The organism is Streptomyces sp. JLBG701 (genome assembly GCF_058544905.1).
The window spans coordinates 620,123-735,465 of record NZ_CM178588.1 but is presented as its reverse complement, the minus strand read 5'-3'; the positions used below and the strand labels follow the sequence as shown (position 1 = coordinate 735,465).

At 70.9% G+C, this 115,343-nt stretch carries 82 protein-coding genes and 2 pseudogenes (2 of these 84 running past the window's edge); 44 read left to right on the top strand and 40 right to left on the bottom strand.

The genetic code is table 11. From position 1 onward, the window contains the following. Positions 1–1,088: the 3' portion of an MFS transporter gene (locus tag AC5DRG_RS03325; protein ID WP_491807919.1), read on the top strand. Its footprint begins 361 nt before the window's first position; 1,088 of the gene's 1,449 nt are visible here — the last part of the coding sequence; its start codon lies off the left edge, out of view; the stop codon is at positions 1,086–1,088. Continuing rightward, positions 1,085–1,678, top strand: a complete 594-nt coding sequence (locus AC5DRG_RS03320; protein WP_491807918.1) for a TetR/AcrR family transcriptional regulator — start codon at positions 1,085–1,087, stop codon at positions 1,676–1,678. Before AC5DRG_RS03325 ends, AC5DRG_RS03320 begins: the two co-directional genes overlap by 4 nt. On the opposite strand, the gene AC5DRG_RS03315 is transcribed toward AC5DRG_RS03320, so the two are convergent. Then, on the bottom strand, positions 1,668–3,395 hold the full coding sequence (locus AC5DRG_RS03315; RefSeq protein WP_491807917.1) for a cholesterol oxidase substrate-binding domain-containing protein: 1,728 nt from the start codon (positions 3,393–3,395) through the stop codon (positions 1,668–1,670). The genes AC5DRG_RS03320 and AC5DRG_RS03315 overlap by 11 nt on opposite strands. 137 nt (positions 3,396–3,532) lie before the next feature. Here AC5DRG_RS03315 and AC5DRG_RS03310 point away from each other — a divergent pair, with 137 nt between their 5' ends. After that, positions 3,533–4,516 carry an aldo/keto reductase gene (locus AC5DRG_RS03310; RefSeq protein ID WP_491807916.1) on the top strand — a complete coding sequence of 328 codons (984 nt, stop codon included), beginning with the start codon at positions 3,533–3,535 and terminating at the stop codon, positions 4,514–4,516. Between the two features lie 71 nt (positions 4,517–4,587). Continuing rightward, the gene (locus AC5DRG_RS03305; protein ID WP_491807914.1) at positions 4,588–5,085 is read left to right on the top strand and encodes a DUF6328 family protein; all 498 of its coding nucleotides are present in this window, start codon (positions 4,588–4,590) and stop codon (positions 5,083–5,085) included. Here the strand turns inward: AC5DRG_RS03305 and AC5DRG_RS03300 are convergent. Both AC5DRG_RS03300 and AC5DRG_RS03295 read right to left on the bottom strand, forming a co-directional pair. Continuing rightward, entirely contained in the window at positions 5,075–5,725 is a 651-nt protein-coding gene (locus tag AC5DRG_RS03300) for a DUF2238 domain-containing protein (protein WP_491807912.1), read from the bottom strand. The genes AC5DRG_RS03305 and AC5DRG_RS03300 overlap by 11 nt on opposite strands. A 101-nt stretch (positions 5,726–5,826) precedes the next feature. Beyond that, on the bottom strand, positions 5,827–6,846 hold the full coding sequence (locus AC5DRG_RS03295) for a hypothetical protein (protein WP_491807911.1): 1,020 nt from the start codon (positions 6,844–6,846) through the stop codon (positions 5,827–5,829). Positions 6,847–6,994: 148 nt separating this feature from the next. Here AC5DRG_RS03295 and AC5DRG_RS03290 point away from each other — a divergent pair, with 148 nt between their 5' ends. After that, positions 6,995–8,431: a serine hydrolase domain-containing protein gene (locus AC5DRG_RS03290; RefSeq protein WP_491807910.1), complete on the top strand. Its 1,437-nt coding sequence runs from the start codon at positions 6,995–6,997 to the stop codon at positions 8,429–8,431. On the opposite strand, the gene AC5DRG_RS03285 is transcribed toward AC5DRG_RS03290, so the two are convergent. Then, positions 8,432–10,072: a serine/threonine protein kinase gene (locus AC5DRG_RS03285; protein WP_491807908.1), complete on the bottom strand. Its 1,641-nt coding sequence runs from the start codon at positions 10,070–10,072 to the stop codon at positions 8,432–8,434. Positions 10,073–10,314: 242 nt separating this feature from the next. On the opposite strand from AC5DRG_RS03285, the gene AC5DRG_RS03280 reads away from it, so the two are divergent. After that, positions 10,315–13,032 carry an MGH1-like glycoside hydrolase domain-containing protein gene (locus tag AC5DRG_RS03280; RefSeq protein WP_491807907.1) on the top strand — a complete coding sequence of 906 codons (2,718 nt, stop codon included), beginning with the start codon at positions 10,315–10,317 and terminating at the stop codon, positions 13,030–13,032. Between the two features lie 34 nt (positions 13,033–13,066). Here AC5DRG_RS03280 and AC5DRG_RS03275 read toward each other — a convergent pair whose 3' ends face one another. Further along, a complete protein-coding gene (locus AC5DRG_RS03275) occupies positions 13,067–14,026 on the bottom strand; it encodes a threonine/serine dehydratase family protein (protein ID WP_491807906.1) in 960 nt (319 codons plus the stop codon). A 169-nt stretch (positions 14,027–14,195) separates the two neighbouring features. Continuing rightward, positions 14,196–14,873 carry an AIM24 family protein gene (locus AC5DRG_RS03270; RefSeq protein WP_491807905.1) on the bottom strand — a complete coding sequence of 226 codons (678 nt, stop codon included), beginning with the start codon at positions 14,871–14,873 and terminating at the stop codon, positions 14,196–14,198. A gap of 104 nt (positions 14,874–14,977) precedes the next feature. Between AC5DRG_RS03270 and AC5DRG_RS03265 the strand changes: the two genes are divergently transcribed. Beyond that, on the top strand, positions 14,978–15,631 hold the full coding sequence (locus AC5DRG_RS03265) for a maleylpyruvate isomerase N-terminal domain-containing protein (RefSeq protein ID WP_491807904.1): 654 nt from the start codon (positions 14,978–14,980) through the stop codon (positions 15,629–15,631). Here the strand turns inward: AC5DRG_RS03265 and AC5DRG_RS03260 are convergent. From AC5DRG_RS03260 to AC5DRG_RS03250, 3 genes are all read right to left on the bottom strand, one after another. Then, the gene (locus tag AC5DRG_RS03260) at positions 15,618–16,106 is read right to left on the bottom strand and encodes a GNAT family N-acetyltransferase (RefSeq protein WP_491807903.1); all 489 of its coding nucleotides are present in this window, start codon (positions 16,104–16,106) and stop codon (positions 15,618–15,620) included. The genes AC5DRG_RS03265 and AC5DRG_RS03260 overlap by 14 nt on opposite strands. A gap of 40 nt (positions 16,107–16,146) precedes the next feature. Next, a complete protein-coding gene (locus tag AC5DRG_RS03255; RefSeq protein ID WP_491807902.1) occupies positions 16,147–17,523 on the bottom strand; it encodes a CAP domain-containing protein in 1,377 nt (458 codons plus the stop codon). A gap of 124 nt (positions 17,524–17,647) precedes the next feature. Beyond that, positions 17,648–18,850, bottom strand: a complete 1,203-nt coding sequence (locus AC5DRG_RS03250) for a serine hydrolase domain-containing protein (RefSeq protein WP_491807901.1) — start codon at positions 18,848–18,850, stop codon at positions 17,648–17,650. Between the two features lie 302 nt (positions 18,851–19,152). Between AC5DRG_RS03250 and AC5DRG_RS03245 the strand changes: the two genes are divergently transcribed. From AC5DRG_RS03245 to AC5DRG_RS03225, 5 genes are all read left to right on the top strand, one after another. Then, a complete protein-coding gene (locus AC5DRG_RS03245; RefSeq protein WP_491807900.1) occupies positions 19,153–20,946 on the top strand; it encodes a M4 family metallopeptidase in 1,794 nt (597 codons plus the stop codon). Positions 20,947–21,141: 195 nt separating this feature from the next. After that, positions 21,142–22,326: an ROK family protein gene (locus AC5DRG_RS03240; protein ID WP_491807898.1), complete on the top strand. Its 1,185-nt coding sequence runs from the start codon at positions 21,142–21,144 to the stop codon at positions 22,324–22,326. 37 nt (positions 22,327–22,363) lie between these two features. Beyond that, positions 22,364–24,172, top strand: coding sequence for an alpha-galactosidase D (locus AC5DRG_RS03235; RefSeq protein ID WP_491807896.1), 1,809 nt, complete (start codon positions 22,364–22,366; stop codon positions 24,170–24,172). Positions 24,173–24,205: 33 nt separating this feature from the next. Beyond that, a complete protein-coding gene (locus tag AC5DRG_RS03230; RefSeq protein WP_491807894.1) occupies positions 24,206–26,584 on the top strand; it encodes a glycosyl hydrolase family 95 catalytic domain-containing protein in 2,379 nt (792 codons plus the stop codon). A 44-nt stretch (positions 26,585–26,628) separates the two neighbouring features. Further along, positions 26,629–27,795 carry an SGNH/GDSL hydrolase family protein gene (locus AC5DRG_RS03225; RefSeq protein ID WP_491812956.1) on the top strand — a complete coding sequence of 389 codons (1,167 nt, stop codon included), beginning with the start codon at positions 26,629–26,631 and terminating at the stop codon, positions 27,793–27,795. Here AC5DRG_RS03225 and AC5DRG_RS03220 read toward each other — a convergent pair whose 3' ends face one another. From AC5DRG_RS03220 to AC5DRG_RS03210, 3 genes are read right to left on the bottom strand one after another with little or no spacing between them, the layout of a single operon-like run. Beyond that, positions 27,796–28,881, bottom strand: coding sequence for a FecCD family ABC transporter permease (locus AC5DRG_RS03220; RefSeq protein ID WP_491807892.1), 1,086 nt, complete (start codon positions 28,879–28,881; stop codon positions 27,796–27,798). After that, entirely contained in the window at positions 28,878–29,915 is a 1,038-nt protein-coding gene (locus tag AC5DRG_RS03215) for a FecCD family ABC transporter permease (protein ID WP_491812955.1), read from the bottom strand. The genes AC5DRG_RS03220 and AC5DRG_RS03215 overlap by 4 nt, the downstream gene beginning before the upstream one ends. Before the next feature lie 37 nt (positions 29,916–29,952). After that, the gene (locus AC5DRG_RS03210) at positions 29,953–31,584 is read right to left on the bottom strand and encodes a (2,3-dihydroxybenzoyl)adenylate synthase (RefSeq protein ID WP_491807891.1); all 1,632 of its coding nucleotides are present in this window, start codon (positions 31,582–31,584) and stop codon (positions 29,953–29,955) included. A gap of 133 nt (positions 31,585–31,717) precedes the next feature. Between AC5DRG_RS03210 and AC5DRG_RS03205 the strand changes: the two genes are divergently transcribed. The 10 genes and pseudogenes from AC5DRG_RS03205 (at position 31,718) to AC5DRG_RS03160 (ending at position 55,269) form a co-directional block, all read left to right on the top strand. Next, positions 31,718–33,079: a salicylate synthase gene (locus AC5DRG_RS03205; RefSeq protein WP_491807889.1), complete on the top strand. Its 1,362-nt coding sequence runs from the start codon at positions 31,718–31,720 to the stop codon at positions 33,077–33,079. Next, entirely contained in the window at positions 33,076–34,380 is a 1,305-nt protein-coding gene (entS, locus tag AC5DRG_RS03200) for an enterobactin transporter EntS (protein ID WP_491807887.1), read from the top strand. Before AC5DRG_RS03205 ends, entS begins: the two co-directional genes overlap by 4 nt. A gap of 44 nt (positions 34,381–34,424) precedes the next feature. Continuing rightward, positions 34,425–35,237: an alpha/beta fold hydrolase gene (locus AC5DRG_RS03195; protein WP_491807885.1), complete on the top strand. Its 813-nt coding sequence runs from the start codon at positions 34,425–34,427 to the stop codon at positions 35,235–35,237. Positions 35,238–35,278: 41 nt separating this feature from the next. After that, entirely contained in the window at positions 35,279–35,701 is a 423-nt protein-coding gene (gene panD / locus AC5DRG_RS03190) for an aspartate 1-decarboxylase (RefSeq protein ID WP_491812954.1), read from the top strand. 3 nt (positions 35,702–35,704) lie between these two features. Beyond that, complete coding sequence (locus tag AC5DRG_RS03185) at positions 35,705–35,923, top strand: MbtH family protein (protein ID WP_491807883.1); 219 nt, start codon at positions 35,705–35,707, stop codon at positions 35,921–35,923. Then, a pseudogene (locus AC5DRG_RS03180) lies at positions 35,923–37,266 on the top strand (condensation domain-containing protein); the annotation flags it as partial. The gene AC5DRG_RS03185 and the pseudogene AC5DRG_RS03180, both read left to right, overlap by 1 nt. Before the next feature lie 57 nt (positions 37,267–37,323). After that, positions 37,324–39,138, top strand: coding sequence for a non-ribosomal peptide synthetase (locus AC5DRG_RS03175; protein ID WP_491812953.1), 1,815 nt, complete (start codon positions 37,324–37,326; stop codon positions 39,136–39,138). Continuing rightward, the gene (locus tag AC5DRG_RS03170) at positions 39,135–43,715 is read left to right on the top strand and encodes an amino acid adenylation domain-containing protein (RefSeq protein ID WP_491807881.1); all 4,581 of its coding nucleotides are present in this window, start codon (positions 39,135–39,137) and stop codon (positions 43,713–43,715) included. The genes AC5DRG_RS03175 and AC5DRG_RS03170 overlap by 4 nt, the downstream gene beginning before the upstream one ends. Beyond that, positions 43,712–51,790, top strand: coding sequence for an amino acid adenylation domain-containing protein (locus tag AC5DRG_RS03165; protein WP_491807879.1), 8,079 nt, complete (start codon positions 43,712–43,714; stop codon positions 51,788–51,790). Before AC5DRG_RS03170 ends, AC5DRG_RS03165 begins: the two co-directional genes overlap by 4 nt. After that, a complete protein-coding gene (locus tag AC5DRG_RS03160) occupies positions 51,787–55,269 on the top strand; it encodes a non-ribosomal peptide synthetase (RefSeq protein WP_491807877.1) in 3,483 nt (1,160 codons plus the stop codon). Before AC5DRG_RS03165 ends, AC5DRG_RS03160 begins: the two co-directional genes overlap by 4 nt. 74 nt (positions 55,270–55,343) lie before the next feature. Here AC5DRG_RS03160 and AC5DRG_RS03155 read toward each other — a convergent pair whose 3' ends face one another. Continuing rightward, the gene (locus AC5DRG_RS03155; RefSeq protein WP_491807876.1) at positions 55,344–56,360 is read right to left on the bottom strand and encodes an iron-siderophore ABC transporter substrate-binding protein; all 1,017 of its coding nucleotides are present in this window, start codon (positions 56,358–56,360) and stop codon (positions 55,344–55,346) included. A gap of 157 nt (positions 56,361–56,517) precedes the next feature. Continuing rightward, positions 56,518–57,471 carry a methionyl-tRNA formyltransferase gene (locus tag AC5DRG_RS03150; RefSeq protein WP_491807874.1) on the bottom strand — a complete coding sequence of 318 codons (954 nt, stop codon included), beginning with the start codon at positions 57,469–57,471 and terminating at the stop codon, positions 56,518–56,520. Positions 57,472–57,555: 84 nt separating this feature from the next. Here AC5DRG_RS03150 and AC5DRG_RS03145 point away from each other — a divergent pair, with 84 nt between their 5' ends. Next, entirely contained in the window at positions 57,556–58,887 is a 1,332-nt protein-coding gene (locus AC5DRG_RS03145; RefSeq protein ID WP_491807872.1) for a lysine N(6)-hydroxylase/L-ornithine N(5)-oxygenase family protein, read from the top strand. Positions 58,888–58,967: 80 nt separating this feature from the next. Here the strand turns inward: AC5DRG_RS03145 and AC5DRG_RS03140 are convergent, their stop codons facing one another. The 3 genes from AC5DRG_RS03140 to AC5DRG_RS03130 all read right to left on the bottom strand — a co-directional run bounded on the left by AC5DRG_RS03140 (position 58,968) and on the right by AC5DRG_RS03130 (position 65,676). Then, complete coding sequence (locus tag AC5DRG_RS03140; RefSeq protein ID WP_491807870.1) at positions 58,968–61,070, bottom strand: isochorismatase family protein; 2,103 nt, start codon at positions 61,068–61,070, stop codon at positions 58,968–58,970. A 179-nt stretch (positions 61,071–61,249) separates the two neighbouring features. Then, a complete protein-coding gene (locus AC5DRG_RS03135; RefSeq protein ID WP_491807869.1) occupies positions 61,250–62,725 on the bottom strand; it encodes an amidohydrolase in 1,476 nt (491 codons plus the stop codon). Next, positions 62,722–65,676, bottom strand: coding sequence for a helix-turn-helix transcriptional regulator (locus tag AC5DRG_RS03130; RefSeq protein WP_491807868.1), 2,955 nt, complete (start codon positions 65,674–65,676; stop codon positions 62,722–62,724). The genes AC5DRG_RS03135 and AC5DRG_RS03130 overlap by 4 nt, the downstream gene beginning before the upstream one ends. Before the next feature lie 230 nt (positions 65,677–65,906). On the opposite strand from AC5DRG_RS03130, the gene AC5DRG_RS03125 reads away from it, so the two are divergent. The 4 genes from AC5DRG_RS03125 to AC5DRG_RS03110 all read left to right on the top strand — a co-directional run bounded on the left by AC5DRG_RS03125 (position 65,907) and on the right by AC5DRG_RS03110 (position 70,036). Beyond that, positions 65,907–67,172, top strand: a complete 1,266-nt coding sequence (locus AC5DRG_RS03125; RefSeq protein WP_491807867.1) for an IS701 family transposase — start codon at positions 65,907–65,909, stop codon at positions 67,170–67,172. Between the two features lie 431 nt (positions 67,173–67,603). Next, entirely contained in the window at positions 67,604–68,311 is a 708-nt protein-coding gene (locus AC5DRG_RS03120) for a DUF998 domain-containing protein (RefSeq protein WP_491807866.1), read from the top strand. A 33-nt stretch (positions 68,312–68,344) separates the two neighbouring features. Next, positions 68,345–68,716 carry a YciI family protein gene (locus tag AC5DRG_RS03115; protein WP_491807864.1) on the top strand — a complete coding sequence of 124 codons (372 nt, stop codon included), beginning with the start codon at positions 68,345–68,347 and terminating at the stop codon, positions 68,714–68,716. A gap of 24 nt (positions 68,717–68,740) precedes the next feature. Beyond that, complete coding sequence (locus AC5DRG_RS03110) at positions 68,741–70,036, top strand: RNA polymerase sigma factor (protein ID WP_491807862.1); 1,296 nt, start codon at positions 68,741–68,743, stop codon at positions 70,034–70,036. 54 nt (positions 70,037–70,090) lie between these two features. Here the strand turns inward: AC5DRG_RS03110 and AC5DRG_RS03105 are convergent, their stop codons facing one another. The 5 genes from AC5DRG_RS03105 to AC5DRG_RS03085 all read right to left on the bottom strand — a co-directional run bounded on the left by AC5DRG_RS03105 (position 70,091) and on the right by AC5DRG_RS03085 (position 75,491). Beyond that, a complete protein-coding gene (locus AC5DRG_RS03105; RefSeq protein ID WP_491807860.1) occupies positions 70,091–71,452 on the bottom strand; it encodes an IS701 family transposase in 1,362 nt (453 codons plus the stop codon). Between the two features lie 91 nt (positions 71,453–71,543). Next, positions 71,544–71,894 carry a UBP-type zinc finger domain-containing protein gene (locus tag AC5DRG_RS03100; protein WP_491807858.1) on the bottom strand — a complete coding sequence of 117 codons (351 nt, stop codon included), beginning with the start codon at positions 71,892–71,894 and terminating at the stop codon, positions 71,544–71,546. Then, positions 71,891–73,348 carry an ATP-binding protein gene (locus tag AC5DRG_RS03095; protein WP_491807856.1) on the bottom strand — a complete coding sequence of 486 codons (1,458 nt, stop codon included), beginning with the start codon at positions 73,346–73,348 and terminating at the stop codon, positions 71,891–71,893. The genes AC5DRG_RS03100 and AC5DRG_RS03095 overlap by 4 nt, the downstream gene beginning before the upstream one ends. Further along, the gene (locus AC5DRG_RS03090; protein WP_491807854.1) at positions 73,345–75,021 is read right to left on the bottom strand and encodes an NAD(P)/FAD-dependent oxidoreductase; all 1,677 of its coding nucleotides are present in this window, start codon (positions 75,019–75,021) and stop codon (positions 73,345–73,347) included. The genes AC5DRG_RS03095 and AC5DRG_RS03090 overlap by 4 nt, the downstream gene beginning before the upstream one ends. Positions 75,022–75,137: 116 nt before the next feature. Continuing rightward, positions 75,138–75,491 (bottom strand): VOC family protein, encoded by a 354-nt coding sequence (locus AC5DRG_RS03085; RefSeq protein WP_491807853.1) that lies wholly within the window; start codon positions 75,489–75,491, stop codon positions 75,138–75,140. Positions 75,492–75,556: 65 nt separating this feature from the next. On the opposite strand from AC5DRG_RS03085, the gene AC5DRG_RS03080 reads away from it, so the two are divergent. Beyond that, positions 75,557–76,429 (top strand): universal stress protein, encoded by an 873-nt coding sequence (locus AC5DRG_RS03080; protein ID WP_491807851.1) that lies wholly within the window; start codon positions 75,557–75,559, stop codon positions 76,427–76,429. A gap of 1 nt (position 76,430) precedes the next feature. On the opposite strand, the gene AC5DRG_RS03075 is transcribed toward AC5DRG_RS03080, so the two are convergent. The 4 genes from AC5DRG_RS03075 to AC5DRG_RS03060 all read right to left on the bottom strand — a co-directional run bounded on the left by AC5DRG_RS03075 (position 76,431) and on the right by AC5DRG_RS03060 (position 80,541). Then, positions 76,431–77,663 carry a DUF4032 domain-containing protein gene (locus AC5DRG_RS03075; RefSeq protein ID WP_491807849.1) on the bottom strand — a complete coding sequence of 411 codons (1,233 nt, stop codon included), beginning with the start codon at positions 77,661–77,663 and terminating at the stop codon, positions 76,431–76,433. 9 nt (positions 77,664–77,672) lie between these two features. Then, positions 77,673–78,419, bottom strand: a complete 747-nt coding sequence (locus tag AC5DRG_RS03070) for an MBL fold metallo-hydrolase (RefSeq protein ID WP_491807848.1) — start codon at positions 78,417–78,419, stop codon at positions 77,673–77,675. A gap of 49 nt (positions 78,420–78,468) precedes the next feature. Further along, entirely contained in the window at positions 78,469–79,701 is a 1,233-nt protein-coding gene (locus AC5DRG_RS03065) for an acyltransferase family protein (protein WP_491807847.1), read from the bottom strand. Between the two features lie 213 nt (positions 79,702–79,914). After that, on the bottom strand, positions 79,915–80,541 hold the full coding sequence (locus tag AC5DRG_RS03060) for an alpha-ketoglutarate-dependent dioxygenase AlkB (protein ID WP_491807846.1): 627 nt from the start codon (positions 80,539–80,541) through the stop codon (positions 79,915–79,917). 114 nt (positions 80,542–80,655) lie between these two features. Here AC5DRG_RS03060 and AC5DRG_RS03055 point away from each other — a divergent pair, with 114 nt between their 5' ends. After that, on the top strand, positions 80,656–81,282 hold the full coding sequence (locus AC5DRG_RS03055; RefSeq protein WP_491807845.1) for a TetR/AcrR family transcriptional regulator: 627 nt from the start codon (positions 80,656–80,658) through the stop codon (positions 81,280–81,282). Positions 81,283–81,310: 28 nt separating this feature from the next. After that, positions 81,311–82,984 (top strand): FAD-binding dehydrogenase, encoded by a 1,674-nt coding sequence (locus AC5DRG_RS03050; RefSeq protein WP_491812952.1) that lies wholly within the window; start codon positions 81,311–81,313, stop codon positions 82,982–82,984. A gap of 3 nt (positions 82,985–82,987) precedes the next feature. Here the strand turns inward: AC5DRG_RS03050 and AC5DRG_RS03045 are convergent, their stop codons facing one another. Next, the gene (locus AC5DRG_RS03045; RefSeq protein ID WP_491807844.1) at positions 82,988–83,335 is read right to left on the bottom strand and encodes a DUF488 domain-containing protein; all 348 of its coding nucleotides are present in this window, start codon (positions 83,333–83,335) and stop codon (positions 82,988–82,990) included. 139 nt (positions 83,336–83,474) lie between these two features. Here AC5DRG_RS03045 and AC5DRG_RS03040 point away from each other — a divergent pair, with 139 nt between their 5' ends. The 4 genes and pseudogenes from AC5DRG_RS03040 to AC5DRG_RS03025 all read left to right on the top strand — a co-directional run bounded on the left by AC5DRG_RS03040 (position 83,475) and on the right by AC5DRG_RS03025 (position 88,209). Continuing rightward, on the top strand, positions 83,475–84,860 hold the full coding sequence (locus tag AC5DRG_RS03040; protein WP_491807842.1) for a M1 family metallopeptidase: 1,386 nt from the start codon (positions 83,475–83,477) through the stop codon (positions 84,858–84,860). 77 nt (positions 84,861–84,937) lie between these two features. Next, positions 84,938–85,680: pseudogene (locus AC5DRG_RS03035) on the top strand (hypothetical protein). A 19-nt stretch (positions 85,681–85,699) separates the two neighbouring features. Further along, positions 85,700–86,398: a response regulator gene (locus AC5DRG_RS03030; RefSeq protein ID WP_491807840.1), complete on the top strand. Its 699-nt coding sequence runs from the start codon at positions 85,700–85,702 to the stop codon at positions 86,396–86,398. Then, positions 86,395–88,209 (top strand): sensor histidine kinase, encoded by a 1,815-nt coding sequence (locus tag AC5DRG_RS03025; protein WP_491807838.1) that lies wholly within the window; start codon positions 86,395–86,397, stop codon positions 88,207–88,209. Before AC5DRG_RS03030 ends, AC5DRG_RS03025 begins: the two co-directional genes overlap by 4 nt. Positions 88,210–88,216: 7 nt before the next feature. Here AC5DRG_RS03025 and AC5DRG_RS03020 read toward each other — a convergent pair whose 3' ends face one another. Then, on the bottom strand, positions 88,217–89,437 hold the full coding sequence (locus AC5DRG_RS03020) for a saccharopine dehydrogenase family protein (protein WP_491807837.1): 1,221 nt from the start codon (positions 89,435–89,437) through the stop codon (positions 88,217–88,219). 135 nt (positions 89,438–89,572) lie between these two features. Here AC5DRG_RS03020 and AC5DRG_RS03015 point away from each other — a divergent pair, with 135 nt between their 5' ends. Beyond that, positions 89,573–90,280, top strand: a complete 708-nt coding sequence (locus AC5DRG_RS03015; protein WP_491807835.1) for a TetR/AcrR family transcriptional regulator — start codon at positions 89,573–89,575, stop codon at positions 90,278–90,280. Here AC5DRG_RS03015 and AC5DRG_RS03010 read toward each other — a convergent pair. Then, positions 90,277–91,176, bottom strand: coding sequence for a LysR family transcriptional regulator ArgP (locus AC5DRG_RS03010; protein ID WP_491812951.1), 900 nt, complete (start codon positions 91,174–91,176; stop codon positions 90,277–90,279). The genes AC5DRG_RS03015 and AC5DRG_RS03010 overlap by 4 nt on opposite strands. Positions 91,177–91,245: 69 nt before the next feature. On the opposite strand from AC5DRG_RS03010, the gene AC5DRG_RS03005 reads away from it, so the two are divergent. Both AC5DRG_RS03005 and AC5DRG_RS03000 read left to right on the top strand, forming a co-directional pair. After that, a complete protein-coding gene (locus AC5DRG_RS03005; RefSeq protein WP_491807834.1) occupies positions 91,246–91,860 on the top strand; it encodes a LysE/ArgO family amino acid transporter in 615 nt (204 codons plus the stop codon). Positions 91,861–91,969: 109 nt separating this feature from the next. Continuing rightward, positions 91,970–93,274: an MFS transporter gene (locus AC5DRG_RS03000; protein WP_491807832.1), complete on the top strand. Its 1,305-nt coding sequence runs from the start codon at positions 91,970–91,972 to the stop codon at positions 93,272–93,274. Positions 93,275–93,278: 4 nt separating this feature from the next. On the opposite strand, the gene AC5DRG_RS02995 is transcribed toward AC5DRG_RS03000, so the two are convergent. The 4 genes from AC5DRG_RS02995 to AC5DRG_RS02980 form a co-directional block, all read right to left on the bottom strand. Further along, positions 93,279–93,734, bottom strand: coding sequence for a cyclic nucleotide-binding domain-containing protein (locus AC5DRG_RS02995; RefSeq protein WP_491807831.1), 456 nt, complete (start codon positions 93,732–93,734; stop codon positions 93,279–93,281). 260 nt (positions 93,735–93,994) lie between these two features. Continuing rightward, the gene (locus tag AC5DRG_RS02990; RefSeq protein ID WP_491807829.1) at positions 93,995–94,228 is read right to left on the bottom strand and encodes a hypothetical protein; all 234 of its coding nucleotides are present in this window, start codon (positions 94,226–94,228) and stop codon (positions 93,995–93,997) included. Beyond that, complete coding sequence (locus AC5DRG_RS02985; RefSeq protein WP_491807827.1) at positions 94,225–96,513, bottom strand: FUSC family protein; 2,289 nt, start codon at positions 96,511–96,513, stop codon at positions 94,225–94,227. The genes AC5DRG_RS02990 and AC5DRG_RS02985 overlap by 4 nt, the downstream gene beginning before the upstream one ends. Before the next feature lie 103 nt (positions 96,514–96,616). After that, positions 96,617–97,999 (bottom strand): NAD(P)/FAD-dependent oxidoreductase, encoded by a 1,383-nt coding sequence (locus tag AC5DRG_RS02980; protein ID WP_491807826.1) that lies wholly within the window; start codon positions 97,997–97,999, stop codon positions 96,617–96,619. Between the two features lie 173 nt (positions 98,000–98,172). Here AC5DRG_RS02980 and AC5DRG_RS02975 point away from each other — a divergent pair, with 173 nt between their 5' ends. After that, a complete protein-coding gene (locus AC5DRG_RS02975; RefSeq protein ID WP_491807825.1) occupies positions 98,173–98,991 on the top strand; it encodes a methyltransferase domain-containing protein in 819 nt (272 codons plus the stop codon). Between the two features lie 13 nt (positions 98,992–99,004). Here AC5DRG_RS02975 and AC5DRG_RS02970 read toward each other — a convergent pair whose 3' ends face one another. The 6 genes from AC5DRG_RS02970 to AC5DRG_RS02945 form a co-directional block, all read right to left on the bottom strand. Continuing rightward, positions 99,005–100,909: an AMP-dependent synthetase/ligase gene (locus AC5DRG_RS02970; protein WP_491807823.1), complete on the bottom strand. Its 1,905-nt coding sequence runs from the start codon at positions 100,907–100,909 to the stop codon at positions 99,005–99,007. Between the two features lie 293 nt (positions 100,910–101,202). Next, positions 101,203–103,407: a 1,4-alpha-glucan branching enzyme gene (glgB, locus tag AC5DRG_RS02965; protein WP_491807822.1), complete on the bottom strand. Its 2,205-nt coding sequence runs from the start codon at positions 103,405–103,407 to the stop codon at positions 101,203–101,205. Between the two features lie 4 nt (positions 103,408–103,411). After that, complete coding sequence (locus AC5DRG_RS02960) at positions 103,412–104,773, bottom strand: maltokinase N-terminal cap-like domain-containing protein (RefSeq protein ID WP_491807820.1); 1,362 nt, start codon at positions 104,771–104,773, stop codon at positions 103,412–103,414. A 28-nt stretch (positions 104,774–104,801) separates the two neighbouring features. Continuing rightward, the gene (gene treS, locus AC5DRG_RS02955; RefSeq protein ID WP_491807819.1) at positions 104,802–106,538 is read right to left on the bottom strand and encodes a maltose alpha-D-glucosyltransferase; all 1,737 of its coding nucleotides are present in this window, start codon (positions 106,536–106,538) and stop codon (positions 104,802–104,804) included. After that, positions 106,535–108,526, bottom strand: coding sequence for an alpha-1,4-glucan--maltose-1-phosphate maltosyltransferase (locus AC5DRG_RS02950; RefSeq protein ID WP_491807817.1), 1,992 nt, complete (start codon positions 108,524–108,526; stop codon positions 106,535–106,537). The genes treS and AC5DRG_RS02950 overlap by 4 nt, the downstream gene beginning before the upstream one ends. Before the next feature lie 74 nt (positions 108,527–108,600). Then, positions 108,601–108,897, bottom strand: a complete 297-nt coding sequence (locus AC5DRG_RS02945) for a DUF5133 domain-containing protein (RefSeq protein WP_491807816.1) — start codon at positions 108,895–108,897, stop codon at positions 108,601–108,603. 250 nt (positions 108,898–109,147) lie between these two features. On the opposite strand from AC5DRG_RS02945, the gene AC5DRG_RS02940 reads away from it, so the two are divergent. After that, a complete protein-coding gene (locus AC5DRG_RS02940; RefSeq protein WP_491807815.1) occupies positions 109,148–109,660 on the top strand; it encodes a pep a2 in 513 nt (170 codons plus the stop codon). A gap of 32 nt (positions 109,661–109,692) precedes the next feature. Then, positions 109,693–111,810, top strand: a complete 2,118-nt coding sequence (gene glgX, locus AC5DRG_RS02935; protein ID WP_491812949.1) for a glycogen debranching protein GlgX — start codon at positions 109,693–109,695, stop codon at positions 111,808–111,810. A gap of 109 nt (positions 111,811–111,919) precedes the next feature. Here glgX and AC5DRG_RS02930 read toward each other — a convergent pair whose 3' ends face one another. Then, positions 111,920–112,723, bottom strand: a complete 804-nt coding sequence (locus AC5DRG_RS02930) for a VOC family protein (protein ID WP_491807814.1) — start codon at positions 112,721–112,723, stop codon at positions 111,920–111,922. Positions 112,724–112,877: 154 nt separating this feature from the next. On the opposite strand from AC5DRG_RS02930, the gene AC5DRG_RS02925 reads away from it, so the two are divergent. The 4 genes from AC5DRG_RS02925 to AC5DRG_RS02910 all read left to right on the top strand — a co-directional run. After that, positions 112,878–113,333 (top strand): MarR family winged helix-turn-helix transcriptional regulator, encoded by a 456-nt coding sequence (locus AC5DRG_RS02925; protein ID WP_491807813.1) that lies wholly within the window; start codon positions 112,878–112,880, stop codon positions 113,331–113,333. Then, positions 113,330–114,187 carry an ABC transporter ATP-binding protein gene (locus AC5DRG_RS02920; protein WP_491807812.1) on the top strand — a complete coding sequence of 286 codons (858 nt, stop codon included), beginning with the start codon at positions 113,330–113,332 and terminating at the stop codon, positions 114,185–114,187. The genes AC5DRG_RS02925 and AC5DRG_RS02920 overlap by 4 nt, the downstream gene beginning before the upstream one ends. Continuing rightward, positions 114,147–115,007, top strand: coding sequence for an ABC transporter permease (locus tag AC5DRG_RS02915; protein WP_491807811.1), 861 nt, complete (start codon positions 114,147–114,149; stop codon positions 115,005–115,007). The genes AC5DRG_RS02920 and AC5DRG_RS02915 overlap by 41 nt, the downstream gene beginning before the upstream one ends. Before the next feature lie 191 nt (positions 115,008–115,198). After that, positions 115,199–115,343 carry the beginning of a hypothetical protein gene (locus AC5DRG_RS02910; protein ID WP_491807809.1) on the top strand. Its footprint extends 383 nt past the window's final position, so 145 of the gene's 528 nt are visible here — the first part of the coding sequence; its start codon is at positions 115,199–115,201; the stop codon falls past the right edge of the window.

Sequence of the window (115,343 nt, the reverse complement as noted above, 5' to 3'; positions counted from 1 at the left end):
TGCGCGACGAACTCCCGCCGGAGCGGACCGGCAGCGCGGTGGCGCTGATGAGCTCCACGATCGGTATCGGCGCCGCGCTGGGTCTGCCGCTCGCGGCGCTCATCGTCCAGTACGCCGACTGGCACGTCATGTTCTGGGCCACGGCCGGCCTGGGCGCTGTGGGCGTGACGGCCGCCTGGTGGGCGGTGCGGGAGTCGCCCGTACGCGAGCCGGGCCGGTTCGACGTGCTGGGCGCGCTGAGCCTGGCCGTCGGGCTGGTCTGCCTGCTCCTCGGGGTGTCCCAGGGCGGGCAGTGGGGGTGGGGCAGCCCGCGGATCCTCGCTCTCTTCGCCGGCTCCGTCGTCGTACTCGGCCTGTGGTGGTGGCAGCAGCTGCGCACCGAACGGCCGTTGGTGGACCTGCGGTTGGTGTCCCGGCCCCGGGTCGGCCTCTCCCATGTCGCCGCCCTGCTCACGGGGTTCGCCTTCTACGCCAACTCCCTGGTGACGGCACAACTGGTGCAGGCGCCCGAGGCCACGGGGTACGGACTGGAGCTGTCGATCGTCGCCACCGGCCTGGTCCTGCTGCCCGGCGGATTCGTCATGCTGGTGCTCTCGCCGGTCTCGGCACGGATCTCGGCGGCGTACGGTCCGCGGATCACGCTCGCCATCGGCACGGCGGTCATCGCGCTCGGCTACGTGGTGCGTATCGCGGACAGCCGCGACCTGTGGATGATCATCCTGGGTGCCGCGGTCGTGGGCGTCGGGACCACCTTCGCCTACTCGGCGTTGCCCATGCTGATCCTGCGTGCCGTGCCGGTCACCCAGACCGCGTCCGCCAACGGCGTCAACGTCCTCATGCGCACGGTCGGACAGGCCGTGTGCAGCGCCGCCATCGCCGCGGTGCTGGTGCGGCACACCAGCTCGGTCGCCGGCTCCCCGGTGCCCACCCTGCACGGCTACCTGCTGGCGTTCGCGATGGCGGGCTGCGTCGCCCTGGCGGCGTGCGCGGCGGCGCTGGCCATACCCGGCGACCCGGCTTCCGGCGACGCGCGGCGCGCCCGGGGCCGCCTCAGGCGCGCGCCGGACCAGGCACTGGAGGGAGCATGAGTGCCGTGAGTACTCCACCCACCACGTCCGCGCCGGCCCGCCGGGACGCCGAGGCGACCAAGGCGGCCATCCTCAAGGCCGCCCGCCATCTCCTGGCCCGCCACGCCCACGCCGACATCACGCTCAAGGCGGTCGCCGAACGGGCCGGAGTGAGCCCGCCGTTGATCCTCAAGTACTTCGGCAACAAGGACGCCCTCTTCGCCCGCGTCATGTCCTTCGAGGCCGACGCCACCGAGCTGCTGGACGCCCCGCTCGACGAACTCGGCCGCCACATGGTCCGCCATGTGCTGGTCAGCCAGAGCGAGCGGGGCGCCGACCCCCTCGTACGGATCGCGTTCGCGCCCCTGCAGGGTTCGCACGGCGATGTCCTGCGCGCCAACTTCCGCGCCCAGGTGACCGAACGCCTCGCCGACCGCCTCACCGGCCCCGACGCGGGCCTGCGCGCCGAGCTCGCCGTGGGCACTCTGCTGGGGCTGGGCGTCATGTACGGCATAGCGCGTGGCACGCATGTGCGCGCGACCGCCATCGAGGCCGTCGTGGACCGCTACGCACCCACCGTCCAGGGACTCCTCACGCCCCTCACCCCCTGAACAGCCGCTCCAGGAAGGCGTTTTCGAACACGCCGTGCGGATCGAGCCGGTCCAGTGTCCCGGTCGCCCGCCCCCACACCGCGTCGCCGAAGGAGCCCGGCACGGCCGTGTCCAGCACCTCCTCGTCGCTCCAGACGGCGTCGTCCGTGTAGGCCCAGCCCTTGGACCACTCGACGCGGGTGAGGGCGAACCCGCCGTCGTACGCGTCGAGGAGGAACAGCTCCAACTCCCGCAGAAACGCCTCCGCGTACGCGGTGCCCGGCAAGGTCAGGACGTCCAGCCACACCGCCGTATCCCACTCGGGATGCTCGTCGCTCGGCCGCAGCGCGGACAGCAACGGGGCCTGCGCGCCGTCCAGTTCGGCGTGCGCCGGGTCGTCGAGGCCCGTCACCCTGATCTCCACCGTCCCGTTGACCGGGAACCGGCCGAGGGCGGCATACGCGGCCAGCCGCTCCCGGTAGAAGGCGGTGAAGTCGGCGACGACGCGCTGGACTTGATCCCGGGTGGTGAGCACCGCGTAGCCGTTGGCGGTGAGCCGCAGGGTCGTGGGCTTGATGTACAGCAGGGTGTTCTTGGAGGGCCCCCAGATATCGGCGGACAGTGTCGTCACGAGCCCGAGCGCGGACGCGTCGTACTGCGCATTGCCCAGCACCGGGGCCAGATACCAGGCCGCGTCCGCCACGATCCGCCCGGCCAGGTCCGACACCAGGGTCGGGACGTTGTCGGAGAAGGGGTAGTTGTACGGCGATGTCACGTGCCGTGAGGTCAGCGGTTTCGTCGGCGCGACGCTCCACACCTTCAGCCACGGGAACTCGGTGTACGCGAACCAGATCGCCTCGACCCGCCCTGCCTCCTCCAGGAAGCTCCCGAAGGTACGGCCGTCCTCGCCGGGGGCGGCGAAGAGCTCGGCGGCCGGGATGTCGACCCGGCTCACGCAGCGGAGATTGCTGTTCGCGCCCACCCGCAGCACGACCTCCGTGACCAGCGAACGCCCCAGGTGCGTCAGCAGCGCGGCGCAGTCCGCCTCGTCGCGGCCGTACGTCCGCAAGCCGTACACACCGCTGTCCTCGTCCCACACGACCGCCGTCAGCGACAGCACCCGATTGCTGAGCGAGCCGTACGTCTGACCCGGCAGGCGCTCCTCGCCCGCGGCCGGTATGGCGGTGCCGTGCGCGTCGATGGCCAGGGCGCCGCCGAGGGTCAGGTCACCGGGCGCGGGCGCGGCTGTGACGCCGAGATCGTGCTCCTCCAGGAAGGTGAGCAGCTCCTCCAGGGTGACGCCGGTGCCGGCGCGTACGGCGGACGACGACTCCAGGGCCAGGCCGGTGAAGTGCGTGGCGGTGTCGAGGAGCAGGACGGGCGATTCCGACTCCGTGCCCTCCGTGATCGTGAGCGGCGACCAGCCGTGCGACGAACCCCGGGGGCGCACGGTCCAGCCGTTTCGCCAGGCCCAGTTGACGACGTCGACCACCTGGTCCGGGCCGTCCGGCGCACAGGCCCACAGCCCGGACGCGGTGATCTCGCCGACCCAGTTCCGGTACGCCGAGCGGTACAGGGCGACATCCGCGGGGAAGTCCGGCAGCTCGGCCGCGGCGGCAGCGGGGTCCTGCACCACCAGGCCGGGCACGGCGGCCAGGGCGGCAGCGGTGAGGAGGAAGCCCCGGCGGGTCCAAGAAGGGTCTTGCGCAGGCAAGTTGCTCGCAGAATGATCAGTCACTGGCCCAAATTAGGAGCGGGTTGACACGCTTCAGCCAAGTGTCGAACTTATTCACTCTTGTGAGTGAAACATTCACAGGGAGCGGTGTCGGAGCAGCCCGTTCCGCGGGTGTCGGTGGCGGATGACAGACTGGCGGCATGGACGAGCGTGTAATCGGTAGGACGGGGCAGCGGGCATCCGTCGTGGGTCTCGGTACGTGGCAGCTGGGCGCCGACTGGGGCGACGTGGACGACAAGGAAGCCCTGGCGGTGCTGGAGGCGGCCGCCGAGTCGGGGGTCACCTTCTTCGACACGGCCGACGTGTACGGCGACGGGCTCAGCGAGCGGACCATCGCCGCGTTCCTGCGCGGCAGGCCCGACCTGCACCCGCTGGTCGCCACCAAGATGGGCCGGCGCGTCGACCAGATCCCGGAGAACTACGTACTCGACAACTTCCGCGCCTGGAACGACCGTTCGCGCCGCAACCTCGGCGTCGACACCATCGACCTGGTGCAGCTGCACTGCCCGCCCACCCCCGTCTACTCCTCCGACGAGGTGTTCGACGCCCTGGACACCCTGGTCGACGAGGGCCGTATCGCCCGCTACGGCGTCAGCGTCGAGACCTGCGAGGAGGCGCTGACCGCGATCGCCCGGCCGAACGTGGCGAGCGTGCAGATCATCCTCAACGCGTTCCGCATGAAGCCCCTGCGACAGGTGCTCCCGGCGGCCGAGAAGGCGGGCGTCGGCATCATCGCCCGCGTCCCGCTGGCCTCCGGCCTCCTGTCGGGCAAGTACACGAAGGACACGGTCTTCGCCGCCAACGACCACCGCACCTTCAACCGCCACGGCGAGTCCTTCGACCAGGGCGAGACCTTCTCCGGCGTCGACTACGCGACCGGCGTCGAGGCGGCGGCCGAGTTCTCCGCCCTCGCCCCCGAGGGATTCACCCCGGCCCAGCTGGCGCTGCGCTGGATCATCCAGCAGCCCGGTGTGACCACCGTGATCCCCGGCGCCCGCTCACCCGAGCAGGCCCGCGCCAACGCGGCCGCCGCCGAGCTGCCGGACCTGTCCGCCGAGACGCTCACCGCGATCCGTGACCTCTACGACCGACGGATCAAGGACCAGGTCGAAAACCGCTGGTAGGCGGGACACTCCCGCATTTCGGGGAACTCCTGGTGAGAGAAGGACTCGGGCCGCTCTCACCGGGAGGAATCGTGTCGGGTACACCGGACGACGTGGACAGGCGGCGGGGACGCGACGAGACCGAGGAGGAGCGGGCCGATCGCCGGTGGGTCGATCTCATCCAGGAGGTCCGGGTCGCCCAGACCGGGGTGCAGATCCTCTTCGGCTTCCTGCTCACCGTCGTGTTCACGCCCAAGTACGACGACCTGGCCCACACGGACCAGGTCATCTACGTCGTCACGGTCGTCCTGGGCGCCGCCGCCACCGGGGCCCTGATCGGACCCGTCGCCCTGCACCGCCTGCTCGCCGGGCACCGGGTGAAACCCGAGGCGGTCCGGTGGGCCTCCAGACTGACCTTCGTCGGCCTGGTCCTGCTGCTCGCCACCATGACCGCCGCGCTCCTGTTGATCCTCCGGGTGGCCACCGACGACGACTACGTGCCCTGGCTGGTCACCGCAGTCGTCGCCTGGTACCTGCTGTGCTGGTTCGCGCTGCCCCTGTGGGCGCGGCGCCGGCACACTACCGACTGACTCGCGGCGCGTCGAGCTGCCGGTCGTGGACCCGGCTCAGCGCCAGCACCGAGACCGTGGCGCCGATCAGGGCGCAGAACATGTCCCACTGCGTGTCCCACACATCGCCCTGAGTGGCCAGGAAGGCATCGGCCGCCTGCCCGCCGATCACGGCCGCCGCCCACTCGAACATCTCGAAGACCGCGCTGAACGCGAGACACGCGCACACCGTCAGCGGGGCCAGCCAGCGGCTGCCGCGCAGGGGAGAGGTGCGGATGAGCAACTCCCGTACCAGGATGGCGGGTACGAAGCCCTGCATCAGGTGCCCGAACCGGTCGTAGGGATTGCGGGCGAGGCCGAACGTGTCCCTGACCCAGTCGCCCAGCGGCACCTGCGCGTACGTGTAGTGGCCGCCCACGGCGAGCACCATCGCGTGCACCGCCAGCAGACAGCACAGCAGGTTCGTCAGCGGGAAGCGCCGCCAGGTCAGCGCGATCACCGGCAGCCCGACGATCACCCAGACCGTCTCCAGGAACCAGGTCGTGCGGTCGAGCGGATTCCAGGCCGAGACGGCCAACCCCGCGACGACGAGACCGGCGAGCAGGACGGGCAGGTGGTACCGCGGGGCGGTGGGAACAGCTGCGGATACGGCTGCGGGCATCGGGACTCTCCTTGTCGTGGGAGCCCCAGAGTGGCGGAGCGGGAGCGCGTGGACATGAGTAGAGCTACTCAGCTCGCCCTCCCGCCCGGCCGTACGACGACCTAGGCCTCCCGCGCCGAACGCAGCGCCGTGATGCAGCTGCCGATGGCCTGCTGGAGCTCCTCAAGACGCTGGACCATGTCGTCTTCGTAGAAGTCCTCGGCGTCGTCGAAGGTCAGCTCCTCGAAGACCTTCGTCGCCTTCTGCAGGCTGCTGTAGAACTTCGTCCGCCGTTCCTGGACGCGCAGTTCGGGATCGGCCTCCACCGCCTCGACGACGAGGGTCTTCATGGTGTCGTAGGCCTCGGTGGCCCACCCGCCGGTGTCCTCGCCGTCCTCCAGCTCGTCGAGGAGCGAGAGGTGCCGTTCGGCCTCCTGGCGCAGGTCGACGGGCGCGTCGACGGTCTGTCCGGCCGGGGTCTTGATCTGGCCCGACTCGGCGATCTGGCGCACGTATCCGATGCGGTCGGCCGACCGGCTCTCGGTCGCCACGGCCTTCTTCAGGTCGTCGGTGCGCACGACGTCGCGGGCCAACTCGGCCTGCAGTTCCGGGTCTTCCAGGACACGGTCGAGGAGCGCCTGGCGTGCCGCCCGCGCGGTGGAGGGGTCGGCGAGGATCGCGGCGCGCAGCGCGGTCGGGTTCTCGGCGACTTCCAGGGCCTTCGTCGGCCGGATGCCCTCGGCCTCGGCGGCCTCTGTGATGGCGGTGCCGCGCTCCGAGGTCGCGCTGGAACGGGAGACGTAGTAAGTGAGCCAGACGTCCGCGTCGGGCAGCTCGACCTCCTCGCCCGGGGACAGCGCCTCGAAGTGCGGGACCATACCGTCGTCGGCGGCCTTGTCCCAGGCCTTGTAGTAGCGCATGACCCGCTCGGGGGAGCAGCCGGCCAGCTCGGCGAACTCCTTCGCGGACACCTTCGGCGTCTCGTCCGCGCTCTGCCCGCCGGGCCGCACGCTGCGCGCCACCTTGAGGCCGAAGGCCCAGCCTCCGGTACGGGCGTAGGCCCCGAACTCGCGCGCGTCCAGCGAGATGAGGTCGGACGGGGGTGCGATGGACGTCTCGGACGGCGCGATCGCTAGGGTCACGGGTGACTCTCCTGAGCTGTGCTGGTCGGGCTGCGAAAGTACAGACCGGCAGCCTATATGCGGGCATTGGCGCGACTTTGACGGACCTCGGACTCCCGCGCGGCCCGTACCTCTGGATCAAGCCCGGCCGACGGGGGAGGATGCCGGTATGAGTGCTCGCCCGCTGCCCTCCAGTAGCCCCGCCGCCCAGGGTGTCGACGCCTCCGGCGTCCTCGCCTTCCTCGACGCCCTCGACGCAGCCCCGGACATCGAGCCGCACAGCCTGATGATCCTGCGGCACGGCCGGCTCGTGGCCTCCGGCTGGTGGGCGCCCTACACCGCCGAACGCCTCCATCTCCTCTACTCGGTCAGCAAGAGCTTCACGGCGACAGCGGCCGGCCTCGCCGTCGCCGAGGGGCTGCTGAGTCTCGACGATCCGGTGATCTCGTACTTCCCGGAGTTCGAGGCCGACATCACCGATCCGCGCAGCCGCTCGATGCTCGTCCGGCACGTCGCCTCCATGGCCAGCGGCCACGAGGAGGAGACGGTCCACCGGGCACGCGCACTCGACGCGGAGGAACTCGTACGGGGCTTCCTCCTGCTGCCGCCGGAGCGGGACCCGGGGACCGTCTTCGCCTACAACCAGCCGGCCACCTACACCCTCGCCGCGATCGTGCAGCGGGTGACCGGACAAGGGCTGATGGAGTATCTGCGGCCCCGGCTCCTCGACCCGCTCGGCATCGGCGAGGCCGCGTGGCTGCGCGACCGGTCCGGCCGCGAGCTGGGTTTCAGCGGACTGCACGCCACCACCGACGCGATCGCCCGCCTCGGCCAGCTGTATCTCCAGGACGGCGTCTGGGAGGGGAAGCGGCTGCTGCCCCAGGCGTGGGTGGCCGAGGCCACGCGCGTGCACATCCCGACCACGTTCGGTACCTCCGAGGGCGAGGTGCCGGACTGGGAGCAGGGCTACGGCTTCAAGTTCTGGATGGGCCGGCACGGGTATCGCGGGGACGGCGCGTTCGGCCAGTTCTGCATCGTGCTCCCCGAGCACGACGCGGTCATCGCGACCACCGCGGCGACCGAACAGATGCAGAAACTGCTGAACCTGATCTGGACACATCTGCTGGCGGCCTTCGGGCCCGAGCCGCTGTCCGGTCGTGATGAAGAGGATGCCGCCCTGCGCGAGCGGCTGGCGCGGCTCGCGCTGCCGCCGGCCCCGGGCAAGCCGGCACCGCCGGAGCGGGCCGAGGAGTGGTCGGGCACCGAGTTCACCCCGTACGGCGGGGTCTGCGAGGCCCAGCCCGCTCCGACCGCAGTCGCCGTCGCGGCGGGGACGGACGGCTGGAGCGTGACGCTCGTCGAGGACGGCCACCGGCTGGAGCTGCGGCTCGGCGCGGACGGCTGGAACGTGCGGGACGAGCCGCTGCCCACCGCGGTGAGCGGCGGATGGGCCGACGCCGGGACGCTCGTCGTGGACGTGGCCTTCCTGGAGACCCCGCACCGTCTCGTCGTGACCTGCTCGCTCGCCGACCGGACGTTCACGGCGCGCTGGCTCACCACCCCACTGCACGCTCCTTCCCTCCGCTCCCTGCGTGCACCCCGCTGATCAGTCCGACGCGATCCGGAAGGTCCGCAGGAAGGTGGCCAGGGCCTGCTTGTTGGTGGCGTCGTTCCAGTCCTCGGCCGGGGTGGTCCAGCGCAGTGAGTAGCCGGTGGTGCCGCCGATGAGGAAGCCGCGGCCGAGGGTGCGCACGCGGGTGCCGTCGACCTCGGAGAGCCACTCCATGTCGGCGGCCTCGTACCCCTGGTACGTCCTGGCCTGGATGTCCCCGATCCGCTCGAAGTAGCCGGCCTGCCTCAGTCCCGGCTCCACGTCGTCGCGCCAGACGGCCACGGGGTCCGGACCGATGCGTTCGCTGTAGGTGACCGTGAGCGTGCGCGGATCGTCCTCGGCTCCGAGGACGACGCGGTAGGCCAGGTCGGCCATGCGCGTGGTGCTCAGCGGCTGCCAGCCCTTGGGCAGGGCGATGGAGAAGCCCTGCGGTGCGTTGTACCGGCGGAAGCCGGCCGGGAGACCCGTGGCGGGGGTCGAGGGTGAAGGGGACGTGGTGGGGGTCGGCGTAGGTGTGGGGGTGGGCGTCGGAGTCGGTGTCGGGGTGGCGGACGGGGCGGAGGCGTTGCCGTCAGTGCGGTTGCCGTTGCCGTTCGTGGCATCGGTGGAAGATGCGGAGGCGGACGGTCGGGGGTCCGTCGCGCTCGCGGAGGTGCCGCCGTCGATGCCGGGCAGCCGGTCGGTCGCGGCGAGGGCGGCGACCGTGACGGTGACGACGGCCAGGGTGGTCCCGGCGACCATGGTCCGTCTGCTCCACCGCCCGCTGACAGCGTTGCCACCGCGCGGACGTGGCAGGTTCTCCAGGGTCGCCTCGGGGTCCTCGCTGAGGACACGGACGAGGGCATGACGCAGCACCGGGCGGGTCATCCGCTCGCGGGAGTCCTTGCGGAGCAGACCCAGGATCACCTGGGCGAGCGGACCGGCCCGCAGCGAGCCCCGCAACGGCAGCCGGTCCACGCCCTTCAAGGTCGCCTCGGGCCGGCCCCGGTCCCGGAACGGCGGGCGCCCCTCGACCATCGTGTAGAGGATCGCGCCCAGCGCCCACAAGTCGGCCGCCGGGCCGATGCGCTCGTCGCGGGCCTGCTCGGGGGAGGCGTACGACGGTGCTGCGACCCTGGGGACGAGGGTCGCGCCAGCCAGTCCGAACCCGGTCACCACGACCGGTCCCTCCTCCCGCACGAACACCTGGCCGGGGCTGAGTTCGCCGTGCGTGATGCCCTCACCGTGCGCGGCCTCCAGCACGTCGAGCACCTCAAGGGCGATCCGCGCCGCCCGCGCGTGCCCGAACGCGCCTCCCTGCGCGAGGAGTTCGCCCAGGGGAGTGCCGCCGATCCAGTCGGTCACGGTCCACAGGACTCCGGCCTCCTCGATGGCGTCGACGACCGTGGCGACCCGGCCGGGCCGCAGCTGCGCCATGCTCTCCGACGTGCGGATGACACGGGCGCTGACCCCGGGCCCGGGATCCTCGACCGGTTCGGGTGGCAGGCCGATCCGGGTGAGGAGGCAGGGGCGTTCGGCCGCGATGTCCTCGCCGTACCAGCAGACGCGGTTCGTCTCGCGGTGGGCGACCTCAAGGAGCCGGTACCGCCCCGCGACCAACTCGTGTGTGGAGACGTGCGCCTTGATCATGGCCATCCCTCGTCGAAACCGCTGTCTCACCTTTCACAGAAGTACGGCGGGCGCGACGGGGTTTGTTCAAGGGATCCAGAACTCGGGGCCGCTTTTCTCCTTCCATTCCGCCACTGCGAGCACATGTGCGATGAAATCAGTCGCCCGCGAGGGCCGGCCCCCGCCTCAAGTGCCCCCGTATGACCGATGGGCGGGCGCGCCTTCGCGCGGGATGCTGAGGAGGTTCGGACCCCTGCATCGGAGGCGTGATGAGTGAACCCGGCGAGAGTGCCGAGCGGCGGAGGCTGGCCGAGGCCGACGACTCCTCGGTGCCCTGGCGCCGTTGGGGCCCCTACCTGAGCGAGCGTCAGTGGGGAACCGTACGCGAGGACTACAGCCAGGGCGGCGACGCATGGTCGTACTTCACCCATGATCAAGCCCGCTCGCGGGCCTACCGCTGGGGCGAGGACGGCATCGCCGGCATCAGCGACGACCGGCAGCGACTGTGCTTCGCGCTCGCCCTGTGGAACGGCCGCGACCCCATTCTCAAGGAACGGATGTTCGGCCTGACCAATTCCGAGGGAAATCACGGCGAGGACGTCAAGGAGTGCTACTTCTACCTCGACAACACACCCACACACGCGTACATGAAATGCCTCTACAAGTATCCGCAGAACGAATACCCCTACTCCGACCTGGTGGTAACCAACGGTAAACGTGGCCGTGAACATCCGGAATACGAGCTCGTGGACACCGGGGTCTTCGACGACGACCGGTACTTCGACGTGTACGTCGAATACGCCAAGGCGGGCCCCGAGGACATTCTCGTGGACATCACCGCGCACAATCGCGGCCCCGACGAGGCGCCCCTGCACCTGCTGCCGACCCTGTGGTTCCGGCACACCTGGTCCTGGGCCGGCGGGAGCGCCGTACCGAACCTGAGCCAGGAGACACCCGGCGGGCCCGTACAGGCGCGGCACGAGGAACTCGGCTCGCGCTGGCTGTACTTCGAGGGGGAGACCCCGGTCCTCTTCACCGACAACGAGACCAACGACCTGCGCGTCTTCGGCACCCCCAACCCGACGCCGTACGTCAAGGACGGCATCGACCGCCACGTCGTCCGCGGCGAAACCGGCGCCGTCAACCCGGAGCGGACCGGCACCAAGGCGGCCGTCCACCACGTGCTCACCGTCCCCGCAGGCGGCAGCGCCCGCGTACGCCTGCGACTGAGTGACACCGAACTCGCCGAACCCTGGCGGGAGTTCGACGACACGATCGCCCGACGCCGGGCGGAGGCCGACGAGTTCTACGACGAGATCGCCGAACCCGGCATGGGTGAGGACGAGCGGCTGGTCGCCCGCCAGGCCCTGGCCGGGATGCTGTGGAGCAAGCAGTACTACTCGCTGGACGTCGAACGCTGGCTGACGGAACACGGCCTCGACCCGCTCGCCGCCGACCCCGAAGTACGCAACAGCGGCTGGTACCACATGGTGTGCGACGACATCCTGTCGATGCCCGACACCTGGGAGTACCCGTGGTTCGCGGCCTGGGACCTGGCCTTCCACGCCATCGCCCTGTCGGCCGTCGACCTGACCTTCGCCAAGGGCCAGCTCGACCTGTTGCTGCGCCGCCTGTATCTGCACCCCAACGGCCAGATCCCCGCGTACGAATGGAACTTCGGGGACGTCAACCCGCCGGTGCACGCGTGGGCGACCCTCTTCGTCTACGAACTGGAGAAGCAGCGCACCGGCCGCGGTGACCGGGCCTTCCTGGAGAACGCCTTCCACAAGCTGATGAAGAACTTCACCTGGTGGCTCAACCGCAAGGACCCCGACGACAACGACCTCTTCGCGGGCGGCTTCCTCGGCCTCGACAACATCGGTGTCTTCGACCGCAGCGCCGACCTGCCGACCGGCGGCCGGCTCGACCAGGCCGACGGAACCGCCTGGATGGCGCTGTACTGCCAGAACCTCCTGGAGATCGCCATAGAGCTGGCCCTCGACAACCCCGTCTACATCGAGCAGGCGCAGGCCCTCTTCGAGCACTTCGCCTGGATCGCCGTGGCCATGAACCGCATCGGCCCGGACAACGACAGCCTCTGGGACGAGGAGGACGGCTTCTTCTACGACGTGCTGCGGCTGCCCGACGGCCGCACGCAGCGGCTGAAGGTGCGCTCCCTGGTCGGCCTGATCCCGCTCGCCGCCACGTCGGTGATCGGCGACTGGGCGGACGGGCGGCTGCCCCAACTGGTCGCCGGAGCCCGTGAGTTCGTCGACCGCCATCCCGCGGTCGAGGCAGTCGTCGCCTCCCGCCATCCCTTCGAAAGGGGCGAGGGCGGGCGCCATCTGTTCGCGCTGTTCGGCCAGGACCGGCTACGACGGCTGCTGTCGCGGATGCTCGACGAGTCCGAGTTCCTCGGCCCGTACGGCATCCGCTCGCTCTCCCGGCACCACAAGGACCATCCGTACGAGTTCCCGGTGGGCGACGAGGTCTACCGGGTGGCGTATCTGCCCGCCGAGTCGGACTCGGGGATGTTCGGAGGCAACTCCAACTGGCGCGGTCCGGTGTGGTTCCCGGTGAACCTGCTGCTGATCCGGGCCCTGCTGAACCTGCACGCCTACCACGGCGACGACTTCACCGTGGAGTGCCCCACGGGGTCGGGCCGCCTCCTCACCCTCTACGAGGTCGCCCACGAGATCTCCGACCGGCTCACCCGCACCTTCCTCGCCGACGAGACCGGCCGCCGGCCCGTGCACGGCGGACAGACCAGGTTCCGGACCGACCCGCACTGGCAGAACCTGCCGCTGTTCTACGAGTACTTCCACGGCGACGACGGCGCGGGCCTCGGCGCGAGCCACCAGACCGGCTGGACCGGCCTGGCGGCCGTCACCGCGAGCCTGTTCCACCGGATCGGTCCGGACGACTGGTCCAACCACAGCCGGGAGGGGCTGCGGAGTCCCAACGGGCAGGAGGATCCGTTGTCCTGATGGATCGTCAGCGAGGGCGTTCCGGGTGGCCGGCTCAGAACAGACCGAACCGCTCCGACCAGGTCTTCACGTCACCGGTCGTCGCGTTGCCCCCGCACACGACCAGTCCGAGCCGGGCGCCCTCGCCTACCCGCTCCAGGACGCGCCCGGCGGCGGGAAGGAGGCAGCCGGCGGCCGGCTCGGTCCACACCTTGGCGTGCTCGGCGAGGTCCAGACAGCCCCGCACGGCCTCCCGGTCGGAGACGACGAGCACCTCGGTGACCAGGGCGGACACATGGTCGTACGTCAATTGCGAGACGGACGGCGCGCTGAGCGTGGTCACGATCGAGGAGGGCGTGACCGACACCGGGCCCCCGGCCGCCAACGCCCGGGACATCGCCTCGGCGCCCTCGGTCTCCACGCCCCAGACCCGGATGCCGGGCCGCCGGGCGTGCAGCGCCGCGGCGACTCCGGCGATCAGTCCGCCGCCACCGATGCTGACCAGTACGTCGGTGAGTTCACCGGCGTCGTCGGCGAACTCCAGCCCGACGGTACCCTGGCCGGCGATCACCACGGGGTCGTCGAACGGGTGGACCAGGGTCAGCCCCTCGTCCCGCAGCCGGTTCACGAGGGCGAAGGCGCTCGGCATGTCGTCGGTCAGCCGCAAGGACGCGCCCGCCGCCTCCACGAGCTCTACCGACCGCGCGGGCGCCGAACGCGGCATGACCACGGTCGCCTTCACATCGAGGGCGGCCGCCATGACCGCGAGCGCGATGCCGTGGTTGCCGCCGCTGACCGCCACGACCCCGGCGGCCAGCTCGGCCTCGCTCAGCGAGAGCAGTTTCGCCGTCGCACCGCGTGCCTTGAAGGAACCGGTGCGCTGCAGCAGCTCCAGCTTCGCGGTGACCGGGACACCGAGCAGCTCCGACAGTCCCGGGCTCGGCACGGTCGGGGTGCGCACGACGTGTCCCGCGATGCGCGCGGCCGCGACCTCGATGTCCGAGATGCCGATCAAGACAACCACCCTTTCGGCGCGGGGGTGGTGGAGGTCCGCGCCCCCTCGCACCCTCACCCCGGGGTGGCGCGCCGGTCAAATCGGTTTGAGAGATCGCGGAGAGGGTGGGGGAGTGAGCCCCGGCCCGGGGGCCAGGGCTCACTTGTTGTTGGGGATCAAGACGTCGGTCTCAGTGCTGCTGGGGTTTCTGCGGTGTCGCCTCGCTGGGCCTGACGACGACGTATCCCTCCCCCTGGAGCATCAACTGCACGGCCTCTCCGGAACCGCCGCGCAGCATCGAGCCGATGGACTGCGACCGGTGCAGCGAGGTCTGCAGGCCCGCGGTCCAGCCGACGATCGCGTCCGTGTCGACGTACACCGGATACTGCGGCGCGACCGGAATGACCAGCGGATTGCCCTCGCACACCAGCCCCAGGCTGCCGTGGCCGGAGAACACGCTGTTGAAGAGACCGCCACCGGTCATGCCGGCGCCCTTCACGGTCTTGATCTGGTACGACAACGTGGCGTCGAAGCACAGGACGTTGCGGCCGTTGACGGTGAACTCGTCGCCGGGCTCCACCTCGACGATGAAGACGTTCTGCGCCTCCTGCGCGAACCAGGCCTCCCCGTGTCCGCGCACCGCCATGAGCGCCAGCCCCTCGCCGGTGACCGCGCGCTTGAGCATGCCGCCCACGCCCTGGCCCTTGCGCTCGAACTGGAGATTGCCCCGGTAGGCGATCATCGCCCCCTGGCGGGCGAGCATCTCGCCGTTCACCGCGTATTTGACGCACTTGGCGTTCTCGACGGACATGCCCGGCGCGGTGGCGGGCTGGACCATGTTCTGACTTGAAAAAAGATCACCCTTCATCCGGGCATGGTGGCCCGGAGGGATGCGCTCCGCCTAGGGCGTTTCCGATATGTGCTCGAACCGGTTCCTTGTCCGCCGCTGCGGTGCGGGACTACCGTGCCGCGGTGGATCTCTTCTCACGCTCCTGGACGGCGTTGCGCACGGCGGTCGCACAGACCCCCGACGAGGACTTCGAGCGGCCCTCGGGCTGTACCGGCTGGCTCGTGCGGGACCTGGTGTGCCACCTGGTCATCGGCGCCCAGGACGTCCTGATCACCCTGGTCACCCCCGCCGAGACCGAACCGACCGTGGACGCGGTCACCTACTGGACCGTCGTCGAACCCCCGACCGGCGAGGACCCGCTCGACGCGCTGATCCCCCGGCTGGCCGCCGCGTACGGCGAGCCCCGGTGGCTCAAGTTCCACTTCGACGACATCGGTTCCGCCGCGGGCCGTGCCGCCCAACTCGCCGATCCCGCCGCCCGCGTCAGCACCCGCGACGAGGTACTGACCGTCGGCGACTTCCTGTCCGCGTACGTCCTCGAATGGACCCTGCACCACCTGGACCTGATCGCCCATCTGTCGACGGCCGCCGAGCCGCCCGCCGAGACCCTCGCGGCGGCCCGCGCGATGCTGGAGAAGATCGCCGGGACCTGCTTTCCCGCCTCGTTCTCGGACCAGGACGCACTGCTGATCGGCACCGGCCGTCGCACGCCGACCGGCGAAGAGAAGGCCGCGCTGGGCGACTTCGCGGCGAGGCTTCCGCTCAGCCTGGGGTGAGCGGGCGTCGGTACCGGATGCCGGGGCGGCCCGTCAGGGTGATCGTGTCCTCGGCGATGAAGCCGTTGCGTTCCAGGACGGTCCTCGACGCCGGGTTGTCGAGGGTGGTGACCGCGCGGAGTGCGGTGAGGCCGTACGTCGTGGCGGCCAGGCGGCAGACCTCCCCGACCGCGGCTGTCGCGACGCCCCGGCCGGCCGCGCGTTCGCCGATCCGGTAGCCGAGTTCGGCGGTGCCCGACTCGACGTCCACGAGGTTCACACGGCCGATCAGGTTCCCCCGGTCGTCGACGACGACGTGGAAGTGGCAAGCGCCGGTGTCCTGTTCGGCGAGCCGTGCACGGTGCAGGGCGGCGAACTCGGCGAAGTAGGCGTCGCCGCGATCGGGGATGGTGCGCACGAAGTAGTCCCGGTTCTCCCGCTCGAAGGCCAGCAGGGCCTCAGCATGGTCGGCGCGCAGCCTCTCCAACATCACCATGCGGGCCAGCATACGGAGCCGCTCCGACAGCGCTCTCGGCTCAGGCACCGAAGAGCTGGGTCCAGTACGTCCCCGACCGGCCGCCGCCGGCGAAGCCGATGCCTATGTGGGTGAAGTCCGGCTTGAGGATGTTGGCGCGATGGCCCGGACTGTTCATCCAGCCCTCCACGACCTCGGCGGGGGAGCGCTGACCGCAGGCTATGTTCTCGCCGATCGTGCGCCGGGTGGAGCCGGCCGCGGCGGCCCGGTCCCAGGGCTGGCTGCCTTCCGGCGAGGTGTGGGAGTAGAAGTCGCGGGCCACCATGTCCGCGCTGTGCGCCTGCGCGGCCGTGGCGAGGAAACGGTCGGGGGACAGGGGCCGCAGGCCCGCGCGGGCCCGCTCCCGGTTGGTGAGGTCGACGACATCGGCCTCCGTCCGGGCCAGCTCGCCCGCGGTGAGGGGCCTGGCCCACAGGGCCGTCCAGTACATGTCGCCGGAGCGCCCGCCGCCGCTGACGTACGCCACACCGGCGTGGGTGAAGGCCCGCTCGTGAAGGGTGCGCCGGGGCTGCTCGGTGCGCAGGCAGTAGTCGACGAACTCCTCCGGTGTGCGGGGGCCGGAGACGAGGTGCTCGCCGATGGTCAGATACGGGTAACCGGCGGCCGTGACTCGCTGGTAGACGGAAACGCCGTCCCCGCCCTCCACACCGAGGCGGCCCGCCGCGGCCATGGCGGAGGCGTGGGCCCGCGCTGCCGACGCGAGGCGTGCGTCGAGCGTGACCGGCGGGGAACCGGCGCTGGTGCGCGCGGAGTTGACCAGGCCGAGGAAGCCGTCGGTGTCGGGGGCGGGTGACGAGGGCGCCGGCGCTTGCCGTGGCGGGGGCGGGAACGACCGGGCGGATCGGGCAGACGACGTAGGTGGGGCAATCAGGGTGGGCCGGGACGCCGGCGCGGTCCCTTCATCGGTGACGTCCACCCCGAAGTCCCGGGCGATCCCCGCGAGTCCGTCGTCGTAGCCCTGGCCGATCGCCCTGAGTTTCCAGCTGCCCGCCCGTCGGTAGATCTCCGCGAGCAGCAGCACGGTCTCCCGCTCCGGCCGGGGCGCGGTGAACCGGGCGAGGGCGCGGCCGCGTGGATCGGTGACGTGGAGCGTGGGTGCGGGCAGGCGGCCCAGGGGAGTGCCGGGCTCGGCGGCGCTGACGACCACCGTGACGCGAGTGGCCCCAGGGCGCAGGGCCGTCGGATCGACGGTCAGGGTGTCGCCCCGCAGCTGGGCGCCGGGCGCGCTCGGCTGGTTGTAGAACACGAAGTCCGCGTCGCCCCGGACCTTGCCGCCGTCGTCCGTGACGAGCGCGGACACGTCGAAGGGCCCGGGCACCCGAATGGTCAGCGCGCCGTCCGGCAGGGGGAGATTGCCCCCGGGGACCAACTCGCTCATGGTGCCGCCCTGTGTCGTCGTTCGCGCCCCGCCGGGGCGTTGCCCGGACAACGGCCGACCAGGCACGCGGGTTCCCGGACGGCACCGTGAACCCCGCCTCATCCGCCCTCGGACACCCGTCCCGTCAGTCGAGAAGAAGCCCCGGCGCGATGTCCTCGTGCCGCTCGACCGGGGTGTCCCCGCCCGCCTTCACCGTCGCCCCGCGCTTTCCGCAGAACGCGGACTCCAGAGTGCCCAGCATCGTGTTGAGCACCGCGCCGTTGTTGGAGGTGTTGGCCAGCGCGGCGAGACTGCGTCGGCCGTCCTTAGAGGTGAACGCGTAGCTGTAGAAACCCTGGACGGCGCCCGTGTGTCCGTACACGGAGACACCGCACGACAGATCGCGCCGCCGCAGCCCGAGCCCGTACGCCTGAGTGCTGTTGACCGGGACCCAGCGCTGCATCCGCGCCAGTCCCGCGGCCGAGGTCAGCCGGCCGCCGAGCAGGGCGGAGAGGAAGGTGTCGAGGTCGCGGGTGGTCGAGATGATCGCCCCGGCGCTCTGCGCCCAGGACACCGTCTGCCGGGTGGCGTCGACCAGGGCGGCGCCGGAACTGTCCGGGGTGAGGTAGCCGCGGGCGTGGCGGCCCGGAATCTGCGTGCCGGGGTGCAGGTAGAACGTGTCGCGCAGTTTCAGGGGTTCGATGATGCGGCTCTGATACTCGGCCTGTACGGAGCGGCCGGTCAGCTTCTCGATGAGCATCCCGGCGACGACGAAGTTGGTGTTGGAGTAGGAGTAGGCGACACCGGGCTTGCCGGTGCGCGGCCGCCGCAGTGAACGGTCCACCAGCTGCCGGTAGGTGAAGACCTTGTCGCGGACCGCCTCGAAGCCGGGAACCGTCTTCGTGAACATGTCGTTGGTGTAGTCGTAGAGGCCGCTGCGGTGGCTCAGGACGTGCCGCACGGTGATCCGGTCGTCGGGCAGCAGCCCGGGCAGATAGCGGTTCACGGCGGAGTCCAGCTTCAGTCGGCCCTCGTCGACGAGCTGGAGCAGGACGACGGCGGAGAAGGTCTTGGTCACGCTGCCGATGCGGAAGCGGTCGGCGACACTCATGGCCCGTCGCGTCTTGCGGTCGGCGACGCCCGCGGCCGCCGTGTAGATCGTCCCGTGGTCGTCGATCCGCGCCATCGCACCCGGCGCGCCCTGCTTCAGTGCCGTGCGCAGGACTCCGCGCAGGCCCACGAGGTCGGGTTTCGGCGGCTCCTGGGGCACGGCATGTGCCGGGCCCGCCAGGAAGGACAGCAGAACCGTCCCCAACGCCGTACCCCTGACGACCACTGCTGAGATCATCCGGCTCTTCTCCCGTTTCTGCCTGCGCGTGCTCCGCGCGTCTTTGGTGCGAGATCGGTCACATGGACGCGAGGCAACCATCTCGTGTCCCGTCACATCTCCTCAGCCGACGCACAGTTGGGCACCCATCAGGGCGAAGAAAGCCACCATTCGCCCATATTGGGAATCAATCGGGCTTTACATGTACATGCCTGATCCGTAAGGGTTCGTTCCGGGGCCCGACCAGCCCCCATGGTGCTCAATCCGGCCATGAGCCAGGGCGGTTGGCGACCCCGCCGCCTTTGAACGAAGGACCCTCATCAGTGCGTAGACCCCATATACGCCTCCTGGCCGTCGCCCTCGCGGTGACGACGGCCGCCACGGGGCTGGCGGGAACGGCCTTCGCGGACCCGTCCTCGGGGACCGGCGGCGCGGCGACGACGGCCGGCTCGGCCTCCGCCGTGGTGGACGCGGCCCGTGCCGCCGCCTTCGCCCACGCCTCGGCGACCGGTGTCACCGCGGGCGACGAACTGCGGGCCCAGGAAGTGATGATCGACCCGGAGGGCGCGCGGCATGTCCGGTTCGAGCGGGCACACCAGGGCATGCCCGTACTCGGCGGCGACCTCGTCGTCCACCTCTCCCGGCAGCTGTCGTACACCGGTGTCACCCGGGCCGCCGACCACACCGTCCGGCCCGTCTCCATCCAGATGGAGCTGACCGCCCGGCAGGCTGAGAAGAAGGCCGCGGCCGTCGCCCGGGGCGACGCGGGCAGCGCCGAACTCGTCGTGGACGCCCGTAGCGGCGGTGCCGCCCTCGCCTACCAGGTGTCGGTGAGCGACAGCGACACGGCCGAGGGCGGCGGCTCCCGGACCGTCGTCATCGACGCCGTCACCGGCAAGGTGCGCAGCAACACGCCCGACAGCGACGAGTTCCTGTCGCCCAAGCTGGTCGAGACGCTGCGCGAGCGCGGCGAGCAGCTCGACCCCGCCACCGGCACCGCCGCCGGTGCCTCCGGCCTCGCCTTGACGCCCCTGGCCGGCGCCACGCGCTACCCGGTCACCGCCACCGGCAGCGGCAAGTCCCTCTTCGCCGGCACGGTGGCGCTGAAGACCACCCGGACGGGCCGCACCAGCTACGTCCTCAAGGACCGCACCCGCTGGGGCACGGAGACACGCGACGCCAAGGGCCTGGAGCTGGAGACCTTCGCGCGGGGCAAGAGGTTCACCAGCACGACCAACAAGTGGGGCAACGGCGCCGTATCCAGCCGCGCCAGCGCCGCCGTCGACGCCCAGTACGGCATCGCCAAGACCCTGGACTTCTACAAGAAGACCTTCGGCCGCAAAGGCATAGAGAACAACGGCAAGGGCGCCCGAGCCATGGTCCACTTCGGCGACAAGGTCGCCAACGCCTTCTGGGACCCGGCCTGCGACTGCATGCTCTACGGCGACGGTGACGGCGACATGTTCAAGGAGCCGCTCGTCGTCCTCGACGTCACCGGCCACGAACTCACCCACGGCGTCGTCGACGCGACCGCCCGGCTTGAGCCCACGCGGGTGGACGCGGAGGGCAACCAGTACGGCGAGCCCGGCTCGCTGAACGAGTCCCTCGCGGACATCTTCGGCTCCAACGTCGAGTTCAGCGCCAACAACGCCAAGAACCCGCCCAACTACCTGCTCGGCGAGAAGCTCGGCCTGGACCAGACGTTCCTGCGCCGCCTCGACCACCCCTCCCTCGACAAGCTGGAGGGCACGATCGACTACTGGTCACCCGAGGCGTACGACGCCGAGGTGCACGCCGGCTCCGGAGTCTCCTCGCACGCCTACTACCTGCTCGCCGAGGGCAGCGGACGCAAGACGATCGGCGGCTTCACCTACGACTCGCCGACCTACGACGGCGCCGCGGTGACCGGCATCGGACGCGCCAAGGCCACGGCGATCTTCTACCGCGCCCTGACCCGGTACATGGTCTCCACGACCGACTTCCACGACGCGCGCGTCGCGACACTGAAGGCGGCGAAGGACCTCTACGGGGCCGGCAGCATGGCGTACAAGACGGTGGACCGGGCCTGGGCCGCCGTCAACGTGACCGCCGCCAACACCCCGGCCGCCCGTAACTGACGCCGGACCGGCACGCGTGTACCGGGTGTCCTGCCCCATGGCGAGGCACCCGGCACCGGCCATTGACCTTCGTTCACGTGACAACACCTTTCGTCTGTCTGGCATTTGAAAGCTGCGAGCCCTTCATAGTCAAGGCTCAGGCGATTCTTGTTTCTTTCATTGACAGCGGAAAATAAGGCACTTAGGTTCCGGGCCATGCGCTCGACCTCTCGTGCCTCGGCTCCCGAGACGTTCCCGGCGAACACGCCGGCCGCCTCGCAGATCTTCACCACGGTCCTGTCCCACGGCCCGCTCACTCGCCTTGAGGCGGCCCGGCGGGCCGGGCTGTCCCCCGCCGCCGTGACCAAGGCGGTCCGGCCCCTGATCGAGGCCGGATACCTGGTGGAGGACGTCGACGAGGAGGCCCGCCCCGGACTCGGGCGGCCCGCGAACCCCGTACGGGTCGACGGCGGACGGGCGCTGTTCGTCGGGATCAAGGTGACCGGCGACGAGATCATCGGCGTACTCACCGACCTGTGCTGCCGCATCCGCGTCGCCCGGCACGTGCCCCTGACCGCACACGACACCCGGGTGGTACTGGCCGCGCTGGCGGAGCTGGTGCGCGAACTGCTCACCGAGGCGGACGGTTTCGGCGTACCCGTCCTCGGCGTCGGCATCGCCGTCTCCGGTGACGTGGACCGCGCGGCGGGCGTCGTCCGGTACTCGCCCTTTCTGGAGTGGCGGGACGTGCCCCTGGCCGAACTCGCCGCCACGACCACGGGGTTGCCGGTCACCGTCGACAACGACGTGCGCGCCCTGACCGTCGCCGAGCAGTGGTTCGGGGCCGGCGTGGGGCTCTCGGACTTCGCCGTGGTGACGGTCGGAGCGGGCATCGGCTGCGGTCTGGTCGTGCACGGCCGGGTCGTCGCGGGCGCGCACGGGGTGGCCGGTGAGATCGGCCATGTGACCGTCGACCCGGCCGGCCCGCTCTGCCACTGCGGCAACCGGGGCTGCGTGGAGGCGATCGCGGGCGACGCCGCGATCCTCGCCCGCGTCCGGGAGGCCACCGGCGTCGAGGTCGCCGACACCACCGAGGCCCTGGACCTGGCCCACCGGGATGTCGCCGGAGCACGGGAGGTGTACGCGCGGGCCGGTGAGGCGATCGGCCGCGGCATCGCCACCGTGGTCAACCTGTTCGGCCCCGAACGCGTGATCATCTCCGGCGAGGGCCTGGCCGCCTATGACCTGTTCGCCGAGCAGATCCGCGACACCTTCGTCTCGGCGGCCTTCGGCTCCGCCGCCCGCTGCGACGTACTGACCCGCCCGCTCCCCTTCGACGAGTGGGCGCGCGGGGCCGCGGCCACCGCCATTCAGTCCTTCATCAGGTCTGACACGAACTAGCCCCCACCACCCGCAACCCACCCTGGAGGTACGACCCATGCGGTCATCCTCGTACTCCGTCATGCCCGCACGCGCCACGCTGAGAGCCGTGTTCGTGCTCGCCCTCACCGCCGGCCTCGCGACGGCCACCCCGGCGGCCGACGCCGAGACCGCCGCCACGGCAGCGCCCGCGCAAGCCGCGAAGCCCTATATGGGCTGGTCGAGTTGGAGCATGCAGTCGTCCAAGTACCCCGGCCTCAACCCGGACGGCGACTACAGCTACCTCACCGAGGCGAACGTCCTCAAGCAGACCGACGCCCTCGCCGCCAAGCTCAAGAAGTATGGCTACGAATACGTCAACATCGATGCCGGCTGGTGGATGGACAAGACCTGGAAGTCCGGGTTCGACCAGTACGGGCGCCAGAAGGCCGACCCGGTCCGCTTCCCCAGCGGCATGAAGGCCGTCGCCGACCGCATCCACGCCAAGGGCCTCAAGGCCGGCATCTACCTGCCCGCAGGCCTGGAGAAGGGCGCCTACGGCGACGGAAAGACGCCGATCTGGAACGCCGACGGCTGCACCACCGCCGACATCGTCTACGGCGACCTGCGCACCACCAACGGCTGGGACAGCGCCTACAAGCTCGACTTCTCCCGTCCCTGCACCGCGAAGTACATAGACTCCCAGGCCCAGTTGATCGCCGACTGGGGCTACGACTTCCTCAAGCTCGACGGCGTCGGCCCCGGTTCCGGCAAGAGCGGCGACCAGTACGACAACGTCGCCGACGTGGCCGCCTGGCAGCAGGCGATCGCGGCCACCGGACGCCCGATCCACCTGGAACTGTCCTGGTCCCTGGACTTCGGTCACGCCGCCGACTGGAAGAAGTACTCGCAGGGCTGGCGCATCGACACCGACGTCGAGTGCTACTGCAACACCCTGGTCAGCTGGGAGAACTCCGTCGACGACCGCTGGGACGACGCCCCCGCCTGGACGCGGCACGCGGGCCCCGGCGGCTGGAACGACCTCGACTCCCTCGACGTCGGCAACGGCGAGATGGACGGCCTGACGAAGGCCGAGCGCCAGAGCTACGCCACTCTCTGGGCCATCGCCAAGTCCCCGCTCTACACCGGCGACGACCTCACCCGCCTCGACTCCTACGGCCTCTCCCTGCTCACCAACCGCGAGGTCATCGCCGTCAACCAGGGCGCCACGCCGCCCGCCCAGCCCGTCACCCCGTCCGACCCCCAGCAGGTCTGGGCCGCGAAGAACCCCGACGGCACCTACACCGTCGCCCTGTTCAACCTCGCCGACGCCCCCGCCGCCGTCAGCGCCGACTGGACGGCCCTCGGTTTCACCGGCAAGGCCGCCGTCCGTGACCTCTGGAACCACGAGAACCTGGGCACGTACAAGAACAAGGTCACCCAGGCGCTGCCCGCCCACGGCTCTCGCCTGTTCACGGTCACCCCGCAGGGCAGCCCCGTCACCGCCACCGCCTACGAGGCCGAGTCGGCGGCGAACACCCTCAGCGGCAACGCCTCCGTCGCCGACTGCTCCGCCTGCTCCGGCGGCAAGAAGATCGGCAACCTCTACCTCGGCGGCAAGCTCACCGTCAACGACGTCGTCGTCGACAAGGCCGGTACCTACCAGGTCAAGGTCTCCTACATCAGCGGCGACTCCCGCTCGGTCGACGTCCTTGCCAACGGCAACGGGTCCACCCGGCACAAGTTCCCGTCCACCGGCGACTGGGGGACCGTCGCGACGGTCAGCGTGCCCGTGACGCTCAAGGCGGGCACCAACACGATCACCTTCGACAGCGGTTCGGGCTACGCGCCGGACATCGACCGGATCGACGTACCGAAGTCCTCCTGACCGACCCTCTTCGAACCGATCCCGGAGCCCGCCATGGACCTGAACCCGTCCGACCGCCTGCCCAGACGCAGCCTCCTCGCCCTCGCCGCGACGACCGGAGCCCTCGCCGCCCTGCCCGCCTTCACCGCCTCCGCCGCCCCGCAGCGGCCGTCCGACGCGCAGCTCGCGGACAGCGCCGCGGACAGCACTTCGCGCCATGAACTGTGGTGGCAGGCCCCCGCCGACGATCACTCGATGATCGAACAGGGTCTGCCCGTCGGCAACGGCCGCCTCGGTGCCCTCGCGAGCAACGACTCCGGCCGCGAGGTCCTCCTCGTCACCGACGCCACGATGTGGACCGGCGGCCTCAACGACACCCTCGACGCAGACGGCCAGTTCCCGTACGGCCGTGAAGACTTCGGCTCCTTCACCCTGCTCGGCCGCCTCACCGTCGACATCCCCGACCACGACCTGTCCGCCGTCTCCGGCTACCGCCGCACCCTCGACCTCGCCCAGGGCCTGGTGACCACGTCGTACGTCCGCTCCGGAGTCACCTACCGGCGGCAGATCTTCGCCAGCCGCCCCGACGACGTGATCGTCCTGCACTTCACCCAGAGCGGCGGTGGCCGCTACACGGGCACGATCGCCCTGGAGGGAACGCACGGCGAGACCGTGTCCGGCACGTCGTTCGGCTCCGCCCTGCCCAACGGACTGCGGTACGGGGCCGCCGTCACGGCGTACGGCAGCGGCGGCAGGGTCAGGGTGAGCGGGGCGCACATCACCTTCGCGGGGTGCAAGGACCTCACCGTGGTGGTGAGCGGCGGCACCAACTACGCACCCGATGCGGCGGCTGACTTCCGTGACCCATCCCTCGCCCCCGAGCGGCTGGCCCGCACCAAGGTCCGCGACGCCGCGGCGCACTCGGCGGACGTACTCCGGCGCACGCATGTCGCCGACTACCGTGCGCTGTTCGGACGGCTCGATGTCTCACTGGGTACGTCGACGGCCGACCAGCGTGCCCTCGACACCTGGGAGCGGATCACGGCACGCGTCCGGGACGGCGAGCCGGACCCCGAACTCGAAGCGGCCTACCTCCAGTTCGGCCGCTATCTGATGATCACCGGGTCCCGGGACAGCCTGCCGCTCGGCCTCCAGGGTCTGTGGCTCGACGGCAACGACCCTGACTGGATGGCGGATTACCACACGGACGTCAACATCCAGATGAACTACTGGATGGCCGACCGCACGGGCCTGTCCCCGTGCTTCGACGCGCTCACCGACTACTGCGTCGCCCAACTCCCCTCCTGGACCGCCCTCACCCGCACCCTCTTCAACGACCCGCGCAACCGCTACCGCAACTCGACCGGGATGAACGCCGGTTGGACGGTCGCCATCTCCACCAACCCCTTCGGCGGAGGCGGTTGGTGGTGGCACCCGGCGGGCAACGCCTGGCTGTGCAACACCCTCTGGGAGCACTACGAGTACACGTACTCCCGCGCCCACCTGGAGAAGATCTACCCGCTCCTCAAGGGCGCCTGCGAGTTCTGGGAGGCGCGGCTGCTCACCACGACCCTCCCCGGCACCTCGCGCGAGGTGCTCATCGCCGACAGCGACTGGTCGCCCGAGCACGGTCCGCTCGACGCCAAGGGCATCACGTACGCCCAGGAGCTGGTGTGGGCGCTGTTCGGCAACTACTGTGCCGCAGCGGCCGAGTTGAAGAAGGACAGCGGCTACGCCGACTCGATCGCGGGCCTGCGCAAGCGGCTCTACCTGCCGCAGGTGAGCCCCACGACGGGCTGGCTGGAGGAGTGGATGTCTCCCGACAACCTCGGTGAGACCACCCACCGCCACCTCTCACCGCTCATCGGCCTCTTCCCCGGCGACCGCATCCGCCCCGACGGCTCCACCGCCGAAGACATCGTGGCCGGCGCCACCGCTCTGCTCACCGCGCGCGGCATGGAGAGCTTCGGCTGGGCGAACGCCTGGCGCAGCCTGTGCTGGGCCCGGCTGAAGGACGCGGACAAGGCCTACCAACTGGTCGTGAACAACCTCCGCCCGTCGATCGACGGCAGCAACGGCAGCGCCCCCAACCTCTTCGACATCTACCAGGTGGAGGAGGGACGCGGCATCTTCCAGATCGACGCCAACTTCGGCACCCCCGCCGCGATGATCGAGATGCTCCTGTACTCGCGTCCGGGGCACCTGGAACTCCTCCCCGCCCTCCCGGACGCCTGGGCCAAGTCCGGCTTCCTCAAGGGGGCTTGTGTGCGCGGCGGGTTCGTCGTCGACCTGACGTGGCGGGACGGGACACCGACCGAGGCCCGGATCCGCAGCGTGGGCGGACGCACCACCACGGTGGCGTACGGCGGCACGTCCCGGACGGTGACGCTCAAGTCCGGCGCGTCCGTCACGCTCAAGGACTTCGCCCGGTGAGGGCTCGACTCGACTGGTTGGGAGGCGTGTTCGCCGCCCTGCTGATGGCCACCGCTGTTCAGGGCCCATCAGCACAGGCGGCCTCCACCAACCGGCACGACGTAGTCACCTGGGCGGCGAGCGCGGACCGCATGGGGGACGCCGCCTCCGACCGGAGCTACCGCCTGGTGGTGCGCACCAGCGTCGGGGGCAGCGACCTGCGGATCCGGCTGTCGAACGCCTTCGGTGACCGGCCAGTGACCTTCGACAGCGCGTACGCGGGGGTCCGGAAGGAAGGCGCCGCGCTGACGACCGGCAGCAACAGACAACTCACCTTCGACCGCGCACGATCCGTCACCGTCCCCGCCGGCGCGACCGTGTGGAGCGATCCGCTGCCCGGCAGGCTCCCCGCCGCCACCGACCTGGTGATCAGCGTCCACACCCCGGACGCGGCGGGCCCGGCGACGGGCCACTGGATGGCCATGCAGACCTCGTACGCGGCTCAGGGCGACCACGCCGGAGAGGAAGCCGCGTCCAACTGGTCGGAGACGATGGGCTCCTGGCTCTACCTCGACGCGGTCTCCGTAGGGACGAGCACGTCCACCGGTGCCGTGGTCGCGCTCGGCGACTCGATCACGGACGGGTGGCAGTCCTCGACCGACCTGAACCGGCGCTGGCCGGACTACCTGGCCCGTCGGCTGCGCCCGTCGGGCACGGCCGTCCAGGGTGTGGCCAACGAGGGGATCTCGGGCAACAAGGTTCTGGCGGACGGCGCCGGGCAGAGCGCACTCAACCGGCTGGAGCGGGACGTCCTGTCCCAGCCGGGCGTCCGTACCGTGTTCCTCTTCGAGGGCGTCAACGACATCAAGGCCCACACCGGTGTCACCGCCCAGGACCTGATCGCCGGCTACCGCGAGATCGTCGAGCGGGCGCACGCGGCGGGCAAGTGCGTCGTCGGCGCCACCGTCGGGCCTTTCAAGGGCTGGTACGAGTGGGACGCGGCCGCCGAAGCCGTACGCCAGGAGGTCAACGCGTTCATCAGGGACAGCGGGGAGTTCGACGCCGTCACCGACTTCGACCACATCCTTCGCAGCCCCTACGACCATGAACGGATGCTGCCTTTCCTCGACGGAGGCGACCATATCCACCCCAACGACAAGGGGATGCAGGCGATGGCGGATGCCGTCGATCTCACGAGCCTCGGGTGTGCGTCCGGTGTCGGGGAGGGCTGATCAGATCCGGCCCGCGCGACGCTGTCCCCTCAGCAGCACCCCGAGATAGAGCCCGCCGACCACGGCGGTCACGACGCCCACCGGCAACTGGGCGCTCTCGTGGATGTGTTGGGCGCCGAAGTCCGCGACGACCAGGAGCAGGGCGCCTGCGCAGGCCGAGGCGACCAGGTTGGGTCCGGGAACGCGGGTGAGGCGTCTGGCGAGTTGGGGTGCGATGAGGGCGACGAACGGGATGGGTCCGGCCGACGCGGTGGCCACGGCGCAGGCGGCCGTGGCCAGGACGAGCAGCATCAGCCGGGTGCGCTGGACGGGCACTCCGAGCCCGCCCGCGACGTCGTCGCCCATCTCCATGATCTTCAGCCTGTTCGCGGCGAGCGCGACCAGTGGCAGGACGACGATCAGGCCGACGGCGACCGAGCGGACGTCCTGCCAACCCCGGCCGTTGAGGCTGCCGTTGAGCCACACCATCGCCTGCGCGGCCTCCACCAGCCTGGCCTTGGCCAGCAGATAGGCGTTCACCCCCTGGAGGAGCGCGCTGATCCCGATCCCGACCAGCACCAGCCGATACCCCTGCACACCCTTCCGCCAGGCCAGCACATACACCAGCAGGGCGGTGGCCAGACCGCCGGTCACCGCCCCGACCGCCACCTGCCCTCCGGTCGCGCCGGCGAGCAGGATGACCAGCAGGCCGCCGGTCGCCGAGCCGTAGGTGAAGCCCACGATGTCGGGGCTGCCCAGCGGATTGCGGGTCAGGCTCTGGAACAGCGAGCCGCTCAGTCCGAGCGCCGCGCCGACCAGGATGCCGGTCAACAGCCGGGGGAGGCGCAGGTCGTTGACCACGAAGTTCGTCTGCCGGCTGCCGTTGCCGAGCAGCGTGCGGACGACGTCAGCGGGGGAGATCGAGTAGGCCCCGGTGCCCAGGGCGATGACGCCCATCGCGACGGTGGCGGCCAGCACCAGCAGGCAGACCGACACCGCACGGACGTCGACACGCAGCGACAGCCCGTGGGAGCGGCTCCGCATCACGCGCGCGCGTCGCACGGGCGGCCGTGCGGCCCGTGCCGTCTCCGGCTCCACGCTGGTCATGCGGCGACCGTCCGGCGATAGCGGACCAGGGCGATGAAGACCGGTGCGCCGACCACCGCGGTGACCACGCCCGCGTCCAGTTCGTCGGGGCGTACGGCGATCCGGCCGAGCACATCCGCGTAGAGCAGCAGCGCCGGTGCCAGCAGCATCGACAGCGGCAGCGTCCAGCGCTGGTCCGCCCCGGCGATCATGCGGGCCATGTGCGGCACCGCGAGGCCGACGAACACCAACGGGCCGACCGCCGCGGTCGCCGCACCGCACAGCAGCGTCACCGCCAGCAGACCGAGGACGCGGGTGCGGCCCAAGTGGGTACCGAGGGCACGGGCGGTGTCGTCGCCCAGCGCCACCGCGTTGAGCGATCGGACGAGGGAGAGCGCGATCAGCAGGCCCACCCCGACGAACGGGGCGATGGCCGTGAGCGTCTCGCTGTCGGCGCGCGCGAGGGAGCCCACGCTCCAGAACCGCAGCTGGTCCAGGGCCTGGGCGTCGAGCAGCATCAGGGTCTGGCCGATCCCGGTGAGCACCGCGGCGACCACGGCCCCGCCCAGGGCCAGCCGCTCCGGGGTGGCACCGCCGCGCCCGCCCGAGGCCAGCGAGAACACCAGCACGCCCGCGATCGCCGCGCCCAGCAGCGCGAACCACACCGAGGCGTGCAGGCTGGTGATGCCCAGCGTCGTGATGCACAGGACCACTCCGGCGGCGGCGCCCGCGTTGATGCCGAGCAGCCCGGGATCGGCCAGCGGATTGCGGGTCAGGGCCTGGATGAGGGCGCCCGCGACACCGAGCGCGGCTCCGGCCGCGATCCCGGCGAGGGTGCGGGGAACCCGTACGTCCCAGATCACGGAACTCGCCGTCGAACCGTCGTCGTGCAGCAGTGCGTTCACGACGACCGACACCGGCAGCGAGCGCGACCCGATCGCCAGGCTCAGCAGGACCGCCACCACCAGCAGGAGCAGGGCGCCGACCACGGCGAGGGTGCGGGTCGAGGTCCGGCGGCGCACCGTCGGCACGGGCGTCCCGGTCGCCGAAGTCACCGCTTTCCGAAGGGAGTTCGCGGGTACGCCGTCCGCCTCAGCCGCCACCGCCACCTGCTTCCGCGCGGAGCTGTTCGGCGATCCGGTGACCGAGCGCCTTCTTGTCGATCTTGCCGACCGAGGTGCGGGGGAAGGCGTCGATCACCTCCACCCGGTCGGGCAACTTGTACGCGGCGACGCCCCGGTCGGCGAGAAAGGCGACGAGTTCGCGCTGGGCCGGGGCCTGGCCGCGGGGCACGAGGTAGGCGCAGGTGCGCTCGCCCATGGTCTCGTCGGGCATGCCGACCACGGCCGCGTCGTGCACCCCGGGGTGGGCCAGGATGTGGTTCTCCAGCTCCTCGGCGGAGATCTTGTCCCCGCCCCGGTTGATCTGGTCCTTCTCGCGGCCCTCGACCACCAGATGACCGGAGGGCAGGACCCGGACCAGGTCCCCGGTTCGGTAGAAGCCGTCCGGGGTGAAGGCGCGGGCGTTGTGCTCGGCCGCCCGGTAGTAGCCGCGCAAGGTGTAGGGGCCGCGGGTGAGGAGCTCCCCGGTCTCGCCGGGCGACACGTCGTGTCCGTCGGCGTCGACCACCCTGATCTCGTCGGCGGGCGACAGCGGCCGTCCCTGGGTGCCGGTCACCAGCTCGGGCGGGTCGTCGAGGCGGGTGTAGTTGAGCAGCCCCTCGGCCATGCCGAAGACCTGCTGGAGGGTGCAGCCCAGCGCGGGCTCGACCCGGGCCGCGGGCTCGGCGCCCAGCTTGGAGCCGCCGACCTGGAGCAGCCGCAGCGAGGACAGGTCGGCCTCTTCCCACTCCACCGCGTCCAGCCACAGCAGGGCGATCGGCGGGACCACCGCGGTGACGGTCACCCCCTCCCGCTCGATCAGCTCGAAGGCGTCGTCAGGGCTCGGCGTGGGCGCCAGGACGACGGTGCCGCCGGCCATCAGCGTGCCGAGCAGCCCCGGGCAGGCCAGGGCGAAGTTGTGCGCGGTGGGCAGCGCCACGAGATAGACGGAGGTCTCGTCCAGGCCGCAAACTTCGGCGCTGGCACGGACGTTGTACGTGTAGTCGTCGTGGGTGCGGGGGATCAGCTTCGGCTTGCCGGTCGTGCCACCGGAGAGCAGCAGCACGGCCACGTCGCCGGGATCCGGCGCGGGCAGCGCCACTGGGGCAGCGTCGACGTCGGCGAGGGCCGTGAACTCCGCGGCGTCGCCGGCCACCAGGACGTGCTCGACCGAGGGCACCGCCTTGCGCAGGGCCCGGGCCAGGACGCGGTGGTCGAAGCCGTCCAGGAGGTCGGGGATCGCGTATGCCGTGGCCTCGGCCACCTCGGCGACATGGACGATCTCGCTCTCGCGGTGCGCCGGGAGGGTGAGCACCGGCACCGCGCCCGCCCGCAGCAGGGCGAAGAACAGCACCACGAAGGCGTCTGTGTTGGGGAGTTGGACGACCACCCGGTCGCCGTCGCCGATGCCGAGCCGCCGCAGCCCCGCCGCCATGCGGTCGGCGCGCAGATCGAGTTCGGCGTACGTCCACCGGTGGCCCTCGGGGTCGACGAGCGCGACGCGCTCAGGACCGCGCTCGGCCTGATCCCTGAGCAGCCGGTCCAGTGGCCGGCCCGCCCAGTACCCCGCGGTGCGGTATCGCTCCGCCAACAGTTCCGGCCAGGGCACCCAACCGTCGAGCATCCTTCAACTCCCGCCTGCTGTTTAGGGAAGGCTTGCCTAATGCAGAGTCATGGTCAAGCCTGGACGAGCCTTTGATCCGGAGGCTAGGGTCTGGAATTAGGTTAGGTTAACCTAAGCTCGGGGAGGAAGGTCATTGCTGCGTTATTCGAGCACCCAGACGCAACTGCCGGGAGACCCCTTACTGTTCGCCGCGAGGCTGGCCGAGGCGGGCCTGTTCGACCAGTACGTGGTCTACGAGCGAGAAGGTGACTGGTGGTTCGCCGGGGGAGCCCTCGGCGAGGTCGTGGCCGACGCCTCCGGGATCCGCCACCGCTGGCTCACCCAGGAGTCCACGGCCCCGCTCGGGTCGCATCCACTCCGCCAAGTCCAGGAGAAACTGGCGGAGATGGCCGTAGAAGGATGGAACGCCTACGGGTGGATGGCCTTCGAACTCTCCTACCTCTACGCCGGCCGCGCAGACCGGGCCGGCGGCGACGAACTGCTGCATCTCGTGGTGCCGCACAGTGAAGTGAGGCTCGGTCAGGGCCGAGCCGTGGTCCGCAGCGTCGACCAGGGGACCCTGGACGCGCTCGTCGGGCTGCTGTCCGAACCCCTCGCCGACCGCACCGCCGAACCCGAACCCCGCCCGATCGACGTGGCCGATGTCGGCGGCGGATACCGGGAGTTGGTGGCCGAGGCGATCGAGGAGATCAGGACCACCGAGCTCCAGAAGGTGATCCTGTCCCGGACCGTCCCCGTGCCCTTCCCGGTCGACTTCGTCGCCACCTATGTGCACGGCAGGTCGCGGAACACCCCGGCCCGCTCCTACCTCCTCCAGCTCGGCGGCAGACGCATCGTCGGCTTCAGCCCGGAGACCGTCGCCGAGGTCGGCGCGGACCGGACGGTCGTCACCCAGCCGCTCGCCGGCACCCGGGCCCAAGGCCTGGGCGTGGAGGAGGACGAACGACTGCGCGCCGAACTCCTCGCCGACCCCAAGGAGATCTCCGAACACGTCCTGTCCGTCAAACTCGCGGAGGAGGAGATGGCCACCGTGTGCCGCCCCGGCACGGTCTCGGTGCGCGACCTGCTGAGCATCCGCCGGCGCGGCAGCGTCCAGCACCTCGGCTCCAGCGTCCACGGCGAACTCGCCGACGATGCCACCGCCTGGGACGCGCTACGGGCGGTCTTCCCGGCCGTCACCGCCTCCGGCATCCCCAAGACCCCGGCCTACGACTGCATCACCCGCCTGGAGAAGGAGAAACGCGGCATCTACGGCGGAGCCGTCCTCATGGTCGGCAGCGACGGTGCGCTCGACGCGGCCCTGGTCCTGCGCACCCTCTTCGAGGAGGACGGCCGCACCTGGCTGCGGGCCGGCGCGGGCATCCTGCCCGGGTCCACCCCCGACCGGGAGCTGGAGGAGACCTGCGAGAAACTGCGCAGCGTCGCCCCTTACGTGGTCCCCCTGGAGCCGGTCCCGCTTCCCGCCCCGCCAGGGCGCGGTCGGGGAACCGCATGAGACTGGGAGAAGTGGTCGTCGACGTCGCACCACTGCGGTCGAGCAGGGACTTCCGGCTGATGTTCGCCACCCTGGCGATCTCGATGGTCGGCACCCAGCTCACCTCGGTGGCGGCGAGCATCCAGGTCTACGACCTGACCGGCTCCTCGGTCCAGGTCGGCTTGATGAGCCTGGTACTCGGCCTGTCGCTGCTGGTCGGTCTGGTCGCCGGGGGAATCCTCGCCGACCGGGTCGATCGGCGCCGGGTCATGCTCGTCACCCGGGCGATCACCGCTGTGGTGATCGCCGGGCTGGCGGTCAACGCGGCCCTGCCCGATCCGCAGCTGTGGTTCGTCTTCGTGGCGGCCGTCCTGGCGGGCGGGACCAGCGGCCTGGGCGGACCGGCGATGATGGCGGCCACCCCGTCACTCGTGGAGCCGCGGCAACTGGCCGCGGCCGGAGCGCTCACCACCCTCACCGCCCAACTGGGCGGCATGGTGGGACCCTCACTCGCGGGGGTCATCGCGGCAGGCCCCGGCGTCGCGGCGTGCTTCGCGGCCGACGCCGCCGTGTACGTGGTCGGCCTCGCACTCCTTGCCCCGCTGCCCGAACTGCCGCCGGAGAAGTCGGCGCAGCCGCAGCATCCGCTGAAGGCGATGGCCGAGGGGCTGCGCTTCCTGCGCGGCAACCGGGTCGTCGCCGGACTGCTTCTGATCGACGTGTGCGCCGTGGTCTTCGCCATGCCCTACGCGCTCTTTCCCGAACTGGGCACCGAGCACTTCGGCGGCGGCCCGTCCACCGTCGGCCTGCTCTACACCGCGCCCGCCGTCGGCTCGTTCTGCGCCGCCCTGACCAGCGGCTGGACCGGTCGGGTGCACCACACCGGACGGGCCCTGATCGGCGCGGTCGCGGTGTGGGGCGTGGCGATCGGCTGCTTCGGCCTCAGCCCCAACCTGTGGACCGCGCTGGCCTTCCTGGCGCTGGCCGGCCTCGGCGACACCGCCTCGGAGATCCTGCGCCGGGCACTGCTCCAGCACTACACCCCGGACCGCCTCCAGGGGCGGGTCGGCAGCCTGTGGCTGGCCCAGGCCACCGCGGGACCCTCCGTCGGCAACCTCGAAGCGGGCCTGGTGGCAAGGGCGTTGGGTTCCTCGGCGGGAGCCGCGGCGGTCGGCGGCCTGGTCTGCCTGGCCGGCGTGGCGACCGTCGCCCTGGCCATGCCGGAGCTGCGCAAAGCCACTCTGCACGGTCCCTCGGGAGCCGAGGGACCCACCGAGGACGACCGGGCCTCACCCGCCGGGGCCTCACCGGCGGCCGACTGACACATCGTCGTGCGACAGGGCACGGGACGCCCACCTGGAGAGCCATGCCGAGCGCGCAGATCAACGGGATCCGACTCCACTACGAGGACAACGGCGCGGGCGAACCGGTGCTCCTGGTCATGGGCCAGGGGGCCGGTGGACGTGCTTGGCACCTCCACCAAGTACCCGCCCTGACGGTGGCCGGACACCGCGTCGTCACCTTCGACAGCCGGGGAATCCCGCCGAGCGACGAGTGCGCCGAGGGGTTCACGATCGACGACCTGGTGGCCGACGCCGCGGGGCTCGTCGAACACCTGGACCTCGCGCCGTGCCGGGTCGTCGGCGTCTCCATGGGGGCCTACGTCACCCAGGAGTTGATGCTGGCCCGGCCCGAACTCGTACGCCAGGGCGTGCTGATGGCCACCCGTGGCCGTACCGACGTCCTGCGCGCGGCCATGACGGCGGCCGAACGCGAGCTGTACGACAGCGGGTTGGTCCTGCCTCCGGCCTACGCGGCCTGGGTGCGGGCGCTGCAGAACCTGTCGCCGCGCACGCTGAACGACGACGGGCGGATCCAGGACTGGCTGGAGGTCTTCGAGTTCGCGCCGCCCGCCGCCGGACCGGGCACACGGGCCCAACTGGACCTGGAAATACCGGAGGGACGGCTCGCCGCCTACCAGGGCATCGAGGTGCCCTGTCTGGTGATCGGGTTCGCGGACGACCTCACCCTGCCGCCGCACCTGGGCCGAGAGGTGGCGGCGGCCGTCCCCGGAGCGGTCTACCAGGAGATCAAGGACTGCGGCCACTACGGCTACCTGGAGCGGCCCGACGAGGTGAACCGTGTGCTTCTGGAGTTCTTCCGCGCTCGGCAAAGTTAATTTAGGTTAGCCTCACCTAAGTCTCTACTCTGGGGGTATTGGTGCAGCGCACCTTGCTCAACGGAAAGATCCATCGAGCCACCGTGACCCAGGCCGATCTGCACTACGTCGGTTCCCTGACCATCGATCAGGACCTCCTGGACGCCTCCGACATCGTCGAGGGCGAAGCCGTCCAGGTCGTCGACATCGACAACGGCGCCCGCCTCACCACGTACGCCATCCCCGGCGAACGCGGCAGCGGAGTCATCGGGATCAACGGAGCCGCCGCCCATCTCGTCCACCCCGGTCACCTCGTGATCATCATGTCCTTCGCCGTGCTCGACGACTCCGAACGGGCCGCCCACCGGCCCAGGGTCGTCCATGTCGACAAGAGCAACCGCATCGTCGCGCTCGGCGCCGACCCGGCCGAGCCGGTGCCCGGGGCGCCGGACCAGTACTCGGGATCCCTGCCTGGGAGGAACTGACCCATGTCCAACCCGTTCGACGACGACAACGGCGTCTTCCGCGTCCTGGTCAACGACGAAGGCCAGTACTCCCTGTGGCCGGACTTCGCCCCCGTACCCGCCGGCTGGCAGAGCGTGCACGGCCCGGACAGCAGGGCCGCCTGTCTGGAGCACATCGAGACGCACTGGACGGACATGCGCCCGCGCAGCCTGGCGGAGGCCATGCGGCAGGCGGAGTCCTGATGGCGGGCCGCCCCGGTGGGCAGCGTCCCGGGGTCGAGGACGTGCTCCCCCTCTCACCCATGCAGGAGGGCATGGTCTTCCACGCCCTCTACGACGAACACGCCCGGGACGTCTACACCGGCCGGCTGGCCATCCGGCTCGAAGGTCCGCTCGACCCCGCGCGGCTGCGCACCGCCGCCACGGCCCTGCTCGCCCGGCACGCCAATCTGCGTGCCGGGTTCCGCACCCAGCGCTCGGGCCGCCCGGTCCAGGTGATCAGAAGCACGGTCCCGACGCCCTGGCGCGTCACCGACCTCTCCGCCCTGCCGCCGGAAGAGCGCGAGCAGTCGTACGACCGACTGCTGGCCGACGACCGCGACGAACGGTTCGACCTGGCCCGCCCACCGCTGCTCCGCTTCCGGCTGGTCGTGTTCGGCGAGGACGACCACCGGTTGGTGGTCTGCTCCCATCACCTCCTCTGGGACGGCTGGTCCGCCCCGGTGCTGGTGCGCGAGCTCTTCCAGCTGTACACCTCGGACGGCGCCCCGGGGGTCCTGCCCCGCGTGCGGCCCTACCGCGACTATCTCGCCTGGCTCGCCCGGCAGGACCGGGAAGCCGCCCAGGAGGCATGGAAGGCCGCCCTGAAGGGACTTGACGAACCGTCACTCATCGCGCCGGAGGCGGGGGAGTACGCGGTCGAGCAGCCCGAGCGGTTGGTCCTGGAACTCTCCGAGGAGGAAACCGCCGCGCTGACCGACGCGGCGCGCGCCCGTGGGCTGACGGTGAGTTCGGCGTTGCAGGGACTGTGGGCGGTGCTGCTCGGGAGGTTCACCGGCCGCTCCGACGTCGTCCTCGGCGCCACCGTCTCCGGCCGCGACGCCGACGTGCCCGGCATCGAGTCGATGGTCGGCCTGTTCATCAACACCCTGCCAGTGCGAGTGCAGTTGCGGCCCGCCGAGCCGCTCGCGGACCTGCTCGTGCGGTTGCAGACCGAGCAGTCCGCCCTCCTCGACCACCGGTATCTGGGCCTCGCCGACATCCAGCGCGCCGCCGGGCACGCCGTGCTCTTCGACACCCTGCTCGTCTTCGAGAGCTATCCGATCGACGACGACGGAATCGCCCGCGCCCTTGGCCCCGACGGTCCCCGGATGACCGGAGTGTCCGTCCTGGACGCCACCCACTACCCACTCACCCTGACCGCACTGCCCGGCGACCGCCTGACACTGACCCTCAGCCACCAGCCGGCCGCCCTGGACGCCGCGACGGTCGCAGGCATCGCCGAGCGACTCCACCGCCTGATCCGGGTGTTCACGGAGGATCCCGCACGCCCCGTCGCCCGCCTCGACCTGCTGTCCGAGGACGAGCACCGCGTACTGCGCGAGCGCGCGGAGCACACGACCCGCCCGCTCCCGCACCCCACCGTGCGCGCCCTGTTCGAGGAACAGGCGGCCCGCACCCCGGGGGCGCCCGCCGTGCTCGACGGCGACGCCACCCTCACCTTCGCCGAACTCGACCTCCGCGCCGACCGCTTGGCCACCGCCCTCGCCGAACGCGGCGCCGGACCCGAGTCAGTCGTCGCCGTCGCCCTCCCGCGCTCCGCCGACCTGGTGACCGCCCTGCTGGCGGTCCTCAAGGCCGGGGCCGCCTGCATGCCGGTCGACCCGGCCTACCCGCCCGACCGGATCGCCCTGATGCTCGGCGACGCCCGGCCCCGCCTGGTGGTCTGCGACGGGCCCACGGCACAACAACTGGGCATCGCACCGGAGTTGGTGATCCGCCCGGACGCGCTCCCGTCCGAAACGGTCGTACGGGACCGACGCCCGCCCCTGTCGCCCGAGCACCCCGCGTACGTCATCTTCACCTCCGGCTCCACCGGCCGCCCCAAGGGCGTACTCGGCACCCAGCGCGCCCTCGCCAACCGGCTGGCCTGGGGCCGCGAACTCTCCGCCGGAGCCCCCGGCGTACGGGTGGCCAAGAGCCCGCTCAGCTTCATCGACGGACTGACCGAACTCCTCGGCGCGCTGGTCGCGGGCGAGGCCGTGGCACTCGCCGACGACGACGCGGCCGGCGGCGACCCGACGGCCCTCGCCGCACTCACGGACCGCCGACGCGCCACCCTGCTGACCGCGGTCCCCAGCCTGTACACCACCCTCGTCGAATCCGCCCCCCAGGACGCCTTCGGCTCGGTCCGCACCTGGGTGTCCAGCGGCGAGCCACTCTCCGCCGAACTGGCCCGGGCCATCACCGGACGCTGGCCACAGGCCCGCCTGATCAACCTCTACGGCTGCTCCGAGGCGGCCGGCGACAGCCTCGTCCACGTCTACGACGGCGAGGCCACGGTCCCCCTGGGCCGGCCGATCGCCAACACCCGCGTCCATGTGCTCGACGCCTTCCTGCAACCCGTACCGGCAGGCGCGGCGGGGGAGTTGTACCTGGCCGGAGCCGGTCTGGCCCGCGGCTATCTCCACCAACCGGGCCGCACCGCCGAACGGTTCCTCGCCGACCCCTTCGGCCCACCCGGCAGCCGCCTCTACCGCACCGGCGACCTGGCCCGGCTGCGTGCCAACGGCACCGTGGAATTCCTCGGCCGGGCCGACGACCAGGTCAAGATCAGGGGCTTCCGCGTCGAACCCGGCGAGATCGAGGCGGGGCTCCGCGCGCTGCCCGGCGTGGGCCGAGCGGCGGTCGTGGCCCGGAAGGATGGTTCGACGCCACTACGACTGGTGGCGTACGTCGTGCCGGCACCCGGGGTGACACTCGAACCGACTGCTCTCCGCCGCGAGTTGGCGGAACGGCTGCCGGGCCACCTCGTACCGGCCGCCGTGGTCGTCCTCGACGCACTGCCGCTGACTCCCAGCGGCAAACTCGACCGCCGCGCGCTGCCCGCCCCCGACTTCACCGGGACCAGCGCCTTCGACCCGCCACGCACCGAACCCGAGAAGGTGCTGTGCGGCCTGTTCGCCGAGGTCCTCGGCCTTGAACGGGTCGGCGTCCACGACGACTTCTTCGAACTCGGCGGCGACAGCATCGTCTCGGTCCGCCTCGCCGACCGGGCCCGCCGAGCCGGCCTCGCGCTCTCCCCCCGGGACGTGTTCACCCACCGCACCCCCGCAGGCCTGGCCCGCTCCCTGCCGGCCGAGGCGCCGCCCGAGGAGTTCACGGCGAGCGCCGCACCCCTGGTCGCACTCAGCCAGTCGCAGCTCGACAACGTCAAGGCGAGGTGGAAGACGCGATGAACGACGAGCAGCCCGTCGGGACGGTCGACGACGGCGGTTCCCTGGTCGAGGACGTCCTTCCGCTGTCCCCGCTGCAACAGGGCCTGCTGTTCCACGCCCTGTTCGACGAGGGCGCCCAGGACGTCTACACCATGCAGTCCCTGGTCGAGATCGAGGGCCCACTCCGCCCCGCCCTGCTCCGCACCGCCGCCGAGGAGCTCTACGCCCGGCACGCCAACCTGCGCAGCGCCTTCCTCCACGAGGACCTGGACGAGCCGGTGCAGGTGGTGCTCAAGCAGGTCACCGCCGACTGGACCGAGACGGACCTTTCCACGACCGAAGAGGCCGAACAGCAAGCCGAGTTGGCGCGACTGTGCGCGGCCGACACCACGACCCGCTTCGACCTGACGAACCCCCCGCTGCTCCGCCTCACCCTGGCCGGCCTCGGCGGCGACCGCTGGCTGCTGATACTCACCAACCACCACCTCCTGTTGGACGGCTGGTCCATCCCGCTGCTGGTGCGGGAACTGCTCCAGCTGTACGCCGCCCAGCTCGCCCCCGGCCGCACGGCGCCCCTGCCCGCTGTACGCCCGTACCGCGACTTCCTCGCCTGGCTGGCCTCACGGGACCGGGAGTCGGGCGCCCAGGCCTGGCGCCAGGCCCTGGCGGGGGTCACGCCGACACTGCTGGCGCCCACGACGGCAGGGTTGGCACCCGTGGCACCCGAACTGCACACCCTGCGGCTGTCCGAACAACTCACCACCGAAGTCCAGGGGTTGGCCAGAAGCCGCGGAGTCACCGTCAACACGGTCGTACAAGGCTTGTGGGCCCTGCTGCTGGCCCGGCTGACCGGCAGGGACGACGTGGTCTTCGGCGCGACCGTGGCGGGCCGCCCCGCCGAACTCGCCGGCGTCGAGTCGATGATCGGCCTGTTCATCAACACCGTGCCCGTGCGGGTGTCCGTACCGCCCGCGGAGCCCGCGGCCGCCTTCCTGCGCAGGGTGCAGGACGAGCAGTCCCGGCTGATGGACCACCACTACATGGGTCTCACCGAGATCCAGCGCCTCGCCGGCGCCGGCGACCTCTTCGACAGCCTGCTCGTCTTCGAGAACTACCCCATCGACGGGGCGGCGGTGGCGGAGGCCGAGGCGGCGGCCGGCCTGCGGATCGTCGACGTCAAGGGCTCCGGCGCCACGCACTACCCGCTGACGCTCGCGGTACTCGCCGAGCAACGCCTAGGCGTCGTCTTCGAGTTCCGCCCCGACTCCTACGACCGCACGACGGTGGAACGGTTGGCCGCCCGCTTCGAGAGGCTCGTCCTGGCGGTCCTCGCAGCCCCCGACACCCCACTGGCCGCACTCGACGCCCTCGCCCCCGAGGAGCGTGCGGCCCTACTGGCGGGAGGCATCGAGAAGCGGCTACCGGTTCCCCACGTCACCATGCCCGAGGTTCTTGAGGCGCAGGCGGCCCGGACCCCGGAAGCGGTGGCGGTGGTGGGCGACGGCGAGCGACTGACTTTCGCCGAACTGAACACCAGGGCCAACCGCTTGGCCCGCCTACTGATCGAACTGGGCGCCGGCCCCGAGCGGATCGTAGCCATGGCGCTACCTCCGACACCGGACACCATCACCGCGCTACTGGCCATCCAAAAGGCGGGCGCCGCCTATCTGCCCTTGGACCCGGCATGGCCGGAGGACCGAATCACGGGGATGCTGACGGATTCAACTCCGGTGGCTTTGCTAACGACGTCGAGTACAGCGCCGGTTAAGGGGCGCGGGGAACTGCGCGACCAGCCACACACAACCCGCACTGTCGATACGACCGTTGTCCTCCTGGACACCCCGGCCACTCAACAGAAACTGGCTGCGACCGACGCCTCCACCCTCACCGACGCAGACCGCCTGGAACCCCTCCTCCCCGAACACCCCGCCTACGTCATCTACACCTCGGGCTCCACGGGCCGACCGAAGGCCGTAGTGGTCCCGCAGCGAGCCATCACCAACCTCTACGCCGCCCACAACGCAGCCCTGTTCACCCCGGCGGCGGCAACGCTAGGCCGGCCGCTCCGTATCGGCCACGCCTGGCCAACCGCCTTCGACGCGTCCTGGCAGCCCATGCTGTGGATGTTCGCCGGCCACGAACTGCACCTGGTCCCCGAGGACGTACGCCGCGACCCGGACGCTCTACGCGGATTCCTCACCGAACACCGCATCGAGTTCATCGAACTGTCCCCCTCCCTGCTGGGCGAACTGGTAGCCCAAGGCGGCGACTGGCAGGGCGAGTTGAAGGTGCTGGGTGTCGGCGGCGAGGCCGTACCCCCCGATCTCTGGCGGACTCTGCGAGCCACGGACGGCCTGGTCGTCCACAACCTCTACGGCCCCACAGAATGCACCGTCGACTCCGCCGACTGCGACCTCTCCCTCGCCGACCGCCCCGCAATCGGCCGACCGGTCGCCGGCGCCAGCCACTACATCCTGGACGGACACCTGAACCCGGTCCCGACCGGCGTCGAGGGGGAGCTGTACATCGCGGGCGAGGGCCTGGCCCGGGGCTACCTGGGCCTCGCGGAGGCCACCGCGAGCCGCTTCGTGGCCGACCCCTTCGACAGCCGCCCCGGCACCCGGATGTACCGCACCGGCGACATCGCCCGCTGGACCGAGGACGGCCTCGTGGAGTGCCTCGGCCGGGTCGACGACCAGGTCAAGATCAGGGGCTACCGGATCGAACCCGGCGAGATCGAGGCGGTGTTGCTCGACCACGAACTCGTCGAGCGGGCCGCCGTCGTCGTACGGGAGGACGCCCCCGGAGTACGCCGACTCGTCGCCTACGTCGTCACCACCGCGCCCGCCGAAGAGACGGCGGACCTGGAGCCGCTGCGCCGGGCCGTGGCCGCCGTACTGCCCGACTACATGGTGCCGTCGGCGTTCGTCGCGGTCGACGGATTCCCGCTCACCCTCAACGGCAAGCTGGACACCGCCGCGCTCCCGGCCCCGTCCCGCTCCGCCGGACCCGCCGCCGAACCGCCGCGCGACGCGGTGGAGGAGCGTCTCGCCGGGCTCTTCGCGACCGTGCTCGGACTGGACACGGTCGGCGTGCACGACAGCTTCTTCGCGCTCGGCGGGGACAGCATCGTGTCCATGCGGCTCGTCAGCCAGGCCCGTGGCGCGGGGCTGGCGATCTCACCGCGTGACGTGTTCGAACAGCCGACCGTGGCCGGACTGGCCCGACGGGCGGGCAACGCCGTCGACCGGGCACCGGTCGATGCGGACGCGGGCATCGGAGACGTGCCGCTCACCCCGATGCTGACCTGGCTCACCGAACAAGGGGGACCCTTCCGCGGACTGAGCCAGGCCCGTTTCCTGCGCACCCCGGCGGCCATGGACCTCGATGGGCTGCGGCGCACCGTACAGGCCGTCCTTGACCGCCACGATCTGCTGCGTGCCACGTTCGGGGCGGACCAGGACGGGGCGTGGCGATTGTTCGTCGCTCCTGTGGGTGCCGTGCGAGCCGCCGACTGTGTGCGGCGGTTGGACGCCACGGAGTTGGACCACCCGGCGATGGGCGCGCTGGTGCCCGAGGCCTTCGACGAGCTGGTGACCGAGCTCGACCCGGCGACCGGGGCGGTGGCGCGATTCCTGTGGTTCGACGCGGGGGAGGGCCGCGAAGGGCGGCTTCTCGTCGTGCTGCACCACCTGGTGACCGACGCGGCGTCCTGGGGTGTGGTGGTCGCCGACCTCGCCGCGGCCTGGGAGGGCAGCCGGCTGTCGCCGCCCGGCACCTCGTTCAGGGAGTGGGCGCACGCACTGCGGGCCGAGGCCCGGACAGCTCGCCGTACGGATGAACTGGCCCTGTGGAAGGGGATGTTGGACCGACCGGAGCCGACTCTGGGCGTCGCGCCGCTGGACCCCGCCCGCGACACCAGGGCCACGCTCCGCAGGCACTGGACCACACTCGGCCCCGACCTCACCGCACTTCTGGCCTCCGGCTCGGTCCAGGAGGTCCTGCTGACCGCGCTGGCGCTCGCGGTACCGGGCTGGCGGGCCGAACGGGGGCTCCCTGACGGCCCTTCCGTGCTGATCGCGCTGGAGGGCCACGGCCGGGAGGAGCAACTGCTGGCCGGGGCGGATCTGTCCAGCACACTCGGCTGGTTCACCACCGTCTTCCCGGTCCGCCTCGATCCCGGGTCGGGGCCCGGAAAGGATCAGGTGCGCCGCATCCGCGACCAGCTGGCCGGGCTGCCCGACAAGGGGATCGGTCACGGACTGCTGCGGCATCTCGCCCCGGAGACAGCTGCCGAACTCGCCGAACTGCCCGACCCGCAGATCGAGTTCAACTACCTGGGCCGGATGACCATGGGCGAGCGCGACGGCGGGGCGGTGTTCACCAGCGCACCCGAGACCGGGGCTCTGGGCAGCGGCGCCGACCCCGGGATGCCCGCCCCTTACCCCCTGGTCGTCGACGCCGTGATCACAGACGGGCCGGAGCTGAAGGTGGTGTGGCAATGGCCGCAGCGGCTCTTCACCGAACCTGAGATCGGGCGGCTGGCCGAGCTGTTCACCACCTCCCTCCGACTGCTGCTGAAAGGCGGAGACCAGTGACGGAGACCCACGCGGCACCGGCCGGCGACCTGGCCGCACGCAAACGCGAACTGCTGCGCCGCAGGCTGGAGAGCGCCGGGCTCGCAGGCGGCCCGGCCCGCTCCGAGCGCATCCCGCCCCGGCCCGCGGACGCGGGACCCCTGCCGCTGTCCTTCGCCCAGTCCCGGATGTGGCTCCTCCAGCAGCTCGACCCGGACAGCCCCGCCTACAACGTCTGCCTGGCCATCAGGCTGACCGGCCCACTGGACCCGGCCGCACTGCGGACCGCCTTCCAGGGCCTGGTCGACCGGCACGAGGTGCTGCGCACCCGGTACCGGGCCACCGCAGACGGCACCCCCGAGCAGGTCGTCGACACCGGAGTGGAGGTGGAGTTCGGGACGGTCGATCTGCGCGGCCTGCCGGAGGAGGAGCGGGAGCGACGCGCCGAGGAACTGGCCCGTACCGCCTCCGCGACCCCGTTCGACCTCACCGCCCACCACCCGCTACGGGCCTTGCTGATCCAGCGGGCGGCACAGGACCACACTCTCGTTCTGACGGTGCATCACATAGCGTGGGACGGCGGCACCTTCAACGCCCTCTCCCGCGAACTGAGCGCCCTCTACCGGGAGTCGGCCACCGGAGAACCCTCCGGCCTGGAACCGCTGCCCGCCCAGTACCCCGACTTCGCGCTCTGGCAGCGCGACACCTGGACCGACGAGCGGCTGGCCGAGCACCTGGACCACTGGCGCACGGCCCTCACCCCAGGGCCCCGACCCCTCGCCCTGCCCGTGGACGCCCCACGCACCACCCGGCCCACCGAGCAGGGCGGCCGCCGCTTCCGCACCTTCGGCCCGGAGGTGACCGAACGGCTCACCACCGTCGCCCGGAACGCGGGCGCCACCCCCTTCATGGTCCTGTTCGCGGGCCTGGCCGCACTCCTCCACCGCTCCACCGGCGCCACCGACATCCCCATAGGCTCGGCCGGCATGAACCGCGACCTCCCCGGTCTGGAGCAGCTGATCGGCAACTTCGGCAACACACTGGTGCGGCGCGCCGACCTCGACGGCGACCCGGGATTCGCCGAACTCGTGGAGCGCGTACGCCAGTTGTGCACCGACGGCTACGCCCACCAGGACATGCCCTTCGACAAGCTCGTCGAGACGCTGCGTCCGGAGCGGCACCCCGGTCGTGCCGTGTACTTCGACGTCATGCTGCTCTTCCTCACCCAGGGACTCGAAGGGCCGCAACTGCCAGGAGTGCGGACCGACTGGGAGACCGTCCACAACGACACGACCCAGTTCGACCTGTCCCTGGAGGCCTTCCTCACCGGAGGGCAACTGCGGATCGAGGCGACCTATCGCAGCGGCCTGTTCACCCCGGACACTGTCGACCGGCTCCTCGGCCACCTGGAGACCCTGCTCGCCGCCGGACTCGCCGACCCGGAACGCCCCGTCTCCCGCCTGCCGTTGATGGCCGAGACCGAGGAACGCCGGGTCCTGGACGAGTGGAACGCCACCCACCACCCCGTCCCGGCCACCACCCTCGCCGAGTTGCTCGACCGGCAGCCGGGACGCACTCCACACGCACCGGCACTGCTCTGGGACGAGGGCCAGCTCGACTACGTTGAACTGCACGCCCGCGCCAACCGACTCGCCCGCCTCCTCATCTCCCAGGGCGTAGGCCCCGAGCGGCTGGTGGGCGTGGCGCTGGACCGCGGCCCCGACCTGGTGGTGGCGCTGCTCGCGGTCCTCAAGACCGGCGCCGCCTACGTCCCCCTGGACACCGGATACCCCGCCGAGCGGCTGGCGTTCATGATCGAGGACGCGGCGCCCGCCCTGGTACTGACGTCCACGGCCACTGCCCCCGTGCTGCCGGCCCGCGGAACACCTCTGCTGCCGGTCGACGACCCCGCCGTACAGGAGTGCATCGCCGCCCTCGATCCGGGCGAACTCGCCGACGGGGAGCGGCTGCAGCCGCTGCGGCCCGAGCATCCCGCCTACGTCATCCACACCTCCGGCTCCACGGGCCGCCCCAAGGGAGCCGTCGTCCCGCACGCCGGGATCGTCAACCGGCTGCTGTGGATGCAGTCCGAGTACGGACTCGGCGCCGAAGACCGTGTACTCCAGAAGACCCCCGCCAGCTTCGACGTCTCCGTCTGGGAGTTCTTCTGGCCGCTCATCACCGGAGCGGCACTGGTGCTCGCCCGCCCCGGCGGCCACCGCGACCCCGGATACCTCGCGGAACTCATCCGCGAACAGCGGGTGACGACCGCCCACTTCGTCCCCTCCATGCTGCGGGTCTTCCTCGACGACCCCGCCGCCCAGCGGGCCCGTGGTGTCCTGCGCCGGGTGGTGTGCAGCGGTGAGGCCCTGCCCTCGGAGCTCGCCGAACGCTGCGCCGAGCTGCTGGACGGCACCGAACTGCACAACCTCTACGGCCCGACCGAGGCGGCCGTCGACGTCACCGCCTGGCCCTGCGCGGAGGGGACCCGGTCCGCAAGCGGCTCCGTGCCGATCGGCCGGCCCGTCTGGAACACCCGCACCCTGGTCCTCGACGGGGCGCTGCGCCCGGTGCCGCCGGGTGTGCCCGGCGAGCTCTACCTGGGCGGCACCCAGCTGGCCCGCGGCTATCTGCACCGCCCCGGCCTGACCGCCGAACGCTTCGTCGCCGACCCCTACGGCCCGCCGGGCGCGCGCCTCTACCGCACCGGCGACCTGGTGCGCTGGACCGCGGACGGCGTGCTGGAGTTCCTCGGCAGGTCGGACGACCAGGTGAAGATCCGCGGCTTCCGGGTCGAGCCCGCCGAGGCCGAGGCCGCCGTCGCCGCACTGCCCGGGGTCTCCCAGGCCGCCGTGACGGTCCGCGAGGACACACCGGGGGAGCCGAGCCTGGTGGCGTACGTCGTCCCGCGAGCCGGAGCCGACCTGGAGCCGCTACGCATCCGCGACGACCTCAGGACCGTACTCCCGGACCATCTGGTGCCCTCCGCCGTAGTGATCCTGGTCGAACTGCCGCTGACCCCCAACGGCAAACTCGACCGCAAGGCCCTGCCCGCACCCGACCTCTCCTCCCTCACCACCGCCACCGCACCGCGCACCCCCGCCGAGTCGACGCTGTGCCGACTCTTCGCCGACCTGCTCGGTCTGCCCTCCGTCGGCATCCACGACGAGTTCTTCGCCCTCGGCGGTCACTCTCTCCTCGCCACCCGGCTGGTTGCCCGGATCCGGGTCGAGCTGGGCGTGGCCGTCCCACTGAGGGCCGTGTTCGACACGCCCACCGTGGCCGCACTCGCCCCCCTGCTGGACGTACCGACCGAGCGGCGGCCCGCCCTGCTCCCGGTTCGGCGTCCCGATCCGGTGCCGCTGTCCTCGGCCCAGGCCCGGCTGTGGTTCCTGTACCGGCTGGAGGGGCCGACGCCCACCTACAACATCCCCACAGCCGTACGGCTCACCGGCCAACTCGACCCCGCCGCGCTGCGAACGGCACTGAACGACGTCGTGGGTCGGCACGAGGCATTGCGCACGCTCTATCCGGACGACGACGGCACGCCCCGGCAGGCCGTACTGGCGCCGGAGGAGGCGGCCGTACCGTTCGAATTCGTGGACGTCAGCGCCGGGGAACTCGACGCGTGCCTGAGCGAAGCCGCCGCCCACCCCTTCGCGCTGGACACCGAAATCCCGGTACGCGCCACGCTCTGCGTCCTCGCCCCCGACGAACACGTCCTGCTGCTGCTCATCCACCACATCGCCACCGACGGCTGGTCCGAGGAGCCGCTGCTCCGCGATCTGGAGACCGCCTACCGTGCGCGGCTGCACGGCGCCAGCCCGGACTGGCCACCGCTCGCCGTGCAGTACGCCGACCACACCCTGTGGCAGGAGCAAATCCCCGACGACACAGCAGATGAGCAACTCGCCTACTGGGCCCAGCAGTTGACCGGTCTCCCCGAGGAACTGCAACTGCCCGTCGACCGGCCGAGGCCGGCCATCGCCGGATACCGTGCGGGCGTAGTCGACTTCGAGCTCGACCCGCGGACCCACCGAGCCCTGCGCGAACTCGCGGCAGACGTCGGCGGCACGGTCTTCATGGCGCTTCAGGCCGCACTCGCCGTCCTTCTCGGCAGGCTGGGCGGGGGCGACGACATCCCCCTGGGCAGCCCGGTGGCCGGACGAGACGATCCGGCCCTCGACGATCTGATCGGTCTCTTCGTCAACACGCTCGTGCTGCGCACCGACATCTCGGGCGACCCTACGTTCCGGGCGCTGCTCGCCCGGCTGCGCGAGGCCGACGTGGACGCCTTCGCCCACCAAGAGCTGCCGTTCGAACGACTGGTGGACGCGCTGAGCCCGACCCGCTCGATGGGCCGCCATCCGCTGTTCCAGGTGATGCTCGCCCATCAGCAAGCCCCCGACGAGAGCCGGGACTTCGCCGGTCTCACGCTCCGTCGGCGGCGCGTCGACTTCTACACCGCGAAGACCGATCTGGCCTTCCACCTGTTCGAGCGGGCGGACGCCGGTGGCGTCAGCGGCTCCCTCGTCCACAGCGCCGATCTCTACGACCCCGACACCGCACGGGAGTTGGTGGAACGGTTCGTCCGGCTGGTCGGCGAACTCACCCGGCAGCCGGACCGCCCCGTGGGCGCGGCCGACATCCTCACCCCGCGCGAACGCTCGCTGCTGCTGGGCGAGTGGAACGACACCGCCCACCCCATGCCCTCCACCACCCTGACCGCACTCTTCGAGGAACAGGCCACCATCACCCCGGAGTTGGCGGCCGTCGAGTACGGCACCGAAGACGGGCGAACCCTGACCTACGGCGAGCTCAACGCCCGCGCCAACGCCCTCGCCCGGCGGCTGACCGCACTCGGGGTGGGTCCGGAGCACCGCGTCGGCATCCACCTCGAACGGTCGGTGGAGCTGGTGGTCGGACTGCTCGCCGTCCTCAAGGCCGGCGGAGCCTTCGTCCCGCTGGAGCCGTCCTGGCCCGCCCGTCGGATCACCGAGGTGTGCCGGAGCGCGGCGCTCACGGCGGTGCTCGGAGGGGCGGGAGACGAGACCGCGACCGTGCTGGGCGCCGACGGCCCGCCCGTCGTCGAGGTCGATGTGGACGTCCCCCTGCCGGAAGGGCCCGACGCCGAGAATCCCCACGTTGCCGTCGACCCGGAGGGCCTCGCCTACGTCATCTACACCTCGGGTTCCACCGGCGCCCCCAAGGGCGCGATGATCCGGCACCGGGCCATCGCCCATCGGCTGCTGTGGCAGCGGGAGTTGCTCGGATTCGGCACCGAGGACGCGGCCCTGTTCAAGGCCCCGCTCAGCTTCGACATCTCCATCAACGAGATCTTCCTGCCCCTGGTGAACGGCGGCCGCGTCGTCGTCGCCGAACCCGACGGCGAACGGGACGTCGACTATCTCCTGGACACCGTCGAACGGCACCGGGTGACCTTCACCTACCTGGTCTCCTCCATGCTCGACCTGCTCCTGGAACAGGACGGCTTCGCCCGGCGCGCCCGGTCGCTGAAGCACGTGTGGTGCGGGGGAGAGGTGCTCACCCCCGAGCTGTTCGCCCGCTTCCGGGCGGGCAGCCAGGCGGTGATGTACCACGGGTACGGACCGGCCGAGGCCACCATCGGCGTCAGCCACGTGGTGTACCGCACCGGGGCGATCCGCAGCGCCGTCTCCATCGGCTGCCCCAACGGCAACACCCGGCTCTACGTCCTCGACGACCGCCTCCAGCCGGTCCCGGTCGGCGTACCCGGCGAGCTGTACGCCGGCGGCATCTATCTCGGCCGCGGCTACGTCAACGACCCGCGCCGCACCGCCGACCACTGGGTGGCCGACCCGTTCGGCCCGCCCGGGGACCGGCTCTACCGCACCGGGGACCTGGTCAGATGGCAGCGCGACGGCACCCTGGAGTTCCTGGGCCGCGCCGACAACCAGGTGAAGATCCGCGGGATGCGGGTCGAGCTGGAGGAGATCGAGGCCGTCCTCGAACAACACCCCGGCGTCCGGCGCGGAGTGGTCGTGATCCGCGAGGACTCCCCGGGAGTGAAGCGGCTGGCCGGCTACCTCCTGCCGGCCGAAAACACCGCCCAGGACACGGAACGGGACGGCCTGGTCGCCGAGCTGCGCGGCTGGCTGCTGGAGCGGCTGCCCGAGCACATGGTGCCGGTGACGCTCACCGCCCTGGACGCCTTCCCGCTGATGCCCTCCGGCAAGGTCGACCGTGGCAGCCTGCCCGCCCCCGAGATCGCCGCCGTCGCCCCGACCCGGGCGCCGGCCAACGAACGCGAGCGTCGGCTCTGCGAGTTGTTCGCTTCCGTCCTCGGGCGGCAAGGCGTCGACGTCGACGACAACTTCTTCGAACTCGGCGGCGACAGCATTGTCTCCATCCGCCTGGTGACCCTGGCCCGCAAGGCCGGCCTCGCCATCAGCCCCCGCCAGGTCTTCCAGACGCCCACCCCCGCCGGCCTTGCCTCAGCCGCCGACACCACCCCCACCGTCACCGTGCGGGCCCCCGCCGACGAACCCGTGGGCGAGGCCGAACTCACCCCGGTCATGCGGTGGTTGGCCGGCCCCGACGGCTCCTACGGCGGCCTCGCCCAGGCCGTCCTGCTGGTGACGCCGCCCGACCTGACGTACGACCGGGCCGTCGCCGTCCTGCAAGCTGTACTGGACCGTCACGACCTGCTCCGGGCCCGCTTGGTGACGGAACCGGCGGAGCGCGGCAGGCTGGTCGTGCCCGGGGAAGGCTCCGTGGACGCCCACGACGTGCTCAGCCGCGTCCCGGCCGACGAGGCGTTGGACGGGCAACTCGCCGAAGCGGCGCTCGACTGCCGACTCGCCGACGCGGCGGCCCGGCTCGATCCCCGTGCCGGGCGCATGCTCCAGGCCGTCTGGTTCGACGCGGGGGAGGGGAAGCACGGGCGGCTGCTCCTCGTCGCCCACCATCTGGTCGTCGACGGGGTGTCCTGGCGGATCATCGGCTCCGAGCTGGCCGAGGCCTGGCAGGCGGTACGGGCTGGTGCCGACCCGCGTCCGCAGCGCACCGGAACCTCCTTCCGAGGCTGGAGCCAACTCCTGGCGACGGAGGCACGCAAGTCCGCCCGGGTCGGTGAACTCCCTTGGTGGACAAGGGTGGTGGAAGGATCCCGGCCTCTGCTGGAGCGCCCGCTCGACCCCGCCCGCGACACCGCCGCAACGCTGCGGGAGCAGACCCTGGTACTCCCACCCGACATCACCCGACCGCTGCTCACGGAGATACCCGCCGCCTACCACGCCGGCGTCCCCGACGTACTGCTCACCGCCCTCGCCCTCGCCGCCGTCGCCTGGCGGGAGGCGCGGGGCGACCTGACGGGGCGCTCGCTGCTCCTGGGTGTGGAGGGACATGGCCGGGAGGAGGACATCGCCGACGGAGTCGACCTGTCGGCCACGGTCGGCTGGTTCACCACCTTCCACCCGGTCGGCATCGACCCCGGCCCGCTCGATCTCGACGAGGCGCTGTCCGGCGGCCCCGCCACCGGTACGGCACTGAAACGGATCAAGGAGCAACTGCGCGCGGTGCCGGGGCGAGGCCTCGGATACGGCCTCCTGCGCCATCTGAACCCCGACACCGCCGAGGCCTTCGCGAAACTGCCGCAGCCGCAGATCGCGTTCAACTACCTCGGCCGGTTCACCGCGTCGGCGGCCGGACACGCGGAGCCCTGGGAACTGGCCCCCGAGGCCCCGATGTTGAACGTCGCGCCGGACAGCGCACGGCCCGCGCCCTTCGGTCTGGAGATCAACGCCGTGGCCGTCGAGGACGGCGGCGAGGGCGTTGACGTACGACTGCACGCCTCTGTTGCCTGGCCCGAGGCGTTCCTGACGCGGTCCGAGGCGGCCGACCTGATCGCGCTGTGGGAGCGGGCCCTGCACGGCCTCGTCCGCCACGTCGAGGACGCTCCGGCAGGCGGCCTCACTCCGTCGGACCTCTCCCTGGTGACCCTCACCCAGGAGGACATCGACGACTTCGAGAGCGACTTCGACGACGACCTCGATGCCGATCTCGGCAGCGATTTCGGTAGCGACTTGGGCAGTGACTTCGACAGGAGGAACCGGTGACGCAGCACCCGCCGACCGCGGACGAGCTTCTCCGCTCGGTCACGGACGCACTCGGCCCGGCGGACGCGCCGCCGAGCGAGGACGACAGCCTCATCACCTGGGGCCTGGACTCGATCACCCTGATGAAGGTCGCCAGTGGCTGGCGCCGGCAGGGCGTCCGGATCAGCTTCGCCCAACTGGCCAAGGAGCCGACCCTGCGCGCCTGGCGTGCGCTGCTGGAAGCCCACACCGGAGATCGGAAGGCCGCGGCTCCCGAGCCCCCGGCCCCCGAGTCGGCAGCGCCCGTGGCCGAACCGGCCGAGCCCTTCCCCCTGGCCGTGATGCAGCACGCCTACTGGATCGGCCGCGGGGACGACACCACGCTCGGCTCCGTCGCGGCCCACCTCTACGTCGAGTTCGACGGCACGGACGTGGACCCCGAGCGGCTCGACCACGCCGTACGGGCCCTGGTGCGGCGGCACGGCATGCTGCGGGCCCGCTTCACCGACGACGGCCACCAGCAGATCCTGCCCGAGCTCACCCGCCCCGCGACCGCCGTCAGCGACCTGCGCGCACTGGACCCGGAGACGGCTGCCGCCAAGCTGGAGGAGATCCGGCACTCCTCCTCGCACGCCCGGCTCGACATCTCCGCCGGTGAGGTCTTCGCCGTCCACCTCTCACTGCTCCCGGACGGGCGCAGCCGGCTGCACGCGGACGTCGACATGCTGGCCGCCGACGCGCTCAGCTACCGCGTGCTGCTCTCCGACCTCGCCGCGCTCTACGAGAACCCCGACACGCCACTGCCCCCGATCCGCACGACCTATCCGGCGTACCTCGCCGAGCGCACCGAGGTGCGGCGGCTGAGCCGGGAGCAGTCGCAGGAGTGGTGGCGCGGGCGGATCCCCGAACTGTCCGCCGCACCCGAACTCCCGCTCGTCCCCGAGGCCGAGCGCGCCGACCCGACCCGGGTCACCCGGCGCCACCACTGGCTCCCACCGGAGGAGAAGCACCGCCTGACGTCCCGCGCCCACCAGCACGGTCTGACACCCGCCATGGCGGTGGCGACCGCCTTCGCCGAGGTACTGGCCGCCTGGAGCGGACAGCCGCGCTTCCTGCTCAACGTGCCGATGTTCGACCGCAGGGGCTCCCACCCCGATGTGGACCTACTGGTCGGCGACTTCACCAGCTCCGTGCTGCTCGACGTCGACGTGCGGGGGAGCGACTCGTTCACCGACCACGCCCTGCGCCTCCAGGACCGAATGCACACGGATGCCGCACACGCCGACTACTCCGGCGTCGAAGTACTCCGCGACCTCTCCCGCCACCAGGGCGAACAGGTCCTCGCCCCCGTGGTGTTCACCAGCGCGCTCAATCTCGGCGAGCTCTTCGACGCGGGCGTACGACGCCACTTCGGGGAACCGGTGTGGATCATCTCCCAGGGCCCGCAGGTGCTGCTGGACGCCCAGATCACCGAGGTGGACGGCGGGATGCTGGTCAACTGGGACGTACGGGAGGACGCCTTCCCCGCCGGCCTGGTCGACGCCATGTTCGCCGCCTTCCACGGCCTCGTCACCAGGCTCGGCACCGACGAGGCCGCCTGGGAACAACCGCTGCCCGCGCTGCTGCCCGCTGAACAGACCGCCGTACGCGCCGACGCCAACGACACCGCTGGACCCCGCAGCCACCGGCTCCTGCACCAGGCCTTCTTCGAGCGCGCGGCCGAACGACCCGACGCCCCAGCCGTGCTGTGGGACGACCAAGGCGCGCTCTCCTACGGCGACTTGGCGGACCGCGCGCTGCGCACGGCCGCCGCCCTGGTGAACCGCGGTGTGCGTCCCGGGGACACGGTCGCGGTCAGCCTGCCCAAGGGCGCAGACCAGATCACCGCCGTACTCGGGGTGCTGGCCGCCGGAGCCACCTATGTACCGATCGGGGTGGAGCAGCCGCCCGCCCGCAGGGACCGGATCCGCGCCACCGCGGGCTTCCGGATCACGCTGACCGACGGCCGTCCCGTGAAGGGTCTCGACGCCTTGCCGGTCGCCGAGGCGGTACGCGCCGAGCCGCTGCCGGAGCCGTTGACCGTGGACGAGGAGCAGCCCGCCTACGTGCTGTTCACCTCCGGGTCCACCGGCGAGCCCAAGGGTGTCGAAGTGCCGCACCGGGCCGCCATGAACACCATCGACGACCTCAACGACCGCTACGACATCGGTACTTCGGACCGTTGCCTCGCCGTGTCCGCACTCGACTTCGACCTCTCCGTCTACGACCTGTTCGGGCTGCTGAGCGCGGGCGGCGCACTCGTCCTGGTCGACGAGGGCGACCGCAGGGACGCCCGGCAGTGGGCCGAACTGGTGCGCACGCATCGGGTGACGGTCGTCAACTGCGTACCGCCACTGCTCGACATGCTGCTGCTCGCCACCGGTCCCGGCGAACTCGCCGGGCTGCGCGTGGTGTTGCTGGGCGGGGACTGGGTCGGCACCGACCTCCCGGCGCGGCTCGCCGAGCGAGCGCCCGGCTGCCGGTTCACCGGGCTGGGCGGAACGACGGAGACCGCGATCCACTCCACCGTCTGCGAGGTGACGGAGGGTCAAGTTCCGGCACACTGGCGGGCGGTGCCCTACGGAACGCCGTTGCGCAACGTCCGCTGCCGGGTCGTCGACGCCCGTGGCCGGGACTGCCCCGACTGGGTGCCCGGCGAGCTGTGGATCGGCGGGGACGGGGTGGCCCCCGGCTACCGTGCCGATCCGGTGCGCACCGCTGAGAAGTTCACCGAGTGGGAGGGCACCCGCTGGTACCGCACGGGCGACCTCGCCCGCTACTGGCCGGACGGCACCCTGGAGTTCCTGGGCCGCCGCGACCATCAGGTGAAACTGCGCGGCTTCCGGATCGAGTTGGGCGAGGTGGAGTCGGCGCTCACCGGACACCCCGGCGTGCGGAGGGCCGTCGCCGGACTCACCCGCGGCCAGGGTGTGCAGCTGGCGGCCGCCGTGGCAGCCGAACCGGGCTTGGCGGAGGACGAACTCCGCGAGTGGGCGCGGTCCGTGCTGCCGCCGCACATGGTCCCGTCGCGCATCGCGGTCGTCGACGAACTGCCGCTCACCTCCAACGGCAAGCTCGACCGGCGCGCCGTACAGGAGCTGTGGCAGGCCCAGGGCCCCGCGGAGCACCTGGCCCCCGCCACCGCGCTGGAGAAGGTGGTCACCCAGGTGTGGGCGGACGTCCTCGCCGTCGATCGCGTCGGTCTCGACGACGGCTTCTTCGCACTCGGCGGCGACTCGGTCCTGGCCACCGTGATCGTGGGCCGGCTACGGGAGGCCCTGGACACCTCCGAGGTGTCGGTACGGGCCCTGTTCGGTTCCCTCACGGCCGGCGCGATGGCCAAGCGGCTCACCGCCGAGGAGACAACTCCCGGACGGCTTGAGCAGGTTGCCGCCATCCACTTGGAGATCCAGGAGATGTCGGCCGAGGAGGTCGACTCGGCGCTGAGCGAGGACTCGTAGCACGACAGTGTCCTGAGGGACGACGAAGCGGCGGGGCGCATCGCGCGCCCCGCCGCTTCGTCGTTGCGTCGCTATTACTTGAGCTTGGCGAAGCCCGGCTCCAGGTTGTCCAGCGCCCAGGGGATACCGATCACGGACGGGCTCCTCAGCTGGCTGATCGTCGGCACGTCGATCACCTGGTAACGGTCCTCCTTCACCGCGGACATGTTCTTCACCAGCGCACTGGACTCGAACGCCTTCTTCAGTTCCGGGGTGGTGAACGCCGTGATGACCAGATCGGCGTCCAGCTTGTCCAGTTGCTCGAAGGACAGCTCACCGGTGGGGCTGCCGCTGACCGTCTTGATGCCCGTGACCGACGGGGTCAGGCTCAGGCCGAGCTCGGCCATCAGCTTGGCGGCGAAGTCGTCCTCCGAGGCGATCGTGTAGATCTTCGCCGGGGTGTTGCCGATGGACATGCTGTACGTCTTCCCGGCCAGCTCCGGATGGGCGTCCTTCACCTTGGTGATCTCGGCCTGGGTGTCGGCGATGACCTTCTCGGCCTCGTCCTGCTTGCCGACGGCCTTGCCCACCACCTGGACGTGCTCCTGCCAGGTCTGGGCCCCCCAGGCGGTCTCGTAGCCGATGGTCGGCGCCACCGCGGCGAGCTTGGCGTAGTCCTTGTCCAGGGTGAAGTCCGAGGTGGCCAGGATCAGATCCGGCTGGAGGGCGGCGATCTCCTCGTAGTCTATACCGCTCAGAGTGGACAGCAGCTTGGTCCTGGACGTGTCGATCTCGTCCTTGAGCCAGGGGTAGACGCCGTCGGAACTGCTCTCGTCCTTTGAGATGGCGACCGGGGTGATGCCCAGCGCGTACAGGGCGTCGATGTCGTCCGTGCCGCCGTTGCCGAGCGCCACCACGCGCTCGGGTGCCTTGGTGATCTCGGTGGTGCCGAGCTTGTGCTTGACGGTCACCGGGAACGCGGAGGCGGAGGCAGAGGCGTCCGCATTGGCGTTGTCCGAGCCCGAGGTGTCGTCGTCCTCGACGGAGCCGCAGGCTGCCAGCCCGGCGACGAGAGTGACGGTGAGAAGAGTCTTGAGGAGCGATCTCGTCATGGCCAGGGCATCCCTTTTTCGCCAAGTACGGGCAGGAGCAGTGCGGTCGTCAGTAAAGCAAGGCAAGGCTATCCTTAGCAATGGATTGTGGCTGAAATGCCTTGCCTCGCTTGGATGTTGACGAACCGTCAGGTGAACTGGTGTGCGGCGATCGTGCTCAGGGCCGGGCTGTGAGGTAGCCGCCCATGGTGCGGAAGTAGTCGGTGGCCGCGTACTCCGTGCCGTCGTCGGTGCGCACGCGCCGCACGACGAGCCCGCGGTCGCGGCCGGTGTGGGCGTCCGGGCCCGCCACGATGACCACGCCGTCGCCCTCGCGGATGAAGATCCGGCCAGGCGTGCCGCCGTAGCACGCCTCCGAGACGGCGGCCGAGATGATCCGCACGCGCTCTCCGCGATGGAAGGTGTACGCGTTGGGGTACGGGTCCGACTGGGCGCGCACCAGGCGTTCCAGCCGCTCGGCCGGCCAGTTCCAGTCGATGCGGCTGTCCTCGAGCGACCGCTTGTGGAAGAAGCTCGCCCTGGAGCGGTCCTGAGGCTGCCAGTGGCCGGCGTCCTCGCCCGAGGCGATGAGGTCGAGCGACTCGCGCACGATCGGCGCGATGAGATCGACGGTCCGGTGGAACAGGTCGGTCGCGGTGTCGGCCGGCCCGACCGGTACCGCGCGCTGCACCAGGATGTCCCCGGCGTCGAGTGCGGGGTTCATGCGGTGCGCGGTGACGCCCACCCGCTCCTCGCCGTTGATGAGCGCCCAGATGATCGGGGAGAAGCCTGCGTACCCAGGCAGCAGCGAGTCGTGGATGTTGAGCGTGCCGTGCGGCGGCAGGTCGAAGAGCTCGGGCGGCAGCCAGGTCCGCCAGTTGTTGGCGACGATGATGTCCGGGCGGGAATCCCGTAGGGCGTCGAGGAGTTCGGGATCGTCGGGCTTGTTGCGCAGCAGTACCGGGACGTCGTTCTTCTCCGCGAGCTCGGCCACGGAGTCGTCCCAGATCTTCTCGTAGGCGTGATCACTCTTGGGGTGGGTGACGACGAGGACGACCTCGTGGTCGGAGTCCAACAGGGCCTGGAGTGTGCGGTGGCCCCAGGTCTGGTAGCCGAACATGACGACCCGCATTGCGGTTCTCCCCTTCAGCGGCTCCATTGCAAGGTAAGGCTAACCTTATCTAACATGTGGCTGCCTGAGGGAGGCGATGCCACGTTGAACTCACCACTCAAGGGATCGGACACCATCCTCGATGTCCTCGGAATCGGCTTCGGACCGTCAAATCTCGCGCTCGCCATAGCGATTGACGAACACAACGCAGATCTTCCGGAAGGACAACGCCTGAACGCCCTGTTCCTTGAGCGCCAGCCGCGTTTCGGCTGGCATCGGGGCATGCTCATCGACGACGCGACGATGCAGGTGTCCTTCCTGAAGGACCTGGTCACCCTGCGGAACCCGACAAGCGACTTCAGCTTCCTGTGCTTCCTCCAGGAGCGCGGCCGGCTGGTCGACTTCCTGAACCAGAAGACCCTCTTCCCGTTACGGGTCGAGTTCCACGAGTACTTCGAGTGGGCCGCCGCCCGGGTGCGCCACCTCGTGGAGTACGACCGTGAGGTCGCCGCCATCCGTCCCGTGCGGGACGGTACGGGCAACGTCGTCTACTTCGACGTCGTATGCCGCGTGCCGGAGCAACCGGGCCGTACGGTGACGTACCGGGCCCGCGACATCAGCGTGGCGGTCGGTCTCGAACCCCATGTGCCACCCGGCACCGAGCTGTCCGAACGCGTCGTGCACAGCAGCCAGTTGATACCCCGCGTCACCGAACTCGTAGACTCCGGCGCCCGGGTGCGCAGAGCCGTCGTCCTCGGTGCCGGACAGAGTGCCGCCGAGGCGGTCGACTACCTACACCGTTCCTTTCCGGACGCCGAGGTCTGCGCGGTCTTCGCCAAGTACGGCTACACCCCGGCCGACGACAGCCCGTTCGCCAACCGGATCTTCGACCCGGACGCCGTCGACCTGTACTTCGAGTCCCCTTCGGAGGTCAAACAGTCCCTGGTCGACTACCACAGGTCCACCAACTACTCGGTGGTCGACATGGAGTTGATCGAGGCCTTGTACGCGACCGCGTACCGGGAGAAGGTCAACGGCCGGGAGCGGCTGCGCTTCCTGAACGTGTCCCGCATCCGCGATGTACGGGCCTCGGGCGCGGGAGCCCAAGCCCTCGACATCGCGGTGGAGTACCTGCCCACCGGCGAGGAACGGGTCCTGGAGGCGGACCTGTTGGTGCATGCGACCGGCTACCGGCCAAGAGACCTCACCGCGTTGCTCGGTGAGGCCACCAAGATCTGTCTGCGCGACGACGGCGACGAGATCCGTGTCACCCGGGACCACCGGGTGGAGACCGCCCCCGACGTCAGTGCCGGCATCTACCTCCAGGGGAGCACCGAGCACACCCACGGGCTCACCTCGACCCTCCTGTCGACCACCGCGATCAGGGCGGAGGAGATCCGCCGATCACTGTCGTCCCGACGGGCCGCGTCCGACTGAGGTGTCATGACCGGGGCCCGCCCGACACCGGGTGGGCCCCAACCAACGTAAAACTACGGCGAGTTGATGCCGTAGGCCGGTCAGACAGCCTCGGCCGCGGGCGAGTCCGCCGCGAACACCGCCGCCACCCGGTCCGCGGTCGTCACCGCTCCCGAGGTGGCCGCCACCCACTCCAGCGCCATCTCATGCTCCCCGGCCGACCCGTCCGCGACGGCGTCGGCGACGACGAACGGCTCCAGATCCTGCGTCCACGCGTCGGCGGCGGTCATCAGCACACCGGTCCGCGCGGAGAACCCGGCGATCACCACCTGGTCGCGCTTGAGATCACGCAGATGGCCGTCTAGGCGTGTCCGGGCGAACGCGCTGTATTTCCGGGTGCTGAGCACGGTGTCACCGATCTGCGGCTCGATCTGCTCCACGATCGCCGCCTCGGCACTGTCCAGCGGGCCGCAGATCCCGAACTCCGGCCCGGGCCGAGGACCGTCCGCCCGCCGTTCGACGGCCTGCACCGCGTAGATGACCGGCACTCCCGCCGCCCGGGCCCCGCGCGCCAACCGGTCGACGTTGGCGAGGAGTTCGGTGACCGGCGAGGCCTGCCGCTCCAGCGCTCGCACGAGGTGGTTCTGCACGTTGAGGATCAGCAGCGCGGCCCGGCCGGCCGCAAGCGCCCAGTCCGTCCGGTCGGCGGGCAGCATCACCGGGGTGGGCATGAAGTACGGGACAGTCGGACCAAGCGGCATCTCGGGGTGCCTTCCGGTGGAGCGGGGAGTGTTCATGCGGCCCGGCCGTCCGTGCCGGGCCGGGATGCGGCGGACCGTCCGCCGGGACACGGGGGAGCCGACCGGTCGCCGCACGGGAGCGGGCCGCTCGACGGTTTCCTGTTCGAGGACCAGATGGCCGTCGTGGGTCACCCGGCCGATGGCCCCGGTGCGGTGGAAGCCGTCGGCGGTGAAAAACCGGGAGTCGAGGTCCGGTGCCCGCCAGTAGCCGCGGATCGTGGACGGACCGCGGCTGAGCAACCGACCGCTCGTGCCGGGCGGGACCTCGCGGCCGTCGTCGTCCACGACAAGCATCTCGTCGTCGGCCGTCACCGGGCGCCCCTGTGTGGTGAACACTGTCTCCGGTGCGTCGTCCGGCCCAGTGCAGGACACCAGCCCCTCGGCAGTCCCGAACAGCTGTCGCAGGGAGCAGCCGAGCGCGGGCCGCACCCGCCGAGCGGCACGCTCGTCGAAGACCCCGCCGCCGACCACCAGGACGCGCAGACCGCTCAAGTCGTAGAAGGTGAGCGCCGCGGCATGCGTCCAGGCCTCGGCGAGTCGCGGCGGGAGACCGAGATGCGTGACGCCTTCGCGCGCGAGGACCGGGAACGCGGTGTCCGGGTCCGACCCAGGGGACAGGACCACCCGCCCTCCCGCGCACAGGACCGCCAGCCAGTCGGCCAGGCCCAACACGGCCTGGGGCAGGCCAAGTTGGACGGCGAGACGGACAGTGTCCTTGTCGGCGCCCTGGAGGGCCGCCCGGTCCCGCAGTGAGCGGAGCAGATCGGCGTGGCTGTGCGGGACGAGCCGCGGAACACCGGCCACCTCGTCGACGTACTGGAGCAGGGCGAGATCCTCGGGCAGTGGCGGCGGCACGGCCAGGGGTGCGCGAACGATGTCGTGGAGCCGGGTGTGTCCGGACGCGTCACCGACGACGTACACCTCGTGCGGGGTGGGGACCCGGGCGAGCGCGTGCGTGGCCGCCGTGCGCCGGTCGGCGCCGTCCCGGGCGTCGGGGACGACGCAGGCCACGGCCTCCGTGAAACCGGACACGGCCCGCAGGGCAGGCTCGGGAGCCGCCGGGGGCAGCACGACGGGTACCGCTCCGATACGCAGCAGCGCGAACAGCACCTCGAACAGCTCGATGGCGCCGGGGAGTTGGACGACGACACGGTCGCCATGGTGAACGCCCCGCCCGAACAGTCCGGCCGCGAGCCGCTCGACGCGCTCGTTCAACTGGCGGTAGGTCCAGGCCCGTCGGTATCCGGCGGGATCGACGAGCGCGAGCCGGCCGGGGTGCGACTCCGCCCGCACACGCAGTACGTCAACGACCGTGGCCGCGCTGACGCCGCCCTCGCCGTCTTCGGCGCCCGGTTCTCCTCGGGTTGTGCCGTCGGCCGGTCGGGATGCGTCGTCGCTGCTCACTGCCTGGTCCCCTCACGTTCACGTGCCCAGGCGTGCGAGTCGGTCCGCGGGGATGGCGATGGGGTGGCGAGCCATGCGACACGGCCACGTCACGGCCTTCCAATCGCCGGGCATGTCGCTTAGGTTAGCCTCACCTAAGTCTGTTGTCACGGCGGTTTCATGTGGTGAGAGCGGTGCCGTCATCGCGGACCGTGCGTCCACCGCCCGCCCAGCATGGTGGCGTGCACCGGCATCTCCCGGAGCGTGCGAGGGTCGGCGTCGAGCGGATCGACGTCCACGACCACGAGGTCGGCCGGATCGCCGACCCGGATCAGCGAGCGGCCGCGGGCCGACGCGGTGAGCGCCGCCCGCACCGGCACCCGCTGTTCGGGATGCCACGGCGGGCGCCCGTCGTGCGTGCGGCTCACGGCCGCCGCGATGCCCAGCCACGGGTCCAGGGGCGAGACGGGGGCGTCCGAACCGAACTCCAGCCGGGCACCGGCGGCCAGCAGATCCGCGTAGGCGAAGGCACGCCCGGTACGCCCCGCCCAGTGCCGGTCCGCCACATCACGGTCGTCCGTTGCGTGGGCGGGCTGCACCCCGGCCGTGACGTCCAACTCGGCGAACCGCGGCACGTCCTTGGCCGTCAGCAGCTGCGCGTGCTCGATGCGGCCACGGCAGCGCACGGCCGTGAACGCGTCCAGGGCAAGGGTGTTGGCCCGGTCGCCGATGGCGTGGACGGCCGGTTCGATGCCGTGGGAGGAGGCCAGCCGCATCAGCCGGACCAGCTCGTCGTACGGCGTCTCCTGGATGCCGTACGCCTCCGCGGTGCCCTCCAGGCCCGGATACGGGTCGCAGCAGTACGCCGTCCTGGTGTTGAGCGACCCGTCCGTGAACAACTTGAGGGGGCCGACCTGCACGTGTCCCCCGGTCCCGGGAACCACGTCACCCGTCCGCAACCCGCGCTCGATCACGCCGTCCAGATACGCCGGATACACGGCGGCCTGGACCCGCACGGCGGGTGGCGCATCCGCGCAGCGCCGAGTCCAGTCGGCGATGTTGTCGGCGAAATGGAAGTCGACGACGCCCGTGACACCGCGCGCGGCGGCGGCCTCGCAGGCGTCCGCCACCCAGCGGTCGAGAACGTCGCCGGGCACCTCGGGCAGCGCGGCGACGGCCTCGAAACCCTCGTGCTCGCGCAGCACCCCCGTCGAATGGTCGCCCCGGCCGACCAGGGCGAGACACGCAGAGTTCAGCCACGCGGCGTGCAGATCCGCGCTGACCAGGGCGACCGGCCGATCCGAACACACCGAGTCGAGCACCGACTTGTGCGGCACGTCAGGCCACAGGCCGTCCCGGAACCCGTACCCGATGAGCACCTCGCCCGCGCCCATCCCGGCCGCGCGCTTGGCCACCGCTTCGCCCACGGCCCGCGCCGAGTCGAGCCCGGAGAGGTCCATCCGATGCCGGACACTCGCCCACTGCGCCGCATGCACATGGGCGTCCCACAACCCGGGCAGCAGGGTCCGCCCCTCCAGATCGAGGACACGCTCCCCGGACCCCGGCCGTCCGTCGCCGTCCGCCGCGATGCCCACGACCCTGCCGTCCATGATCCGGACGTGGGCGAGCGGCCCGCCGGCACCGAGCCTCACCCGGGACAGCGTGAGACTCGTCATGAAGGAACCTCCAGTGTGATCAGACCCTCCCGGTAGGCGATCGCCACCGCCTCCGTGCGGCCGGCCGCGCCCAACTTGGCGAGGATGTTGGAGACATGGACGCTCGCCGTCTTGCCGCTGATGAACAGCTCCTCGCCGATCTGGCGGTTGCTGCGGCCCAGGGCCAGCAGCTTCAGCACGTCCTGCTCGCGGGCGGTGAGCGCCGAGGCGCGGTCAGGGACGGCGAGGGTGCCCGAGAGGCGGCCACGCCGGACGAGCGCGTCCACTCGCGCCAGCAGGGGCGAGATGCCGAGCCGGGTGGCCGTTTCCCGCGCCAAGCGCGCCTCCGCAGCCGCCTCATCCCGGCGCTCCGCCGCCAACAGGGCCTCGGCGTACCGCAGTCGGCAGCGCGCCCGCTCGTACACGTCGCCGAAGCCGAACGCGGCGACCGCCTTCTCCCACGCCGCCGCATCAGGCCCCGCAACCACCCACGCCCACTCCGCTTCCGCACGGGCCAGCCATGCCTGCCCTTCGGGCCCCTGCGGCGTACCGTCCTCGCCGCGCCGGGCCGTCTCCCGGGCCAGCTCCACCAACTCGGTCGCGGTGTCCGCCCAGCGGCGAACCCCCGCCTGATCACCGGTCAGTCGCAGCTCGGCGGCCCGGTCGGCCACCGCGGACAGCGCGAGGGCCGCCAGCCGGACCGTGACGTCGGGGCGGGTGCCCGAGTCGTCGGCGAGGGACGCGAGCGCGGCCCGCATCCGCTCCACGGCCGTCTCCGGGTCACCCCGCAGAGCGGCGGAGTCGGTCAGCACGATGCCCGCGACGAGCGTGCCCATCCAGTCGAAAGGCCCGTCCAGCAAGGCGCGGGCGCGGTCCTCCGCCGTCGCGTCGCCGCGCGCGAGAGCCACGTACAGCGCGGGCCCGGCGGCATACCCGGCCGCCGCGGGCAGCACCTCGGCATCGGTCGCCGCCGCCTGGGCGCACTCGTCCCAGCGGCCCAGCGTGTAGAGCACCAGGAGCCGTATGTAGCGCATCTCCAGCGGATACGGCGAGGACAGCAGCCCGGCCCGGCCGGCGCGCTCCAGACCCTCGGTGAGCCAGGGCAGGCACTCCTCCAACTCGCCGGACTCGAAGCAGCCGACGGCGAGATTGAACAGCGCGCGCAGCTCCACGGGCGCGTTCCCCGCGCGGCGGGCCAGCTCGCGGGCCTCCTTGAGCCGCTCGCGGCCCTCGGGGGTGCGACGGCCACTCCCTTCGAGGCCGATCACGGAGATCAGCAGGTCGGCCCGCGCATCGGCCACGTCGAGCCGCTCGGCGGCGTGCAGCGCCTGACGGGCGACCCGCAGCGCGGTCTTGTCGTCCCCGACCTGCCGCGCCGCCATCACATGCGTGGCCGCGGCCCACAGCCAGGTCCGCGACGGGGGTTCGGCCGGGATCATCGCCAGGGCCTCGCTGCTGTAGGCGAACGCGGCCGTCAGGCTGTCGACGCCGATGAGGTTGCCGGCGAGCGTGTAGCGGACCCGCGCGGCGAGTTCGGAGACCGTGTCCTGGCCGATGGCCGCGAGCGCGGCCCGGGTGAGGGACACCGCCCGATGGGAGTCCCCGGCGTGCGCGGCCGCCGCCGACGCGCGCAGCGTGAGCGTCACACTGTCGATCCCCTCGCCCGAGGGCCGCGCGGAGGCCTCCACCGCCGACCACAGGTCGAGGGCCGCCTCCAGATGACGCAACTCCTCGGCGGGCGCGCCCACCCGCTTGGCATGGTCGGCGGCCTCCAACGAGGCGGCGAGCGCCTCGGCCAGGTCATGGCTCTCCCGGTAGTGATGGGCGCGCTCCGCGGCGCTCTCCGCCGGGTGCCCGCGCCCGGCGAGCAGCCGCGCGAACGCGCCGTGCAGCCGCCCTCGTTCACCCGGAAGCAGATCCGCGTACACAGCTTCCCGCGCCAGGGCGTGCCGGAAGGAGTACGTGTCACCGTCGCCGGACACCAGCAACTGCCGCGAAACGGCTTCCCGCAGCGCCGACTCCAACTCGTCCTCCGGCAGATGTACGGCGTCACGCAGCAGGTCGTGCTCGACGCGCCGTCCCGCCACGGCGGCCGTACGCAGCACCTGCTGAGCGGTGTCGGACAGCTGCTCGAAGCGGATGAGGAGAACATCGGCCAGACCGCTCGGCACCCCGCCCGCCTCCGTGTCCGTGGCCGCGAGCAACTCCTCCGCGTAGAAGGCGTTCCCCTCGGCGCGCTCGACGATCCGGCGGACGGTGGTGTCCGGCACCGGCCCGTCCCGCAGGCCCCGCACCAGCCGGGCCACCTCGGCGTCGCCCATGGGCCGCAGCTCCAGCCGCTCGACGGCGGGCAACCGCACCAGCTCGGCCAGCAGCGGCCGCAACGGATGCCTGCGATGCAGATCGTCCGCCCGGTACGAGGCGAACACCGCCAGCCGATGCGTAGGCGCACCGCCCGCAGCACGCTGCAGAATGCCCCGACTGAGCAGGAACCGGAGCAAATCCCGGGAGGACTGATCGGCCCAGTGCAGATCCTCCAGAACCAGCAACAGGGGCGCGACATCGGTCAGGTGGGCAAGCAGCCCCGCCATCCCCTCGAAGAGCCGCAACCGCCCGCCCGCGTCGCGCACGTCGCCGTTCCCCGCCCCCAGCAACCGCTCGACCACAGGATGCGCAGCGAGAGCCGCCCCGAACCGCTCGTCACCGGCCAGCACACCCAGAATCTCGGTGAACGGCAGATACGGCAGCCCGACATCACCGAGATCAACACAATGACCGCTGACCACTGTCATCCCGGCGTCCACGGCCAGCCCGGCAACCTCGTCCAACAAGCGGGTCTTCCCAACCCCCGCGTCCCCGGCGACAAGCACAGCTCGTGCTTCACCACCCCGGGCACGCCTCAGCACATCGGCAAGATGGGCGACTTCGGAGTCGCGGCCGATGAGCGGCGTGGTGAAGGCGGTCTGAGGCACAAATCCCATCCTGGCACGAGCCACTGACAGCACTTCTTGGACAGGGGAGCACTGTCCCGACCTCCAGAGGCGCGGGGCTGTGTCAATATGCGGCTCCGCCGCGTGTGCGCGACCAGCCACAGACAACCCGCACCCGCCGTCAAACAGAACGCCCCGAGTCCCTAGTAGGGCTTGGTCGGGTGCGTTCGGTGGTGGCGTGTCCGCTTGATCGGTTGCGTCGTTGATCGGGTGTGCTGGGTGGGGGGTTGGCCGCGGCCGGGTGTGATCTGGAGGACTTCGCGGCGGAGATGTTCGAGCCGTTCACGCGGGTGGATCAGCGCCGGTGGGGCGGGGTCTGTCTGCGGGGGCTGCTGCTGGAGGGACACCGCAAGTCGGTGGAGCCGATGGCCGCGCGGGTGGGCGTGGACGGCAACCGGCAGGTCCTGGCCCACTTCATCACGTCCAGCCCGTGGGACTCGGCGCATGTGCGGGCCCGTCTGGCATGGCGGATGCGGCCGGGCATCAAGCCGACGGCGCTGATCGTGGATGACACCGGTTTCCTCACGGACGGGGATGCATCGGCGTGTGTGACCAGGCAGTACACCGGCACCGCGGGCAAGGTCACCACCTGTCGGGCCGGAGTCTCGCTGCGCCTGGCCTCCAACGGCTCCTCGGCGGCGGTGAACTGGCGGCTGTTCCTGCCCGAAGGCTGGGATCCGGCGTCGCCGGAGGCCGATCCGGCCAAGGTGGCCCGCCGGGAGAAGTGCGGCATCCCCGCAGAGGTGGGGCATGTCGAGAAGTGGCAGCTTGCCCTCGACATGATCGACGAGATGCGCTCCTGGGGGATCGATGTGCCCCTGGCCATCGCCGACGGGGGTTGCGGAGATACCGCCGCCTTCCGGCTCGGCCTGGAAGACCGCGGCCTTGACTTTGTGGTGGGCATCTCGACCACAACCACTGCCCAGCCCGGGGACGCACGGCCGTGCACCCCGGCCTGCACCGGCCGGGGGCGACGGCCGGTGCAGGCCTACCCCGAACCGGCACAGACCGTGAAGAGCCTGGTCATGGCGGCCGGCAACCGCGCCGCCCGGCCGGTGCAGTGGCGGGAGGGCTCGCGGCCGGGCAGCGGCCGCAGCGGACTGAAGCGCATGCACTCCCGCTTCGTGGCCCTGCGGATCCGGCCCGCCGGACGCGAGATCCGCAAAGCCGCCACCGGTGCCGAGCTCCCGGCGCGATGGCTACTGGCCGAATGGCCAGCCGCCGAGGACGAACCCGTGCAGTTGTGGCTGTCCAACCTGCCCGAGAACACCCCGCCGGCCGCCCTGGTCCGCAACGCGAAGCTCAGGTGGCGCATCGAGAACGACTACCGCGAGACGAAACAGGCCCTGGGCCTGGCCCACTTCGAGGGCCGCACCTGCCCCGGCTGGCACCACCACGTCACCCTCGTCTCGGTCGCCCACGCCTTCTGCACCCTGCAACGACTGGCCCGGTCCCCAAAAGAGACGGCGCCGGCCTGAGCCTTTACCGGGTCATCCGCGAAGTGCAGTTCCTACTCGCACTCTGGACCGGCGCCTGCCCCACCTGCCACCGCGACATCCCCGACCCCGCACCAACCCGACCAAGCCCTACTAGTAGTGCCGGACGGTTACCACTGCCAGTAAGGGATCGCATGCTGTCCCGCGGCCGTGACCGGCGGCTCTGGAGCCACCCCGTGCGGGCACGGACGGGTAAGAGCACCAGCAGGCTCGGTGACGTTCACCTGGCCTCCCGGGCAGGCCCGCGTTCCGTCGGCCTCAAGCTCGATGAGCGCCCGCGGGCGCAGCGACTGGGGTACGTCGACGCGGTTCGAAAAAATCTTGGTGGGCGATGTCGAATCCTCCTCTTCCCGTTCGAGCTCCAGTTGGAAGGGCTGGAACGCCGGCCCTCGGGTTCGAAGGGAACAGGGACGATGTCCCAGACGAATACGGCGACAACGGCCGCGAAGGCCGCAACCCCCGTCCGCATCCCGGCCACGCGGACCGAGAAGAGCCTGCTGGCCTGCGGCGTCATCGCCGGGCCGTTCTACGTCGTGATATCGCTGACCCAGGCGGGGGCCCGGGAGGGCTTCGACCTGACACGACACGCGTGGAGCCTGCTCGCCAACGGCAGCCTGGGCTGGATCCAGATGACCAACCTGATCGCGACCGGCTTGCTGGTCATCGCCGGTGCCGATGGCCTGCGTCGCGTGCTCGCCCAGGGCAGAGGCAGCAGCTGGGCTCACCGGCTGCTGTCGGTCTATGGGTTGAGCATGGTGGGAGCCGGGGTCTTCCGCGCAGATCCGGCGCAGGGCTTTCCCCCGGGTACGCCCGAGGAGGGCACCTCCACCAGTTGGCACAGCATGCTGCATTTCGTGTCGGCAGGCATCGGCTTCATCGGCCTCGTCGCGGCGTGCTTCGTACTGGCACGTCGCTTTGTAGACGCTGACCGGCGGGGATGGGCGATGTCCTCGCGTACCACGGCGGTCGTGTTCCTGGCGGCCTTCCTGGCGCTGGCCGCCAGTGGCGGACGCGTCTGGGCGAACCTGACGTTCACCGCGGCGATCCTGCTGGCATGGGCGTGGCTGTCGCTGATCTCGATTCACTTCTACGGCGCCGCCACACGCCCATCGGCCGCATAGCTCATAGCTCCCACCCACGAGAGAGGTCCGAACATGCGATACCTGGCGCTGCTCAAGGCAGCCCGACCAACCACCCCGCCCCCGCCCGAGCTGATGGCGGCGATCATGAAGCTAGGCGAGGACGCGACCAACGCCGGCAGCCTGCTCGACACCGCCGGCCTGGCCCCGAGCGCGACGGGCTCCCGCGTCAGCCTGTCGGAAGGGAAGCTGGCCGTGACCGACGGCCCGTTCGCCGAGGCGAAGGAGATCATCAGCTACGCGCTCTACGAAGTACGCACCAAGGAGGAGGTCGTGGAGTGGACGTCGCGGTTCATGCAGCTGCACCGGGACCTGTGGCCGGGCTGGGAAGGAGATGCTGAGATCCTGAAGGTGATGGGACCCGAGGACTTCGCCTCGCCCGCCTAGCGTGGGGATGGTTGGATCGGCGGCATGGCAGCCGCCGGTCCAACCGATCCCGAAGACTCCTTCCGCGCGACCCGCCGGGCCGTGGAAGCGGTCTGGCGCATCGAGTCGGCCCGGCTGATCGCGGGACTCGCCAGGCTCGTACGCGACGTGGGCCTGGCCGAGGAGTTGGCCCAGGACGCCCTGGTGGTCGCGCTCGAACAATGGCCGAGAACCGGCATACCCGACGATCCCGGCCCGTGGCTGATGGCGACCGCGAAGCATCGCGCGATCGATCTGCTGCGGCGCCAGGAGCGGTACAGGACCAAGCTCAACCTGCTGGGCCGCGATGCCGAGATCCAGCAGGAATCCGCACAGGCAGACCTGGACGCCGCACTGGATGACCACATCGGCGACGATCTGCTCCGCCTGATGTTCACCGCGGCGCATCCGGTGCTGTCCGCCGAGGCGCAGGCGGCGCTGACCCTCCGGCTGCTGGGAGGACTGACCACCGGAGAGATCGCGAGGGCCTTTCTGATCCCGGAGCCCACCGCCGCACAACGCATCGTGCGGGCCAAACGCGCGCTGGCCGACGCCGGCGTCCGGTTCGAGATGCCCACGCCGGATGACATGGCCGATCGGCTTTCCTCGGTCCTGGGGGTCATCTACCTGATCTTCAACGAGGGCTATTCCGCGACAGGTGGTGAGAGCTGGACACGCCCCGAGCTATGCCAGGAGGCGCTACGCCTCGGACGCATCCTCGCGTCCCTGCTCCCGAACGAGGCAGAGGTGCACGGTCTGGTGGCTCTCATGGAGCTGCACGCCTCCCGCCTGTCGGCGCGCACCGACGCCGCCGGACAGCCGGTACTCCTCCGGGACCAGGACCGCCGACAGTGGGACCGGCTCCTCATTCGCCGTGGTCTCGAAGCCCTCGACCGTGCCGAGTCTCTGGGCGGCGGCCCCTGCACGCTGCAGGCCGAGATCGCCGCCTGCCATGCCCGGAGCCCCTCCGCGGAAGAGACCGACTGGCCGCGCATCGCCGCTTTGTACGAGGTGCTGGCCTACCTCCAGCCGACTCCCGTGATCCTGCTCAACCGGGCCGTCGCGGTGGGCATGGCGGACGGCCCGGATCGCGGACTGACGCTCGTCGACGAGCTGACCGAGGAGCGGGCACTTCGGGACTATCCGCAACTCCCGGCCGTACGCGGAGAGTTGCTGACCCTGATGGGCCGACAGGACGAGGCGCGTACCGAGTTCGCGCGGGCCGCAGAGCTCACACGGAACCAGGCTGAACGAATCCTGTACCTCAAGAGTGCGGCCGCCCCCGGCCGACAACCGGAATAGGAAGCAGCGGATCGACCGGGTACCGCATCGTCCACCGCACCGGTCACTCAACAACTACGGGATCACCTTGTGAACGGCTTCGATGTTGTTGCCGTCGGGGTCGCTGACGAACGAACAATAAGCGCGGTACTCGCTCCATGAGCGCGGAGCGTGCCGGGATCTGCCCCCGGCCGCTACCGCTGCCGCGTGGAAAGCATCCACTGCCTCTCGGCTACCTGCCACGAACGCGATGTGCACCCCTTTGGTGGCGGCGGTCTCGTTCACCGCGCGCTCCAGGGACAGCGATGGTGTCCCGTTGCGGATACCAGTACTCGGTGACATCGTCCGCCCGGTATCCGATGATGATCCCGAGTGGCTCCAGCGCAGCGGTGTAGAACCTCTTACTCGCCTCGAAATCCGAAGCGAACACACCGAGATGATGGATGAAGGGCGTCGGCGCTTCCATGGCTTAGGAACTGCACTTCGCGGATGACCCCGTAAAGGCTCAGGCCGGCGCCGTCTCTTTTGGGGACCGGGCCAGTCGTTGGAGTGCATGCGCTTCAGTCCGCTGCGGCCGCTGCCCGGCCGCGAGCCCTCCCGCCACTGCACCGGCCGGGCGGCGCGTTTGCCGGCCGCCATGACCAGGCTCTTCACGGTCTGTGCCGGTTCGGGGTAGGCCTGCACCGGCCGTCGCCCCCGGCCGGTGCAGGCCGGGGTGCACGGCCGTGCGTCCCCGGGCTGGGCAGTGGTTGTGGTCGAGATGCCCACCACAAAGTCAAGGCCGCGGTCTTCCAGGCCGAGCCGGAAGGCGGCGGTATCTCCGCAACCCCCGTCGGCGATGGCCAGGGGCACATCGATCCCCCAGGAGCGCATCTCGTCGATCATGTCGAGGGCAAGCTGCCACTTCTCGACATGCCCCACCTCTGCGGGGATGCCGCACTTCTCCCGGCGGGCCACCTTGGCCGGATCGGCCTCCGGCGACGCCGGATCCCAGCCTTCGGGCAGGAACAGCCGCCAGTTCACCGCCGCCGAGGAGCCGTTGGAGGCCAGGCGCAGCGAGACTCCGGCCCGACAGGTGGTGACCTTGCCCGCGGTGCCGGTGTACTGCCTGGTCACACACGCCGATGCATCCCCGTCCGTGAGGAAACCGGTGTCATCCACGATCAGCGCCGTCGGCTTGATGCCCGGCCGCATCCGCCATGCCAGACGGGCCCGCACATGCGCCGAGTCCCACGGGCTGGACGTGATGAAGTGGGCCAGGACCTGCCGGTTGCCGTCCACGCCCACCCGCGCGGCCATCGGCTCCACCGACTTGCGGTGTCCCTCCAGCAGCAGCCCCCGCAGACAGACCCCGCCCCACCGGCGCTGATCCACCCGCGTGAACGGCTCGAACATCTCCGCCGCGAAGTCCTCCAGATCACACCCGGCCGCGGCCAACCCCCCACCCAGCACACCCGATCAACGACGCAACCGATCAAGCGGACACGCCACCACCGAACGCACCCGACCAAGCCCTACTAGGCGCTCATCACCGCAACGTCTGAGCCCAGTTCTCCGGAACCCGCCCCGCAGGCCCGGGAACAGGCTGATCCGCAGGATGACTGGCCGGCGGAGCCAGCTCAGGTCCGACGTCGTACAACTCGGACGTAGCGAAGTTCCAGAACCACCGCTCACCCGGCTCGAAACTACGAATCACAGGATGCCCGGTGGCCTCGAAGTGAGCGCTCGCATGCTTCGCGGGCGAGTCGTCACAACACCCGATGTGCCCGCACTCCGCACACCGCCGCAGATGAAACCACCAGCCCCCGACGGCGTCACACTCAACACACCCGGTGCCGCTGGGCGGAACGCTGGGATCGATCCCGTTGTCGCTGGTCATGCAGGCTCCTCACTCGTGTCGTTGTCCGCGGCGGTCAGCGGCAGGAGAACCTGGAAGCGGGTGTCGCCCGGCTCGGACTCGACGTTCAGGCTCCCGTGGTGCTTGTTGACGACGATCCGCCAGGAAATGTCCAGCCCCAGCCCCGTACCCTCGCCCACCGGCTTGGTGGTGAAGAACGGGTCGAAGATACGGCTGCGGATCTCCGCGGGTACCCCGACACCCGTGTCGCCGAACTCCACCAGCAGCCGGTCGTGGTCGAGTGCCGTCCGCACGGTCAACGCCCCTTCCCCGCCAGCGCTGTTGATGGCCGAGACCGCGTTGTCGATCAGGTTGGTCCACACCTGGTTGAGCTCCGCGGGGTAGGACGGGATCTTCGGGAGCGTACGGTCGTACTCCTTGACGACCTTGATCCGGTCGCCGATCTTCCCGGAGAGCATCAGCAGCGTGCTGTCGAGGAGTTCGTGCACATCGGCGACCTGATAGGGCGCCCGGTCCAGCTGTGAGTACTGCTTGGCGGCGCCGACGAGGTGCGAGACACGGGTCGTGGAATCCTCGATCTCGGACATCAACAGCTCGGTCTCGACGGTGTAGTTGAGCCAGCCGATCGCCTTCGGCAGGATCTCCTCGTCCACGGCCGCCGCGACCTGGTCGAGCCAGTCGATGTCGAGCCCGGCCTGGACGAAGGTGGGCGCGATCTGCCAGCCCTCCGCGATGCCGTGGTCGTCGAGCCAGTCGGTGAGCGCGTCCTCGCGGTCCGAGGCCTCCAGCGGGCTCAACGTGGGCGCCTTGGCGACCCGTTCGGCGGTGCGCTCCTGGATGTCGATGAGGTTGGCCAGCGCCTCGCGCGAGTACGGGCCCTCGGAGATGATGCGCAGCTTGTGCCGCATCTTCGCCACCCGTTCCCGCAACGTCGAGGTGGCCCGTACGGCCGCGGCGGCGGGATTGTTGAGCTCGTGGGTGAGGCCGGCGGACAACGAGCCCAGCGCCAGCAGCCGTTCACGCTGACTGATGGCCAACTGGCTGCTCTTCTGACCGAAGAAGAGCCCCTCCAGCAGATGGACCGCCATCGGGAACCACTCACGCATGATGTTCGCGAACGTCTCGGCCGGCAGTACGAAGAACCGCGTCGGCTCCGTCACCCGCATCGAGTTGAGGTACACCTGCCGCACCCGGTCCCCGATGTACGCCTGCATGGCGCCCGAGTACACCCCGCGCTGCGAGGTCCTGGCGACCTCCACGTCGTCCCCGCCGACCCGGCGCGACAGCACCACGGTGCCCTCGACCATCACGTAGAAGCAGGTGGCGGCATCACCCTCGGTGTACACGGGCCCGGGCTCGAACAGCTCCACCCGCCCCTCGCTGCACAGCCTGCCGAGCTGCTCGGGAGACAGTTTCTCGAACAGGAACAGCTCGCCGATCTCCTGCGCGTTGCACGGCACCAACTGCCCGCTCATGACTGCTCCAGATACCGGTGTACGAGCATCACGGCCATGGCTCCCTCTCCGACGGCGGACGCGACACGTTTCGCGGACTCGGCGCGCGCGTCGCCCGCCACGAACACGCCGGGAATGTTGGTCTCCAGGTGGTAGGGCGGCCGGTCCAGCTCCCAGGCCGCCGGCGGTCGCCCGTCGGGGGTCAGGTCGGGCCCGGTCAGGATGAATCCGTGCCCGTCCCGCAGCACCGTTCCGTCCAGCCAGTCGGTCAGCGGGGCCGCGCCGATGAAGACGAACATCCACTGCGCGTCGACGAGTTCGGTCTCCCCTGTCTCAATGTCGCGCACGGTGATCTGCTCCAGGTGGTCGGAGCCGTGCGCGGTGTCCACGACGGTACGCGCGCGTACCGAGATGTTGGGTGCCTCGTTGATCTGCTGGATCAGGTAGTACGACATCGACGCGGACAGGTCGGCGCCACGCACCAGCAGGGTCACCGACTTGGCCCCCCTGGACAGGTACATCGCCGCCTGCCCGGCCGAGTTGGCGCCGCCGACGATGTAGATGTCCTGCCCCTGGCAGGAGGCCGCCTCGGTCAGCGCCGAGCCGTAGTACACCCCGGCCCCGGTCAGGTCGGTGCAGCCCGGCGCCTCCAGCTGCCGGTACGACACGCCCGTCGCCAGGATCACGGAGTGCGCGGCGACCGCCGACCCGTCCGAGAAGCGCACGGTGCGCGCCGCGCCGTTGATCTCCAGGCCCGAGACCTCACGCGCGGTGAGGATCTCGGCGCCGAACTTCGCCGCCTGCCGCCGCGCCCGGTCGGTGAGCTGCGCGCCCGACACACCGTCGGGGAAGCCCAGGTAGTTCTCGATGCGCGAACTCTGCCCGGCCTGGCCGCCGGTCGCCGACCGCTCCACGAGAACGGTCCGCAGCCCCTCCGAGGCCCCGTACACCGCGGCCCCGAGGCCGGCCGGGCCGCCGCCGATGACGACGAGGTCGTAGAAGTCCGCGGTGGGCGTCGTGGCCAGCCCCACCCGGGCGGCGAGGTCGGGCGCCTCCGGCTCGACCAGGGGGGTACCGTCCGGGGTGATCACCACCGGGAGCCGCTGCCCGTCCACTCCCGCGGCGGCCAGCAGCCGCTGCCCCTCGGGCTCGTCGGTGGAGTACCAGCGGTAGGGCACCTGGTTGCGGGCCAGGAACTCCCGTACGTCCGAGGAGCGCGCCGACCAGCGGTGGCCGATCACCTTGGTGGCGGGCACCGGCCGGTACTCGCTGCAGCGCCACGCCTCCAGGAGGTCGTCCAGGACGGGGTAGAGCTTCTCCTCGGGCGGGTCCCAGGGCTTGAGGAGATAGTGGTCGAGATCGACGACGTTGATCGCGTCGATCGCCGCGTCGGTGTCCGCGTACGCGGTCAGCAGCACGCGCCGCGCGCCCGGGTACACGTCCAGGGCCTGTTCGAGGAACTCGATGCCGTTCATCTGCGGCATGCGGTAGTCGGCCAGGATCACGGCGACGAGATCACCGCGCAGCTTCAGCTCACGCAGTGCCTCCAGCGCGGACTCACCGGACTCCGCGCGCACGATCCGGTACGACTCGCCGTAGCGCCGCCGCAGGTCGCGGGCGACGGCACGGGAGACTCCCGGGTCGTCGTCCACGGTCATGATGACGGTCCGCGCAGTTTCGGCGGCCTGTGCCATACGTCTCCCACCCCGAGCGGTCGGATTCAGGGCACGGCGGCCCCGTTGTCACCGCGCCGGTCCCGCCCATCGTATGTTCGATCGTCCCGCTTCGCTCCGGTATACGGGGAGCGGTCTCAGGGGCGGCGTGCGGCGAGCACGCAGAACTCGTTGCCCTCCGGATCCCAGAGAGTCACCCAGGGCTGCTGGCCCTGACCGATGTCCGCGCGGCGGGCCCCGAGTGCGAGGAGACGGGCGACCTCGGCGGCCTGGTCCTCGGGACGGAAGTCGAGGTGGAGACGGTTCTTGACGACCTTGGACTCCGGTACCTGGACGAAGAGCAGCCCGGGCAGCCGGTCCGGCTCGGGCCGGATCTCGTACTCCTCCGGGGAGTCGTCGACCACCACCCAGCCGAGCGCCTCGGCCCACCAGCGCCCGAGGGCGGCGGGGTCGGCCGAGTCCACGATTACCTGCTCCCACTCCAAGATCATGGGGACAGCGTAGTGAAGACTAGGGGTGACGCAAAGATGGGACCGCGACACAGGGAGACAGCCGTATGACGCGCCCGATCACCGCAGGGTTCGACGGCACCGACGAGAGCCGCGCCGCGCTGGCCTGGGCGGCCCGCGAGGCGGTCCGCCGGGGGCTGGCGCTGCGCGTGGTGCACGCATGGAGCTTCGAGTCGCACGAGGCGATCGACGCGGGAGGCCGGGACAGCCAGGAGCAGTGGGTGCGGGACGCGGTGACGGAGGCCGTCCGGACCGTCACCGAGCGGCATCCGGGCCTCACCGTGTCCACCGACGTCGTCGAGGGCGACGCCGTCGACTCCCTGGTGGCCGGCGCCGAGGACGCCGAGTCGCTGGTGCTGGGCTCGCGCGGCCACGGCCGGGTCATCGGCTTCCTGCTCGGCTCCGTCGGCCAGCAGGTGATCGCTCAGGCCGCGCGTCCCGTGGTCCTCGTGCGCGCCGGGGACGAGGCGTCGGCCGAGGCCGCCGGACGCGAGATCGTCGTGGGGCAGGAGGGCAGCCCCGAGGACAGCGATGCCGCGCTCGGGTTCGCGTTCGAGACGGCGGCGGCGCGCGGTGCCACGGTGCGGGCCGTACGGGCCTGGACGCTGCCGCCGGTGTTCGCCTACAGCCCGGGCTCGATGAAGCTCCTCGACGAGGCCGGGGGACTGGAGCCCTATGAGAAGAAGGCGCTGGCCGCGGCGGTCCAGCCGTGGCGGGAGCGGTTCCCCGGTGTCCCGGTGGTCGAGCACGTGGAGATGGGCAGCGCGGGGCAGGTGCTGCTGTCGGTGGCCGTGCGGGCCCAGCTGATGGTCGTGGGTCGGCGCGCCCGTCGTAGCGCCGTGGGTTCCCGGATCGGCTCCGTCGCCCACGGCGTCCTGCACCACGCGGACTGCCCGGTGGCCGTGGTCCCGCACGACTGAGTCACTCCGTGGTGGGCTGCAACGTCTCCCGCACCTTGGGCAGGATGTTCGCGATGTAGTCGTCCACGACGGCGTCCAGGCCGATGTCGTGCTGCGCCCGCTCGGACATGTACCAGCGGTGTTCGAGGAGCTCGTGGTAGATCTCGGCCGGGTCCATGGAGCCGCGCAGCTCCAGCGGCACCGCCCGGACCGTGGGCCGGAACACGTCCCGCACCCAGCGGTGGGCGAGCACCTCGGGGCGGGCGGCGAGGGGGTCGCTCGGGGCGTAGTCGTCCTGGGTGGCCATCCAGCTCTCCAGGTCGTTGAGGAGCCGCCGGGCCTGGTTCTCCTCCGCGTCCAGGCCGGTCAGGCGCAGCAGTTGCCGCTGGTGGTGACCGGCGTCGACGACCTTGGGCACGAAGGTCACCGTGTCGCCGTTCGAGGAGTGCTCGATCTGCATCTCGGCGACGTCGAAACCGAGCTCGTTGAGCCGGCGTATTCGGCGCTCGATGAAGTGGTACTTGCCCGCCGGGTACACGGAGGTGCGGGTCAGTTCCTCCCACAGGCCGGTGTAGCGGGCGCAGATCTCGGTGCCGAACTCGATCGGGTCCACGGAGGGGTGCAGCGCGCCGGACGCCTCCAGGTCGAGCAGCTCGCCGCTGATGTTCACGCGCGCGAGGTCGAGGTCGTAGTCCCGCTGCCCGTTGCTGAGCTGCGGATGCAGGTCCCCGGTCTCCGCATCCACCAGATACGCGGCGTAGGCGCCCGCGTCACGCCGGAACAGGGTGTTGGACAGCGAGCAGTCGCCCCAGGCGAAACCGGCGAGGTGCAGCCGCACCAGCAGTACCGCCAGTGCGTCCATCAGGCGGTGCATGGTGGCGGGGCGCAGGGTCGTCTCGAACATCGACCGGTACGGCATGGAGCCGCCCAGGTGCCGGGTGATCAGCACCGGCTCCAGTGGGGCGCCGTTGCCGTCGGCGCGGCCGGTGACCACGGCCAGGGGGTCCACCGCGGGGATGCCGAGCCGGTCCAGGTCGCGCAGCAGCTCGTACTCGCGCAGCGCCGGGCGCTCCGCGAGCTCCTTGACGGCGATCACCTCGGAGCCCGCGCGGGCGTAGCGGACGACGTGCCGGGAGATGCCGCGGGGCAGCGGGACGAGGTATTTCTCCGGCCACTCCTCCAGAGGCACGTCCCACGGCAGTTCGAGCAGGAGCGCGGGATGCTCCGGATTGGTGGCGCTGATCTGCAAGGCCATGGGACGACCTTAGAGTGCCTGTTCGCGTGCGCGCTGCGCCGCCTCACGTACCGGACCGTGGTGCACCGGCCCGTGCCCGGGCAGCAGGACGTCGCCCGCGAGTCCCTCCAGGACGTCCAGCGAGGCCACCGCGCGGGGCCGCTCGTGGTGGAACATGTCGGGCAGGAGCTGCGGCCCGCGCACGCGCGAGGTGGGGTGGCCGCTCACCAGGGCGTCGCCCGAGATCACCACACCGGCGTCCGGCAGATGGAAGGCGACGTGGCCGGCGGTGTGCCCGGGCGTGTGCACCGGAACCGGCCGGCCCGGCAGGTCGAGCGGGCCCGTCCCCGGGAAGGACCGGGGCTCGGCGACCGGGATGTGGGCGGTGCCCCCGGAGCGCAGCGCGTGCACGGCCCACGGCACGACGCCCGGGCGCCACCCGTTCCTCAGCACCTGCCCGACGGTCACCTGGTGCAGGAACTCCCGCCGCGCGTGCGGCACTTCGGCCTCGTGCAGGAGAATCGGCGTGCCGTACGTGGAGCGCAGATACTCGGCGGAGCCCAGATGATCATTGTGCGCGTGAGTGATCAGCACCGCCGCGACCGCCTCGGGCGAACTCCCCACCGCGGCAAGGGAGGCGAGGAGCTGCTCCCGGTCACCGGGGTAGCCGGTGTCCACCAGCGTGACGGCGTCCCCCTCGCCGAGGATCACCCAGTTCGTGTTGCTGCCGTGCACCAGATGGATGCCGTCGGTGACTTGCCGCACATCAGCCCGCATGATCGTCCCGCCTGGTGAGATACCTGCCCGACGCTCACAGCAAAGCAGATCAGGCGGTGGGCGGAACCGCCGGGTGGGGACGCATCCCGAACAGGAACCGCGTCACCCTCGTCCGGCGCACCAGGAACTCGTACAGGACCAGGATCGCCGCCAGCGAACCGGCAACGATCACCGCGTACTTGACGAGCATCGGCGCGGACCAGCCGACCACTGCGTAGGCGATGGCGACCACGACCGGCTGGTGCAGCACGTACATCGGCATCACGGCGGGAGCGGCATACGCCCACACCCGCCCGCGCCTCTCCGCTTTCCCCGGATCCTCCTTGTCCGGCGGGTCCGGCCGCTGAGGCCGAGACCGCTCGCGCCGTCGGTCCAGCAGGCCGAGGATCGCCGTCACCCAGCACCAGCCCGCCACGCTGAACACCGTCCGGGTCACCAGGGCGAGGGCGTTCCAGTCGGTGAACGGGTCGCCCTCCGCGGCGAACCCGGGTGCGGTGGCCGCGAACAGCGCCAGCCCGGCCACGCCGACCGGGACGGCCAGGCGGCGCGTGGCGGCACGGATCCGGTCGTCGTCGGCGAGTGCGTAGCCGTAGAGGAAGAACAGCAGGTACGCCCAGCGGTTCCAGACGGCGAAGCCCTCCTCCATGCCCAGGAATGTGTTGACGCAGGCGAGTGGGATCGCGGGGAGGAGGAGCAGGGTCGGGTGGCGTGTGACCGCGGTGAAGGTGCGCTCGGGGATGGCCGCGAGGGGTGTCGCCACAGGGGCCAGGAGCAGGCAGAAGGCGAGGAGCAGGACGACGAACCACAGGTGGCCGGTCTCGAAGTGTTCGCCGTCCAGGATGAACGGGAAGTCGGTGAGGTCGAGGTGGACGGTCAGGAAGCGGGGCCAGAACCGCCAGTACGACTCGTGGTAGCCGGGGTCGGCGGCCCGCTCGCGCAGCCACTGCGGGAGCGGCAGGAGGGCGAAGGTGGCGAAGACCAGGGGAACGCCCAGGCGCAGCAGCCGTTCGCGGGCGAAGCCGCGGGGGCCGCGACGGCGGATCGAGTGCCGGGCGCCGAGGCCGGCCACAAGGAAGAGCATGGGCATCGCCCACACCACGCCGAGCCCGGCGAGGGTGTTGACGGCTTCGGACGTCTCGTCGTTCTTGATGTAGAAGTCGACGTCCGGGGAGAAGACCAGGCCGGAGTGGAAGAAGACCAGACCGAGCACGACGAGGGCGCGCAGCGCGTCCAGCTCCCAGCGGCGGGGAGCGGTTGTCGTCCGTTCGGATTCGGTGACCATGCCACCCCCAAGTCCCGCTCATTGTCCGGGAGTCGGGGCGGGGACGACAGGCTTCCGCCGGACACGAGGCTGCCTCCGGCACCGTCCGCCGGAGGCAGCCCCTCGCGTGCGTCCGAAGCGGCCGCCTCCAGGTCCTGTCGTCACATTCCCGTCGTCCGCCCGGAGGGCGGGCCGCGCGGCGTCAGGCGGGAATGTGACGACAGGGCCTAGGCCTCAGTGCACGCCGTGCGGGCGGAACTGCACGCTGATGCGCGGTCCCGCGGCGCGTGTGGTCTTGGGGATGGCGTGCTCCCAGGTCCGCTGGCAGGAGCCGCCCATCACGATGAGGTCGCCGTGTCCCAGCGGGCGCCGGACCGTGTCGCCGCCGCGCACCGGGCGCAACAGCAGATCGCGGGGCGCGCCCACGGAGAGGATCGCGACCATGGTGTCCTCGCGCGCACCCCGCCCGATCCGGTCCCCGTGCCAGGCCACGCTGTCCCGGCCGTCGCGGTAGTAGCACAGCCCGGCCGTGGTGAACGGCTCGCCCAACTCGTCGGCGTAATGCGCCGAGAGCGTGTCACGCGCCTCCTCCAGCACCGGGTGCGGCAGCGCCTCGTCGGTGTCGTAGAACGCCAGCAGTCGCGGTACGTCCACGACGTGGTCGTACATCTTCCGGCGCTCCGCCCTCCACTCCACCTCGGCGGCCAGTTGTTCGAACAGGGCGTCGGATCCGCCGAGCCAGCCGGGCAGTACGTCGATCCAGGCGCCGGAGCCGAGCACGGTGCGGTGCAGCCCGTCGAGGGGGCCGAGACCGAGCCGGTCGGTCTGGTCGAAGAGGGAGCCCTGGAGGTGCGTGGTCATGGATCCAGCGTACTCCGAGATTCGAAAATGTGTTCCATTATGTTCTCGTGCGTTCCAACCCTTTGGATACACCGGTGTATCGGATACATTCACGTATCGAACGGAGGGCCGGACATGGTGACCGAGGGAACGACCGGGCGGGTGACCAAGCGCCGTGTCCGCACCCGGGCCAATCTGCTGGACGCCGCGTTCGCCGTGTTCGCGGCCAAGGGATTCGGCCGGGTCTCCATCGAGGAGGTCTGCGAGAGCGCCGGCTACAGCAGAGGCGCCTTCTACTCGAACTTCGCCAGCCTGGACGAGCTCTTCTTCGCCCTCTACCGGGAGCGGGCCGAGTTGATCGCGGACCAGGTGGCCGACGCGTTCGCCCTCGACGGGCCGGACCTCGACGTGCCCGCCGCCGTCGACCGCGTCACCGACGTACTGCTTCTCGACCTGGACTGGCTCCTGGTCAAGACGGACTTCCTGGTGCACGCGGCCCGTGACCCGGCCGTCGCGCAGACCCTCCTCGACCACCGGGCGCGGCTGCGCGGGGCGATCGCCGAACGGCTCGCCCGCGCGCGCGGGCACACCGAACTGCCCGCCGTGCTCGGCGACATCGACGCGGCCGCGTACGCGGTGATCGCCGCGTACGACGGAGTCACCACCCAACTGCTGCTGGACAAGGACGTCGAGAAGGCGCGTGCTTGGCTCAAGCAGCTGCTCACCGCGCTGTTGACCGACGGCAGCGGACAACTCCAGTGAAACTCCCATGAGAAGGGCAACGGTCGCCATGGATGCGGACGTCATCGTCGTCGGAGCGGGCCTCGCCGGCCTTGTCGCGGCGCACGAACTCACCAGCCGGGGCAGGAGGGTCGCACTGGTCGACCAGGAGAACGCCGCCAACCTCGGCGGGCAGGCGTTCTGGTCCTTCGGCGGGCTGTTCCTCGTCGGCTCCCCGGAGCAGCGGCGCCTGGGCATCAAGGACTCCCTCGACCTCGCCTGGAACGACTGGCAGGGCAGCGCCCGGTTCGACCGGCTGGAGGACGAGGACTCCTGGGCGGCCCGCTGGGCACGCGCCTACGTCGAGTTCGCGGCGGGGGAGAAGCGGCCCTGGCTGGAGGGACACGGCATCAAGTTCCTGCCCACGGTCGGCTGGGCGGAGCGCGGCGACCTCAGGGCCGACGGACACGGCAACTCCGTACCCCGCTTCCACATCGCGTGGGGCACCGGAACGGGAGTCGTGGAGCCGTTCGTGGGCTACGCCAAGCAGGCGGCCCGCGACGGACTGCTCACCTTCCACCACCGCCACCAGGTCGACGAACTGGTCGTCGAGGAGGGCTCGGTGCGCGGCGTGCGCGGCACCGTCCTGGCGGAGGACAACTCACCGCGCGGCGTCTCCTCCAGCCGTGAGCGGATCGGCGACTTCGAACTCACCGCCCAGGCCGTCGTCGTCACCACCGGCGGCATCGGCGCCAACCACGACATCGTCCGCCAGTACTGGCCCGAACGCCTCGGCACCCCGCCCACCCGGATGATCACCGGCGTGCCGGCGTACGTCGACGGGCGGATGCTCGACATCAGCGCGCGGGCGGGCGTACGCCTGGTCAACCGGGACCGCATGTGGCACTACACCGAGGGCGTCCAGAACTGGGACCCGATCTGGCCCGGCCACGGCATCCGCATCCTGCCGGGACCGTCGTCGATGTGGTTCGACGCCCTGGGCCGCCGCCTCCCGGACCCGTGCCTGCCCGGCTACGACACCCTTGGCACCCTGAAGCACCTGCGCACCACCGAGGACATCGCCGGACACGACCACTCCTGGTTCATCCTCACGCAGAAGATCGTGGAGAAGGAGTTCGCGCTGTCGGGCTCCGAGCAGAACCCCGACATCACCTCCAAGGACCGCCGGGCGTTCCTGCGTGACCGGGTGCTCGGGAAGGGCGCGCCCGGACCGGTGGAGGCATTCCTGCGCAACGGCGCGGACTTCGTGTCCGCGCCCGCCCTGGAGCAACTCGTCGAGAAGATGAACCAGTTGACCGAGAAACCGCTCCTGGACACCGACGGGCTGCGGCGCCAGATCGAGGCCCGCGATCTGCAGATCGCCAACGCCTACAGCAAGGACTCCCAGGTCCAGGGCATCCGCAACGCCCGCCGCTACATCGGCGACCGCCTCGGCCGCGTCGCGACCCCGCACCGCATCCTCGACCCGGCGGCCGGACCGCTGATCGGCGTCAAGCTGCACATCCTCACCCGCAAGACCCTCGGCGGCATCCAGACCGACCTCGACTCCCGCGCGCTGGCGGCCGACGGGCAGCCGATCGGCGGTCTGTACGCGGCGGGCGAGGTCGCCGGATTCGGCGGCGGCGGCGTCCACGGCTACAACGCCCTGGAGGGCACCTTCCTCGGCGGCTGCCTCTTCTCGGGCCGCAACGCGGGGCGGGCTGCGGCCAAGCAGACGGGCTGAGCGTCAGTCCAGCAAGCGCGCGAGTACGGCCGCGTGGCTCTCCTCGGGAGCCTTCGCGGCCGTCAGCAGCGTCACGGGCCCCATGCGGGTCAACTCGCGTACGTGGTCCAGGAGTTCGGACGCCTCGGGCACGGCCAGCTCCGCCTCGTAACGGCGGGCGAACTCCTCGTACGACGCCTCACCCGCGTGGTACCAGCGGCGCAGCTCGGTCGACGGGGTGAGGGCCTTGGGCCACTCGTCGACCCGGGCCGCGTCCTTCGACAGGCCGCGCGGCCACAGCCGGTCGACCAGGACGCGCACACCGTCCTCGGGCTCGGGCGATTCGTAGACGCGGCGCACGCGAACGCTCACGGCAGGGCCTTTCTCCGGTGGTGGACGTGCCGGGAGCGTACTGCCGGACGCGGCGCGACTTGACCTGTTGGAGGGCGAGTTCCGCGGAGGTCACCTTTAGGGTGAAGCGGTCTCCCAACCCCCCACCGTAGGAGGGCACGTGCCGCAGGCCGTCAGACGCACCTTCGTCCTCGGAACCGTTCCCGTCGCCCTCGTGGCGCTGCTCGGAGCCGCCGCACCCCCGTCGACCGGCTCGTCCGGCGTAGGCGACCCGTACTTCCCGCTCGCCGGCAACGGCGGATACCACGTCGCGCACTACGACCTGACGCTCCGCTACGACACCGCCGACGGGCACCTCGACGGCAAGGCCGTCCTCACCGCCCGCGCCACCCAGCGGCTCACCCGCTTCAACCTGGACCTGAACGGGCTGAAGGTCACCGGCCTGACCGTCGGACACGACAAGGCCGGCGTCCGCCGCGACGGCCAGGAACTCGTCGTCACCCCGCGCCGGGCCCTGCGCCAGGGGCAGTGGTTCCGCGTCACCGTCACCTACAACGGCACCCCGGCCCCGGTCACCGACCCCGACGGCTCGCTGGACGGCTGGATCCCCACCGACGACGGAGCGTTCGTCGCCGGTGAGCCGCAGGGCGCCATGACCTGGTTCCCCGCGAACAACCACCCCAAGGACAAGTCGTCGTACGACTTCACGATCACCGTCCCCGAAGGCCGCACCGCGGTCGCCAACGGCGTTCTCCTCGGCAAGCGGACCGTGCACGGGCACACGACGTTCCGCTGGCGCCAGTCCGAGCCCATGGCCGCCTACCTGGCCACGGCGACCGTCGGCAAGTTCGAGGTCGAGCGCTACACCACCCGCGACGGCATCCAGGTCTACAACGCCGTCGACCCGCGCGAGGCCGACGCGGCGGCCCCCGTCCTCAAGCAACTGCCGTCCGTCCTGGAGTGGGAGAGCAAGCTCTTCGGCCCCTACCCGTACCGCGCCGCCGGGGCGATCGTAGACCGGGCCCCGAACGTCGGCTACGCGCTGGAGACCCAGACCCGGCCCGTGTACGACTCGGCCCCTGACCTCGGCACCCTCGTCCACGAGAGCGCCCACCAGTGGTTCGGCGACTCCGTCTCCCTCACCAGCTGGAAGGACATCTGGCTCAACGAGGGCTTCGCGACCTACGCCGAGTGGCTCTACAGCGAGCAGCACGGCGGCGACAGCGCGCAGAAGACCTTCGACGCGCTGTACGCCCGCCCGGCGAGCAGCGGCCTGTGGGAGTTCCCGCCCGGCGACCCCGGCAGCGGCGCCAACATCTTCGGCACCCCCGTCTACGCCCGCGGCGCCATGGCCCTCCACAAGCTCCGCACGGCTGTCGGGGACCGCACGTTCTTCCGCATCCTGAGGGCCTGGGCCACCGAACACCGCGACGGACACGGTACGACCGCGCAGCTGATCCGTCTCGCGGAGCGGGAGTCGGGCAAGGACCTGGGCGAGCTCTTCCAGACCTGGGTGTACGAACAGGGCAAGCCGAACCAGCCGTAGAAGCCGCCCCCAGTCCTAAAGCCGAACCTGCCCTGGAACCTGACGAGTTCCAAACAAGTGTCGGTCAAGGTCGACCCATGATCACTCGTAGACCCAGGGTCGCGCTGCTGGCCGCATCCTTCTTGCTCACCGGATGTGCCGCCGGGGCGGTGGCGACGCCGGGCCACGCGCCCGGCGTCGCCACGCCGACCACGCCGACGCCTTCACGTCCGAGATCTCCGTCGAAGCGGCACCGCAGCAGATACCCGGCCTGGGGCCCAAGACGTGGGCCGAGATACCGTCCAACACCCGCCAGGCCGTCGTGGTGACCGGCCGCGGCAAGAACTCGCCGGAATCCACCGTCGTCCTCTACGAGCGCACGGAGAACGGCTGGCAGGCCGGGGAGAGCTGGCCCGCGCACAACGCGCTGGAGGGCTGGACCGACGACCACCGGGCCGGTGACCTGCACTCGCCCATCGGCGTCTACGCCCTGACGGACGCGGGCGGGCTTCTGCGCGACCCCGGGACCCGGCTGCCGTACGACCAGGGCAGCGGTTTCACCATAGGCGGTACCGGTTTCGAGGGCGAGTCCCTCGCCGGCTCCTTCGACTACGTCATCGCCATCAACTACAACCGGGTGCCCGGCACTTCACCCCTGGACTGGACCCGCCCGCTCGGCGCGGACCGGGGCGGCGGCATCTGGTTCCACGTCGACCACGGCGGGCCCACCCACGCCTGCGTCAGCATCGCGAAGGCGCACATGAAGAAGCTGCTCCGCGTGCTGGACCCCGCCAGCCATCCTGTCGTCGTCATGGGGGACGCCACGTCCCTCGCCCGCTGAACGGCCTAGGATCCGCCGAGTGTGCGCATACGTGCTGGTCGTGGAAGACGACGAGATGCAGGCCGAGTTGATACGACGCTCCCTGCTGTCGGAGGGCCACACGGCCACCGTGGTCCACGACGGCCCGGCCGCTCTCGACGCCGCCCGGCGGCACCGGCCGGACCTCGTCGTCCTGGACCTGATGCTGCCGGTGATCGACGGCTTCGGGGTGTGCCGGGCGCTGCGCCGCGACGACGACATCCCCGTCCTGATGCTCACCGCCCGCACCGCCGAGGACGACATCCTGCTCGGCCTGGAGCTGGGCGCGGACGACTACATGACCAAGCCGTACAGTCCGCGCGAGCTGATGGCGCGCATTCGTACCGTGTTGCGCCGCAGCGGGCGGGCCGGGGACGACCGGCGTGAGGATCCCGTCGTACGGGCCGCTGGGATCGCGGTCGATCCGGTGCGGCACGAGGTGCGGTGCGACGGCGTACTGGTGGAGTGCACGCCGGCCGAGTTCGAGGTGCTGCTGGCCATGGCCGCCGAACCCGAACGGGTCTTCTCCCGGCGGCAGTTGCTGGAACACACCCGCGGCTTCGACCGGGCCTCCACCGAACGGGCCGTCGACGTCCACATCATGAACCTGCGCAGGAAGATCGAGGCCGACCCGCGCCGGCCGGCCCGCCTGCTGACCGTCTTCGGCGTCGGCTACAAGCTCAGCGGCGGCCAGGCGTGAGCACCCGGATACCGCTGCGCAAACGGCTCCTGGTCCGGCTGCTGATCGTCTCCGGCCTCATCGCTGTGTGCTCGGTGGCCGCGACCGCGTGGCTGGCCGTCGCGACCACCACCCGCGCCCTCCGGGAGGAACAGGGCCAGGCGCTCGCCGCCGACATGGACGTCCTTGCCGAGCTCAGCGGCTACGCCGCCACGCATCCCGACTGGACGGGAGTCGCGGCGACCGTACGGAAACTGTCGGCGAAGACGGGCCGGCGCATCGCCCTGACCACCCCCGACCACACGGCCATCGCCGACTCGGCGCCGCGCGGCACCTCCCTGCCGCCGACCGCCGCCGCCACCGTGAACCCGCTGGTCACCGACACCTACAGCGAACGCGGCGCCCAGCTCAGCGGCACCGACCCGCGCGTGGTGGGCCCATACCGGCTCACGGAGGCGGAACGCACGAAGCTCGACGTCCTGGCCGGGAAACGCCGGACCTGCTTCGCCCGCTATGGCCAGGAGACCACCCTCATCCGCACGCCGAGCGGCCGTCCGGTCGTCGCCGGCGCGGACGGGGACGCCGAGCCCAGCTATGTGCCGGAGCCGTGCGCGGACGGTCTGCTCAACACGTCGACCCCCACAGAGGAGAAGGCGCTGGCGGCGCTTCAGACGCTCGCGCGCGGCTGTCTGCAGAAGGCGGGCCTGGACTCCATCCCCCTGGGCCTCGGCGACGGCCTCTCCTTCCCGACCTTTCGGAGCCCGTCCTTCGCGCCCGGGTTCGACAAGCCGAACACCAAGGAGTGGCAGTCCTGTCTTGAGGACGCCCGCCGTGCCCAGCTCGACCCCTATGTGGCTCCGGTGGCGGAACTGTTCCTGGGTCGCGGGGACACTCCTGCCGTGCGGTTCGACATGTCTTCGGCGAACAAGACCAAGGTCGTGGGCACAGCGGGGCTTGTGCTCGCCGTCACCGTCGCCGTGACCGCCCTGGTCGCCACCCGGCTCGTACGGCCCCTGCGCGCGCTCACCGAAGCGGCCCAGCAGCCGCCCGAACTGCATGTGCGCGTCCCCGTCACCACCCGGGACGAGACCGGGATCCTCGCCCTGGCGTTCAACGACCTGACCGAGCGCCGCGAACGCCTGGAGATCCAGCGCAAGGCGATGGTCAGCGACATCGCCCACGAACTGCGCAGTCCGCTCACCAACATCCGCGGCTGGCTGGAGGTCACCCGCGACGGCGTCGTCGCCCCGGACCCCGCCCTGCTGGCCGCCCTGCACGAGGAGGCGCTCGTCCTCCAGCGCGTCATCGACGACCTCCAGGACCTCGCCGACGCCGACGCCGGCACCCTGCGGCTGCACCGCGAACCCGTCCGCGCCGCCGACCTGCTCGACCAGGTCACCGCGGCCCATCGCGTCGCGGCCGACGGGGCGGGCGTCTCCCTGCTCACCACCGTGGACGGCACACCATGGCTCGACGCCGACCCGGTGCGGATGCGGCAGGCGCTGGGCAACCTCGTCTCCAACGCGCTGCGTCACACCCCCGCCGACGGCACCGTCACACTGGCTGCGCGCCGCGATGGCGAAGAGGTCGTCTTCGACGTCACCGACACCGGCACCGGCATCGCCCCCGAGGACCTGCCCCACGTCTTCGACCGCTTCTGGCGCGCGGAGAAGTCCCGTAGCCGCCGCACCGGCGGAAGCGGGCTCGGCCTGCCGATCGTCCGCCACCTCGTCGCCGCGCACGGCGGCACCGTCGAGGTACGCAGCGCGCCGGGCGTGGGCAGCGTGTTCACCCTCCGGCTGCCCGGCGCCCAGGTACCGGCGGAGGACTGATCCGCGGTCACTGCTCCCGCATGCCCCAGGGTGAGCCGTACGCGGTGAGCAGGTCCAGGAAGGGGCGGGCCTCGAACGCCTCCGGGCCGAGGACGCCCGCGCCGGACCACGCGCCCGTGGCGAGGAGTTCGAGGGCGACGACGGGGTTGACGGCGGTCTGCCACACCACCGCCTGGCTGCCGTACTCGGCCATGGACCACTGGTTGTCGACCACGTGGTAGAGGTACACCTCGCGCGGTGCGCCGTCCTTGGTGCCCCGCACCCAGGTGCCCGCGCACGTCTTGCCGTGCATCCGCTCGCCCAGCGTCGCCGGGTCGGGCAGACACGCGGCGACGACGTCCCGGGGTGACACCGCGACCGGTCCGGCGGGGCTCGGCACGGTCACCGGCTCGGTCCGGTCCAGGCCCAGCAGGTGCAGCGTCCTGAGCGTGTCGATGAACTCCTCGCCCAGGCCGTACTTGAAGGTGACGCGGCGGGCGTCGAGCCAGCGCGGGACGAGCAGCACCTCCTCGTGCTCCACGTTCACGCACTCGACCGGCCCGATGCCCTCGGGGAAGTCGAACACCTCGGGCTCGCTGAAGGGCGCGGTGGTGAACCAGCCGCGGTCGGCCTCGTAGACGACCGGCGGGTTCAGGCACTCCTCGATGGTGGTCCAGATGCTGAAGGACGGGGCGAAGTCGTAACCGTCGACGGTCAGGTTCGCGCCGTCGCGGATGCCGATCTCCTCGATCTCGTCGAAGAGTTCATCGGCGGCGTACCGCGCGAAGACGTCCGACAGACCGGGCTCCACCCCCATGCCGACGAGCGCCAGCACGCCCTCCTTCTCCCACTCGGCCGCCTCATCGAACTGGGCGTCGCCGAGCTTGATCCCGCACTGCTCGTACGGCCGTTCGGTGTGCGGCCGGGACAGCGACATCGCCATGTCGAGGTAGGTGGCGCGGGCGGTGCGCGCGGCCCGGAACAGGGGCATGACGAACCGGGGGTCGGTGGCGTTGAGGAGGACGTCGCACTCGTGGCGCGCCAGCAGCGCCGCGACCGCCGTCTCGTCGTTCGCGTCGACGCGCTCGGCACGGAAGCGGGCTCCTTCACCGCCGAGGGCGGCGACCGCGGCCTCGGCCCGCGACAGGTCGTAGTCGGCGACCACCATCTGGTCGAAGAACGCACGCCTGGCCGCGATCCGGGTGATCGCGGTGCCGACACCGCCGGCACCCACGAGCAGTACACGCATGGCAGGAACTCCTTCTTGAGCGGAGGTTCGAAGGTCGGTGAGTGGGGCCCCTGGCCGCAGATACAACGCCGTCCCCTCATTTAAGGTCAATGGTGTTGGCATAAGGGCTCAAGGCAAGGGGAGAGGGAGGCAGGCGTGCCGAAAGCGGTCGTGCCGGAGGAGCGGCGGCGCCGGCGCCGTCCCACCAAGAGCGGCACCGTGCTGTCCGAGCGGCTGATCGTCGAGACCGCGCTGCGCATGCTGCGCGAACACGGCAGCGCGGGTCTCACCGCCCGCCGCCTCGGCCACGCCCTGGACGCCGACCCGAGCACGCTCTACCGCTACTTCCACGGCATGGACGACCTGACCCTCGCCATCGGCGACGCCCTCATCGGCCAGGCGCTGGACGGCTGGCGGCCGACAGGGGAGTGGCGCGCGGACCTGCGGGCGATCGGCCTGCGCATCCATGCCGCGTACGTCGCCCACCCCCAGGCCGCCCTGCTCACCACGAACCGGGTCACCGGCCGGGCGAACGAACTCGCCGCCGACGAGGCCGTCCTGGACGTCCTGCGCACGGCCGGGTTCCCGCTCCCGGACACGGTGCGCGTCTACCACGCCTTCATCGACCAGACCCTGGCCTTCGCCGCCCTCGACGCCGCCTCCCTGGCCCTGCCGAGCGCCTCCCTGACCGCCGACGAGGACATGTGGCGCTCGACCTACGCCCGCCTGCCCGCCGAAACCCACCCCCGGATCGCCGAGGCGGCCCCGCTCCTGGCGACCCGCATGGTCACCAGCGCCTACCCGACGGCCCTGGAGATGCTGCTGGACAGCGCGGCCGGTTCGCTCAAGGCATCCGGGTCCTAGAGGCGCAGTGCCTCGGCGGCCGTCGCCGACACCGCCTCGGCCACAGCGGCAAGCGCCGGCGAGTCGAGTTTCCACTGCTGCCAGTACAGGGGGATATCGACCGCTCGGTCCGGGGCGAGCAGCACGAGCCGGCCGGACCGGAGCAGCGGGGCGGCCTGCTTCTCGGGGATCATGCCCCAGCCCAGACCGGATGCGACCGCCTCCACGAAGCCCTCCGAGGTCGGCACCAAGTGCCGCACCGGGCCCGCGCCTTCACGGCCCGGGCGGAGTGCGCGGACGAATCCGTCCTGGTAGTCGTCCCGCCGGTCGAAGGTCACCACGGGCGCGTCCCCGAGCGTGTCCGCCAAGGGCCCGTCGAGATGCGTGGCGGCGAAGTCCGGGTTCGCGGCGGCGACGTAGCGCATCCGGCCCAGGGCGCGCACGGAGCAGCCCGTGACGGCATCGGCCGACGAGGTAACCGCCGCCATCACCAGCCCCTCCCGCAGCAGCGCCGCCGTGTGTGCCTCGTCCTCACGGTGCAGCTCGAAGCAGAGCCGCGGCTCCTGCGGCACGCGGGTCAGTGCCGGGAGGAACCAGGTCGCCAACGAGTCGGCGTTCACCGCGACCGACACCCGGGTCGGCTCCCCGGCCGCGCTCATACCGAGCTCGGCGCGGGCGTCACGCTCCAGTCGCGCCAGTTGGCGGGCGAACCGCACCACGACCTCGCCCGACTCGGTGGGCCGCACCGGCTTCGTACGCAGCAGCAGCACCCGCCCCGTGCGCTGCTCCAGGGCCTTCACCCGCTGACTGACCGCCGAAGGCGTCACGTGCAGGGCGGCCGCCGCGGCGTCGAACGTGCCCTCGTCGACAGCGGCGAGCAGAGTCCGTACCTGATCCAGCGGCAGCTCGGTCATCATCACGACAGTTAATGATACGTAAGAATCTTTAGCTGTACGCGTAGTGATCGCATCCGTAGCGTCGAAGACATGCCCGCTTCCCTCACCGCCGCGGCCGCCGGATTCGGCACCGGTCTCTCGCTCATCGTCGCCATCGGCGCCCAGAACGCCTTCGTCCTGCGCCAGGGGATACGCCGCGACGCGGTCCTGGCCGTCGTCGGCATCTGCGCCCTCTCGGACGCCCTCCTCATCGCACTCGGTGTCGGCGGCGTCGGTGCCGTGGTGGTCGCGTGGCCGGGCGCGCTGACCGTGGTCGGCTGGATCGGCGGCGCGTTCCTGCTCTGCTACGGCGTACTCGCCGCCCGTCGGGTCTTCCGGACGGGGGAGGCCCTGCGGGCGGAGGGGGAGGCGGTGGGATCACGGAAACGAGCGGTGCTCACCTGCCTGGCGATGACCTGGCTCAACCCGCACGTCTACCTCGACACCGTGTTCCTGCTCGGCTCCGTGGCCGCCGACCGCGGACCGCTGCGCTGGATCTTCGGGCTCGGCGCGGTGCTCGCGAGCCTGTGCTGGTTCACCGCGCTCGGCTTCGGTGCCCGGCTGCTCAGCCGCTTCCTGGCCAAGCCGGCCGCGTGGCGGGTCCTGGACGGTCTGGTCGCCGCCATGATGATCGCCCTCGGCGCCACGCTCGTCGCCGGAGCCTGAGAGCGATCAACAGCGGGAACGGAAGCTGTGATTGCGGATCCGGAACGCTCGGCCGGTGCTGCCATAGTGAACCCTGATCCGAAAGATGTAGCGAGCAACCAGGGACCCCGTGGACACGAGCGAGAGCAGCACCGACAACAGCGCCGACCCCAAGACCGCGGCCCCCGCCGAGGCACCTCGGCGCGGCTGGCGCCGCTGGGCCATGGACACGCGACCCTTGCGCCGCCCGGCCTACCGTCGGCTGTGGTCCTCGACCATCGTCACCGCCGTGGGCAGTCAGCTCACCGCCGTCGCCGTGCCCAAACAGATCTACGACATCACCGGCTCCTCGGCCTGGGTGGGCTACGCGAGCCTCGCCGGCCTCGTGCCCATGGTCGTGTTCGCGCTGTGGGGCGGTGCCGTCGCCGACACCATGGACCGCCGCAAGCTGCTCCTGATCACCAACATCGGCATAGCCGTCACCTCGCTCCTCTTCTGGATCCAGGCCGCCACCGGACTCGACTCGGTGGCGACGCTGATGGTCCTGCTCGCGGCCCAGCAGGCCTTCTTCGGCCTCAACGCCCCGGCCCGCAACGCCTCCATCGCCCGCCTCGTCCCGGCCGGCGAGCTCGCCGCGGCCAACGCCCTCGGCTCGACCGTCATGCAGACCGGTCTGGTGGCCGGCCCGCTGCTCGCCGGCGCCCTCATCCCCGTCATCGGCCTGCCCGAGCTGTATCTCATCGACGCGCTCGCGCTGTGCTTCACGGTCTGGGCGGTCGTACGGCTGCCCGCGCTGCCGCCCCTGACCGCCTCGGCCACCCGACGCGCCGGAGTCCGGGAGATCGCGGCCGGCTTCCGCTACATCGCCCTGCACAAGGTGCTGCTGCTGTCCTTCCTCGCCGACATCATCGCGATGGTCTTCGGCATGCCCCGCGCCCTGTTCCCGCAACTGGCGGCGCAGACCTACGCGTCCTACGGCGAGGGACTCGCCCTCGGCCTGCTGTTCGCGGCGATCCCCATCGGGGCGGTGATCGGCGGACTGCTCTCCGGAACGTTCTCCCGGGCGCGCCGGCACGGCTGGATGGTCATCGGGGCCGTCACCGCCTGGGGCGCGGCGATCGCGGGCTTCGGACTGAGCGGCAGCCTGTGGGTCGCGGTGGTGTTCCTGGCCATGGCCGGGGTGGCGGACATGGTCTCGATGGTCTTCCGCGGGGCGATCCTGCTGTCCGCCGTCACCGACGAGATGCGCGGCCGTATGCAGGGCGTCTTCACCGTGGTCGTCGCGGGCGGCCCGCGCCTGGCCGACGTCCTGCACGGCACCGCCGGCTCGGCCTTCGGCGCGCGCACGGCGATCACCGGCGGCGGCCTCCTGGTCGTAGCCCTCATGCTGGTCCTGGCCGCCGGCGTCCCGGCCCTGCGCCGCTACCGGATCTGAACCCCTACAGCGGGCCGCGCCGATGGTGGGCGTACTGATCCATGAGCTTGCCTCTGGTCGTCTCCAGCCGGTGCGCGAGGATCTCGGCGACGATCCGCACCAGCGACAGCCCGAGCGGTGCGTCCTCGTCGCACAGCCTGCGCACCGCCTCGGCGTCGAACTCGTAGGCGCGCACCGGGCTGAAGGCCTCCGCGCCGAAGTCCCAGCGGTAGGGCGGGAAAAGCCAGGACCAGCCGAGCAGATCGCCCGAGCCGAGGCTGGCCACCGTCACGCGCTGCACGGACGTCACCCGCTGGTCCAGGGAGACCGCGCCGGAGCGGACGACCCAGAACCGGTCGGCCGTGCCGCCCGCCTCGAAGATCCGGGCGTCCTCGGGGAAGGAGACCTCCCGCGCGAGTGTCATCAGGCGCTGGCGCTGCTGCGGCTCCAGCGCGGTCAGCAGTTTTATCGCTTTGGTCATGGCACAGGGCTCCTCGCCGGCGATCGGGTCCGGTGCTTCCCTTGCTTCCCTGCGTCCATTTCAGCCGCTGCCGACGCCTTGAGCACCTCGGAGGACGAAGGTTCCGGTGCCCGGAGACAAGAAAAAGCCCTGGCTGGACGGGGGAGACCAGCCAGGGCCGTATATGTGGTGGCGCACGGAGGAGGGTTCCTGTCGACTCCGCGTCCACGTATGAATTAAAGGTAAACCATCTACGGGCGTTTCGTGCACGAGAAACCCGGTCACGTGACCGGTTTCACTCTTGAGTCGTGCCGTCCGGGGGTAACGATCTCGTCCAGCACCCTGAGCACCGCCTCGTAGGCCACCGCCCGCACGGTCGCATCGCGGGCCCCGTCCGGGTCGGCCGGTCTCAGCGCGTCACTTCGCTCCCGCCATGCCCGCTCCTCTCTTTCCGCGCAGGCCTTGGCCCGCTGGATGCGCCGCAACAGCTCGCCGGAGTCCACCATGTCCGTCATGTTCTACGTGTACCCCCACCCTGCGATTCGATGGCTGCCGACGCGGGCGCGGCGACGGGAACGCCCAGCGGACGGGCCAGGCCGACCACCGCCTCGTCCAGGCGTTGCAGATGCCGCAGCACGCGGTCGGTGATGCGGCCGTAGCGCGGAGTGGCGCCGATGTCCGGCTCCAGCAGGGACGCGATGCTCGGCCCGGTCTCGACCTCGACGACGGCCTTCTCGCCCGCCACGTGCGCGGTGATCGCCGCGATGTTGTGCGCGATGCGCCGGCCCGCCCGGCGCAGCCGCGGATCCGCCGCGATCGACGGATGGGTGGGCAGGATTTCGGCCATCGCCGCCAGGGAACGCGCGTGGTAGGCGCAGGTCTCCAGCAGCGCGACGACATAGCGTGCGGTGTTCCGCCGGGACCGAAGGGGCGTGATCGGGTGGGTGAGTGGCTGGATGGCGGCGCTCAGATCGGCCAGCGCCTGGTCCAGGTCCCGTGCCTTGTCGAGCAGTTCGGCCGCGGGCCCGCCGCTGAGCTGCTCGACGGCCGCGTCGGTGACCTCGCCGAGCCGGTCAAGCACCGTACCGAGCAGGTCGTTCGTACGGCGGTCGGTCCGCACCGGCAGCACGAACGCCGCCGCGATGATCCCGCAGGCCGCGCCGAGCGCCGTCTCCTCGATCCGCAGGACCAGCGCCGAGACACTGTAGGTGTGCAGCAGGGTGTAGAGCAGCCCCAGCATCGCGGTGACGAAGAAGGACATCAGGGTGTACGACAGCGGTGCCGTGTAGAACATCGCGAAGATGAACAGCAGCATCAGCGCGAACGCCGTCCAGGTGTGCCGCCCGACGAGCCCGGCCAGGACGATTCCGGCGATGACACCGAACACGGTGCCCAGCAGCCGCCGGTAGCCCTTGACGAGGATCTCGCCGGTGGAGGCCGTGTTGATGAACACGATCCAGCAGGTCAGCACCGCCCAGTACCAGCGCTGACTGGACAGGAACTCACCGCCGACGATGGCGAGCGCCGAGCCCACCGCGACCTGCAGAGCCGCCCGAGTCGTCGGCCGCTCCAGCCCGCTGGGCGCCGCATCCTCCTCCTGGCTCTCCTCGCCGCCACCGATGGCGGCGTCCTCCGCCTCCAGTTCCTCGCGTGAGCGGGCCGTCGAGGGGGAGTCGTCGGACTCGTCCGCGGGTCCGTCCAGGGCGATCCGCAGCCCCAGTACCGCACGCGCGGCCTCGCCGATGCCCCGGAAGACGTCCTGGACGGCAGGAGGCGCGTCCGGCAGGTTCTCCTCGTCGCGGTAGCCCAGGAGCCGGTTGCGCACCTGGGCGAGGGCGGTCCCGACGTCCTCGGAGGCGGGCCGCAGGACGACCATGTGCAGCGCCTCCAGATCGCGGCGCAGGGCGGCGCTCGCGTCGTCCCGCAGGGGCAGCTGACCCCCTGACGGCACCGGCGCGCCCGGCAGATGGAGGGTGAGCGTGTCCGTGCGCTCGGCGCTGCGGGCCGTCAGCAGCTGGAGCCCCAGCCGCTCGGCGGCGATCTCGGCATCGGCGATACGCCGCTGGAGCAGCCGCGCCACGGCCTCGTCCGAGGTGCCGTCCTCCAGCCGGCCCTGGATCATCAGCGCGGTCTCGTGCAGCCGTGCGGTCCCGACGCGCACGTCGTCGAGCACCTTGTCCACATCGTCGGGACCGGCGTCCAACAACTCGGTCTGCGCCACCAGCAGTTGGGCGAGCCGGGCCCGGAAGGCATGGCGCAGCCGCTCCAGGAGGCCGGCGGGCGACTCGGGCACGAGCACGAAACGCGCCACGGCACTGCACCCGAAGGCCAGGGCCAGCGCTCCGTACAGTCCCGGAAGGGCGGAGACGCTCGCGCCGACGAACAGGGAGAGGAAATAGACCTGGAAGCCGATCAGCCCGAGCGCGGTGCCGCGGTCACCGAACCGCCGGCTGTAGACGGCGCAGAAGATCAGCGCGACGAAGGCGAGATCGCCCGCCACCACATGCGAGCTGAGCAGCGCCGCCAGCGACACGGCGGCCAGCGCCACCGGCAGACCCAGCGCGAGCGTGACGGCCTGCTGCGCCCGCTGCTTCTCCCGGATCGCGAAGGTGGAGACCATGGCCGCCATGGCCCCCGCCACCAGATGAGGCGTGTCGGCTCGCAGCAGGGCCAGCACAGCCAACGTGAGCGCGATGGCGGACACGGTCCGCAGGCCGGCCGCCAGCCGCAGCAGCCCGGGATCGGATGCGTCGACCCGATCCCGCAGCCGCGCCCGAACCGACCGTCCCGCTGCCTTCACGCCGTCGCACTCTCTCCCGCGTCACGTCATGATCCTTGTCACGTCATGATCCTTCTGAAGACCGCCGACCAGCGGCGAACTGATCGGCGGTCGGTGAACTGCGTTACTCGGCCGGGGTGTCGGTGTCGCGGCCCTCGACATGGGCCCGTACCTGCTCCGGCGTCATATAGGCGTCCGTGTACTCGAAGTCCTTGAGCTTGGCGGGCTTGCGGGACTGGAAGCCGGTGCGTACGAAATCGTCTCCGGCGATCGCGTTGAGCGTCCAGTTCGTCGCCACGCGGACCTTGGCGACGTTGGTTCGCAGCGCCGCCCAGTGGTAGCCGCGAGCGGCGAACTGGGCGGGCAGGCCGCGCAGTTCGATGCCGAGCGGCTTGGAGACGGCGTCCTTGCCGCCGAGGTCGACGACCAGACCGAGGTCCTTGTGGACGTACGGTTTCATCGCCTGGCCCCGCAGTGTGGCGATGACGTTGTCGGCGACGAGCGGACCCTGCCGCATGGCGTGCTGCGCGGTGGGCGGGCAGACCGCACCCTCCTGTCCCTTGGCCTCGTCGGGCACCGCGGCGGCGTCGCCGAGCGCGAAGACACCGTCCTGGCCCGGCAGGTTCATCTCGGCGGTGACCGCGAGCCGCCCCCGGACGGTCTCCGCGCCGAGCGTGGCGATGAGCGGACTGGCGGCCACACCGGCGGTCCAGATCAGGGTGCGGGTCGGAATCACCCGGCCGTCGGTGAAGGTGACCTCCTCGGGCCCCGCCTTCTCGATGGAGACGCCCAGCGAGATGTCGATACCGCGCCGGGTCAGGATCTGCTGCGCGCTGCTGCCCAGCTTGTCGCCCAGTTCCGGCATCAGCTTCGGCGCGATGTCGATGAGATGCCACTTGATGAGCCCCGGGTCGATACGGGGGTAACGCTTGACGGCGGCATGGGTGAGCTTCTGCAGACACGCCGCGGTCTCGGTACCGGCGTAGCCGCCGCCGACCACCACGAACTGCAGCCGGGAGGCGCGCTCCGCCGGGTCCTGGCTGGCGTCGGCGAGATCGAGCTGCGAGATGACGTGGTCGCGGATGTAGGCGGCCTCCGCGAGCGTCTTCATGCCGTACGCGTTGTCGGTGAGCCCGGGGATGTCGAAGGTGCGGGTGACGCTGCCGGGGGCCAGCACGATGTAGTCGTACGGCTCATTGACGATCTGGTCGGTGATCGTGCGGATGACACAGACCTTGGCCTTGAGGTCCACGCCGATGGCGCCGCCCGGAATGATCCGGGTGCGGTACTTCTTGCTGCGGCGCAGCGAGACCGCGATCGACTGCGGTGTCAGGACGCCGGAGGCGACCTGGGGGAGCAGGGGAAGGTAGAGCTGGTAGGCGAACGGCGTCACCAGGGTGACGTCGGCCTCGTCGGGGGAGAGCTTGCGTTCCAGGCGGCGTACGCACTCCACTCCCGCGAAGCCGGCGCCGACCACCAGGATCCTGGGTCGTGTCACGATGTTCATCCCTTCTGCGGCTCCAGGAGGTCTGCCTCCACGCCGTCCGCCTGCCCTGGATCGCGGCAGGCAGACGAACGCGTGTGCACCAGCATGCCCCGGCGAGTGCGCCGGCGCGCACGGGAAAGGTGAAGATCTGGAGTCGGGGGCGGATCACCCGCGCGCGTCGTAGGGTGCTGCGCATGGGGGAGACACAGCCCGCTTCGGGCTTCCACACCGACAACATCGCCGCCGAGAGCGTGGCGGGCCTGGTGGCCGTCCTGGACGCCCAGGAAGCCAACGCTGGCGTACGACGGCTGCGGGCATGGGCGCACCAGGCGCTGGCCGTCCGCCGCGGTGAACGCGCGATCGACGTCGGTTCCGGGACGGGCTCGGAGACCCGGACTCTGGCCGCCGCGGCCGGCCCCGACGGTGCGGCACTCGGTATCGAACCCAACCCCGGACTGCGCACGGTCGCCGTCGAGCGAGCGGTCGTGGCAGGCAGCCACGCCCTGTTCGGGGAAGGGGACGCGCTGGCGCTGCCCGTGCCCGACGCCTCCGTGGACGTCGTGTGGTGCGAACGGGTGCTTCAGCACCTGACGGAACCCGAGAAGGCGGTCGCCGAGATGGCGCGCGTGCTGCGCCCCGGCGGGCGGGTCGCGCTCCTCGACACCGACTGGGCCACCACCATCCTGCACCCGGGCGACCCCGAGATCATGGCGGCACTGGCCTCGGGCGCGCTCACCGGCGCGGCCAACCCCTACGCCGGACGCCGGCTCGTCGGCCAGCTGAGCGCCGCAGGCCTGGTGGTCGACGACCGGGGCTCGCAGGCGCTGCTCCAGGACCACAGCTCGGTCTCCTGGCCGCTGATCCACATGCTGGGCGACTCCGCCGTACGCCGTGGCCTGCTCACCGAGGCCCAATGCGACCGCGCCTACGCCGACCTGGGCGACGCCGCCGAGCGGGGTGCCCTGCACATGTCCGTGACGATGTTCGGGGTCGTCGCCCACCGTCCGACCTAGACCCCGCCCGGCTTCAGCGGAAGACGTTGTCCGAGTCGTCCCAGCCGGTCAGCTCGTCCAACGCGTTCTGCCGCGGGGATCGCGAACGTGCCTGGTACATCGCGTCGATCTCGAAGGCGTAGTGCCGCACGATCGCGTCCCTGCGCAGCTTCATAGACGGTGTCAGCAGCCCGTTGCTCAGGGCGAACGGCTCCTGGAGCACCCGGAACACCCGGATGGACTCCGAGCGCGACACGGCACTGTTGGCCGCCGCCACGGCGCGCGTGATCTCCTCCCGCAGCGCGTTCTCCTCCCGCGCCTCCCGGCTCGGCGTGTCACTCGGCGCGTCCAGCGCCCCGCGCCAGTGCGCCAGGAACTCCGGATCCAACGTGATCAGGGCGCCCACGCACGGCCGGTTGTCGCCGACGACCACCGCCTGATGGATCAGCGGATGCATCCGCAGCCGCTGCTCCAGGGCGGCCGGGGCCACGCTCTTGCCGCTGCTGGTGACGATGATGTCCTTCTTACGGCCGGTGATCGAGAGATACCCCTCGTCGTCCAGCCGCCCGATGTCCCCGGTGGCCAGCCAGCCGCCGTACAGCGCGGCCTGGGTCGCGGCGGGCTCGTTGACGTACCCCTGGAACACCGACGCGCCGCGCACCAGGATCTCCCCGTCGTCGGCGACCTGGATGTCCACGCCCGGCAGAGCCTTTCCGACGGTTCCGGACTTCTCCCGGCCCAGCGGCTGCATGGTGATCCCGCCGCTGGTCTCGGTGAGCCCGTACCCGTCGTTCACATAAACGCCGATGCCCTCGTAGAACAACGACAGTTCGCGGTTGAGGGGCGAGCCGCCGGACGTCGCCCGGACCACCCGGCCGCCCAGCGCCGCCCGCAGTCTTCGGTACACCGTCCGCTCGTACAGGGCGTGTTGCAGTCGCAGATCGAAACCGGGACCCGACCCCCTGCCCAGCCGCTGCCGTTCGAGGCCGGCGGCGAAGTCCCGTGCGGTGTCGGCCGCGCGTTCGAACAGCGCGCCCCGGCCGGCCTGTTGGGCTGCCCGGAGAAAGTTCTTGTACATCTTCTCGAAGACCGACGGAACGGCGTAGAAGTACGTGGGCCGAAGCGTCCGCAGCGCCGACGACAGCGCCTCCTCGCTCAGGTCCGGTTCATGGCCCATCAGCAGCCCGCCGCGCATGCACAGCCCCTGGATCATCAGGCCGTACACATGGGAGAAGGGCAGGAAGGCGAGAATGACCGGCTGCTGCCCCGCAGGCGCCGCCGTCTGGCTCCAGCCCGCGAGCAGCGTGTCGCAGGGGCTCGCCAGACTGCGATGGGTCAGCGCACACCCCAGGGGATGTCCCGAGGTACCCGAGGTGTAGGCGATCACGGCCGTGGAGTCCGGCATCACGATGCGTCGCAGCGAGTCGACCGTGGTGAGCGGGATGAACTGCCCCCGTTCCACCAGCTGGTTGAGCGCTCCCGCGTCCAACTGCCAGACATGCCTAAGCTGCGGCAGCCCGGCACACACCGGGCCGATCGTCATGATGCCCTGCTCGTCCTCGACCACCACGGCCACGCAGCCGGTGTCCCTGAGGATCCACTCCACCTGGTCGCGTGACGCCGACGGATAGATCGGAACGACCTCGGCTCCCACCGCCCAGAGCGCGTAGCTCAGCACCGTCCACTCGTAGCGGGTACGGGCCATGATCGCGACGCGGTGACCCGGCTTGATCCCGGACGCGATCAACCCCTTGGCCAGATCGGCGACTTCGTCCCGCAGCTCGACCGCTGTCACCTGCTCCCACGTGGAGGAAGCGGCATCGGGGCGGCGCGCGATGAGGGGGACGGTGGGGTTCCGGATCGCCAACTCGAAGATACTGTCGGCGAGTCCGCCGGTCAGGGGCGGGGCGGTCGGTGGAGCGAGGGCGAAGTCGCGCATGCGCTGCTCCTGAGTTGTACGGGGTGTGACTCTGCCGATGAGTACCGTTATCGACGGTGCTCGAATCTAGCCCAGGTACGAGCGAATCGTGCCGAGAACTGAGAAGTCGCCCCCGCCGCCCCTACCCGTCCCATCCCTGGGGCTCCGCCCCAGACCCCGCTCCTCAAACGCCGGAGGGGCTGAGTTGTTCAGCCCCTCCGGCGTTTGAGGACGAGGCCCCTTCAGGGCCGAAAGGGGGGTCTGGGGGCGCAGCCCCCAGGGATGGGACGGGTAGGGGCGGCGGGGGCGAGAAACTAAGCCGGTCGGAGCCACACCGTTGCCAGGGGCGGGAGCGTGAGTTCGATGTGGTCGTCTTCCGGTTTGAGGGGGTCGGGGTTGGTGACGTCGCTGCCGCCGTACGCAGCTATGTCGGTGTTCAAGGTCTCGTGCCAGGCCGGGATGTCGTCGGGGGCGCCTAGGCGGTAGTCGTGGCGCACGACTGGCGAGAAGTTCGACACTGACAGGAGTGGGGTGCCGTCCGCGTCGAAGCGCAGGAACGCGAAGACGTTGTCCTCCGCCGCGTCGCCGACGATCCACTGGAAGCCCGCCGGATCCGTGTCGCGTTGCCACAGCGCCGGGGTCGCGCGGTAGACGGTGTTGAGGTCGCGGACCAGGTCACGCACGCCCCGGTGGTCGGCTTCGGCGCCATACGCGGGGTCCAGGAGCCACCAGTCGGGGCCGTGGGTCTGCGACCACTCCGCGCCCTGGGCGAATTCCTGGCCCATGAAGAGGAGTTGTTTGCCGGGGTGGGCCCACATGAAGGCCAGATACGCGCGGTGGGTGGCCCGCTGCTGCCACCAGTCACCCGGCATCTTCGACACCAATGACCGCTTGCCGTGGACGACTTCGTCGTGCGAGATCGGCAGCACGTAGTTCTCGCTGTAGGCGTACACCATGGAGAACGTCATCTCGTTGTGGTGGTACTTGCGGTGAACGGGTTCGTGGGCGACGTAGCCGAGCGAGTCGTGCATCCACCCCATGTTCCACTTCAGCCCAAAACCCAGCCCACCGCTGTCAGTCGGCCGAGTCACCCCGTCCCAGGCCGTGGACTCCTCCGCGATCGTCACAACACCCGGCGCCCGCCGGTACACCGTCGCGTTCATCTCCCGCAGGAACGCGGCCGCGTCCAGATCCTCCCGGCCACCATGGACGTTCGGCGTCCACTGCCCCGAGTCACGCGAGTAGTCGAGGTAAAGCATGGAGGCGACGGCATCGACCCGCAGCCCGTCGATATGGAACTCCTCGCACCAGTAAACGGCGTTCGCCACAAGGAAGTTGCGCACCTCCACGCGCCCGAAGTCGAACTCGTACGTCCCCCAGTCCGGATGCTCCGCACGCCGCGAGTCACCGGGCTCGTACAGCGGATCCCCGTCGAAACGGGCCAGCGCCCAGTCGTCCTTCGGGAAGTGCGCCGGAACCCAGTCCATGATCACGCCGATACCGGCCCGGTGGAAGGCGTCGACGAGGTATCTGAAGTCGTCCGGGGTGCCGAGCCGTGCGGTGGGCGCGTAGAAGCCGGTGACCTGGTAGCCCCACGAGCCGCCGAAGGGATGCTCCGTGACCGGCATCAACTCCACGTGCGTGAAGCCCAGGTCCTTCACATATGAGGGGAGTTCCGCAGCGAGTTGACGGTACGTCAATCCCTGACGCCAGGACGCCAGATGGACCTCGTAGACAGAGAAGGGCGCCTCGTGCACCGGGGTGTCCCCGCGCCGCGCCAGCCACTCCCCGTCCCCGTCGCTCCACTCGTAGTGGCTGGCCGTGACGATGGACGCCGTCGCGGGCGGCTCCTCCGTGCGCCGCGCCATCGGGTCGGCCTTGAGGAACCGGCCGCCGTACCGTGAGGTGATCTCGAACTTGTACCGGGCGCCCTCACCAATCCCCGGCAGGAACAGCTCCCACACCCCGGACGAACCGAGCGACCGCATCGGAAACGCCGTGCCGTCCCAGAAGGTGAAGTCCCCGGCGACCCGCACCCCTTGAGCGTTCGGCGCCCACACCGTGAAGCGCGTGCCGGCCACGCCCTGGTGGGTCATCGGTTCGGCGCCGAGCGCCCGCCACAGCTGCTCGTGCCGGCCCTCGCCGATCAGATGCAGATCCACCTCACCCAGCGCCGGCAGGAAACGGTACGGATCGTGTACCTCCTGCTCGCCGTCGTCGTACGAAACCAGCAGCGTGTACGCGGGGATCGCGTCGAGCGGCAGTACGGCGGAGAAGAAGCCGTCGCCCTCGGAGGCGAGCCGACCGCGCTCACCGTCGACCACGACACTCACGGCACGGGCGTGCGGGCGCAGCGTCCGGAAGGTGATTCCGCCCGGGACCGGATGCGCGCCGAGCAGGGCGTGCGGGTCGTGATGCGCGCCGGAGAGCAGGCGCTCACGGTCGGCCGCTACCAGGGGAGCGGCCCTCGGTGGGAGCGGGCCGGACGGCTCGGGGAGGGAGGTGTCACGCAGGGCCACGGGTTCAGCCTCCTCTTACGGCGAGCCGCTCGACGGCTGCCATCGGCACCGGCAGCCAGTCCGGGCGGTGTCGCGCCTCGTACAGGACTTCGTAGATCGCCCGGTCGGTCTCGTAGGCGCGCAGCAGCGCGTGTTTCTTGCGCGGGTCCCAGCCGGCCCGGGCGGCGTAACCCGCGCAGTAGGCCTCCCGGCAGCGGCGTGCCCATTCCGGACGCCAGGGGCGGCGCTGCCGGGCCGCGTAGTCGAAGGAGCGCAGCATGCCGGCGATGTCGCGCACCGGGGACTGGGCGCCGCGCCGCTCGGTGAGCGGGCGGGACGGCTCCCCCTCGAAGTCGATGACGAACCACTCGCGTCCGGCCCGCAGCACCTGCCCGAGGTGCAGGTCGCCGTGGATGCGCTGGGCGGGCGGCCCGGTGTCGCAGCCGGTCAGCGCGTCGAAGGCGGTGCGCAGCCCGGCGGCGAAGGGCCGGAGCGCGGGCACGGAGTGCGCGGCCGCGTCGAGGCGTTCGGCCATGGCCGCCGCCGTACCGCTGGTTCCGTCGCCGCCGCCGGTGGGGAAGGCCGTGGCGAGCGCGAGGTGTACGTCGGCCGTGGCCTGCCCCAACTCCCGCGCCTGTGCGGCGAAGTCGTCACCGACGGCCAGCGCGTGCAGCGCCAGCGTCCAGCCGTCGGACGCGTCACGCAGGAACGGCTGGAGCACGCCGAGCGTCGCCTCCCGCGGTTGCGTCGTCCGGAACCATGCCACCGGGGCGGGTACGCGACGGCAGCCTTGCCCGGCCAGCGCACCCGGCACCTCCAGGTCGGGATTGACACCGGGCTGGATACGGCGGAACACCTTGAGGATGTACGCGTCGCCGTACACCAGCGAGGAGTTGGACTGCTCGGCGTCGAGCAGCCGCGGCGGCAGGCCGGCCGGCACCCGTGCGGACGGGTCCGACTCGAAGTGCAAGGGGCCCGCCGTGCCGGGGCTTCGCAGCCGATCGAGAAGCAGCTCGGCCGATCGCGGGTCCTGCAGGGCGTCGTAGATCAGGAGCCCGGCCAGCGGGCCCTCGGTCGCGCGGCCGATGAGTGCTCGGCCGAGGCGCGGCGAGAGGTGTTTCCGTACGCCGAGGAGGAGTTGGTAGCAGTCGCCGGACAGGGGAGTGCCGCCGGGGGTGGGGACCCCCGCGTGACCGGCGTGGACCAGCACGTGAAGGCAGCCCGGGTACAGCTCTGTCATCGACAGCAGGCCGAGCTCCGTGACGGGCCTGTCCTTGCCCGCGAACCAGCGCTGACGGGGCAGCCACTCGCGCAGCAGCCCGTCGAGCGAGGCCATGGGCCGGGTGAGGTCCGGACCGCTCGTGCGGAGTGATGCGGTCTTCGGCATGGTGACGCGTCCTTTCGTCGGCGCATGCTCAAAGTCGTCGGCCGATGCGGGATGCGACTCGGGTGAGCCGGAACCAGTAGAAGCCGTGGCCCCCCAGCGTCAGCAGGTACGGCAGTTCACCGATGGCGGGGAAGCGGACCCCGCCGAACAGCTCGACCGGATGCCGGCCGCTGAACTCGCGCAGGTCCAGCTCGGTGGGCTGGGCGAAACGCGCGAAGTTGCTCACACACAGGACGAGGTCGTCCCCTCCTTCCTCATTCGAGGGGGCCTCGCGAAGGAAGGCGAGTACCGCCGGGTTGGACGACTGGAGCTCGGCGTACGAGCCGAGTCCGAAGGCCGGATTCTGCTTGCGGATCTCGATCATCCGCCTCGTCCAGTGCAGCAGCGAGGACGGGGATGACATCGAGGCCTCGACGTTGGTGACCTGGTGGCCATAGACGGGGTCCATGATGGTCGGCAGGCAGAGGCGGCCCGGATCGCACGTGGAGAAGCCCGCGTTCCGGTCCGGTGTCCACTGCATCGGTGTGCGTACGGCGTCGCGGTCGCCGAGCCAGATGTTGTCGCCCATGCCGATCTCGTCGCCGTAATAGAGAATCGGGCTGCCCGGCAGCGACAGCAGCAGAGCCGTGAACAGCTCGATCGTGTGACGGTCGTTTTCGAGGAGCGGGGCCAGGCGGCGGCGGATGCCGATGTTGGCGCGCATGCGGGGGTCCTTGGCGTATTCGGCCCACATGTAGTCGCGTTCCTCGTCGGTGACCATTTCGAGGGTCAGCTCGTCGTGGTTGCGCAGGAAGATGCCCCACTGGCAGTGGGAGGGGATGGCGGGGGTCTTGGCGAGGATTTCCGAGACCGGGTAGCGGGATTCTCGGCGTACCGCCATGAAGATCCGTGGCATGACGGGGAAGTGGAAGGCCATGTGGCATTCGTCGCCGCCGGAGGCGTAGTCGCCGAAGTAGTCGACGACGTCCTCGGGCCACTGGTTCGCCTCGGCCAGCAACACCGTGTCCGGATACATCGCGTCGATCTCGCTCCGGACGCGCCTGAGGAATTCGTGGGTCGCCGGAAGGTTCTCGCAGTTCGTTCCCTCGGCCGCGTACAGGTAGGGCACGGCATCCAGGCGGAAGCCGTCGATGCCCAGGTCCAGCCAGAAGCGGAGGGCGGCCAGGATCTCCTCCTGGACCGCCGGACTCTCGTAGTTGAGGTCGGGCTGGTGGGAGAAGAAGCGGTGGAAGAAGTACTGCTTGCGGACCGGGTCGTAAGTCCAGTTGGACGCCTCGGTGTCGACGAAGATGATTCGCGCGTCCTGGAACTGTTTGTCGTCGTCGGCCCACATGTAGTAGTCGCCGTAGGGGCCTTCGGGGTTGGCGCGGGACTCCTGGAACCACGGGTGCTGGTCGCTGGTGTGGTTCATGACGAAGTCGATGATGACGCGCATGCCGCGCTGGTGGGCGGCGTCGACGAATTCGACGAAGTCGGCGAGGTCACCGAACTCGGGCAGTACGGCGGTGTAGTCGGAGACGTCGTAACCGCCGTCCCGGAGGGGGGATTTGAAGAAGGGCGGCAGCCAGAGGCAGTCGACACCGAGCCATTGCAGGTAGTCGAGTTTGGCGGTGAGGCCCTTGAGGTCGCCGACGCCGTCGCCGTTGCTGTCCTGGAAGGAGCGCACGAGGACTTCGTAGAAGACGGCTCGTTTGAACCAATCCGGGTTCCGGTCCTTGGCAGGCGTGTCCTCGAAGGTGTCCGGGACGGGCTCGTTGACAGTCATGGCGTGCGTGACCCTCCGTTCTGCGGCGCCGATCGCCGGACGTGAAGCACGTGCGCGGGCGCCCGGCCGGGTTCGAGGCGCACATAGTTGGTGCCTCCCCAGTGGTAGGTCTCACCCGTCAGTTCGTCGTGCACGGACATGGATGCGTGCACGTCCAGGCCGAGTTGCGGCATGTCCAACGAGACCGTCGCCTCCTGGGTGTGGTGAGGGTCGAGGTTGGCGACCACCAGGACGGTGTCCGACCCCGTGCGTTTGCTGTAGGCGATGAGAGCGTCGTTGTCGGTCCGGTGGAAGCGGATGTTCCTGAGCCGCTGCAGCGCGGGATGGTCCCTGCGAATCGCATTGAGCCTCGTGATCAGAGGGGCGATGCTACGTCCTTCTCGTTCGGCGGACTCCCAGTCGCGGGGGCGGAGTTGGTACTTCTCCGAGTCGAGGTACTCCTCGCTGCCCGCCCGCAGTGGCGTGTTCTCGCACAGCTCGTAGCCCGAGTACACACCCCAGGCCGGCGAGAGCGTCGCGGCCAGCACCGCGCGCAGCTCGAAGGCCGGGCGGCCGCCGTCCTGGAGGAACTCGTGCAGGATGTCGGGGGTGTTGACGAAGAAGTTCGGACGCATGTAGGCGGCCGTCTCGCCCGACAGCTCGGTGAGGTATTCGGTGAGCTCCTGCTTGGTGTTGCGCCAGGTGTAGTAGGTGTACGACTGCTGGAAGCCAACCTGCGCCAGGGTGCGCATCATCGCCGGGCGGGTGAAGGCCTCGGCGAGGAAGATGACGTCGGGGTCGGTGCGGTTGATGTCCGCGATGACCCGCTCCCAGAACGCGACCGGCTTGGTGTGCGGGTTGTCGACGCGGAAGATCCGCACGCCGTGTGCCATCCAGTGGCGCAGCACGCGCAGGGTCTCGGCGATCAGTCCGTCAAGGTCCCGGTCGAAGGCGATCGGGTAGATGTCCTGGTACTTCTTGGGCGGGTTCTCCGCGTAGGCGATCGTCCCGTCGCTGCGGTGATGGAACCACTCCGGGTGCTTGTCCACCCACGGATGGTCCGGGGAGCACTGCAGCGCGAAGTCCAGCGCCACCTCCAGGCCGAGGCCGGCTGCCTGGCGTACGAAGTGGTCGAAGTCCTCGATGGTGCCCAGCCGCGGGTGGATGGCGTCGTGCCCGCCCTCCGGCGAGCCGATCGCCCACGGCACCCCGACGTCCTGCGCGGTGGCGGACAGGGTGTTGTTGGGGCCCTTGCGGAAGGTCGTCCCGATGGGATGGATGGGCGGCAGGTAGACGACGTCGAAGCCCATCGCGGCGATCGCCGGCAACCTGCGGGCGGCGGTGCGGAACGTGCCGTGCGGCACCTCCGCAGTCCCCTCCGAGCGGGGGAAGAACTCGTACCAGGACCCGAACAACGCCCGCTCCCGCTCCACCAGCAGCGGCAACGGCTCGGAGGCGGTCACCAGCTCCCGCAACGGATGCCGCGCCAACACCGCATCCACATCCGGAGTCAACGCCGCAGCAAAGCGGGTCGCGACCGGTAGCGAGTCGTCGCGCAGGGTCTCCGCCGCGGCCAGGATCGCCGCACGTGCCGCGCCCTCCGGCACGCCCGCCGCCACCCGGTCGTACAGCTCGGCGCCTTCCTCCAGCACCAGCCCGGTGTCGATGTCGGCCGGAATCTTGATCAGCGCGTGCCGTCGCCACGTGGTCACGGGGTCGCCCCAGGCCTCCACGGCGTACGTCCAGCGGCCCACCGCGTCCGGGGTGACCTCGGCACCCCAGCGGTCGGTGCCGGGGGCCATTTCGCGCATCGGGGTCCACGGGCCGGGGCGGCCCTGCGGATCCCGTAGGACGACGTTCGCGGCGACCGCGTCGTGGCCCTCGCGGAACACGGTGGCCGTGACCCGGAACGTCTCGCCGGCGACTGCTTTCGCCGGGCGTCTGCCGCACTCCACGGCGGGCTGGACGTGTCGTATGGGAATGCGGCCGATGGCCGGGGTCGGGCTCATGGGTTTCACCTCCGCCGTGCTCGAAGCCGGGCCTGGTGGCCCGGCCGTTGGTCGAAGCTGCGCCGGAAGGCGACTTACCTCCCCGCGGGGGAACGCCGTTCGACGGGCGGGCCCCGTCGCCGGGCGCCGCCGGCACGAGGCCGGCCGTTCTGTTCCCGGAGGTAGGTGGTCAGGCTGGTCCGCAGATAGCGTTCGGCGGCGTCCGCGGCCTCACGAGCGCAGCGCTTCCCCATCAGCACGCACAAGGTGTAGCCCGAGTCCTCGAAAGTGGCCCGCACTTCGCGGTCGGCGGGGGTCGCGAGCATGACGCGTTCCCACGCCCGGTACCGCCGCAGATGCCGGGCCACCTCTTCTTTGGCGGGGAGCAGCATGGCGCAGTCTCACCTTCTGGATCGAGGCCGCGACAGACGGTTCGAGGCCTTCACACATGGTGCACGTGCGACGACGCAGCGTCTTGTTGGAGCTTCAACTACCTCGGGTGTGCGCTCGTGTTGCACGAATGGCGTAGCGCTCTCACTCTGGAGCTGACTCAGAAGCGATCAGTGCTCACGCTTTGTGTTCGGGGCCAGGCCCGCTGGGGGCGAGGAGAAGCGAGAGCTTCGCCGTGAGGAGCCAACGAAGATGAAGACCGCAGTGCCTTGCTACTACCACCTCGACGTGGAAGTCAGCCCGGACCGGGTCGGACAGGTCAGGCGCATCCTGGCCGCTCACCTCAGGCTCTGGGACCTCGAAACCCTCGTCGACCCCGTCTGCCGTGGCGCGGAATTGCTGCTGCGGGCCATAGACGAGCACGCGACGGACAAGCACACCTCCATCGAGATGTGGTGGAACGGCCAGCACCTCATCACGGCCGTCGGCGACGACAACCGCGACCTGCGCCCCGACACGGACCTGCGTGCCTGTCTGGCGCGCATCGCCGCGATGAGCGACGGCTGGGGATGCTGCGCCACGGACACCGGAAGCAAGGTCATCTGGTTCTCGCAGCGGGCCCGCGCGGGCGCACGTGTCCCGCTGGTCCCGATCGCACCGGCGCCGAGCCTGCGGGAGGTGCGCCAGCTGCCCCGCGCGGTCCCGGCCGCCGTTCTGACCGGCCAACCGGGCGCGGCCGACGAGGTCCTGGAGGACGCGCGGTGACCCCGAAGTCACAGCGCAAGGCCGAGGCAGGGGTGCCCGCGTGGCGCGGGCACCCCTACCCGTTGGGCGCCGCCTTCGATGGGAAGGGCACCAACTTCGCGCTGTTCAGCGAGGTCGCCGAACGCGTCGAGCTCGTCCTGGTCGGCGACGACGGCACCCACAGCAGCGTCCCGCTCACCGAGGTCGACGGATTTGTGTGGCACGGCTACCTGCCCGGAGTCGGCCCGGGCCGCCGCTACGGCTATCGGGTGCACGGACCGTGGCACCCGGCCCTGGGCCACCGCTGCAATCCGGCGAAGCTGCTCCTTGACCCGTACGCCAGAGCGGTCGACGGGCTGATGGACAATCACGCCTCCCTCTACGAACGTGCCCCAGGCGGCCCCGCCTCCGCGGACAGCGCCGGGCACACCATGCTCGGCGTCGTCACCGACCCGGCCTTCGACTGGGGCGAGGACAGCCCGCCCCGGCGGCCGTACGCCGACACGGTGATCTACGAGGCGCACGTACGGGGCCTCACCCGCACCCACCCGGACGTGCCGCCCGAACTCCGCGGTACCTACGCCGGTCTCGCGCACCCCGCGGTCGTCGAGCACCTGACCTCGCTGGGCGTGACCGCCGTCGAACTGATGCCGGTGCACCAGTTCGTCCAGGACGGCGTGCTGCAGGACCGCGGCCTGTCCAACTACTGGGGCTACAACACGATCGGCTTCTTCGCGCCCCACAACTCCTACGCAGCCCACGGCACCCGCGGCGAGCAGGTCACCGAGTTCAAGGCCATGGTGAAGGCGCTGCACGCGGCCGGGCTCGAAGTGATCCTGGACGTCGTCTACAACCACACCGCCGAGGGCAACGAGAAGGGCCCCACCCTCTCCTTCCGCGGCATCGACAACGCCTCCTACTACCGCCTCGTGGACGGCGACTGGCGGCACTACTACGACACGACCGGCACCGGCAACAGCCTGCTCATGCGCCACCCCTACGTCCTCCAGCTGATCATGGACTCGCTGCGTTACTGGGTGACCGAGATGCACGTCGACGGGTTCCGTTTCGACCTCGCGGCCACTCTGGCCCGGCAGTTCCACGAGGTGGACCGGCTGTCCGCCTTCTTCGACCTGATCCAGCAGGACCCGGTGATCAGCCGCGTCAAGCTCATCGCCGAACCGTGGGACGTGGGCGAGGGCGGCTACCAGGTGGGCAACTTCCCGCCCCTGTGGTCGGAGTGGAACGGCAAGTACCGGGACGCCGTACGGGACTTCTGGCGCGCGGGCGAGCACACGCTCGGCGAGTTCGCCTCCCGGCTGACCGGCTCCTCGGACCTGTACGCCCACAGTCGGCGCCGGCCGCGCGCCAGCGTCAACTTCGTCACCGCGCACGACGGATTCACCCTGCGCGACCTCGTCTCGTACAACGACAAGCACAACGACGCCAACGGCGAGGGCAACCAGGACGGTGAGAGCGTCAACCGTTCCTGGAACTGCGGGGCCGAGGGCGAGACGGACCAGCCCGCGGTGCTGGAACTGCGCGCCCGCCAGCAGCGCAACTTCCTGGCCACCCTGCTGCTCTCCCAGGGCATCCCCATGCTCTGCCACGGTGACGAAATCGGGCGCACCCAGCGCGGCAACAACAACGCCTACTGCCAGGACAACGAAGTCTCCTGGATCGACTGGGCGTTGACCGGGGAGCAGCGCGAACTGGCGGACTTCACGCGGTACGTCATCGGCCTGCGCGCCGCCCACCCGGTACTGCGCCGTCGCCGTTTCTTCCGCGGCGAGACCGGGACGCAGACCGGCCGGCCGCTGCCCGACCTCGTGTGGCTGCTGCCTGATGCCCAGGAGATGACCGACCGGGACTGGCAGCGCTCCGACGCCCACTGTGTCGGCGTCTTCCTCAACGGCGACGCCATCGCCGAACCCGACCCGCGAGGCCGGCCCGTGGTGGACGACTCCTTCCTCCTCCTGCTCAACAGCTACTGGGAACCGGTGGACTTCCAGCTGCCCGACAGCACGTACGGCGAACGCTGGACGACGCTGATCGACACCGCCGCACCGGAGGGCTCCCCGGACGAGTCGGAACACAAGGCCGGCACGGAGCTGGCCGTCGAGGCACGCAGCCTCGTACTGCTGTCGCGGCCGCCGATGAGCGCCCCGTAAGGGGCGCGGGGCTGTGTCGATATGCGGCTCCGCCGCGTGGGCGCGATCAGCCCCCACCGACCCACAGCAAACGACCTGCCTACAACGAACCGCCTATCCAGCGGAGCGCTCAGCTCTCGCGGTGCGATGTCACCGTGAACTGGGCGCCGTCGGGGTCGCGCAGCACGGCCTCCTGCTCGCCCTCCCGCAGGACGCTGCCGCCGCCCGCCTCCGCGGCCCGTGCGCAGGCCGCCGCGTCGGACACCGCGAAGTGGATCTGCCAGTGCGGCCGGATCGTGGGGTCGGGCGCCGCCTCCAGCGCCCCCGACTCGATGCGCGCGACCGCGTCCCCTCGGCTGCGCAGCACGACCTCGCCCCCTTCGTACTGGACCTCGCAGGCACCGGGACGGTCCGTCGCCCAGTCCAGGATCTCGCCGTAGAACAGGGCGGCGTCGAAGGCGTCCCGGGTGTGGAGCCGGATGAAGGCGGGCGCCGACCGGCGCCAGGTCTCCCAGTTGCCGACGAGCTCTCCCTCCCAGATCCCGAACGTCGCCCCGTCCCGGTCGGCCAGCAGCGCCGCCCGCCCGGGTGGGAAGGAGAGCGGCCCGACGGCCGCCGTACCGCCGCGCTCCCGCGCCCGGGCCACGGCCACGTCCGCGTCGGGCACGGCGAAGTACGGGGTCCAGGCGACCGCGACCTGCCACTCGGTCGCCACGGCCGCGATACCGGCGACCGGCACTCCGTCCGCCAGCGCGATCCGGAAGCGGTCGCCGAGCCTGGCCGAGCGCCACCTCCAGCCCAGCAGGGCCCCGTAGAACTCCTGGGTGGCCTGGAGATCGCGGCTGGTCAGACTCACCCAGCAGGGTGCTCCGAAGACGGAGTCGGTGGAGACGACGTCCTTGGTGGCGCTGGAACGTGTCGTGTCATGGTTCATGAAAGTCGCGTCCTGATCTCGTCGACCGGCAGGCGCCGCTCTCCCGTCCAGTGTCCAACCGGAACCCCTCTCCGTGCCTGTCGAGGGCGACCGGACGATCGCTCTTGACCGTCCGTTGGTGCCATTAGCTCTGATACAGAGGTAATCTTCCGGTGTGGACTCGGAGAACTTCCCGGAAGAGCTGGCCGACGCCCTCGTCGGGGTCCAGCGTCTGATCCGGCGCCGACTGCGCAGCGGGATGACCGTCCCGCGGCTGCGCGGCGCCGAGGTGGAGCTGCTGCGCCTGGTGGAGGCCCGGCCCGGAATCGGTATCTCGGAAGCCGCCAAGGAGCTGTACCTGGCGGGCAACTCCGTGTCGACGCTGGTCAACCAGCTCGTGCGGGAGGGCCATCTGGTCCGGGAGACCGACCCCGCCGACCGTCGGGCCGCACGTCTGCAGCTCACCGAGGCGGCCGAGACCCGGCTGCGCGACTGGCAGCAGCGCCGCGCCGCCCTCGTACGCCGACAGGTGTCACGGCTCGACGAGGCGGACCGGGACGCCCTGCGCGCCGCGCTCCCGGCCCTGCGCAAGCTGGCCGTCAATCTGCACGAGGAGGCCGAGGAGTCATGACCCGTGACGCTGCCGAGGGACCGCCCGCAGCGGTCTCCTGCACCGGACTCACCTACGCCTTCGGCGAGACCAGAGCCGTCGACGGGCTCGACCTTTCCGTCGGGGAGGGCGAGGTCTTCGGACTGCTCGGCCCGAACGGAGCCGGGAAGACCACCGCCATCCGCTGCATCACCACCCTCCTGCCGGTCCCCGCGGGCATGGTCCGTGTCTTCGGCCACGACACCGCCGGGGACCGTATGGCCGTACGACGCATGCTGGGCTACGTCCCCCAGCAGCTGTCCGCCGACGGCGGGCTCACCGGCCGGGAGAACGTCGCTCTCTTCGCCCGGGTCTTCGACGTCCCCCGCCGAGAACGCGCGGCACGCGTCGGCCAGGCCCTGACCGCGGTCGACCTCACCGAAGCCGCCGACCGGCTGGCCAACACCTACTCCGGCGGCATGGTCCGCCGCCTCGAACTCGCCCAGGCCCTGGTCAGCGCGCCCCGGCTGCTGATCCTCGACGAACCGACGATCGGCCTCGACCCGATCGCCCGGACCAGCGTGTGGGACCACATCAACGCCGTGCGCGCGGCCACCGGCATGACCGTGCTCGTCACCACGCACTACATGGACGAGGCCGACCAGCAGTGCGACCGGGTCGCCCTGATGCACCACGGCCGCATCCGCGCACTCGGCACCCCGGCCGAGCTCAGGGAGAGGCTCGGCGAACGCCGGCGCGCCGCGGGCGCGGCCGGCACGGACACGCTGCCCACGCTGGAGGACGTCTTCCGCGACATCGTCGGCAGCGGCCTCGACGAGTCAGGAGATTTCCGCGATGTCCGAAGCACCCGCCGCACCGCGAACCGCGTCGGCTGACCATGCCCACGAGAACGGCATAGACCTCCTGCTGAAACCGCCTGCGCCCCGCGCGGGCTGGCGGCTGCTGCCCGCCCGGGTCGGCGCGATGTGCGTGGTCGAGCTCCAGAAACTGCGCCACGACCGCACCGAGCTCTACACCAGGGCCGTCCAACCGGCCCTGTGGCTGCTGATCTTCGGCCAGACGTTCACCCGGATCAAGGCGATCCCCACCGGCGGCATCCCCTACATCGACTATCTGGCGCCCGGCATCATCGCCCAGTCCGCGATGTTCATCGCCATCTTCTACGGCATCCAGATCATCTGGGAGCGGGACGCGGGCATCCTCAACAAGCTCCTCGTCACCCCGACCCCGCGCTCGGCCCTCATCACCGGCAAGGCGTTCGCGGCCGGCGTGAAGTCCCTGATCCAGGCCGTCGTCGTCATCGTCATCGCCGCCCTGCTCGGCGTGGCACTGACCTGGAACCCGCTGAAGCTGCTCGGCGTCGCGGTGGTGGTGATCCTCGGGTCGGCCTTCTTCTCCTGCCTGTCGATGACCATCGCCGGCATCGTGCTCAGCCGGGACCGTCTGATGGGCTTCGGACAGGCGATCACGATGCCGCTGTTCTTCGGCTCCAACGCCCTCTACCCCGTGTCCGTGATGCCGGGCTGGCTCCAGGGCATCAGCAAGGTCAACCCGCTCAGCTATGAGGTGGACGCCCTGCGCGGCCTCCTCCTCGGCACCCCGGCACACCTGGCGGCCGACTTCGGGGTCCTCGCCCTGGCCGCCGCGCTCGGCATCGCGGCCGCCTCGTCCCTCCTGGGACGCCTGGCCCGCTGATCTTGTGACGGAACGTGATGTGCGGCACGCGCGGGGCCACCGTCCGAGAGGTGGAAAGCGAATTCTTCCTGCGCACGGCTTGATCAGCGATCAAAGGGGGTGAATCACCTGGCCACAGCGCATTCTGCTCATTTGACAGTGCGCTGAGCACACAGATAGGAAGCAGCTCTCTGAGGTCGAAGAGGTGCATTGTGTACGAGCCGAACGTGGTCGGGGACTGGCAGGAGTACGACGAGCATGCCGGTCTGCGGGTCCGCGTCCACCAACTGGAGGCGGCCGAGCCGCCGCGCGGCCGCGACGACGCCGCCGAGGGACAGACGTACTTCAGGGTCCGGG

Coding starts and splice junctions, on each gene's coding strand:
- AC5DRG_RS03320 (WP_491807918.1), top strand. CDS start 1,085: ATGAGTGCCGTGAGTACTCCACCCACCACGTCCGCGCCGGCCCGCCGG.
- AC5DRG_RS03310 (WP_491807916.1), top strand. CDS start 3,533: ATGGACGAGCGTGTAATCGGTAGGACGGGGCAGCGGGCATCCGTCGTG.
- AC5DRG_RS03300 (WP_491807912.1), bottom strand. CDS start 5,725: ATGCCCGCAGCCGTATCCGCAGCTGTTCCCACCGCCCCGCGGTACCAC.
- AC5DRG_RS03290 (WP_491807910.1), top strand. CDS start 6,995: ATGAGTGCTCGCCCGCTGCCCTCCAGTAGCCCCGCCGCCCAGGGTGTC.
- AC5DRG_RS03285 (WP_491807908.1), bottom strand. CDS start 10,072: ATGGCCATGATCAAGGCGCACGTCTCCACACACGAGTTGGTCGCGGGG.
- AC5DRG_RS03280 (WP_491807907.1), top strand. CDS start 10,315: ATGAGTGAACCCGGCGAGAGTGCCGAGCGGCGGAGGCTGGCCGAGGCC.
- AC5DRG_RS03270 (WP_491807905.1), bottom strand. CDS start 14,873: ATGAAGGGTGATCTTTTTTCAAGTCAGAACATGGTCCAGCCCGCCACC.
- AC5DRG_RS03260 (WP_491807903.1), bottom strand. CDS start 16,106: ATGGTGATGTTGGAGAGGCTGCGCGCCGACCATGCTGAGGCCCTGCTG.
- AC5DRG_RS03255 (WP_491807902.1), bottom strand. CDS start 17,523: ATGAGCGAGTTGGTCCCCGGGGGCAATCTCCCCCTGCCGGACGGCGCG.
- AC5DRG_RS03250 (WP_491807901.1), bottom strand. CDS start 18,850: ATGATCTCAGCAGTGGTCGTCAGGGGTACGGCGTTGGGGACGGTTCTG.
- AC5DRG_RS03240 (WP_491807898.1), top strand. CDS start 21,142: ATGCGCTCGACCTCTCGTGCCTCGGCTCCCGAGACGTTCCCGGCGAAC.
- AC5DRG_RS03235 (WP_491807896.1), top strand. CDS start 22,364: ATGCGGTCATCCTCGTACTCCGTCATGCCCGCACGCGCCACGCTGAGA.
- AC5DRG_RS03230 (WP_491807894.1), top strand. CDS start 24,206: ATGGACCTGAACCCGTCCGACCGCCTGCCCAGACGCAGCCTCCTCGCC.
- AC5DRG_RS03225 (WP_491812956.1), top strand. CDS start 26,629: ATGGCCACCGCTGTTCAGGGCCCATCAGCACAGGCGGCCTCCACCAAC.
- AC5DRG_RS03220 (WP_491807892.1), bottom strand. CDS start 28,881: ATGACCAGCGTGGAGCCGGAGACGGCACGGGCCGCACGGCCGCCCGTG.
- AC5DRG_RS03210 (WP_491807891.1), bottom strand. CDS start 31,584: ATGCTCGACGGTTGGGTGCCCTGGCCGGAACTGTTGGCGGAGCGATAC.
- entS (WP_491807887.1), top strand. CDS start 33,076: ATGAGACTGGGAGAAGTGGTCGTCGACGTCGCACCACTGCGGTCGAGC.
- AC5DRG_RS03195 (WP_491807885.1), top strand. CDS start 34,425: ATGCCGAGCGCGCAGATCAACGGGATCCGACTCCACTACGAGGACAAC.
- AC5DRG_RS03185 (WP_491807883.1), top strand. CDS start 35,705: ATGTCCAACCCGTTCGACGACGACAACGGCGTCTTCCGCGTCCTGGTC.
- AC5DRG_RS03170 (WP_491807881.1), top strand. CDS start 39,135: ATGAACGACGAGCAGCCCGTCGGGACGGTCGACGACGGCGGTTCCCTG.
- AC5DRG_RS03155 (WP_491807876.1), bottom strand. CDS start 56,360: ATGACGAGATCGCTCCTCAAGACTCTTCTCACCGTCACTCTCGTCGCC.
- AC5DRG_RS03150 (WP_491807874.1), bottom strand. CDS start 57,471: ATGCGGGTCGTCATGTTCGGCTACCAGACCTGGGGCCACCGCACACTC.
- AC5DRG_RS03135 (WP_491807869.1), bottom strand. CDS start 62,725: ATGACGAGTCTCACGCTGTCCCGGGTGAGGCTCGGTGCCGGCGGGCCG.
- AC5DRG_RS03120 (WP_491807866.1), top strand. CDS start 67,604: ATGTCCCAGACGAATACGGCGACAACGGCCGCGAAGGCCGCAACCCCC.
- AC5DRG_RS03115 (WP_491807864.1), top strand. CDS start 68,345: ATGCGATACCTGGCGCTGCTCAAGGCAGCCCGACCAACCACCCCGCCC.
- AC5DRG_RS03110 (WP_491807862.1), top strand. CDS start 68,741: ATGGCAGCCGCCGGTCCAACCGATCCCGAAGACTCCTTCCGCGCGACC.
- AC5DRG_RS03100 (WP_491807858.1), bottom strand. CDS start 71,894: ATGACCAGCGACAACGGGATCGATCCCAGCGTTCCGCCCAGCGGCACC.
- AC5DRG_RS03095 (WP_491807856.1), bottom strand. CDS start 73,348: ATGAGCGGGCAGTTGGTGCCGTGCAACGCGCAGGAGATCGGCGAGCTG.
- AC5DRG_RS03090 (WP_491807854.1), bottom strand. CDS start 75,021: ATGGCACAGGCCGCCGAAACTGCGCGGACCGTCATCATGACCGTGGAC.
- AC5DRG_RS03085 (WP_491807853.1), bottom strand. CDS start 75,491: ATGATCTTGGAGTGGGAGCAGGTAATCGTGGACTCGGCCGACCCCGCC.
- AC5DRG_RS03080 (WP_491807851.1), top strand. CDS start 75,557: ATGACGCGCCCGATCACCGCAGGGTTCGACGGCACCGACGAGAGCCGC.
- AC5DRG_RS03075 (WP_491807849.1), bottom strand. CDS start 77,663: ATGGCCTTGCAGATCAGCGCCACCAATCCGGAGCATCCCGCGCTCCTG.
- AC5DRG_RS03070 (WP_491807848.1), bottom strand. CDS start 78,419: ATGCGGGCTGATGTGCGGCAAGTCACCGACGGCATCCATCTGGTGCAC.
- AC5DRG_RS03065 (WP_491807847.1), bottom strand. CDS start 79,701: ATGGTCACCGAATCCGAACGGACGACAACCGCTCCCCGCCGCTGGGAG.
- AC5DRG_RS03060 (WP_491807846.1), bottom strand. CDS start 80,541: ATGACCACGCACCTCCAGGGCTCCCTCTTCGACCAGACCGACCGGCTC.
- AC5DRG_RS03055 (WP_491807845.1), top strand. CDS start 80,656: ATGGTGACCGAGGGAACGACCGGGCGGGTGACCAAGCGCCGTGTCCGC.
- AC5DRG_RS03050 (WP_491812952.1), top strand. CDS start 81,311: ATGGATGCGGACGTCATCGTCGTCGGAGCGGGCCTCGCCGGCCTTGTC.
- AC5DRG_RS03020 (WP_491807837.1), bottom strand. CDS start 89,437: ATGCGTGTACTGCTCGTGGGTGCCGGCGGTGTCGGCACCGCGATCACC.
- AC5DRG_RS03010 (WP_491812951.1), bottom strand. CDS start 91,176: ATGATGACCGAGCTGCCGCTGGATCAGGTACGGACTCTGCTCGCCGCT.
- AC5DRG_RS03005 (WP_491807834.1), top strand. CDS start 91,246: ATGCCCGCTTCCCTCACCGCCGCGGCCGCCGGATTCGGCACCGGTCTC.
- AC5DRG_RS02995 (WP_491807831.1), bottom strand. CDS start 93,734: ATGACCAAAGCGATAAAACTGCTGACCGCGCTGGAGCCGCAGCAGCGC.
- AC5DRG_RS02990 (WP_491807829.1), bottom strand. CDS start 94,228: ATGACGGACATGGTGGACTCCGGCGAGCTGTTGCGGCGCATCCAGCGG.
- AC5DRG_RS02980 (WP_491807826.1), bottom strand. CDS start 97,999: ATGAACATCGTGACACGACCCAGGATCCTGGTGGTCGGCGCCGGCTTC.
- AC5DRG_RS02975 (WP_491807825.1), top strand. CDS start 98,173: ATGGGGGAGACACAGCCCGCTTCGGGCTTCCACACCGACAACATCGCC.
- AC5DRG_RS02970 (WP_491807823.1), bottom strand. CDS start 100,909: ATGCGCGACTTCGCCCTCGCTCCACCGACCGCCCCGCCCCTGACCGGC.
- AC5DRG_RS02960 (WP_491807820.1), bottom strand. CDS start 104,773: ATGCCGAAGACCGCATCACTCCGCACGAGCGGTCCGGACCTCACCCGG.
- treS (WP_491807819.1), bottom strand. CDS start 106,538: ATGACTGTCAACGAGCCCGTCCCGGACACCTTCGAGGACACGCCTGCC.
- AC5DRG_RS02950 (WP_491807817.1), bottom strand. CDS start 108,526: ATGAGCCCGACCCCGGCCATCGGCCGCATTCCCATACGACACGTCCAG.
- AC5DRG_RS02945 (WP_491807816.1), bottom strand. CDS start 108,897: ATGCTGCTCCCCGCCAAAGAAGAGGTGGCCCGGCATCTGCGGCGGTAC.
- AC5DRG_RS02940 (WP_491807815.1), top strand. CDS start 109,148: ATGAAGACCGCAGTGCCTTGCTACTACCACCTCGACGTGGAAGTCAGC.
- AC5DRG_RS02930 (WP_491807814.1), bottom strand. CDS start 112,723: ATGAACCATGACACGACACGTTCCAGCGCCACCAAGGACGTCGTCTCC.
- AC5DRG_RS02920 (WP_491807812.1), top strand. CDS start 113,330: ATGACCCGTGACGCTGCCGAGGGACCGCCCGCAGCGGTCTCCTGCACC.
- AC5DRG_RS02915 (WP_491807811.1), top strand. CDS start 114,147: ATGTCCGAAGCACCCGCCGCACCGCGAACCGCGTCGGCTGACCATGCC.